Source organism: Kitasatospora sp. NPDC059673, assembly GCF_042734215.1.
Classification (GTDB): domain Bacteria; phylum Actinomycetota; class Actinomycetes; order Streptomycetales; family Streptomycetaceae; genus Kitasatospora.
This window is the reverse complement of the sequence record NZ_JBHWEN010000021.1, coordinates 1-113047: the sequence shown is the minus strand read 5'-3', so window position 1 is coordinate 113047 and position 113047 is coordinate 1. Positions and strand designations below refer to the sequence as shown.

101 protein-coding genes, 6 tRNA genes, 2 pseudogenes and 1 riboswitch (1 of these 110 cut by a window edge) are annotated in these 113047 nt (G+C 72.7%); of the genes and pseudogenes, 53 read left to right on the top strand and 56 right to left on the bottom strand.

The window, feature by feature from the left end; translation table 11 throughout:
- The 4 genes in view from ACFV18_RS23895 to ACFV18_RS23880 are tightly spaced (at most 59 nt apart) and all read right to left on the bottom strand, a layout consistent with a single transcriptional unit that may run on beyond the window.
- Positions 1-253, bottom strand: the beginning of a protein-coding gene (locus tag ACFV18_RS23895; RefSeq protein ID WP_380486370.1) for a SigE family RNA polymerase sigma factor. It extends 260 nt beyond the left edge of the window; the window shows 253 of its 513 coding nt (coding positions 1-253); it begins with the start codon at positions 251-253; the stop codon falls past the left edge of the window.
- Positions 254-312: 59 nt separating this feature from the next.
- Positions 313-1305: a transporter gene (locus ACFV18_RS23890; RefSeq protein WP_380486368.1), complete on the bottom strand. Its 993-nt coding sequence runs from the start codon at positions 1303-1305 to the stop codon at positions 313-315.
- Positions 1302-2198, bottom strand: a complete 897-nt coding sequence (locus ACFV18_RS23885; protein ID WP_380486366.1) for an ABC transporter ATP-binding protein — start codon at positions 2196-2198, stop codon at positions 1302-1304. The genes ACFV18_RS23890 and ACFV18_RS23885 overlap by 4 nt, the downstream gene beginning before the upstream one ends.
- Before the next feature lie 5 nt (positions 2199-2203).
- Complete coding sequence (locus ACFV18_RS23880) at positions 2204-2392, bottom strand: hypothetical protein (protein WP_380486363.1); 189 nt, start codon at positions 2390-2392, stop codon at positions 2204-2206.
- 120 nt (positions 2393-2512) lie between these two features.
- Here ACFV18_RS23880 and ACFV18_RS23875 point away from each other — a divergent pair, with 120 nt between their 5' ends.
- The 3 genes from ACFV18_RS23875 to ACFV18_RS23865 all read left to right on the top strand — a co-directional run bounded on the left by ACFV18_RS23875 (position 2513) and on the right by ACFV18_RS23865 (position 5789).
- Positions 2513-3637, top strand: coding sequence for a sensor histidine kinase (locus ACFV18_RS23875; protein ID WP_380486361.1), 1125 nt, complete (start codon positions 2513-2515; stop codon positions 3635-3637).
- A gap of 100 nt (positions 3638-3737) precedes the next feature.
- Positions 3738-4400 (top strand): response regulator, encoded by a 663-nt coding sequence (locus ACFV18_RS23870; RefSeq protein WP_380486359.1) that lies wholly within the window; start codon positions 3738-3740, stop codon positions 4398-4400.
- Positions 4401-4592: 192 nt separating this feature from the next.
- Complete coding sequence (locus tag ACFV18_RS23865) at positions 4593-5789, top strand: serine hydrolase domain-containing protein (protein WP_380486358.1); 1197 nt, start codon at positions 4593-4595, stop codon at positions 5787-5789.
- Positions 5790-5883: 94 nt separating this feature from the next.
- Here the strand turns inward: ACFV18_RS23865 and gap are convergent, their stop codons facing one another.
- The 3 genes from gap to ACFV18_RS23850 all read right to left on the bottom strand — a co-directional run bounded on the left by gap (position 5884) and on the right by ACFV18_RS23850 (position 8968).
- Positions 5884-6882, bottom strand: coding sequence for a type I glyceraldehyde-3-phosphate dehydrogenase (gene gap, locus ACFV18_RS23860; protein ID WP_380486356.1), 999 nt, complete (start codon positions 6880-6882; stop codon positions 5884-5886).
- 152 nt (positions 6883-7034) lie between these two features.
- Positions 7035-7991: a GlxA family transcriptional regulator gene (locus ACFV18_RS23855; protein WP_380486354.1), complete on the bottom strand. Its 957-nt coding sequence runs from the start codon at positions 7989-7991 to the stop codon at positions 7035-7037.
- Positions 7992-8404: 413 nt separating this feature from the next.
- On the bottom strand, positions 8405-8968 hold the full coding sequence (locus tag ACFV18_RS23850) for a DinB family protein (RefSeq protein WP_380486352.1): 564 nt from the start codon (positions 8966-8968) through the stop codon (positions 8405-8407).
- Positions 8969-9105: 137 nt separating this feature from the next.
- On the opposite strand from ACFV18_RS23850, the gene ACFV18_RS23845 reads away from it, so the two are divergent.
- The 3 genes from ACFV18_RS23845 to ACFV18_RS23835 all read left to right on the top strand — a co-directional run bounded on the left by ACFV18_RS23845 (position 9106) and on the right by ACFV18_RS23835 (position 11550).
- Complete coding sequence (locus tag ACFV18_RS23845) at positions 9106-10098, top strand: helix-turn-helix transcriptional regulator (RefSeq protein ID WP_380486349.1); 993 nt, start codon at positions 9106-9108, stop codon at positions 10096-10098.
- A complete protein-coding gene (locus tag ACFV18_RS23840) occupies positions 10095-10475 on the top strand; it encodes a MerR family transcriptional regulator (RefSeq protein WP_380486347.1) in 381 nt (126 codons plus the stop codon). Before ACFV18_RS23845 ends, ACFV18_RS23840 begins: the two co-directional genes overlap by 4 nt.
- Positions 10476-10569: 94 nt before the next feature.
- Entirely contained in the window at positions 10570-11550 is a 981-nt protein-coding gene (locus ACFV18_RS23835) for a restriction endonuclease (RefSeq protein ID WP_380486346.1), read from the top strand.
- A 22-nt stretch (positions 11551-11572) separates the two neighbouring features.
- Here ACFV18_RS23835 and ACFV18_RS23830 read toward each other — a convergent pair whose 3' ends face one another.
- Positions 11573-12094 (bottom strand): DinB family protein, encoded by a 522-nt coding sequence (locus tag ACFV18_RS23830; protein WP_380486344.1) that lies wholly within the window; start codon positions 12092-12094, stop codon positions 11573-11575.
- Between the two features lie 4 nt (positions 12095-12098).
- Positions 12099-12899: a VOC family protein gene (locus ACFV18_RS23825; RefSeq protein WP_380486342.1), complete on the bottom strand. Its 801-nt coding sequence runs from the start codon at positions 12897-12899 to the stop codon at positions 12099-12101.
- A 516-nt stretch (positions 12900-13415) separates the two neighbouring features.
- Here ACFV18_RS23825 and ACFV18_RS23820 point away from each other — a divergent pair.
- Positions 13416-14426: a hypothetical protein gene (locus tag ACFV18_RS23820; RefSeq protein ID WP_380486340.1), complete on the top strand. Its 1011-nt coding sequence runs from the start codon at positions 13416-13418 to the stop codon at positions 14424-14426.
- On the opposite strand, the gene ACFV18_RS23815 is transcribed toward ACFV18_RS23820, so the two are convergent.
- Entirely contained in the window at positions 14414-15022 is a 609-nt protein-coding gene (locus tag ACFV18_RS23815; protein WP_380486338.1) for a hypothetical protein, read from the bottom strand. The two genes, ACFV18_RS23820 and ACFV18_RS23815, sit on opposite strands and share 13 nt — an antisense overlap.
- Positions 15023-15048: 26 nt before the next feature.
- Complete coding sequence (locus ACFV18_RS23810) at positions 15049-15558, bottom strand: SixA phosphatase family protein (RefSeq protein WP_380486336.1); 510 nt, start codon at positions 15556-15558, stop codon at positions 15049-15051.
- Between the two features lie 95 nt (positions 15559-15653).
- Here ACFV18_RS23810 and ACFV18_RS23805 point away from each other — a divergent pair, with 95 nt between their 5' ends.
- Positions 15654-16238, top strand: coding sequence for an HhH-GPD-type base excision DNA repair protein (locus tag ACFV18_RS23805; RefSeq protein ID WP_380486335.1), 585 nt, complete (start codon positions 15654-15656; stop codon positions 16236-16238).
- Between the two features lie 54 nt (positions 16239-16292).
- Entirely contained in the window at positions 16293-16787 is a 495-nt protein-coding gene (locus tag ACFV18_RS23800) for an FBP domain-containing protein (protein WP_380486333.1), read from the top strand.
- 10 nt (positions 16788-16797) lie between these two features.
- On the opposite strand, the gene ACFV18_RS23795 is transcribed toward ACFV18_RS23800, so the two are convergent.
- Complete coding sequence (locus ACFV18_RS23795; RefSeq protein ID WP_380486331.1) at positions 16798-17316, bottom strand: YbhB/YbcL family Raf kinase inhibitor-like protein; 519 nt, start codon at positions 17314-17316, stop codon at positions 16798-16800.
- A 49-nt stretch (positions 17317-17365) separates the two neighbouring features.
- On the bottom strand, positions 17366-18202 hold the full coding sequence (locus tag ACFV18_RS23790) for an alpha/beta hydrolase (RefSeq protein WP_380486329.1): 837 nt from the start codon (positions 18200-18202) through the stop codon (positions 17366-17368).
- 94 nt (positions 18203-18296) lie between these two features.
- On the opposite strand from ACFV18_RS23790, the gene ACFV18_RS23785 reads away from it, so the two are divergent.
- The 3 genes from ACFV18_RS23785 (at position 18297) to ACFV18_RS23775 (ending at position 20724) form a co-directional block, all read left to right on the top strand.
- Positions 18297-19460, top strand: coding sequence for a hypothetical protein (locus tag ACFV18_RS23785; RefSeq protein ID WP_380486327.1), 1164 nt, complete (start codon positions 18297-18299; stop codon positions 19458-19460).
- A 78-nt stretch (positions 19461-19538) separates the two neighbouring features.
- Positions 19539-19835, top strand: a complete 297-nt coding sequence (locus ACFV18_RS23780; protein ID WP_014136828.1) for a type II toxin-antitoxin system VapB family antitoxin — start codon at positions 19539-19541, stop codon at positions 19833-19835.
- 205 nt (positions 19836-20040) lie between these two features.
- Positions 20041-20724 (top strand): LytR C-terminal domain-containing protein, encoded by a 684-nt coding sequence (locus ACFV18_RS23775; protein WP_380486324.1) that lies wholly within the window; start codon positions 20041-20043, stop codon positions 20722-20724.
- A gap of 94 nt (positions 20725-20818) precedes the next feature.
- Here ACFV18_RS23775 and upp read toward each other — a convergent pair whose 3' ends face one another.
- Positions 20819-21454: a uracil phosphoribosyltransferase gene (gene upp, locus ACFV18_RS23770; protein WP_380486322.1), complete on the bottom strand. Its 636-nt coding sequence runs from the start codon at positions 21452-21454 to the stop codon at positions 20819-20821.
- Between the two features lie 149 nt (positions 21455-21603).
- Here upp and ACFV18_RS23765 point away from each other — a divergent pair, with 149 nt between their 5' ends.
- The 4 genes from ACFV18_RS23765 to ACFV18_RS23750 all read left to right on the top strand — a co-directional run bounded on the left by ACFV18_RS23765 (position 21604) and on the right by ACFV18_RS23750 (position 23433).
- The gene (locus tag ACFV18_RS23765) at positions 21604-21864 is read left to right on the top strand and encodes a hypothetical protein (RefSeq protein ID WP_380486320.1); all 261 of its coding nucleotides are present in this window, start codon (positions 21604-21606) and stop codon (positions 21862-21864) included.
- Between the two features lie 284 nt (positions 21865-22148).
- Positions 22149-22712: a hypothetical protein gene (locus tag ACFV18_RS23760; protein WP_380486318.1), complete on the top strand. Its 564-nt coding sequence runs from the start codon at positions 22149-22151 to the stop codon at positions 22710-22712.
- A 29-nt stretch (positions 22713-22741) separates the two neighbouring features.
- On the top strand, positions 22742-23281 hold the full coding sequence (gene tadA, locus ACFV18_RS23755; protein ID WP_380486316.1) for a tRNA adenosine(34) deaminase TadA: 540 nt from the start codon (positions 22742-22744) through the stop codon (positions 23279-23281).
- A 65-nt stretch (positions 23282-23346) separates the two neighbouring features.
- A tRNA-Ser gene (locus ACFV18_RS23750) sits at positions 23347-23433 on the top strand.
- A gap of 71 nt (positions 23434-23504) precedes the next feature.
- On the opposite strand, the gene ACFV18_RS23745 is transcribed toward ACFV18_RS23750, so the two are convergent.
- Entirely contained in the window at positions 23505-25529 is a 2025-nt protein-coding gene (locus tag ACFV18_RS23745) for a hypothetical protein (RefSeq protein ID WP_380486314.1), read from the bottom strand.
- 265 nt (positions 25530-25794) lie between these two features.
- On the opposite strand from ACFV18_RS23745, the gene ACFV18_RS23740 reads away from it, so the two are divergent.
- The 6 genes from ACFV18_RS23740 (at position 25795) to ACFV18_RS23715 (ending at position 32904) form a co-directional block, all read left to right on the top strand.
- Positions 25795-26223, top strand: a complete 429-nt coding sequence (locus ACFV18_RS23740) for a hypothetical protein (protein ID WP_380486312.1) — start codon at positions 25795-25797, stop codon at positions 26221-26223.
- A complete protein-coding gene (locus ACFV18_RS23735) occupies positions 26220-29930 on the top strand; it encodes a HEAT repeat domain-containing protein (protein ID WP_380486309.1) in 3711 nt (1236 codons plus the stop codon). The genes ACFV18_RS23740 and ACFV18_RS23735 overlap by 4 nt, the downstream gene beginning before the upstream one ends.
- A 403-nt stretch (positions 29931-30333) precedes the next feature.
- Positions 30334-30474 carry a hypothetical protein gene (locus ACFV18_RS23730; RefSeq protein ID WP_380486435.1) on the top strand — a complete coding sequence of 47 codons (141 nt, stop codon included), beginning with the start codon at positions 30334-30336 and terminating at the stop codon, positions 30472-30474.
- A gap of 76 nt (positions 30475-30550) precedes the next feature.
- Positions 30551-30844 carry a Dabb family protein gene (locus tag ACFV18_RS23725; RefSeq protein WP_380486308.1) on the top strand — a complete coding sequence of 98 codons (294 nt, stop codon included), beginning with the start codon at positions 30551-30553 and terminating at the stop codon, positions 30842-30844.
- 204 nt (positions 30845-31048) lie between these two features.
- Positions 31049-31906: an RNA polymerase sigma factor SigF gene (locus tag ACFV18_RS23720; protein WP_380486306.1), complete on the top strand. Its 858-nt coding sequence runs from the start codon at positions 31049-31051 to the stop codon at positions 31904-31906.
- A gap of 173 nt (positions 31907-32079) precedes the next feature.
- On the top strand, positions 32080-32904 hold the full coding sequence (locus ACFV18_RS23715; RefSeq protein WP_380486431.1) for an RNA polymerase sigma factor SigF: 825 nt from the start codon (positions 32080-32082) through the stop codon (positions 32902-32904).
- Between the two features lie 226 nt (positions 32905-33130).
- Here ACFV18_RS23715 and ACFV18_RS23710 read toward each other — a convergent pair whose 3' ends face one another.
- Both ACFV18_RS23710 and ACFV18_RS23705 read right to left on the bottom strand, forming a co-directional pair.
- Positions 33131-33979: a tyrosine-protein phosphatase gene (locus ACFV18_RS23710; protein ID WP_380486304.1), complete on the bottom strand. Its 849-nt coding sequence runs from the start codon at positions 33977-33979 to the stop codon at positions 33131-33133.
- Positions 33980-34082: 103 nt separating this feature from the next.
- Positions 34083-34283 (bottom strand): hypothetical protein, encoded by a 201-nt coding sequence (locus tag ACFV18_RS23705; RefSeq protein WP_380486302.1) that lies wholly within the window; start codon positions 34281-34283, stop codon positions 34083-34085.
- 151 nt (positions 34284-34434) lie between these two features.
- On the opposite strand from ACFV18_RS23705, the gene ACFV18_RS23700 reads away from it, so the two are divergent.
- Positions 34435-35391 carry an aldo/keto reductase gene (locus ACFV18_RS23700; RefSeq protein WP_380486300.1) on the top strand — a complete coding sequence of 319 codons (957 nt, stop codon included), beginning with the start codon at positions 34435-34437 and terminating at the stop codon, positions 35389-35391.
- Between the two features lie 72 nt (positions 35392-35463).
- Here ACFV18_RS23700 and ACFV18_RS23695 read toward each other — a convergent pair whose 3' ends face one another.
- The 6 genes from ACFV18_RS23695 to ACFV18_RS23670 form a co-directional block, all read right to left on the bottom strand.
- Entirely contained in the window at positions 35464-36420 is a 957-nt protein-coding gene (locus ACFV18_RS23695; protein ID WP_380486298.1) for a C40 family peptidase, read from the bottom strand.
- Complete coding sequence (locus ACFV18_RS23690) at positions 36417-37655, bottom strand: SPFH domain-containing protein (RefSeq protein WP_380486296.1); 1239 nt, start codon at positions 37653-37655, stop codon at positions 36417-36419. Before ACFV18_RS23690 ends, ACFV18_RS23695 begins: the two co-directional genes overlap by 4 nt.
- Positions 37656-37847: 192 nt before the next feature.
- Positions 37848-40946 (bottom strand): Ig-like domain-containing protein, encoded by a 3099-nt coding sequence (locus ACFV18_RS23685; RefSeq protein ID WP_380486294.1) that lies wholly within the window; start codon positions 40944-40946, stop codon positions 37848-37850.
- A gap of 1278 nt (positions 40947-42224) precedes the next feature.
- Positions 42225-42300: transfer RNA gene (locus tag ACFV18_RS23680), tRNA-Arg, on the bottom strand.
- A gap of 34 nt (positions 42301-42334) precedes the next feature.
- Positions 42335-42410 (bottom strand) — tRNA-Arg (locus ACFV18_RS23675).
- A gap of 177 nt (positions 42411-42587) precedes the next feature.
- Positions 42588-42678 (bottom strand) — tRNA-Ser (locus tag ACFV18_RS23670).
- A 201-nt stretch (positions 42679-42879) separates the two neighbouring features.
- On the opposite strand from ACFV18_RS23670, the gene ACFV18_RS23665 reads away from it, so the two are divergent.
- Positions 42880-46104: a PAS domain-containing protein gene (locus ACFV18_RS23665; RefSeq protein WP_380486292.1), complete on the top strand. Its 3225-nt coding sequence runs from the start codon at positions 42880-42882 to the stop codon at positions 46102-46104.
- A 7-nt stretch (positions 46105-46111) separates the two neighbouring features.
- Here ACFV18_RS23665 and ACFV18_RS23660 read toward each other — a convergent pair whose 3' ends face one another.
- Positions 46112-47605: a sensor histidine kinase gene (locus tag ACFV18_RS23660; RefSeq protein ID WP_380486290.1), complete on the bottom strand. Its 1494-nt coding sequence runs from the start codon at positions 47603-47605 to the stop codon at positions 46112-46114.
- Positions 47598-48275, bottom strand: coding sequence for a response regulator transcription factor (locus tag ACFV18_RS23655; protein ID WP_380486288.1), 678 nt, complete (start codon positions 48273-48275; stop codon positions 47598-47600). Before ACFV18_RS23655 ends, ACFV18_RS23660 begins: the two co-directional genes overlap by 8 nt.
- Before the next feature lie 134 nt (positions 48276-48409).
- Here ACFV18_RS23655 and ACFV18_RS23650 point away from each other — a divergent pair, with 134 nt between their 5' ends.
- On the top strand, positions 48410-49063 hold the full coding sequence (locus tag ACFV18_RS23650) for a hypothetical protein (protein ID WP_380486287.1): 654 nt from the start codon (positions 48410-48412) through the stop codon (positions 49061-49063).
- A 106-nt stretch (positions 49064-49169) separates the two neighbouring features.
- On the opposite strand, the pseudogene ACFV18_RS23645 reads toward ACFV18_RS23650, so the two are convergent.
- Positions 49170-49397: pseudogene (locus tag ACFV18_RS23645) on the bottom strand (DUF4396 domain-containing protein); the annotation flags it as partial.
- Positions 49398-49497: 100 nt separating this feature from the next.
- Positions 49498-51159, bottom strand: a complete 1662-nt coding sequence (locus ACFV18_RS23640; protein WP_380486284.1) for a long-chain fatty acid--CoA ligase — start codon at positions 51157-51159, stop codon at positions 49498-49500.
- Positions 51160-51524: 365 nt separating this feature from the next.
- Between ACFV18_RS23640 and ACFV18_RS23635 the strand changes: the two genes are divergently transcribed.
- Entirely contained in the window at positions 51525-52493 is a 969-nt protein-coding gene (locus ACFV18_RS23635; protein ID WP_380486282.1) for a DMT family transporter, read from the top strand.
- A gap of 649 nt (positions 52494-53142) precedes the next feature.
- On the opposite strand, the gene ACFV18_RS23630 is transcribed toward ACFV18_RS23635, so the two are convergent.
- A complete protein-coding gene (locus tag ACFV18_RS23630) occupies positions 53143-54507 on the bottom strand; it encodes an FAD-binding oxidoreductase (protein WP_380486280.1) in 1365 nt (454 codons plus the stop codon).
- A gap of 105 nt (positions 54508-54612) precedes the next feature.
- Here ACFV18_RS23630 and ACFV18_RS23625 point away from each other — a divergent pair, with 105 nt between their 5' ends.
- The 3 genes from ACFV18_RS23625 to ACFV18_RS23615 all read left to right on the top strand — a co-directional run bounded on the left by ACFV18_RS23625 (position 54613) and on the right by ACFV18_RS23615 (position 56966).
- Complete coding sequence (locus ACFV18_RS23625; protein ID WP_380486278.1) at positions 54613-54834, top strand: hypothetical protein; 222 nt, start codon at positions 54613-54615, stop codon at positions 54832-54834.
- Between the two features lie 82 nt (positions 54835-54916).
- Positions 54917-56404 (top strand): hypothetical protein, encoded by a 1488-nt coding sequence (locus tag ACFV18_RS23620; RefSeq protein WP_380486276.1) that lies wholly within the window; start codon positions 54917-54919, stop codon positions 56402-56404.
- A gap of 4 nt (positions 56405-56408) precedes the next feature.
- Positions 56409-56966 (top strand): NUDIX hydrolase, encoded by a 558-nt coding sequence (locus ACFV18_RS23615; protein ID WP_380486274.1) that lies wholly within the window; start codon positions 56409-56411, stop codon positions 56964-56966.
- Positions 56967-57036: 70 nt separating this feature from the next.
- Here ACFV18_RS23615 and ACFV18_RS23610 read toward each other — a convergent pair.
- A tRNA-Ser gene (locus ACFV18_RS23610) sits at positions 57037-57122 on the bottom strand.
- A gap of 61 nt (positions 57123-57183) precedes the next feature.
- Positions 57184-58887: a S1C family serine protease gene (locus ACFV18_RS23605; RefSeq protein ID WP_380486271.1), complete on the bottom strand. Its 1704-nt coding sequence runs from the start codon at positions 58885-58887 to the stop codon at positions 57184-57186.
- Between the two features lie 240 nt (positions 58888-59127).
- A riboswitch (TPP riboswitch) is annotated at positions 59128-59279 on the top strand.
- On the opposite strand from ACFV18_RS23605, the gene ACFV18_RS23600 reads away from it, so the two are divergent.
- From ACFV18_RS23600 to ACFV18_RS23585, 4 genes are all read left to right on the top strand, one after another.
- Positions 59270-60628, top strand: coding sequence for a purine-cytosine permease family protein (locus ACFV18_RS23600; protein WP_380486270.1), 1359 nt, complete (start codon positions 59270-59272; stop codon positions 60626-60628). (Overlaps the previous riboswitch by 10 nt.)
- An 83-nt stretch (positions 60629-60711) precedes the next feature.
- A complete protein-coding gene (locus tag ACFV18_RS23595; RefSeq protein WP_380486268.1) occupies positions 60712-61524 on the top strand; it encodes a glycerophosphodiester phosphodiesterase in 813 nt (270 codons plus the stop codon).
- A gap of 250 nt (positions 61525-61774) precedes the next feature.
- Positions 61775-62302: an ATP-binding protein gene (locus ACFV18_RS23590; protein WP_380486430.1), complete on the top strand. Its 528-nt coding sequence runs from the start codon at positions 61775-61777 to the stop codon at positions 62300-62302.
- A gap of 64 nt (positions 62303-62366) precedes the next feature.
- Positions 62367-63344, top strand: a complete 978-nt coding sequence (locus ACFV18_RS23585) for a DUF5926 family protein (protein WP_380486266.1) — start codon at positions 62367-62369, stop codon at positions 63342-63344.
- A 190-nt stretch (positions 63345-63534) separates the two neighbouring features.
- On the opposite strand, the gene ACFV18_RS23580 is transcribed toward ACFV18_RS23585, so the two are convergent.
- Entirely contained in the window at positions 63535-64191 is a 657-nt protein-coding gene (locus ACFV18_RS23580) for a bifunctional DNA primase/polymerase (protein ID WP_380486264.1), read from the bottom strand.
- Between the two features lie 353 nt (positions 64192-64544).
- Here ACFV18_RS23580 and ACFV18_RS23575 point away from each other — a divergent pair, with 353 nt between their 5' ends.
- The 3 genes from ACFV18_RS23575 (at position 64545) to ACFV18_RS23565 (ending at position 68936) form a co-directional block, all read left to right on the top strand.
- Complete coding sequence (locus ACFV18_RS23575; RefSeq protein ID WP_380486262.1) at positions 64545-65915, top strand: PP2C family protein-serine/threonine phosphatase; 1371 nt, start codon at positions 64545-64547, stop codon at positions 65913-65915.
- Positions 65916-66050: 135 nt separating this feature from the next.
- Positions 66051-67541 (top strand): aminopeptidase P family protein, encoded by a 1491-nt coding sequence (locus ACFV18_RS23570; protein WP_380486260.1) that lies wholly within the window; start codon positions 66051-66053, stop codon positions 67539-67541.
- A 378-nt stretch (positions 67542-67919) separates the two neighbouring features.
- The gene (locus tag ACFV18_RS23565; RefSeq protein ID WP_380486258.1) at positions 67920-68936 is read left to right on the top strand and encodes a helix-turn-helix domain-containing protein; all 1017 of its coding nucleotides are present in this window, start codon (positions 67920-67922) and stop codon (positions 68934-68936) included.
- A gap of 22 nt (positions 68937-68958) precedes the next feature.
- Here ACFV18_RS23565 and ACFV18_RS23560 read toward each other — a convergent pair whose 3' ends face one another.
- From ACFV18_RS23560 to ACFV18_RS23545, 4 genes are all read right to left on the bottom strand, one after another.
- Positions 68959-69729 carry a MerR family transcriptional regulator gene (locus tag ACFV18_RS23560; RefSeq protein ID WP_380486256.1) on the bottom strand — a complete coding sequence of 257 codons (771 nt, stop codon included), beginning with the start codon at positions 69727-69729 and terminating at the stop codon, positions 68959-68961.
- Between the two features lie 80 nt (positions 69730-69809).
- Complete coding sequence (locus tag ACFV18_RS23555; protein ID WP_380486254.1) at positions 69810-70232, bottom strand: MarR family winged helix-turn-helix transcriptional regulator; 423 nt, start codon at positions 70230-70232, stop codon at positions 69810-69812.
- 76 nt (positions 70233-70308) lie between these two features.
- Positions 70309-70632, bottom strand: coding sequence for a thioredoxin (gene trxA, locus ACFV18_RS23550; protein ID WP_380486252.1), 324 nt, complete (start codon positions 70630-70632; stop codon positions 70309-70311).
- A gap of 18 nt (positions 70633-70650) precedes the next feature.
- Positions 70651-71064 carry a MerR family transcriptional regulator gene (locus ACFV18_RS23545; protein WP_380486251.1) on the bottom strand — a complete coding sequence of 138 codons (414 nt, stop codon included), beginning with the start codon at positions 71062-71064 and terminating at the stop codon, positions 70651-70653.
- 94 nt (positions 71065-71158) lie between these two features.
- Here ACFV18_RS23545 and ACFV18_RS23540 point away from each other — a divergent pair, with 94 nt between their 5' ends.
- The 3 genes from ACFV18_RS23540 to ACFV18_RS23530 all read left to right on the top strand — a co-directional run bounded on the left by ACFV18_RS23540 (position 71159) and on the right by ACFV18_RS23530 (position 73697).
- Positions 71159-71971, top strand: a complete 813-nt coding sequence (locus tag ACFV18_RS23540) for a GNAT family N-acetyltransferase (protein WP_380486249.1) — start codon at positions 71159-71161, stop codon at positions 71969-71971.
- Between the two features lie 98 nt (positions 71972-72069).
- Positions 72070-72432 (top strand): YciI family protein, encoded by a 363-nt coding sequence (locus ACFV18_RS23535; RefSeq protein ID WP_380486247.1) that lies wholly within the window; start codon positions 72070-72072, stop codon positions 72430-72432.
- 5 nt (positions 72433-72437) lie between these two features.
- A complete protein-coding gene (locus tag ACFV18_RS23530) occupies positions 72438-73697 on the top strand; it encodes an RNA polymerase sigma factor (RefSeq protein ID WP_380486245.1) in 1260 nt (419 codons plus the stop codon).
- 161 nt (positions 73698-73858) lie between these two features.
- Here the strand turns inward: ACFV18_RS23530 and ACFV18_RS23525 are convergent, their stop codons facing one another.
- Entirely contained in the window at positions 73859-75040 is a 1182-nt protein-coding gene (locus tag ACFV18_RS23525) for an ROK family transcriptional regulator (protein ID WP_380486243.1), read from the bottom strand.
- Between the two features lie 173 nt (positions 75041-75213).
- Here ACFV18_RS23525 and ACFV18_RS23520 point away from each other — a divergent pair, with 173 nt between their 5' ends.
- The 3 genes from ACFV18_RS23520 to ACFV18_RS23510 all read left to right on the top strand — a co-directional run bounded on the left by ACFV18_RS23520 (position 75214) and on the right by ACFV18_RS23510 (position 77797).
- A complete protein-coding gene (locus ACFV18_RS23520) occupies positions 75214-75441 on the top strand; it encodes a hypothetical protein (protein WP_380486241.1) in 228 nt (75 codons plus the stop codon).
- Between the two features lie 185 nt (positions 75442-75626).
- A complete protein-coding gene (locus ACFV18_RS23515; protein WP_380486239.1) occupies positions 75627-77138 on the top strand; it encodes an LCP family protein in 1512 nt (503 codons plus the stop codon).
- Between the two features lie 38 nt (positions 77139-77176).
- Positions 77177-77797, top strand: coding sequence for a hypothetical protein (locus ACFV18_RS23510; protein WP_380486237.1), 621 nt, complete (start codon positions 77177-77179; stop codon positions 77795-77797).
- 18 nt (positions 77798-77815) lie between these two features.
- Here the strand turns inward: ACFV18_RS23510 and ACFV18_RS23505 are convergent, their stop codons facing one another.
- Both ACFV18_RS23505 and ACFV18_RS23500 read right to left on the bottom strand, forming a co-directional pair.
- On the bottom strand, positions 77816-78235 hold the full coding sequence (locus ACFV18_RS23505; protein WP_380486235.1) for a hypothetical protein: 420 nt from the start codon (positions 78233-78235) through the stop codon (positions 77816-77818).
- A gap of 233 nt (positions 78236-78468) precedes the next feature.
- Entirely contained in the window at positions 78469-79263 is a 795-nt protein-coding gene (locus ACFV18_RS23500; protein ID WP_380486233.1) for a hypothetical protein, read from the bottom strand.
- A gap of 401 nt (positions 79264-79664) precedes the next feature.
- Here ACFV18_RS23500 and ACFV18_RS23495 point away from each other — a divergent pair, with 401 nt between their 5' ends.
- Positions 79665-80546, top strand: coding sequence for a M4 family metallopeptidase (locus tag ACFV18_RS23495; protein WP_380486231.1), 882 nt, complete (start codon positions 79665-79667; stop codon positions 80544-80546).
- Between the two features lie 85 nt (positions 80547-80631).
- On the opposite strand, the gene ACFV18_RS23490 is transcribed toward ACFV18_RS23495, so the two are convergent.
- Entirely contained in the window at positions 80632-80949 is a 318-nt protein-coding gene (locus tag ACFV18_RS23490) for a hypothetical protein (protein WP_380486230.1), read from the bottom strand.
- A gap of 56 nt (positions 80950-81005) precedes the next feature.
- A complete protein-coding gene (locus ACFV18_RS23485) occupies positions 81006-81338 on the bottom strand; it encodes a hypothetical protein (RefSeq protein ID WP_380486228.1) in 333 nt (110 codons plus the stop codon).
- A gap of 633 nt (positions 81339-81971) precedes the next feature.
- On the opposite strand from ACFV18_RS23485, the gene ACFV18_RS23480 reads away from it, so the two are divergent.
- Complete coding sequence (locus tag ACFV18_RS23480) at positions 81972-82331, top strand: hypothetical protein (protein ID WP_380486226.1); 360 nt, start codon at positions 81972-81974, stop codon at positions 82329-82331.
- A gap of 103 nt (positions 82332-82434) precedes the next feature.
- Here the strand turns inward: ACFV18_RS23480 and ACFV18_RS23475 are convergent, their stop codons facing one another.
- The 5 genes from ACFV18_RS23475 to ACFV18_RS23455 form a co-directional block, all read right to left on the bottom strand.
- Entirely contained in the window at positions 82435-83133 is a 699-nt protein-coding gene (locus tag ACFV18_RS23475; protein ID WP_380486224.1) for a hypothetical protein, read from the bottom strand.
- A gap of 89 nt (positions 83134-83222) precedes the next feature.
- Positions 83223-85367 carry a hypothetical protein gene (locus ACFV18_RS23470; RefSeq protein WP_380486222.1) on the bottom strand — a complete coding sequence of 715 codons (2145 nt, stop codon included), beginning with the start codon at positions 85365-85367 and terminating at the stop codon, positions 83223-83225.
- Positions 85364-85783 carry a hypothetical protein gene (locus tag ACFV18_RS23465; protein ID WP_380486220.1) on the bottom strand — a complete coding sequence of 140 codons (420 nt, stop codon included), beginning with the start codon at positions 85781-85783 and terminating at the stop codon, positions 85364-85366. The genes ACFV18_RS23470 and ACFV18_RS23465 overlap by 4 nt, the downstream gene beginning before the upstream one ends.
- Before the next feature lie 854 nt (positions 85784-86637).
- Positions 86638-87870 (bottom strand): DNA sulfur modification protein DndB, encoded by a 1233-nt coding sequence (locus ACFV18_RS23460; protein ID WP_380486218.1) that lies wholly within the window; start codon positions 87868-87870, stop codon positions 86638-86640.
- Between the two features lie 661 nt (positions 87871-88531).
- Positions 88532-88605, bottom strand: a tRNA-Gly gene (locus ACFV18_RS23455).
- Positions 88606-89055: 450 nt separating this feature from the next.
- Here ACFV18_RS23455 and dcd point away from each other — a divergent pair.
- The gene (gene dcd / locus ACFV18_RS23450; RefSeq protein ID WP_380486216.1) at positions 89056-89631 is read left to right on the top strand and encodes a dCTP deaminase; all 576 of its coding nucleotides are present in this window, start codon (positions 89056-89058) and stop codon (positions 89629-89631) included.
- An 83-nt stretch (positions 89632-89714) separates the two neighbouring features.
- Here the strand turns inward: dcd and ACFV18_RS23445 are convergent, their stop codons facing one another.
- The 4 genes and pseudogenes from ACFV18_RS23445 to ACFV18_RS23430 form a co-directional block, all read right to left on the bottom strand.
- Positions 89715-90608, bottom strand: a complete 894-nt coding sequence (locus ACFV18_RS23445) for a metal-dependent hydrolase (protein ID WP_380486214.1) — start codon at positions 90606-90608, stop codon at positions 89715-89717.
- Between the two features lie 95 nt (positions 90609-90703).
- On the bottom strand, positions 90704-91669 hold the full coding sequence (locus ACFV18_RS23440; RefSeq protein WP_380486212.1) for a Yip1 family protein: 966 nt from the start codon (positions 91667-91669) through the stop codon (positions 90704-90706).
- Positions 91670-91905: 236 nt separating this feature from the next.
- Positions 91906-92979 (bottom strand): annotated as a pseudogene (locus tag ACFV18_RS23435) (sugar phosphate nucleotidyltransferase); the annotation flags it as partial.
- A gap of 385 nt (positions 92980-93364) precedes the next feature.
- Positions 93365-95578, bottom strand: coding sequence for a (Fe-S)-binding protein (locus ACFV18_RS23430; RefSeq protein ID WP_380486210.1), 2214 nt, complete (start codon positions 95576-95578; stop codon positions 93365-93367).
- Positions 95579-95905: 327 nt separating this feature from the next.
- Between ACFV18_RS23430 and dnaK the strand changes: the two genes are divergently transcribed.
- The 5 genes from dnaK to ACFV18_RS23405 all read left to right on the top strand — a co-directional run bounded on the left by dnaK (position 95906) and on the right by ACFV18_RS23405 (position 101366).
- Positions 95906-97753 (top strand): molecular chaperone DnaK, encoded by a 1848-nt coding sequence (gene dnaK / locus ACFV18_RS23425; protein WP_380486208.1) that lies wholly within the window; start codon positions 95906-95908, stop codon positions 97751-97753.
- The gene (gene grpE / locus ACFV18_RS23420; protein ID WP_380486206.1) at positions 97750-98340 is read left to right on the top strand and encodes a nucleotide exchange factor GrpE; all 591 of its coding nucleotides are present in this window, start codon (positions 97750-97752) and stop codon (positions 98338-98340) included. Before dnaK ends, grpE begins: the two co-directional genes overlap by 4 nt.
- 139 nt (positions 98341-98479) lie before the next feature.
- The gene (gene dnaJ, locus ACFV18_RS23415) at positions 98480-99628 is read left to right on the top strand and encodes a molecular chaperone DnaJ (RefSeq protein WP_380486204.1); all 1149 of its coding nucleotides are present in this window, start codon (positions 98480-98482) and stop codon (positions 99626-99628) included.
- A gap of 7 nt (positions 99629-99635) precedes the next feature.
- Complete coding sequence (locus ACFV18_RS23410) at positions 99636-100154, top strand: heat shock protein transcriptional repressor HspR (protein ID WP_380486202.1); 519 nt, start codon at positions 99636-99638, stop codon at positions 100152-100154.
- A gap of 204 nt (positions 100155-100358) precedes the next feature.
- Positions 100359-101366, top strand: a complete 1008-nt coding sequence (locus ACFV18_RS23405; RefSeq protein WP_380486200.1) for a helix-turn-helix domain-containing protein — start codon at positions 100359-100361, stop codon at positions 101364-101366.
- A gap of 102 nt (positions 101367-101468) precedes the next feature.
- On the opposite strand, the gene ACFV18_RS23400 is transcribed toward ACFV18_RS23405, so the two are convergent.
- Positions 101469-101630 carry a hypothetical protein gene (locus ACFV18_RS23400; protein ID WP_380486199.1) on the bottom strand — a complete coding sequence of 54 codons (162 nt, stop codon included), beginning with the start codon at positions 101628-101630 and terminating at the stop codon, positions 101469-101471.
- A 346-nt stretch (positions 101631-101976) separates the two neighbouring features.
- On the opposite strand from ACFV18_RS23400, the gene ACFV18_RS23395 reads away from it, so the two are divergent.
- A complete protein-coding gene (locus tag ACFV18_RS23395) occupies positions 101977-102597 on the top strand; it encodes a hypothetical protein (protein WP_380486196.1) in 621 nt (206 codons plus the stop codon).
- 7 nt (positions 102598-102604) lie between these two features.
- Here ACFV18_RS23395 and ACFV18_RS23390 read toward each other — a convergent pair whose 3' ends face one another.
- The 6 genes from ACFV18_RS23390 to ACFV18_RS23365 form a co-directional block, all read right to left on the bottom strand.
- The gene (locus tag ACFV18_RS23390) at positions 102605-103585 is read right to left on the bottom strand and encodes a LuxR C-terminal-related transcriptional regulator (RefSeq protein WP_380486194.1); all 981 of its coding nucleotides are present in this window, start codon (positions 103583-103585) and stop codon (positions 102605-102607) included.
- 58 nt (positions 103586-103643) lie between these two features.
- Positions 103644-104597 (bottom strand): LuxR C-terminal-related transcriptional regulator, encoded by a 954-nt coding sequence (locus ACFV18_RS23385; RefSeq protein ID WP_380486192.1) that lies wholly within the window; start codon positions 104595-104597, stop codon positions 103644-103646.
- A complete protein-coding gene (locus ACFV18_RS23380; RefSeq protein ID WP_380486190.1) occupies positions 104590-105543 on the bottom strand; it encodes a LuxR C-terminal-related transcriptional regulator in 954 nt (317 codons plus the stop codon). Before ACFV18_RS23380 ends, ACFV18_RS23385 begins: the two co-directional genes overlap by 8 nt.
- Positions 105536-106507, bottom strand: a complete 972-nt coding sequence (locus tag ACFV18_RS23375) for a LuxR C-terminal-related transcriptional regulator (protein WP_380486188.1) — start codon at positions 106505-106507, stop codon at positions 105536-105538. The genes ACFV18_RS23380 and ACFV18_RS23375 overlap by 8 nt, the downstream gene beginning before the upstream one ends.
- Positions 106500-107504 (bottom strand): LuxR C-terminal-related transcriptional regulator, encoded by a 1005-nt coding sequence (locus tag ACFV18_RS23370; protein WP_380486186.1) that lies wholly within the window; start codon positions 107502-107504, stop codon positions 106500-106502. Before ACFV18_RS23370 ends, ACFV18_RS23375 begins: the two co-directional genes overlap by 8 nt.
- A 642-nt stretch (positions 107505-108146) precedes the next feature.
- Positions 108147-109256, bottom strand: coding sequence for a TDT family transporter (locus ACFV18_RS23365; protein ID WP_380486184.1), 1110 nt, complete (start codon positions 109254-109256; stop codon positions 108147-108149).
- 70 nt (positions 109257-109326) lie between these two features.
- Here ACFV18_RS23365 and ACFV18_RS23360 point away from each other — a divergent pair, with 70 nt between their 5' ends.
- Both ACFV18_RS23360 and clpB read left to right on the top strand, forming a co-directional pair.
- Complete coding sequence (locus tag ACFV18_RS23360) at positions 109327-110256, top strand: LysR family transcriptional regulator (RefSeq protein WP_380486183.1); 930 nt, start codon at positions 109327-109329, stop codon at positions 110254-110256.
- 87 nt (positions 110257-110343) lie between these two features.
- A complete protein-coding gene (gene clpB, locus ACFV18_RS23355; RefSeq protein WP_380486181.1) occupies positions 110344-112947 on the top strand; it encodes an ATP-dependent chaperone ClpB in 2604 nt (867 codons plus the stop codon).
- Positions 112948-113047: the final 100 nt, after the last annotated feature.

Below are 113047 nucleotides of genomic sequence, written 5' to 3'. Positions count from 1 at the left end.
CGGCGGTGAGGGTCTCCCGTCGTCGCCGGCGCCACCAGCTGACATGACCGTTGACGAGCATCCGCCGCAGGTAGGCGTGCGGGTCGTCGGTGGCCATCCGGTGCCAGCGGACATAGAGCTTGACCAGGCAGTCCTGGAGCAGTTCCTCGCCGCGGAGCCGGTCCCCCGTGATCAGGGTGGCCGTCCGTAGGTGTCGCGGCCAGGCGGCCGCGACGAATGCCGTGTAGAGGTCGTCCTCGGTTCCTCGGGTCACACCGACCACACGCCCGAGCCCATCCGAAAGGTTGTCAGGTCTTCCGATCGATTCTCCGGTCAGTCGGCTCGGGTGCGCAGCCGTCGCACCGCGAGGAGCGCGGTGGCGGCGGTGAGCAGCGCGAACAGGGCGCTCTCCACGGCCTGGAAGGTCCAGTAGCGGTCGGCGGGCTGCTGAGTGATCTCCACGTGGATCCGGTGGTCGGCGAGGCAGCGGGGCAGCTCGGCGAGCGAGCTGTGATCCATGCAGTCCTGGAACCAGTCGCTGTGCCCGACGGTCGCGCCGGTCTCGTCGAGGATCGCGCTGGTGTCGATCACCCAGGGGCCGCCGGGGACGCGCAGGCCGCCGATGTCCCCGTAGGTGCCGATCTTGCTGAGCTTGGCGACGATCGGCGCGGTCAGCTGCACACTGGTCCGCTCGGGCGCCCGGTAGTGCGGCCGGACCAGGGCCGGAACGGCCAGCTGGACGACGGTGAACACCGCCAGGGTGGCGGCCATCGCCGGGACGGTCCGGCGCAGGTGGAGGCCGAGGGTGGCCCCGAGCACGGACGCGAAGGCGGCGTACGCGGCGGGCACGAGCCCGTGCGCGGCGAAGGCGAGGGGTTCGAAGCGCGCGCCCTCGACGGCGAGGACGGGGCCGGTGGCCCAGCCGAGCAGCAGCGCGACAGCCCCGGCCGCGAACGTGCAACTGCCGCCCACCACGGCCAGTTTGACCGCCAGCCAGTGGCGGCGGGTGATGCTCTGGTTCCACACCAGCCGGTGGGTGCCGGCCTCGAACTCGCGGGCGACCAGCGGCGCCCCGCAGAACACGCCGAACACGACGGGCAGCACCAGCAGCAGGTGGCCGAGCAGGTCGGTGCGCAGCCGGTAGCGGTCGGCGAACGCGGCGAGTTGCCCGGTGCAGTCGGCGCGGGCCGCGCAGTGCGCGAGGGTGTCCTGGTGGGCGTGGTGAATGTCGAGGCCGAGCAGCAGCAGGTAGCCGCCCAGCAGGAGCAGCGCGGCCAGGCCGATCACGGCCTGGGTGCGGAACTGGCGCCAAGTCAGCCAGATCATCGGCGGGCCTCCGATCGACCGGTCGAGGGCCCGCGGCCGCCCGGCCGTTCGGCGCGGGCGAGGTGGGCGAGGACGAGTTCTTCCAGGTCGGGCGCGGTGACGGTGAACGGCCCGGCGGGCAGCGGCCGTTCGGTGCGGACCAGGGCGGTGGCCGGGCCGTCCGCCGGGTCGGTGCGGGTGAGCACGGTGCCGTCGGCCAGGAGCGCGTCGAGGTCGGCGGGACGTCCGGTCACCCGGGCGTGCCGGTCGAGCAACGGCCCTATGTCGCCGTGCAGTTGGACGCGGCCGCGGGCGAGCACCACCAGGTGGTCGCAGACCCGGGCGACGTCGGGCAGCGCGTGCGAGGAGAGCACGGCGGTGGCGCCGAGTTCGGTGACGGACTCCATCAGGTGGTCGAGGAAGGCGTGCCGGGCAAGCGGGTCGAGGGCAGCGGCGGGCTCGTCGAGGATCAGCAGGTCGGGGCGCTTGGCGGCGGCCACGGTGAGGGCGAGCTGGGCGCGCTGCCCGCCGGACAGCCGGCCGGCCTTCTGCCGGGGGTCGAGCCCGGAACGGGCGAGCCGGCGTTCGGCGAGCGCGGCGTCCCAGCGCGGGTTGAGGCGGGCGCCGAGCCGCAGGTGCTCGGCGACGGTGAGGTCCGGACAGACGGGGGTGTCCTGGGCGACGTATCCGACCCGGGCCAGGTGGTCGGGGTGGGTGCCGGGCTCGGTGCCGTGCACCAGGATCCGGCCCGAGGTCGGGCCGATCAGCCCGCAGGCGAGCTGCATCAGCGTGGACTTGCCCGCGCCGTTGGGCCCGACCAGGCCGACCACCCGGCCCGCCGGAATGCTCAACTCGACGTCGGCGAGCGCCAGTCGGCGCCCGTAGCGCTTGCCGAGCCCGACGGTCTCCAGCACCGGCGTCACCACTGCCCGTCCTCCGCGTCCCGCTCGGCACGCCGCGCCCGCCAGGCCCGCACCAGGCGGTACCCGCCCCAGCCGAGGGCGATCAGCACGGCCAGTTGGAGCGCCCACCAGGCGTAGAGCAGCGGACTGCGTTCGGTCTTCTCGGCCACCGCGAGCAGTGCGGTGCCGGCCAGGGGTGTGGTCATGGGCCCCACGTTCCCGTTCGGCGGCAGACGCCCGCAGCGGCCGAAGGTACGGTCCGGGCCGCACGGGGTCGTACTTTCGGCCGGTTCGCGGCGGCGGCGCATTCGCCTACGGTGGCGGCCGTGAGACGAACGGCGATGGTGGGAAACGCGGTGCTGGGCGCGGGATTCGCGCTGGTGCTGCTGGTGATGGCGGCGCAGTACGCGGCGCAGGGCCGGGTGTGGACACTCGACGCGGCGACCGGTGCGGTGGTGTGCGCGCTGGCGCTGGGGCGTGAGCGTCACCGGGGTTGGGCGGCCGCCCTGGGCCTGGCCGTGGCCGGCGCGGCGGCGCTGGTGGCACGGGCGGCGGGATTGCCCGGCGAGCCGGGCGCGGCAGCGGTGCTGGGGCTGCTGGTGCTGGGCGGGTCGGCGGTGCGGACGCTGCCGTGGCGCCCCGCGGCGGCCCTCGGCGCGGCCGGACTGGCCCTGATGACGGCAGGCCTGCTGGCGGCCCCGGCCCCGGCCACCTCGTTCCGGATCGGCGTCGAGGTGTGGGCGCTGGCACTCGCCGCCGGCCTCGGCCTGCGGCTGCTGGACCACCGCCGCCGGGCCGCCGCGGAATCCGTCCGCCGGGACGAACGCCTGGCGCTGGCACGCGAGTTGCACGACCTGGTGGCCCACCACATCACCGGCGTGGTGGTGCAGACCCAGGCCGCCCGGATCGTCGCCCGCAAACGCCCCGAGCAACTGGACGAGACCCTCGCCGGCATCGAGACGGCGGGCGCGGACGCGCTGTCCGCGATGCGCCGGGTGGTGGGCCTGCTGCGGGCCGCCGACGACACCCCGGGCACCGCCCCCACCGCCCCTGGCGCGGCCGAACTCACCGCCCTGGTACGGCGGTTCGACGGCCACGGCCCGGCCGTCCAGCTGCACCTCCCCGACCGGGACGCCGCACCCTGGCCGCCGGAGGTCGCCACCACCGTGCACCGGATCGTCCAGGAGTCGCTCACCAACGTCGCCCGGCACGCCACCCACGCCCGCACCGCCGAGGTCACCGTCGCCCACCCGCCCGGCGCCCTCACCGTCACCGTCAAGGACGACGCCCCACCCGCCCACACCCGCCACCTGCGCCCCGGCGGCTTCGGCCTGCTCGGCATGCGCGAACGCGTCGAGGCCCTCGGCGGCACCTTCACCGCCGGCCCCGCCCCCACCGGCGGCTGGACCGTCCACGCCGAACTCCCCGTCCCGGCCGGCGCCGCCCGATGACCACCACAACCGACGCCCCGGACCGACAGCCCACCCAACTCGGGCCCCCCGAAGCCGACTTCGCCTCCACCCTTACCGAACTCCCCTCCGGTGGTGCCCGATGACCATCCGCGTCCTGCTCGCCGACGACCAGGCGATGATCCGCGGCGGCCTGCGGCTGATCCTGGAGGACCAGGACGACATCACCGTGGTCGGCGAGGCCGCCGACGGCCCCGAGGCGATCGAACTCGCCCGCCGGCTGCGGCCCGACGTCTGCCTGGTCGACATCCGGATGCCCGGACTGGACGGCATCGACGTCACCCGCGCGCTGGCCGGCCCCGACGTCCCGGACCCGCTGCGGGTGGTCGTCGTGACCACCTTCGACCTCGACGAGTACGTGCACGGCGCGCTGCACGCCGGCGCGGTCGGGTTCGTCCTCAAGGGCGCCGCACCGGCCCTGCTGATCGAGGCGGTTCGCGCCGCGCACGCCGGCGACGCCCTGATCTCGCCCTCCCTCACCCTTCGCCTGCTGCGCGGCCTCACCGCCCCGGCCACGCCCGCCGCCGACCCACCCGGCCGGCCGCTCTCCGTCCGCGAGACCGAGGTGGTCCGCGCCATCGCCAAGGGCCGCACCAACCAGGAGATCGCCGCCGACCTGTTCATCACCCTCAGCACCGTCAAGAGCCACCTGACGGCCGTCCAGCAGAAGCTCGGCGCCCGCAACCGCGTCGAGATCGCCGCCTGGGCCTGGCAGCACCACCTGATGGACCGGCCCTCCACCTGACCCCAGGAGCGCCGCCCCCGCCCCGAGGAGCGCCGCCCCTGATCCGCCCCCGAGACCGCTCCCCGGGACGGATCAGGGGCAGCTCGGGGTCCGGCCCGGATCCGCCCGACCAGCCTCGCGCGCCACACTTCTCGACGTCAGAACACTGGCCGGGACACGAAGTTGGGGGCACGGGGGATGACCGTGAAGGCGATGGGTCGCAAGCTGGCGGGTACGGCCATGACGGTGGCGATGGTGGCCGGACTCACCGCCGGGGCGGTCGGCGGGGCGCAGGCCGCCACCGGCCACAGCACCCCGCCGAACGCGGCCGCGCTGCGCGCCTCCATCGCAGGCCTGCCGAACGCCCAACTCACCAGCGCCGTCGTGCTGGTGGGCGGCGAGGACGGCCGCTGGTCGGGCACCTCCGGCACCGGCGACCCGGCCACCGGACGGCCGGTGAAGGCGGACGGGGAATTCCGGATCGGCAGCATCTCCAAGGTGTTCACCGCCACCGTGGTGCTCCAGCTCGTCGCCGAGCACCGCGTCGACCTGGACGGCGCCGTCCAGCAGTACCTGCCGCCGAACACCCTGCCGAAGGACTACCCCGCCGTCACCGTACGGCAGTTGCTCAACCACACCAGCGGCCTGCCGACCGGCCAGGGGCAGTTCCCCGACGACGGCACCCCGGAGTGGTTCGCCGCCCACGCGAGCGACAGCTTCACCCCGCAGGAAGTGGTCAGGCGGATCATGGCCAACCCGAAGCAGTTCGACCCGGGCACCGCCCAGCAGTACAACGGCATCAACTACTACCTGGCGGGCATGGTGATCGAACAGGTCACCGGCCACAGCTTCGCCCAGGAGCTCAACGCCCGGATCCTGCGCCCGCTCGGCCTGCACCACACCTGGGCACCCGACGCCGAGGACACCGCGCTGCCGAACCCGAGCGCGCACGCCGTCCTCGCCGTCACCCGCCCGGACGGCAGCACCGGCCTGGCGGACGTCACCCGGCAGAGCCCCTGGCCGTGGGCCGAGGGCGGCATGATCTCCAACGCGCCCGACCTGGAGCGCTTCATGTCCGCGCTGCTGCACGGCAAGCTGCTGCCGCCCGCCCAGCAGGCCGAACTGTTCGCCGTCCCCGATGTCCCGAACCACCAGAACGACCACTGCGACATCGGCCCCACCTCCGGCCGGGCCTGTTTCAGCACCGGCCTGATGCGTTTCTCCCCCGCCCCCGGCATCGAGTTCTGGGGCAAGACCGGCAGCCGCCCCGGGTACACCAGCGCGGTCTTCGCCACCCGCGACGGCTCCCGTGACCTCGTCTACTCCTTCACCCCGACCTCCCGCGCGGGCGCCCCCTTCTCGGCCCAGTACCGGGTTGCCGCCGCCGCGTTCGACCTGCCGACCAACTGACCACCGGGCCGCCTGACTGCCTGACTGCCTGACTGCCTGATCAACCCACGAAAGGGCCCGCACCGTCCGATCGGCGCGGGCCCCTGGCGTGGCGTCAGCTCGCGGCGAGCAGCTCCAGGGTGTCGATGACCCGGTGCGAGAAGCCCCACTCGTTGTCGTACCAGGCGACCACCTTGATGTGGCGGCCATCGACCCGGGTGAGCTCCGAATCGAAGATCGAGGACGCCGGGTTGCCGGTGATGTCGGAGGAGACCAGCTGGTCCTCGGAGTACTCCAGGATGCCCGCGAGCCTGCCGCCGGCGGCCTCCCGGTAGGCGGCGAGCACCTCCTCGCGGGTGACGTCGCGGGAGACGGTGGTGTTCAGCTCGACGATCGAGCCGACCGGGACGGGCACCCGGATCGAGTCACCGGACAGCTTGCCGTCCAGCTGCGGCAACACCAGGCCGATCGCCTTGGCGGCGCCGGTGGTGGTCGGCACGATGTTGACGGCGGCGGCGCGGGCCCGGCGCGGGTCGCGGTGCGGGCCGTCCTGGAGGTTCTGCTCCTGGGTGTAGGCGTGCACGGTGGTCATGAAACCGTGCTCGATACCGGCCAGTTCGTCGAGGACGGCGGCCAGCGGGGCCAGCGCGTTGGTGGTGCAGGACGCGTTGGAGACGATGGTGTGCGCGGCCGGGTCGTACGCCTCGGTGTTGACGCCGTAGGCGAGGGTGACGTCGGCACCGGCGGACGGCGCGGACACCAGGACCTTCTTCGCCCCGGCGGTCAGGTGCGCCCGGGCCGCCTCCGCGGAGGTGAACCGGCCGGTGGCCTCCAGCACGATGTCCACGCCCAGTTCGGCCCAGGGCAGGTCGGCGGGGTTGCGCTCGGCGAGCACCTTGATCCGGCGGCCGTCCACCATCAGCACATCACCCTCGACGGTCACCGGGCGCCCGAGCCGGCCCGAGGTGGTGTCGTACGCCAGCAGCCGGCCCAGCGCGGTCGGCTCGGTCAGGTCGTTGACGGCGACGACCTCCAGCTTGCTGTCGCGCTCCAGCAGGGCGCGCAGCACGTTGCGTCCGATGCGGCCGAATCCGTTGATGGCGATGCGGGTCATGGCAGGGGCCCTTCTGTGCGCGGGGTGAACGCCTCCACTTTCGCTCGCGCCCGGGGCCGGTGGCAGTGGCGTCCGTGCCATGGTTCGAAAGGATCGTGCCAATGCTCCGTCCCAACGGGAAAACGCTTTCCCTCCGCATCCGGAAAGCGCTTTCACTCCCCCTTGGTGAACGTTCGCCGGTACTCGCTCGGCGTGGTCCCGAGGATCTGCTGGAAGTGCGTGCGCAGATTCGCACCGGTGCCCAGCCCGGTCTCGGCGGCGATCCGCTCCACGCTCCGCTCGGAACGTTCCAGCAGCTCACGGGCCAGGTCCACCCGGGCCCGCAGCACCCACTGCATCGGCGTGTACCCGGTGTCCTCGACGAACCGCCGGGAGAAGGTGCGCGGCGAGACCGCGGCGTGCCGGGCCAGCGTCCGCACCGTCAGCGGCTCGTCCAGCCGGTGCAGCGCCCACTCCCGGGTGGCGGCGAACCGCTCCCCGATCGGCTCGGGCACGCTGCGCGGCACGTACTGCGCCTGCCCGCCGCTGCGGTACGGCGCGGCCACCAGCCGCCGCGCGGTGTGGTTGGACGCGGCCACCCCGAGGTCGCGGCGCAGCATGTGCAGGCACAGGTCGATGCCGGAGGCCGCGCCCGCCGAGGTGAGCACGCTGCCCTCGTCCACGAACAGCACGTTCTCGTCCACCCGCACCCGCGGATACTTCGCTGCCAGCGCCCGGGCGTAGTGCCAGTGCGTGGTGGCCCGGCGGCCGTCCAGCAGCCCGGTGGCGGCCAGCGCGAACGCCCCGGTGGAGATCGCTGCCAGCCGGGCCCCGCCGGCGTGCGCCGCGCACAGCGCCTCGACCACGGCGGCCGGCGGGTCGTCCCGGTCGGGATGCCGGTAGCCGGGCACGAACACCGACTCCGCCCACTCCAGGGCCTCCAGCCCGTGCGCCACGTGGTACGACAGCCCGTCCCCGCCCGCCACCAGCCCGGGCGCCGCCCCGCACACCCGCACCTCGTACGGCATGCTCGCGCGGGTGGAGAACACCTGCGCCGGAATCCCGACATCGAGCGGCTTCGCACCGTCCAGGACCAGGACGGCCACGCGGCGCAGACGAGGAGCAGACACCCCTTCAGCCTAGGCGCCGCCCGACCGGCGCCCGGCACGCGCTCGCGCTCGGTCGGCGATGCCGAGGGTCCGCCCGACCGTCTCCGCATCCGCCAGGCCGCGCAGCATGCAGTGCGCGACGTCGGCCCGGGAGACGGCGAGCCACCATGCACGTTCCGGCCGTACGCGATCCGGTGGTCCCGGATGAGCGCCTGGTCGGTGAGCCGGGGCGGCCGGACCACCGTCCGGTCGAGCCCGCCGGCCAGCACCGCGCCCTCCGTCCGGACCAGGTCGGCGTAGTGCGCGCGCAGCACCCGCTCCCCCAGCGGCGTCAGCACATACCGCATCACCCAGCCCCTCGCCGGGATCACGACGCGGGGCCCGCACAACTGACGCCACGTCAGACCTGCGGGCCCCTCGACTCGCTCCGGTCCTCAGCCCATGCTCTTCGCCCCGTCGATGGCCTCCCGGACGATGTCGGCGTGGCCGGCGTGCTGGACGGTCTCGGCGATGATGTGCATCAGGGTGCGGCGGGCGGACCAGTGCTCGTCGGAGTCGAACCAGGGGGCGGCGGGCAGCGGGTGGGAGGCGCCCAGGTCGTCGAGGCCCGCCACCAGCTCGTCGGTCGCGGCGGCCACCGCCTCGTACGCGGCGAGCACGCCGGCCAGGGTCTCGCCGGGGAGCATGCGGTACTCCTGGGCGCGGCGCTCGTAGTCGGCCTCGGTGAAGTTGTTGAAGTCCGGCATCGCGGACGGGCCGAACTCGATGAACCCGGCCCAGAGCCGCTCCCCCGAGGTGACGTGCTTGATCAGGCCGCCGATGCACAGCTCGCTGACGGTGCTGCGGTGCCCGGCCTGCTCGTCGGTCAGGCCGCGGGCGGTCAGTCGCAGGAAGTGCCGGGCCGCGCGAAGCGCCGCCACCAGGTCGGCCTTCTCCCCGGTCAGCCGCTCGTCCGTGATGGTGGCAGCGGGGTACTCGCCGACGGTGGTCTCGGTCATCGTCTCGCCTCTCGATAGCAACTGCGGTTCACCACAACGGAGTTCAACACCACCTTCGCGGTGTCTCGCTCGCTCGTGTTCCACACTAGGGACCATTGCGGTCAGTTTCCGGCCGCAATTCGAGGAGGATCGATCGCATGGCCGACACCAGCGCCCGCACCCTGCGGTTGCTCACCCTGCTCCAGTCCCACCGCTTCTGGCCCGGCGAGGATCTCTCCGCCCGGCTCGGCGTCTCCGCCCGCACCCTGCGGCGCGATGTCGACCGGCTGCGCGAGCTCGGCTACCCGGTGGAGGCCCGCCGCGGCGTGGACGGCGGCTACCAGCTGGCCGCGGGCGCCGCGCTGCCACCGCTGGTGATCGACGACGAGGAGGCGGTCGCGCTGGCCGTCGGGCTCCAGGCGGCGGCCGACGGCGCGGTGGAGGGCCTGGCCGAGGCCTCGGTGCGGGCGCTGGCGAAGGTGGTGCAGGTGATGCCGTCCCGGCTGCGCCGCCGGGTGGAGGCGCTGCGCACCGTCACGGTGCCGGCCGGCTGGCGCGGCAACGGCGGCAACGACGCCCGGATCGACCCGGACACCCTCACCGCCGTCGCCCTGGCCTGCCGCGACACCGAACGGCTGCGCTTCCAGTACGGCACCGCGGACGGCCGCGCCGGCGAGCGCCACACCGAGCCGCACCACCTGGTCCGGCTGGGACGGCGCTGGTACCTGGTGGCGTACGACCTCACCCGGCACGACTGGCGAACCTTCCGCCTGGACCGGCTCACCGCGCCCGCACCGACCGGCGCCCACTTCCTGCCGCGCGCCCTCCCGGCCGCCGACGCCGCCGAGTTCGTCCGGGCCGGCCTCTCCGGCCAGTCCCGCCCATACCGGGTCGAGGTCCTGATCGACGCCCCGGCGGGGACGGTCCGGCAGCGCATCGGCCCCTGGACCGAGGTCGAGGAGCTGGACGAGGCCCGTTGCCGGGTCCTGATGAACGCCGAAGCACTGGACTGGCCCGCGATGGCAATCGGCTCACTGGACGCCGATTTCCAGGTCGTCTCCCCGCCCGAACTCGCCGCGCTGCTCGCCACCTGGGGCGAACGCTTCACCCGCTGTGCCCTCCCCAACGAGCGGGCAGAATCGGCCCCGTGACGACTCAGCAGCTGCTCACCCCCGCCGAGGCCGCCGAACGCTCGGGCTTCAGCCTGGACACCCTGCGCTACTACGAGCGCATCGGCCTGCTCACCGCCATCACCCGCGCCACCAGCGGCCACCGCCGCTTCACCCCCGACGACCTGGCCTGGCTCGGCATCCTGCGCTGCTTGCGCGACACCGGCATGCCGATCGCCGACATGCGCCGCTACGCCGAACTCGCCCGCACCGAGGGCCCGGACAGCCTCCGCGACCGGATCGGCCTGCTCGAACAGCACGACACCGCCGTCAACGACCGGATCGCCCTGCTGGAACGCCAACGCACCCACCTGCGCGCGAAGATCGACTGGTACCGCAGCCTCCTCGATGCCAACTGACAACCCCCGGCCACCCGTTCGGCCACCGAGGCCGTCCGCAGCGCGCCACCGAACGGTGTGCCCGCTGTCAGCATCAGGGGCTACCCTGCCGCCCGTGGTTCACGACCAAGACGAATTCCCCTCCACCCCCGGCCCGTTGGGAAACACCTGCAGCTACGACAGGTACCTGGCCAAGGCCCACCGGTCCGGCGAGCCGTACGACGAGTTCCTGCCGAGCATCCTCGGTGTTCTGACCGACATCAGCAAAAGGGCCTCCACCCCCGCCAGCAGCCGGCCGTACCGCGTGGTTGCCCACGACCTTGCAGGCCTGATCGACACGGCTTTCGCGATCATCGACGACACCCGGGCCCACCTGGAACGGGTCCGGCGGGAGGCGACCTCCGTGATGACCGCCGCCAGCGAGTACCTCGACAACCACCGGGACCGCGTGGGCTACTGGCTGACCACCACCGAGTCCGAACTGCTGAAACAGCGTGCCGCCTTCGCCGCGTCGGAGAGCAGCTACTGGCAGCGCGTCAAGGGCGTCAAGGCCCGGCCGGGAACCAGTCGGTTCGCCGGCTCGGGAAACGACGTGGAAGCCCTGGAGTCGATCCGCACCAAGCTGGCGCAGGAGACGAAGAACCTCGCCGAGGTCCTGGGGAAGGAACCGACGGCCCTGTTCTCGCCGGTCAGCACGCTCCCGATCAAGATGGCCGAGGAGATCAAGCCGACCACCTTCGAACGGCTGGTCGCCGCGCTGATGAAGCGGGACGGCTTCCGGGTCGACCGGGCTCAGGGATTCAGCGGCGACAACGGGGCGGACGTCATCGCGATCTGGCCGATCAAGCAGAAGTTCGTCGTCCAGGTGAAGCACACCACGACCGGCCGGACCGTTCCCCCGGAGACCATTCGCGCCGCACCGGCCGCGTTCACCCTCCACGAGGCCGATGTCATGGTCGTCGTCACCAACGGCAGGTACAGCCGGGAGACCCGGAAGGTTGCCAAGGATCTGTCCATACACCTGGTCGACGGCATGGGCGTGGAACGCTGGCTGGAACACGGCCAGCCCCTGATGGAGATCCTCACCGACGGCTGAGAACTCCCCCCCCCCGGCCCCGTCAGCCCATGGTGCGCTGGCCGTCCAGGCTCTCGCGGAGGATGTCGGCGTGCCCGGCGTGCTGCGCGGTCTCCGCGAGGACGTGCAGCAGCACCCGGCGGACGCTCCACACCGCGCCGGGTTCGAACCAGGGCGCGGACGGCAGTGGGTGCTCGTTGTCGAGGTCGAGGGTGGTGACCAGGCCGTCGGTGTGTTCTGCGACTGCCCGGTAGCGTTCGAGCAGGACGTCCAGGGTCTCGCCGGGCAGCATCCGGAACTGCTGGGCCCAGGCCTCGGCGTCCTGCGGCGCGCCCTCGGAGCGCATCGCCTCGGCGCCGCCGACCGCGAACCGCATCCAGCGTTCCTCGACCCCGGCGACGTGCTTGATCAGCCCGCCGAGGGTGAGTGCGCTGACGGTGGTGTGCTGCCCGGCCTGCTCGTCGGTCAGGCCGCGGACGGTGTAGCGCAGGAAACCGCGGTGCTTGTCGAGCGCGGTCAGGAGGTCGGCGCGTTCGCCGGTGAGTTCGGGTCGTGGCACAACCATCGGTTCAGGCCACCTCCACGGTGGCCGGCATCTCGCCCTCGGCGGCGCCCGGGTCGATCAGCGAGAACGCCGCGCCCTGCGGGTCCACGAAGGACGCGAAGCGCCCGAACGGGGTGGTGATCGGCCCGAACACCTTCTGCCCGCCGGCCTTGGCGACGCGTTCGACCGCGGCGTCGCAGCCGTCCACCACGAAGTACACGCTGATGAACGACGGTACCTCCGCGGGCACTTCGGGCGTCATGCCCATCGAACCGAGCACCGGCACGTCGCCGATGCTGAACACCCAGTACTCGACCTTCTCGTCGACGAGCTTCCGGACCCCGTAGGAGAACACCTTCGGGAAGAAGGCGTTGGCTGCGGCCGGGTCCCGGGTGAACACCTCCGCCCAGCCGTAGCTGCCGGGCGCGTCGCGCAGTTCGAAGCCGGCGTGCTCACCGCCCTGCCAGAGGCCGAACACCACCCCGGCCGGGTCCTTGGCGAGCGCCATCGAGCCGAAGGTGCCGACCTTCATCGGCTCCAGGAGCAGGGAGCCGCCGGCCGCCCGGATCCGCTCCGCGGTGGCCTCGACGTCCAGCGAGGCCAGGTAGAGCACCCAGGCGGACTGCCCCGGGCCCTGTCCGGGCATCGGCGGGACGATCGCGGCGACCGCCTTGCCGTCCCGGTACGCCTGCGTGTAGTTGCCGTACTCGGTGGAGGATTCGCCGAACGTCCAGCCCAGCACCTCACCGTAGAACTTCTTGGCGCCCTCCAGGTCGGTGAACATCGCGTCCGCCCAGACCGGGGTGCCTTCGGGTTGCGCAGCCATGGTGTCTCTCGCTCCGCTGTCGGGGATCGGGGGGGGTCGAAGCGGCCGGCGAAAGGCCCGGCCGCGGACAGCACATGCGCTGCCACGCTAACCAGCGACGCCCGCGCTTGCCCGGCGACGCGCGCGGCCACCGGCCGACGGCCCGTCACCAGCCAAAAGGCGCAACGCGGCCGCCCGTTGCACGGCGGTGACAGCACCCGCACCTGGCCCGGACGTGCGGCTGCCAAGCTGATGCCGTCGCCGGGGGCACCACCCGCCCCTGTCACCGCTCCACGGGGGAACCATCCATGTCCGCGCTCCGCCGTTCCGCGACCGATGCCCCACCCCGTCCCGGTTCGCGTCTGCGCGGACCACAGAACGCACCTGATACCCCAACAGTTCGAACGGCCCCTGCCTTCCGGACTGTTGTCACTTACTGACAGGATGTGTACGAGGCACATGCCTGTGATGGCGGCGGCCCGGTCTTCCGCCGGGCCGCCGCAGTCCGTAGATCCGTTCCATGGGGGGACTCTTCCGATGAGCGAACGCACCCGTCTGCGCCGATCCGCCGCCGCCCTGCTGGTGGCCGCGGTCACCACCGGGTCGGCCCTGCTGCTGACCGCCTGCGACCCGGAGGGCGGCGACACCGGGACCACCTCGCCCAGCAGTGCCGCCAACAGCCCGGCCGCCGACACCCCGAGCAGCAGCAGCGGCGGGAGCGCCGGTTCCTCCGCGCCCGCCGCGGGCGGCAAGCTGAACAAGACCGCCGGCACCAAGCTGACCGTCAGCACCGGCACCAACACCGTGCTGATGGACGGCAAGGCCGTGGACTTCGGCACCGTGGTCCGCGACCTGGCGTGGTCCCCGGACGGCAAGCACGCCGCGTTCATCGACGGCAGCGGCAACCTGCAGACCTCGGACCCGGACGGCGGCCACAAGACCGTCATCGCCAAGGCCCCGTCCGGCGAGACCTGGTCGCACCCGACCTGGCAGGTGTACGGCCCGGACGAGCCGCACGGCGCGGGCACCTACCTGCTGTTCACCGCGGACGACAAGAAGGCGCTGAAGCTGCTGTCCGTCGAGGCGAAGGCGGGCGCCAAGCCGGAGCCGCTGCACGTCGGCGACTCCGAGGCCGAGAAGCCGCTCCCGGAGGCCGGGAACCTGTGGCCGAACTCGGCCGGCAAGTTCGGTATGACGGTGTACGCCAACAAGACCGACGGCCAGGTCTACTTCCACGACGTGATCTCCCGCACCAACGGCGGTGTGATCACCAAGGGTTCGCAGCCCGCGCTCGCCGACGACGGCGAGGTGGTGTTCGTCCGCTCGGTCAGCGGCCACGCCCACATCTTCGCCAAGGCGAAGGAGGAGGGCGCCAAGGAGGTCGACCTGACGCCGGACGCCTCGGTGGACTACACCGAGCCGGCGATCTCGCACGACGGCAAGTCCGTCGCGTTCCGCGGCCCGGACGGCATCTACACGGTGCCGGTCAAGGGCGGAAAGCCCGACAAGATCACCGACACGGTCGGGCTGCCCGCCTACCGTTCCTGATCCCCCCGGGCCATCCGGGCCAACTCGGCCTGGAGGTTCGGGAGTTGCTGCTCGGCCAGGTCGTGCGGCAGGCACTCCATCGGGTCGATGAAGCGGAACAGCACCCGGCTCGGAGTGATCGCGAACTCGTACTCCTCGAAGCCCACCACGGCGCCCAGTTCGCCCCGGGCGGCCCCCCGCACCACGTGCGCGGTCAGGCCGTCCGGGGCGCCCTCCTGCTCGGCCGTCACCTGGCGGCGGGCGTTCGGGCGGCCCAGGTACGGGCAGACCATCGACGCGTACAGCATGCACGCCCGGTGGCCGGGGGCCTCCATGGTGGGCGCCATGTTCCGGTACGGGCGGCCGGCCGCCAGCGCCTCGCCGATCGCGAGCGCCTCCTCCCCGCCGACCACCCGCCACACCGGCCCGAGCGGCATCAGCGTGTTGCACACCGAGCACAGCCGCTCGCGGGCACAGGTGGCGGACCGCTCGTAGTCGGTCAGCCCGAACTGCGGATGCCCGTCCTCCCACGGCGTGATCGCGGGGACCGGATAGCCGCGCTCGTCACGCGGGCGGGCGGCCACGGCGGGCGGCTTGGGCACGGAGTCGAAACGCATGCCCCATGCCTATCACGCCCCACGACTCACCCACGCGGTACCGCAAACTCGGTCAACTCGGCACTTCCCGGGATGAGTTGACCCCACTCCCCGGGCACCGCGAGGACCGCGATCCCGGCCGTGGAGAACTTCTCCCGCAGCCGCTCCAGCGGTTCGCTCTCCCGCTCCCCGGCCAGCGCCAGCACCAGCTCCTGCACCTGCGGCCGGTGCCCGACCAGCATCGCGGTGCGCACCACCGGCGGCAACTCCCGTACCAGGCCGATCAGTTCGTCCACCTCGCCGCGGTAGGCCCGGGGCTCCAGGACGAGTTCGGGCGCGCCGCCGAGGGCCGGCTCGGCCAACTCCCAGGTCTGCCGGGTGCGCACCGCCGTCGAGCACAGCACCCGGTCCGGCACCAGAGCGTGCGCGGCCAGCCAGCGCCCGGCCGCCGCCGCGTCGGCCCGGCCGCGCTCCGCCAGCGGGCGCAGCTCGTCCGGAACGTCCGGCCAGTCCGCCTTGGCGTGCCGCAGCACGATCAACCGCCGCTGTTGGGTCATCCACCCAGTGTGGCCCGCCCCGCCGGTGGTGTGTTGCGGGACGCGCCGCCGAACCGCGGCTGCCAGGATGGGAATCCCGACCCCTGGAGCCCGTCATGGCCCCCACCGTCCACCTCGCCCAGCAGGACGACGCCGACGAACTGCTCGGCCGCAGCCCGCTGGCCGCCCTCACGGGCATGCTGCTGGACCAGCAGGTGCCGATGGAGAAGGCGTTCAGCGGCCCGCTGGTGATCGCGCGGCGGATGGGCGCGGACGACCTGGACGCGCACGCCATCGCCGCCGCCGACCCGGAGGCGTTCGCCGCGCTGTTCGCCGAGAAGCCGGCCGTGCACCGCTTCCCCGGCTCGATGGCCAAGCGGGTCCAGCAGCTCTGCGCCCACCTGGTCGAGCACTACGACGGCGACGCCGAGGCGGTCTGGCGCGACGCCCCCACCGGCAAGGACCTGCTGGCCCGGCTGAAGGCGCTGCCCGGCTTCGGCCCGCAGAAGGCGCAGATCTTCCTGGCCCTGCTCGGCAAGCAGTACGGCGTCCGTCCGGCGGGCTGGCGCGAGGCGGCCGGCGCGTACGGCGAGGAGGGCTGCCACCGTTCGGTCGCCGACATCACCGGCCCCGAGTCGCTGCTGAAGGTCCGTGCCACCAAGCAGGAGGCCAAGCGTGCCGCGAAGGCCGCCAAGGGCTGATACCGAGGGAAAACCGGACGACACGCCCGGAGCGTCTCGGCTAGCGTCCCGTCCATGCGTGCCCTGACCGAGTCCGAGATCCGCGCCTCCTTCGTCAACTGCTCGAAGGGCGAGGCCAAGCGGCTGCCCGTCCCGCGCGAGCTGTCCGAACAGCGCTGGGACGACCTGGACTTCCTCGGCTGGCGGGATCTGGGCGCCCCCGACCGGGCGTACCTGGTCGCCGAGCTCGACGGAGACCTGGTCGGGGTGACGCTCCGCTCCCCGAACGTCCGGCGCAGCCTGACCAGGACGAACGTCTGCTCGGTGTGCATCACCGCCCACCAGGGCAGCGGCGTCTCGCTGCTCACCGCGCCCCGGGCGGGCGCCCGCGGCCGCGAGGGCAACTCGGTCGGCACCTACCTCTGCGCCGACCTGGCCTGCTCGCTGTACGTGCGCGGCATCCGCCGCCCGGCGACGGTCAGCCGCCCGAACGAGTCGCTCCCGCTGGAGGACCAGATCGCCCGGACGGCCGCCAACATGGAGGCGTTCCTCCGCCAGATCCTGGCCTGAGGCCGGGCCGTCAGGCGGACTTGTACTCCACGGTGAGCAGGGCGCGGCCCAGCGCGTGCGCGGTCAGCGCGAAGCCGACCTGCGCGGCGGGGGTGTCGCGCTCCACGCCGAGGCTCGCCACGTCCAGGGCGTGCACCACGAACACGTAGCGGTGGGCCGGCCCGGGCGGCGGGGCGGCGCCGTCGTAGCGGTACCCGGGAAAGTCGGTGCGGACGTGGAACGCCCCGCCGGGCAGGTCGCTGTCCTGCGACCCGGCGCCGCGCGGCAGTTCGGTGGTGTCGGCCGGCAGGTCGACGGCCAGCCAGTGCCACCAGCCGGCCCCGGTGGGCGCGTCCGGGTCGTAGCAGGTCACCGCGAACGACCGGGTGCCCGCCGGGAAGCCCGACCAGGACAGCTGCGGCGACTGGTTCCCGGCCGCGTACACATGCGCGTCCGGCATGGTCGCCCCGTCCACCAGGTCGGCGCTGCGCAGCTCGAACCTGGGCACCGGCGGCAGGAAGTCGTACGGAAGCGGGATGCGGCCGGTCATCGGTGTCCTCTCGCAGCTGTTCGGGGTACGCCGGGCAGTCTACGGAGCGTCAGCCGCGACCCAGCGCCTCGACGGCCGAGCCGAGCACCGTGTCGGTCCGGCCGAGGTCGAAGACCAGGTCGAAGTGGTTGCGGCCGCCGACCAGCAGCTCCCGCACCGGCACCCCCGCGGCCCGCGCGGCGTGCGCGAACTCGACCTGCTGGCGGGCGAACTCACCGGTCTCGTACTCGCCGAGCGCCACCACCAGCGAGGGCAGACCGGTCAGGTCGGCGAACAGCGGGCTGAGCCTGCGGGCCCGCTCGGCGTCCAGACCGAGCGGCTGGTTGACGTAGCTGAGGGCGATCGGCTCCAGGTCGTAGACGCCGCTGAGCAGCGCCGCCCCGGCGATCCGCCCGCGCAGCCGCCCGTCCAGCAGCGCGGTGGCCGCCAGGTGCGCGCCTGCCGAGCTGCCGCTGAGCACGATCCGGTCCGGGGCGACGTCCAGTTCGGCGGCGTGCTCGACCAGCCACACCACCGCCTCGGTGACCTGCCCGGCGATCTGCTCCACCGTCCAGGCGGGCGCCAGCCCGTAGCCGACGGCGGCGTACGCGGTGCCCCGGGCGACGAAGTCCAGCGCGGGGAAGGCCGAGTCCTCCTTGCCGAGCTCCTGCCAGTAGCCGCCGTGCACGAAGATGTGCAGTGGCGCGCCCGGCACCGCCGGGAAGAAGTCGATCAGCTCCGGCCCGTCCGCCCCGTACCGCAGCTCCCGGTGCCCGGGCAGCTCCCGCAGGGCCCGCCCGCTCTCCCGGGTGTACGCGGCGATCTCCGCGTCGAAGTCCGTCACCAGGCTGCTGGGCGAATACTCCCGGTCGAGTTCCCGCTGGTCGAAGCCCCGGTAGACCGCCACCTTGCCGCTCCCCTCACCCAACCAGGTATAGACCAATGCGGGAGCCCGCGGTTAGCGTGGTCACTCCCTGTACTTCCTTCTCCGGAGTTGCCCCGTGGAGACGTCCGTCCTCGCCTTCGCCACCGATCTGCTCGACGAAGGGGCCGACACCTTCTTCGGCAACCTTACCGACCGGGCCGGCGTCGGCGGCGTCACGCTCGCCGCCGTCTACCACGAGGCCCGCGACGTCTTCCCGCACCACCCGCACCGCGTGCTGCGCTACCTCGAACCCGGCGCCGCCTACTTCCGCCCCGACCCCGCCCACTGGGCCGGCCACCGCCTCGCCCCGCTGCCCTCCACCGCGATCGGCACCCGCGACCCGTTCGCCGAGGCCGCCGAGGAGACCCGCCGACGCGGCCTCAAACTGCACGCCTGGACGGTCTTCTGCCACAACGACCGGCTCGGCTTCGCCCACCCCGACTGCGCCCCCGCCAACGCCTTCGGCGACCGCCACCTCACCGAGCTCTGCCCCGCCAACCCCGAGGTCCGCGCCTACTGCCACACCCTGGTCGAGGAACTCGCCCGCTACGGCGTGGACGCGATCCGCGCCGAGTCCCTGCACTTCCACGGCCTGGCCCACGGCTACCACCACGAGCGCTACTTCGAGCAGCTCGGCCCCGTCACCGAGGCCCTGCTGTCGATCTGCTTCTGCCCGCACTGCCTGGCCGCCGCCACCGCCGCGGGCGTCCCCGCCGAGCACGTCCGCGACACCGTCCGCACCGAACTGCGCGCCCGCCTCGCCGACGAGAACCGCGCCCTCACCCCCGTCCCGCTCGACGAACTGGCCGGCGGCGCCCTCGCCGCCTACCTCGACGCCAGTGCCCGCACCGTCACCACCCTCGCCGCCGAACTCGCCGCCACCGCCGCCGCCCACGGCATGCGCCTGACCTTCATGGACGGCGGCGGCCCCGGCACCGGCTGGCTCTCCGGCATCGATCTCCCCGCCCTGGCCCGCGCCGCCCACCAGATCGAGACCCTCGGCTACGCGAAGACCCCCGAGGCCGTCCGCGAGACGGTCGCCGCCTTCGCCCTGCACGGCGTCCGCCCCCAGGACCTGGCCGTCATCCTCCGCCCGATGTCCTCCGACTGCGACGGCCCCGCCAACCTCGCCGCCAAGATCACCACCCTCCGCGAGCTCGGCGTCCCGGAGGTCGAGTTCTACAACTACGGCCTGATGCGGCTCTCTTCACTCGACCGGATCGGCGCCGCACTGCGCTGAGCTGTGCCAACGTGGAAAGTCGGTCACCGTTGGTCCCGCTTGCTGCGCCCGCCATGTCCCAAACGGTAGGCTTTCCGTGTGATCTTCAAGCGCATCGGTAACGGGCGGCCGTACCCGGATCACGGCCGGACCAGCACCCGCCAGTGGGCGGACGTCGCGCCGCGTCCGGTGCGGCTCGACCAGTTGGTGACCACCAAGGGCCAGTTGGACCTGGAGACCCTCCTCGCCGAGGACTCCACCTTCTACGGGGACCTCTTCGCCCACGTGGTGAAGTGGCGCGGTGACCTCTACCTGGAGGACGGGCTGCACCGAGCCGTGCGGGCCGCCCTCCAGCAGCGGCAGGTTCTGCACGCCCGGGTCCTGGAAATGGACTGACGTACCGCCACCCGCCGTCGGCTGCAACCGATGGTCGGTGTCGGTACGTCCTTTCGAGTGCCGTCGTCCCCCGGATGATGATCATCCAGTACCTGTGCCGCTGCAGTCGGATTAGTCTGCTGACTACTGCGGTACACGCGGCCTTTTCTCACGGCCGCACCGCGGTCACCGGCACCCCACCTCGGCACCTACGGGGAGACAGACCATGAGCATGTTGACTCCCCGGGGGTTGAAGGGGAAGCAGTACCGGATCACCGGCAACAGTTACCCCCGTCTCGGACGTCCCCCGCGTCGCGGCCGCAAGGTCGTCGCCGCCGTCGGCGGGGTCCTCGCCCTCGGTCTGGTCTCGGTCGGCGGTGTTCAGCTCTACGACGTGTTCACCGGCAAGAACAAGAACAGCGCCGCGCAGGCCTGCGCCTCCGCCAAGCCGTCCGGCAAGTCGCTGGCCGCCCCGGAGGGCTCCCCCTCGGCCGGCGCCGCCGACTCCCCGGGGGCGGTCCCGGCCAACACGGCCGTGCCGCAGCCCTCGGCCGTCACGGTGAACGTCTACAACGCCACCGACAAGTCCGGTCTGGCGGCCAAGACCGCCGACGAGCTGAAGAAGCGCGGCTTCCAGGTCGGCAAGGTCGGCAACGCGCCGTCCGCACTGGACAAGAAGGTCCCCGGCACCGCGCAGGTGCTGAGCGGCCCGGGCGGGCTGGGCGCGGCCACCCTGCTGGTCTCCCAGGTGGCCTCCGCCACCAGCACCCAGGACGGCCGCACCGACGCCACCGTGGACCTGGTCATCGGCGACACCTTCAGCGCGCTGGCCGACCCGACCCAGGCCGCGGCCACGCTGGCCGAGCTCACCAAGCCGTCGCCCAGCCCGGAGTCGTCCGGCCACTGCTGACCCACGGACCACACGATCCGGCCGGAAACGGGGCTTCCGTTTCCGGCCGGATCGTGCTGTGTTCCGGGGCGCCGCGCAGGTCGCCTGCCAGGTCTCAGCCGGCGGTGCCGTACAGGCGGTCGCCCGCGTCGCCGAGGCCCGGGACGATGTAGCCGTTCTCGTTGAGGCGCTCGTCCACGGCGGCGGTCACCACGGTGACGGGCTGGCCGGCCAGCTCGCGCTCCATCACGGCGATGCCCTCGGGCGAGGCGAGCAGCACCACGGCGGTCACGTCGGTGGCGCCGCGGTCGAGCAGCATCCGGATCGCCGCGACCAGGGTGCCGCCGGTGGCGAGCATCGGGTCGAGGACGTAGACCTGCCGGCCGGAGAGGTCGTCCGGCATCCGGGTCGCGTAGGTGGAGGCCTCCAGGGTCTCCTCGTTGCGGACCATGCCGAGGAAGCCGACCTCGGCGGTGGGCAGCAGCCGGGTCATGCCGTCGAGCATGCCGAGGCCGGCCCGCAGGATCGGGACCACCAGCGGGCGCGGGTAGGACAGCCGGGTGCCCTGGGTGACGGCGACCGGGGTGGTGATCTCGACCGTTTCGGTGCGGACGTCCCGGGTCGCCTCGTACGCGAGCAGGGTCACCAACTCGTCGGTGAGCCGCCGGAAGGTCGGCGAGTCCGTGCGCTCGTCGCGCAGGGTGGACAGCTTGTGGGCGACCAGCGGGTGGTCGACGACGTGGAGGCGCATGACAACGACGATAACGGCCGTCGGCACATCTGTACGACTCCGGATGGCCCTCGGGGACCCGCCGTGACCTGCCTGGAATCCCACCGGAATCACCGATTCCCGGCCGCCGCTGTGGTATCGGCGGGTGACATCTGGGAAAGTCGGAACCTATGAAGAGCAACCCGACGCGGGCATCGAACGCCGGCGCGGGCGGGTCCGGCTCGACAGACGAGTCCCGTCCGGAGTCAGCGACCGACGAGGAGACCGACACCCAGACCGCCGAGGAGACCGACGCGGAGCGGCGCAGGCGCCGGGCCGTGTTCCTCCGCGAGCTGGCCGAGGCCCGCGAGCTGCGGGCCCGGGTGCAGCCCAGACGCACCAAGGAGCGGCGGATGCGCGAGGCCATGCGGATGCGGACCTTCCGGATCTGAGCCGCCGGGGGACGCGCCCGCACCACCATCACGCCCCGCAAGCCCCCGTCCGCCCCCCACCGGGGGCGTTCGAGGGGCATGATCCACGCCTGGAGCGGCCGGAAGCAGGCCATTCCGACACGACCTGCGAAGACGCGCTGCCGAACACCCCCCGCAGCGGCGGGCTTTCTGTCACGATGCGGTGGGACGGTCCGAACAGCGGACCGCTCTTCTGGCGCGGGGGCGGCCGGACCGCACCCGCCCGAGATCGCCGACAGCCGAGACCAATCTTGGGAGTGTCCCTGGTGGCGTACTTCGCTGCAGTGCTTGCTCGCACCGGTGCCGGGTGGGATGTGAGCGAGACCGAACTCGACGACGTAGAGACCCTGGCCGACCTGACCGACCTGGCCCGCGAAACGGCCGAGGACGACGACACGGTGCTGGTCTTCATCGAGCAGGAGGACGCCTGGTTCGCCGTCCTGCGGATCGACGGTGAGGACGACCCGCGGATCTTCGTCTCGGACGCGGCCGCCGCGGCGCGCAGTTCGTACGGCTCGGTGCTCACCGACGAGCTGATCGAACAGGACGGAGAGGCCGACTTCGACGACCTGGACGGCCTGGTGGCCGAACTCGACGAGGAGAACGCCGCGAGCGACGAGGACGAGACGGACGACGAGGACGACGAGCCGGCCGTCGGGCGGGCCGCGACCCCGGTCGGGCCGATCGGCGACTCGGAGCTGCTGAGCGAGTTCGGCCTCGGCCAGGCCGCGCTGCTGGAGCTGGCCGGCGAGGGCGCGGCGCCCGGCGACGCGCTCGGCGAGATCGCCGAGGCGCTCGGCTGCGGCGAGGTCCTGGAGGCCGTTCGTTAGCGGCGGGCCCGGTGCCCGACACTGGGTCCATGCAGCACGCCCCCGCCCCTTCCAGCACCCTGGGCGAACGGCCGCGGATCGCTCCGCTGCCCGCCCCCGAACGCCCCGATCCGGTCCGCGACCGGTGGCGTGGCCTGATGCGCCTCGCCATCGACGAGGCCGCACTGGCCACCGCGACCGGTGACGTCCCGGTCGGGGCGTTCGTGCTCGGCCCGGACGGGTCGGTGCTGGGCCGCGGCCACAACGTCCGCGAGGCCATCGGCGACCCGACCGGGCACGCCGAGGTGGTGGCGATCCGTCAGGCGGCGAACGCCGTCGGAGAGTGGCGGCTGAGCGGCTGCACCCTGGTGGTCACCCTGGAGCCGTGCACCATGTGCGCGGGCGCGATCGTGCTGTCCCGACTCGACCGGGTGGTCTACGGCGCCCTCGACCCGAAGGCCGGCGCGGCCGGCTCACTCTTCGACGTCCTGCGCGACAACCGGCTCAACCACCGCCCCGAGGTCATCCCGGGCGTCCTCGCCGACGAGTGCACCGCCCAGCTGCGAGCCTTCTTCGACACCCAGCGCTGACCCCGGTCACGAGCCCCGCAGATACGGATTTCGTCCGTCACCACGCATCCGGTAGAGTTCCCCTCGGTAGCGTGTCCGAGCGGCCAAAGGAGCACGCCTCGAAAGCGTGTGTGGGGGCAACTCCACCGTGGGTTCGAATCCCACCGCTACCGCTCGCAAAGAAGGGCCCCGACCATCAGGTCGGGGCCCTTCTGCGTGTCCCGGGCGTCAGTTGCCGGGTGGGTCAGCCGCGGCGGCGGGCCCAGCGGAGGGTGAACAGGCCGGCCACGCCGAGTCCGGCGGAGATCAGCAGCGGCAGCAGCGGGGAGCCGCTACCGGTCCTGGGCAGCTCGCCGGGGCGCATCGGGTGCTCGCCGGGGTTCTTGGTCGGCTGCTCCGACGGGTGCTCGGTCGGGTGCTCGGTCGGCTTCTCGGAGTGCGACGGCGAGGGCGACGGACTGGGGCTCGGCTCCTCGGCCCTGACCGCGATCTCCTCCTGGGCGGGCGGCGAGGTGACGGTCCGTTCGGGCGTGGTGCCGGTGGCGTGCGCGGTGTTGCGGACCACGCCCGCCTTGGCGTCGGCCTCGGTGACGGTGTACGAACCGGTGCAGGTGGTGACCGCGCCGGGCGTCTCGGCCGGGGTGAGCGTGGTGGATTCGCACCTCACGTCGGTCAGCCGGTCGTCGAGCACGGCCAGGTCGGAGACGGTCCGGTCGGTGGTGTTGGTGACGGTGTACGTGTAGGTCGCGGTCTCACCGGCCAGGTACTCCCGGCTGTCGTCGACGTGCTTCTCCAGCAGCAGGCCGTAGGTGTCGTTCAGCGGCAGGGTGTGGTCGGCCTCCGGGGAGGTGACCCGCCCGCTGTCCGAGTCGCCGCCCGCGACGGCCACGTTGGTGATGAAGCCGCGCCGCACGTCCTCCTCGGTGACGGTGTAGCTGCCGGTGCAGGTGACGGTCTCGTCCACGGCCAGCGTGGTGGTCGGGCAGGTGATCAGGCCGACCTGCGGGTCGGTGACCACGAGGTCGCGGATCTCGCTGCCGCCCGCGTTGGTGACCACGAACTGGTAGGGCACGACGGTGCCGGCGGTGACGGGGTCGGGCAGTGGCGTGGTGCGGTCGATCTGCTTGACCAGGTCCAGCCGGGGCAGCGGGTTGACGCTGCGGGCGACGACGTTGCGCAGCAGGTGCACGTCGGTGAAGTCACCGGTGGACGAGGCGAAGCCGAACTTGTAGGTGCTGGGCACCGGTTGCGGCGCGGGCGTGCTGAGCACCCGGACCGGGCCGGAGCCGAAGTCGACGTCCACCTCGACCTGCGGGTCGGGGGTGGGCGTGACGGTGACGGTGACGGTGCGCTTGCTGGGCACCAGCGCGGCCTCGGCCTGCGCCGGGGTGATGCCGGGCGGCAGGTCGGCGGCGGTGGTGGGGCCCTGCAGCTCGCCGGGCAGGGTGGAGGGCCACGGACCGGTGGTGGTGGTGTTGCTGGTGGTCGCGGCCAGGTAGCAGTACCCGGTGGTGCCGTCGCCGGGCCCGCGCAGGGTGATCATGTTGGGTCCGGGCGCGGGCACGTGGAAGCCGGTGCCGGCCGGGGAACGCTCACCCGGGGGGCACCCGTTGCCGCGGTGCTCCCAGTCGCCGAAGTAGTTGCCGAGCACGTCGAGCCCGACGCCGAGGTAGCCGCCCTCGACGCCCGGCAGGAACGGGTTGGCGGGGTTGTCGTCGGGCAGCTTCTGGGCGTACCCGAGGCTGCCGCCGTACGCGCCGGGCCGGGTCAGCGGGGCGGCGCCGTCGACCAGGAAGAACGAGATGCCGTCGGCAGGCCGCGGCTCGGCGGGGTCGCCCCCGTACTGCCACTGCTCGAAGGTGACCTGCATGCCCTCGTGGGCGGGCAGCGCCCGCTCGTACAGCACGGCGGCGGTGCGGTCGTGGCCGGCGTCGGTCAGCTGCAGGTAGCCGTGCGGGGCGGCGTCGGCCGGCGGGACGGGGCCGACCTGGACGGGCGGGCAGCCGCCCAGCGGGTGCGGGTCGCCGACCGGCGGTGTGCTGGTGGCCGGGGCGCCGGTCAGGCAGGCGCCCGAGGTGGCGACGAACGCCGGGTCGGCGGTCGCGCCGGTGAAGGTCTCGGACACCAGCAGGGTCCCGGCACCGGCCCGGGGCACGGTCGGCGCGGCGGCGGCCAGTGGCAGGGCGGCCGGACCGAGGGCCGCCAGGGCGCAGGCCACGCCTGCCAGGAGTCTGCGGCCGGTCCAGCTGGGCCGGAGGGTGTTCAGCACTTCTCGTTCCGCCTTCCTGCGGCGTTCCGCCGGGCCACTGCCCCGTCGCGGACGCCCGCGTCTGCTGTCGACGCCTCGCAGTCGACCTGCCCGAACGGCGGGTCGGGGCTCGGACACGCGCGCGACCGCCGGTAAGTACCCGCCCGGTCCAGCCACCGGGGGCCTTCGGAGTGGCACCCCGGTCCGCCCGGTTTTCCCGGGGCCTGTCGCGCACCGGCGGCCCATTTCCGGTTGCCGGGGCCGCAGTTGAGGGGATGATGCCGGCATGGGGAGTACGCGGTGGCGCTGGATGGTGTGGGTCGGGGCCGGGATCTCGGTGGTGGGGCTGGCGTTCTTCCTGTGGGAGGAGGGGCTGGACCGGGCGAATCAGTGGGCGGGCGTGCTGGGCCTGTTCGTCGGGCTGGCGGGCCTGGTGCTGTCGGTGACGGGCGGGGTGCGCGGCCGCGGCGGCGGCCAGTCCGCGGACGGCGCGGCGGCCGGCGGGTCGGTACGGATGGTGCGCGATGTGAAGGGCGACGTGGTGATCGGGGGCGCCCCCGACGCGCCCGGCCCCGTCCCGGACGCCTCGTCGGCGCCGGCCACGGACGCGGCGGGTGACGGGCAGTCGGCGCGCGGGGTCCGCGCGGGCGGCGACGTGAACCTGGTGGACGGGGTGGAGGGTTCGGTGCGGTTCGGCGAGCAGCAGCAGCCGTGAGCGGCTTCTGGCGCCGGCTGTTCGGCGCGCAGGGCGCGGCGGCGGGCGGCGGCCAGTCCGCGGAGCACGCCACCGCGGGCGGCGACCTGACGATGATCCAGCACGCGCAGAGCGTGCAGATCACGGTGGGCACCGCGCCGCCGCCCCCCGGCGACCTGGCCGGGGCGCGCCGCCGGCACGCGGTGCGGCTGCGCGAGCGCTACCACCGGCTGGACCTGGAGGTGCTGACCCCGCTGTCGGAGCAGGACGAGCACCCGGCGGTGCACCTGCGCGAGGTGTTCGTGCCGCAGCTGGTGCGGGCCGACCCGCCACCCGTCGAACTGCCCCGGGAGCTGCTGAAACGGCTCACCGAGACCGGCGAACTGGACCCGGGCCGGCTGCCGCCGGGCGTGGAGCGGGAGACGGTGCGCCGGGTCCGGGAGGCCTACCGGCGCCGCCCGGCCGTCCCGGTCCTGCCCCTGCTCGCCGGACCGGACGGCCACCGGGCGGTGCTGCTGGGCGACCCCGGGTCGGGCAAGTCGACGCTGGCCCGGTTCCTCGGCCTGGCGCTGACCGAGCCGCTGCTGCACCCGGATTCCGCCGTCCCGGAGGAGGTGGCGGCGCTGGCCGGCCGGCTGCCGCTGATCGTGGAGCTGCGCCGGTACGCGGACCCGGCGTGGCGGGAGCGGACCTTCGAGGACTTCCTGGCCCATCTGCACGGCACCGAGGGCCTGGGCCTGCCCGCCGACCTGCTGGGGCGTCAGCTGGCGGAACATCCGGCGGCCACCCTGGTGGTGTTCGACGGCCTGGACGAGCTGTTCGACCCGCAGGTCCGGGAGACCGCGAGCCGCCGGATCGCCGCGTTCGCCGCCCGCTACCCGCAGGTCCGGGTGCTGGTGACGTCCCGGGTGATCGGCTACCGGCGCGAGCCGCTGGACGCCGCCGGGTTCGGGCACTACATGCTGCAGGACCTGGACGCCCAGCAGATCGACGCCTTCGCGGCCCGCTGGTACGCCACCGCCTGCCCGGGCGACCCGGTGGAGGCGCAGCGGCTGCGCCGGCGGGTGACGGCGGCGGTGGCGTCCTCGGTGCCGGTGCGGGAGCTGGCGGGCAATCCGCTGATCCTGACCATCCTGGCGATCATCGGCCGCCGCCGGGAGCTGCCCCGGGACCGCCGCACCGTGTACGAGCACGCGGTGGCGGTGCTGGTGGAGCACTGGGATCCGAGCAAGTACCTGCAGGACCGGCGGGTGGACGGCGGGATGCCGTACCTGGCGTCCGAGGACCGGCTGGAGCTGCTGCGGCTGGTGGCGCGGCGGATGCAGGAGGGCGGCGACGGGATCGCCGGGAACCACATTCCGGGGCGGGTGCTGCTGGCGTCCTTCGAGAGCTATCTGCGGGAGCGTTACGAGCTGCCCGCCGACCGGGCGGCGCCGGTGGCGCGGGCGATGCTGCAGCAGTTCCGGGAGCGGAACTTCATCCTGAGCCGGTTCGGCGGCGAGGTGTACGGCTTCGTGCACCGGGCGTTCCTGGAGTACCTGGCGGCGTCCGACATCGCCTACCGGTTCAACCGGGAGCGCTCGCTGACCGAGGACCAGTTGCTGGAGGGGGTGTTCGCGGCCCGCTGGCGGGACCCGGCGTGGCGGGAGGTGCTGCTGCTGCTGGCGGGCGAGCTGGACGAGCGGTTCGTCGGCGAGGCGGTGTCACGGCTGCTGGCGGCGGCGCCGGCCCTGCCGGGGGCGGGCGACCCGGTGCCGGAGTGGCTGGTGCTGGCGGTGCGCTGCCTGGGCGAGGTGCGCAAGCTCGGGCTGGTGACGGCGCAGAGCGAGGCCGTGGTGGACGCCCTGGTGGCGCTGTTCGAGGCGTACGCCGCGGAGGGTTCGACGGTGCTCCCGGGCGACACCGTGGAGGCGCTGGACGGGCTGCGGCCGGTGCTGACCGGGCTCGGGCCGCACTGGGTGGGGCGGGAGCGGTTCCTGCGCTGGTACCTGGTGTACGGGCACCACGCGCAGCGGGAGTCGCCGCTGCCGGCGGTGGGCGCGGTGACGGCCCGCCTGGCGTGCGCGCTGCTGCTGAACGATCCGCGCGGCCCTGCGGTGCTGCGGGCCTGGGCCGAGCACGGCTGGTCGCCGGCGCAGCGGGCGGCGGCGTTCGCGGCGCTCGCCGAGGGCTGGGCGGGCGACCAGCGGGTCGGGGCGTTCGTGCGCCGCCGGATAGAGGAGGACCCGGACCCGCTGACCCAGGAGGCGGCGGTGGCGGCGCTCGCGGACGGCTGGGCGGGCGAGGCGGCGAGCGGGGCGTTCCTGCGGGCCCGGGTGGCGGGCACCCGGGGCGAGAACCGGCTGAACGAGATGCTGGCGCTGGGCAAGGGGTGGGCGTGCGACGGCCCGGCGCAGCAGTTGCTGCGGGAGCTCGCGGCGGCCGACCCGCAGCCGGAGCTGCGCGGGCTGGCGGTGTTCGCGCTGACTGTGAACGAGCGGGTGGGCGGCACGCTGGCGGAGTTCCTGCGCGAGCGGGTGCGGAGCGACCGGGATCCGGGGGTGCGCGGGCTGGCGCTGCAGGCGATCTGCCTGCAGCCGGCCGAGGATCCGCGCAACGCGTCGTTCCTGCGGCTGCTGGCCGGGGCGGACAAGGATCCGCGGGTGCGGGTGGTGGCGCTGGCCGGGCTGGCGCGCGGCTGGGCGGGCGATCCGGAGGTGGCGGAGTTCCTGCGGCTGCGGGTCGCCCAGGACCCGGATCCGATGGTGCGCCGGCGCACCCTCGCGGTGCTGGCGCACCGCTGGGCGGGCGACCGGCAGGTGGCCGAGCAGCTGCGCGGCTTCGTCACCGGCGAGGGGCTGCCGGAGGTGCGGGCGTTCGCGCTGACGCTGCTGGGCCAGGGCTGGGCGGGCGACCCGGAGGTGGCGGAGTTCCTGTTCGAGCGGGCCCGGGCGGCGGACGGGCACGGCCGGGCGCAGGCGACCGGCGAGCTGGCGGCGCACTTCGCGGACAACCCGGAGCTGGACGCGTTCGTCCGGCACGAGGCGGTGCACTCGCCGGACCCGCTGGTGCGGGGCGCGGTGCTGACCGCGCTGGCGGACCGCCGCTCGCCGAGCGCGCAGGCCCGGGCGCTGTTCCTGGAGCGGGCGGTGGCGGACCCGGATCCGCGCACCCGTGATCTGGCGCTGGTCGCGGTGGTGCGCTGCTACGACGGTGAGGAGCGGGCCGGGGTGCTGCTGCTGGCGCGGGCCGCGCACCTGCGGGACGCGGCGGTGCGGCTGTCGGTGCTGCGGGCGCTGCTGGCGCACCGTCCGGGCGATCCGGCGGTGCGGGCGCTGCTGCGGGAGCGGGCGGTGGCCGACTCCTCGGCGCCGATCCGGGCGATCGCCCTGCACGCGCTGGCCCGCGACCGGGCGGCCGGGCCGGCCGGTCTGCTGCGCGAGCGGGCGGTGGCGGACGCCGATCCGCTGCCGCGCCGGGTGGCGCTGCGGGCGCTGGCTGCCGACCCGGAGGTGGCGGAGTTCCTGCGGCTGCGAGCGGTGGCGGACGGCGACGAGGAGACCCGGATCGCGGCGCTGCGGGCGCTGGCGTTCGCCTTCCCGGGGCCGCCGACGATGGAGCTGCTGGCGGCCCGGGCGCGGGCCGAGCGGCTGCCGGCGGTGGCGGTGGAGGCTGCCCGGCTGGGTGAGGCGCTGCGCGCGGCGGGGGCGCCGTGGACGGCGAACGGCCCCGCACTCCCGGGCGGTTGACCACCGTGCCTCGGGGAGTGCGGAGCCGGGACGAACCTCTCGGTCCGCGGTGGGGGCAGCAGCTCCGGGGGAACGAGCTGCTGCCCCGGGCGGAGGTCCCACAACCGGGTCCGCGTCGGGGGGAAGCCGCGGTGCCCGGTCCCACAGCGGGGACCTCCGGATCGCCGTACCGGGGATTCCTGCCAGATCCTCGGTACATGAACCATCCTGCCGCGCCACCGGGGAGGGCACACCCGGAGAAAGCCCCGTCCGAGCAGGACCTTCGTCCTGGCGGGTGAACAAGGTCCTCACCTCTTGCGCCGTCCGGTGGATAAGCTGCGGGTGGCAGGGCCGTGCGGGGAGAGGACGGCGGCCCGACTCAGGGAGGCAGGCCCGTTCGATGGCTCAGGCGAAGAAGGTGGCCATGTGGATTGTGGTCATCTTCGTCATCTACACGATCATCACCTCGCCGGTGCGTGCCGCCGAGCTGGTGCAGTCCGGGTTCGTCGGGATCTCCGACGCGGCCAAGGCGGTCGGCTCTTTCATGACCGGACTGGTCCGCTAGTACCGTTTGCGGGGTTCGTCCTTCGGGGGCGCTCCCCGGCCGGGGCGTGCCCTCCTGATCCGCGAGGAGCGGCATCGTGATCCGGCACCTGGTCCTGTTCAAGCTCAACGAAGGCGTCGGCAAGGACGACCCGCGGGCCCTGGCGGGCGCGAAGGCGTTCGAGGAGCTGGGTGCGCTGATCCCGGAGCTGCGCGAGTGGGAGTGCGGCTGGAACACCACCGAGCGGGACATCGCCTACGACTACGCGATCAACAGCCTGGTCGAGGACCGCGAGGCGCTGGCCGCCTACCTCGGCCACCCGGCCCATCAGGCCGCCGCCGGGCAGTGGAAGACCTTCGCCACCTGGGTGATCGCCGATCTGGAGGTCTGACCGCCCGCCACCCTCGCCGTACCCGCACCACCGCCGCGACCCCCGGCCTCCCGATCAGGCCGGGGGTCGCGGCGCGCTCCGCCGAATGCTCCACAGGCCGTCAACACGCCTCGGCCGGGTACTTGCCCGGCCGCAGAGCGACTTGTGATGCTATGACCGGTTTTGCCGGAAATTTTGGCGAGGTGGTTCAGAGGGAGGGGTGACGTGTCCGTGCGGACGCAGGGCAGCAGTGCGCCGGAGGACCGGGCCGAGGAACTGCCGGACCCGGTCGAACTGGCCGCCCGCCGCCCCGGCGGCCGCGGCACCATCGACGTCCGGACGCTCACCCGGGTGCTGTTCGAGCGGCTCGCCGAACTGCCCCCCGGCGCCCCCGAACGCGCCCGGGTACGAGCCGCCCTGATCGAGATCAACATCCCGCTGGTCCGCTACGCCGCCACCCGCTTCCGCAGCCGCAGCGAACCCATGGAGGACATCGTCCAGGTCGGCACCATCGGCCTGATCAACGCCATCGACCGGTTCGACCCCGAGCGCGGTGTCCAGTTCCCCACCTACGCGCTGCCCACCATCCTCGGCGAGATCAAACGCTACTTCCGCGACAACGTCCGCACCATGCACGTGCCACGCCGGCTCCAGGAGCTGTGGGTCCAAGTCAGCGGCGCCATGGAGGAGTTGACGGTCATTCACGGCCGGTCCCCCAAGGTCCCCGAGATCGCCGCCAACCTGCGCATCCCCGAGGAGGACGTCCGGGCCTGCCTGGACGCCGGCCGCGCCTACAACGCCGCCTCGCTGGAAGCCGCCCAGGAACACGAGGGCGGGCTCGCCCTGCTGGACCGGCTCGGCTACGAGGACTCCGCCCTCACCGACGTCGAACACCGCGACATGGTCCGCCACCTGCTGGTCCAACTCCCCGAACGGGAACGGCGGATCATCATGCTGCGGTTCTTCGCCAACCTCACCCAGTCGCAGATCTCCACCGAACTCGGCATGTCCCAGATGCACGTCTCCCGGCTGCTGTCCCGGATCCTCACCCGGCTGCGCACCGGGAACTCCTGGGAGGAGTGAGCCGCCCGCCGTCAGCTGCCGGGTGACGACTCGTCACGATCGGGTTTGCCGGGCCCGGTGATCCGGTATTGAGCAGGAGGACACGGCAGTCGGGAACCGCCGTACGGCGGCACCCGTTCGACAGGCAGTCACAAGGGGGTGGGCGCGTGTTCACAGAACAGGGCAGTGCGGTCATCGAGTCCGTCGTCGTACCGATCCCGGCCCAGGCCGGGCCCGCCGAGGCCCCCGACCGGGCGCTCGACACCCGTACGCTCTCCCGCTCGCTGTTCCGCAGGCTCGCCGTCCTGGAGCCCGGCAGCGCCGAACACGGCTACGTCCGGGACACCCTGATCGAGCTCAACCTGCCGCTGGTCCGGTACGCGTCCGCGCGTTTCCGCAGCCGCAACGAGCCGATGGAGGACATCGTCCAGGTCGGCACCATCGGCCTGATCAAGGCCATCGACCGGTTCGACCCCGAGCGCGGCGTCGAGTTCCCCACCTTCGCCATGCCCACCGTGGTCGGCGAGATCAAGCGCTTCTTCCGCGACACCAGCTGGTCGGTGCGCGTCCCGCGCCGCCTCCAGGAACTGCGCCTGGCCCTCACCAAGGCCGGCGACGAACTCTCCCAGCGGCTCGACCGCTCCCCCACCGTCCCCGAACTCGCCGCCTACCTCGGCGTCTCCGAGGACGACGTGGTCGAGGGCCTCGCCGTCGGCAACGCGTACACCGCGAGCTCCCTCGACTCCACCCCCGCCGAGGACGACGGCGGCGACGGCCCGCTCGCCGACCGCCTCGGCTACGAGGACCTCGCGCTCGAAGGCGTCGAGTACCGGGAGTCGCTCAAGCCGCTGCTCGCCAAGCTCCCGCCGCGCGAGCGCCGGATCATCATGCTGCGCTTCTTCGGCAATCTGACGCAGTCGCAGATCGGCGAGGAGATCGGCATCTCGCAGATGCACGTCTCACGACTCCTCACCAAGACCCTCGCCCACCTCCGGGAAGGCCTGACGGCGGAGGGGTGACCGCCAGTGGCCCGGGGGTGCGGTTCCAGGGGCCAGTGGGGGTGCCGCCCGGCCCGCCGGGGCCGGCGGAGAGCGGCGAGGCCAAGGCGGCGGCTGGTCGAAGACAGCGGATGGCCACGTGGCGGCGGGTCAAAGACAGGGGCCAGAAACTTCGGGACGTTCTCGCGCCCCGTTGATCACTCGCAGACCTGGCCTCGCCGTTCCCCGAGCCCCTGGAATCGCGCACCTAAAGGGTGCAGGTGGTCCGGAGCACCGACAGGTGATCGTCCGTCAGGCCGAGGCCGTCGTGCCAGAAGTCCTCGAAAGTGGGCCAGCCACGGGTGAGTTCGTCGAAAGCGGCGTCGAGGTAAATCGTTTCGGCACGGGCCAACGGACGCATCAAGGGGTCCACCCGGGCGATCCGGGTCGCCGCGCGTTCGTTGGTGAGCAGGTAGTCGGTGAGGACCGCGTCGCGGTCCACGCCGAGGGCGGTGAGGAGCAGGGCGGCCGTCCAGCCGGTGCGGTCCTTGCCGGCGGTGCAGTGGAACAGGACCGGGCCGCCCTCCGCCTCGGCGATCAGTCGCAGCACGGTGGCGAAGCGGGAACGGGCGAGTGGGTCGGTGACGAACCAGCGGTACATCGAGGTCATCATCGCGGTGCCCCGGCCGTCGCCGAGCACGGCGTGCATCGCCTCCGGCTCACCGCTGCCCAGGGCCTGCCGCAGGTCCACGTAGAGGTCGAAGTCGGCGGAGAACACCGGCAGGTGGTGCAGGGCCGGGCCGAGGCCGTCCGGTGAGGGCACGCTGAGGGTCGCGGCGGCGTCCATCGGCAGCACCGCCGTGGGCAGGCCGGGGACCAGGTCGGCGCCCAGGTGGCGGACCTCGTCCAGGCTGCGCAGGTCGACGACGTGCCGCAGGCCGAGCGCGCCGAGCAGTTCGCGGTCGCGTTCGCCGAGCCGGCTCAGCGCCTCGGTGCGCAGCAGCAGGCCCGGGCGGACGGTGCGGCCGTTCGCGGTGCGGTAGCCGCCCAGGTCGCGGGCGTTGACGGCAGCCGTCAGGCCGAGGCTTCGGGCGGTCTCGGTGGACGGCGCGGACACGGGGCCTCCTGGCGGGCTGCGACGGTTGCCGCCAGTGTAGGCGCGCCGCGGCGCGGGACCGCCCGGGGCGTCCGGCCGGTCCCGGGCGGGCGGGTTCCGCGGGTTACTTGACGGCCAGCCAGATCACGCCGACCACGACCGCCAGGGCCACGATGGCCCCGATGACGATCATCGGGGTGCGGTTCGACGAGGAGTTGCTGCCGTAAGTGGTGACGGTGCCCGGGGCCTGCGCGGCCGGGGCCTCGTCGACGAACGCCCGGAACATCTGGGTGGAGCCGGCGGGGTCGTAGTCGTTGTCAGCCATGGAACGGGACTCTAGCCAACCCCGACGGCCCGCCGACACCCCGGACCCCACTGCGGGCCCACTCTGCACGGAGCCCTCACCTCGGACGACACCCCGGTGAACAACCGGGCGCACCGGAATCAAGCAGGACCCGAACGGGTTGTCCCTGGGCATGACTTCCACTGACGCACCCCGGGTGACCCTTGGCACCTCCGACCTGTCCGTGTCCCAACTGGCCCTCGGCGGCAACGTGTTCGGATGGACGGCCGACGAGGCACAGTCCTTCGCGGTGCTCGACGCGTACGTCACGGCGGGCGGCAACTTCATCGACACCGCCGACGGCTACTCCTCGTGGGCGCCGGGCAACTCCGGCGGCGAGTCCGAGACGGTGATCGGCAACTGGCTGCGCAGCCGCGGCAACCGCGAGCAGATCGTGATCGCCACCAAGGCCGGCATGGCGCCCGGCATGGACAACCTGAAGCGCGACACCGTGCGGCGCGCCGTCGAGGGCTCGCTGCGCCGGCTCGGCGTCGAGCGGATCGACCTGTTCTACACCCACCGGGACGACCTGGACACGCCGGTCGAGGAGATCGTCACGACGCTGGACGAGCTGGTCCGCGAGGGCAAGGTGCGGGAGCTCGCCGCGTCCAACATCGGCGCGCAGCGGCTCGCCGCCTCGCTGGAGTTCGCCGCCCGCGAGGGCCTGGCCCGGTACGTGGCGGTGCAGCCGCACTACAACCTGGTCTCCCGCGACACCTACGAGGGCGAGCTCGCCGAGGTGGTCGCCGCGCACGGCCTGTCCGCCGTCCCGTACTACGCCCTCGCCTCCGGCTTCCTGACCGGCAAGTACCGCCCCGGCGCGCAGGTGGACAGCTCCCGGGCGCAGGGCGCGTTCCGGCACCTGGAGACTCCGCGCGGTCCGCGCGTGCTGGCCGCGCTGGACGAGGTCGCCGCCGCCCACGGCGCCGAGGTCGCCACCGTCGCGCTGGCCTGGCTGGCCGCGCAGCCCACGATCGCCGCGCCGCTGGCCAGCGCCCGCACCGTCGAGCAGCTGCCCCCGCTGCTGGCCGCCGCCGCGCTGCGGCTGACCGAGACCGAGCTGAAGCTACTGGACGCCGCCTCCGCCTGACCTGGCGTCAACGCGCCGACGGCGCCCCTCCCGCAGCCGTGGAAGGGGCGCCGTCGGCGTGGCCGCGGCCGGTCAGGGGCGGCCGAAGAAGTCCGGGTAGTACCCGCTGCTCAGCCGGGAGACCCGGACGTTCTTGCCGGGGCGGGGGGCCTCCACGTACGTCCCGTCCCCGAGATAGATCGCGACGTGGTGGATGCCGGAGACCCGGCCATTGCCCGACCAGAAGATCAGGTCGCCCCGCTGGAGCTGCTTCGAAGTGATCGGCGTGCTGGCCCGGTACTGGTCGTCGGCGACCCGCGGCGTGGACACCCCGGCCCGGCGGAACGCCTGCTGGACCAGGCCCGAGCAGTCGAAGCCGTTCGGCCCGTTGCCGCCCCACACGTAGGGCTTGCCGACCTGCGCCAGCGCGTACGACACCGCCGCCTCCACCCCGCTCGCGGCGGGCGCGGGGGGCCCGGGCTGGTGGGAAGAGGAGGAGGACCCGCCCCCGCCGGTGCGGGACAGATAGACGTCGTAGTGGCTGGTGTAACGCCACTCACCGGCCGCGTTCCTGAACCAGTAGACCTTGCCGTCCCAGCCCTGGCGGATCCCGCCCGAGGACTGCGCGGAACCGGAACTCTGCGAGGACGACGACTGGCCCTTGGCGCCACCGGTGCGCTCCAGGTAGACGCTGTGCCACTTGGTGTAGCGCCACTCCCCGGCCGCGTTCTTGAACCAGTAGACGCTGCCGTCCCAGCCCGGGCCGGACGGTGCGGGCATGGCGTGCGCGGTGCTCGCGCCCAGGCCCAGACCGACGGCTCCCGCGCCGGCCAGAACAGTGGTGGCCAGACAGGTCGAGCGCACGGCCCGGTGTATTCGGCTCGCCCGGTCGGCCACGTCGGGCGCGGCGGCGCGCGGGGCCGGGCGGGTGCACTGCGGGCAGCGGCAGGCGGCCGCCCCGTCGGCTTCGGCGAAGCCCATCAGCGGGGCGCCCGACCAGTCGGGCAGATCGGTGGGGTCGGTGGATATGGAGGCGAGCGCTGTCGTCACGCGGGTTTCCCTTCCTTGCGGCCCGGCCGGGCGGCCGGGGCGGGCACCGAGGCGGTCACCCCGGCCGGGGCGACGAACGCGACCAGCAGCTGCTCCATCAGGGCGCTGCGCGCGCTGTCGTCCAACTCGTGGGCGGTGGCGCGCTCCAGGCGGCGCACCGCGAGCGCCGCGGCCTCCACCGCGTCGTCCACCAGGACGGTCCGCAGCCCGGCGTCCAGGTCGGCGAGCCGGCGGCGCCGCATCGACTCGGCGACCTCCGGCGCGTAGTCCAGGGCCAGCGGCTGCACCGAGTACACCTCGATGCCCGCCGGGGCGGTCTCCGCGGCCAGCGCCCGGGTCAGCTCGTCGGCGAACCACTGGCCGTCGCGCAGCGCCGGTCCGGGAGCGGAGTTGGAGTCGCACGGCAGGGCCGAGGCGGTTCGGGTGAGAACGGCCTGCACCTGCTCGCGCAGATACGTCTCGTGGTCGGCGATGCCCAGGGTGACCCGCGCGGTGTCCTTGACCCGCCACACGATCAGCACCCGCACCAGCAGCGGAGTACCGGTCCGGTCGGTGACGTGCACCGCCTCGCTGCGCCAGTGCCGCAGCCGGACGTCCACCCGGCGGCGGCGCACCATCGGGTTCACCCACAGCAGGCCGGTGCGGCGCACCGTGCCCCGGTAGCGGCCCCAGCGGGTCAGCACCCGGGTCTCACCGCCCGGGTTGGACAGCAGTCCGGCCAGCGCCACCATCATCGCCAGCCCGATCGCGCTGATGGTGGCGATGGTCCGGTCGTCGGCCGCGGCCCCGTCGGCCTTCACGGCCGCCGTACGGACGTCCGGCAGGCCGGACAGGTGCGGGACCACACCGGCGCGGGCCAGCACCAGCAGCACACCGGCCGTGCCGAGGAGCAGCGCCAGCAGCGGCAGCCAGCCCGGCAGCGCGAACGCCGGGCGCTCGCGCAGCGACTGGTCGGCGCGCGGCGGCCGCCGGTGGGTGGCGGCGTCCGCGACCGTCGGGTGGGCCGAGAACTCGGAGCGGTCCGGCCGGTCCTCCGGTTCGACCGTCGGGAGCAGCTGGGTCGGCGCACTGCGGTCGGGTTGCTCCTCGACCGGGGCGGTGGCCTTGATCAGCGGGTTGTTCACCGCCTTGGCGACCGCCTTGGTCAGTGGGGTCGCGCCGACGGGGTCGGCGGGGGGTTCGGCGGCGGAGGGCCAGGTACGGGGTCGCGGCGACGAGTCGCGGGTGACGTCCATGCACGTGTCCTAAGGGTTCAGAGTGTCGCGCAACGGGCGGCCCGGAGCTGACGGGCAGTGCCGGGGACCCAGGCTAGGCTGATTGATCATCAAATGCGACGTATGCCATTCGGTGTGTCGCTATGTCGGAAAATGGCTCGACCGGAGTACCGCCCGCCGCACATCGCGGGACGGGCGGTACCGAGCCGACCGTCAGTGGCGGCGGGCGCCACCGCGACGACTGGCGAGCATCCGGCGCACCAGCAGCCCGAAGCCCGCCGTGATCAGCAGCGCCCCGCAGGCCAGTCCGCGCCATCCGGTGGCCGCCGCCCGATGCACCACCGCCGCCCCACCCGGCGGTGGTGCCGGCAACGTCCGCCCCCTCGCGACCTCGTCCGCAGAGCCGGCACCGGTCTGCTCGGCCCGCGCGGCGTGCTTGGGCTGCTTGGGCTGTGCGGCCTGCACGGCCGGTGCAGCGGCCGACGGGGGCCGGGTCACGCTCGGCCTCCCGGCCGACGGCATCACCGCGGGCGACGCGATGACCGGCGACGGGCTCCCGGACGGCGCGGCCGTCCCGTCCGGCACCCGCGGCTCCGGGGCCTGCGGCGACCCCGGGTGCGGCGCCGCGAACACCGGCTGATCGGGCATCACCCCCGGCGCCAGGAAGGGCGGCGGCGGCACGGCGACCGTGCTGGGCACCGGCACGGCGGCGGAAACGGACGCAGAGGCGGAAGCCATGGCCGCGGCGGAGGCGCCGGCCGAAGCCGGGGCAGTGCCAGAGGCGAACGCGGTGGCCGAGGCGGAGACGGACGGGCTCGCTGCGGGCGAGCTCTGGCCCCCGGTCGGCGTGGGCGCCGGCGTCGGAACCGGTGGTGCCTGCGTGGGCGTCAGCACCGGGATCACCACCGGCACCACGATCGGCAGGAGGTCCGACAGGACCGGCACCCAGGGGGCCGCACCTGTCGGAATCCCGGCCGGGAAGGGCGGGGCGGATGGGCTCGTCGCGGCCGGGCTGTGGGCGGACGGCGGGACCGACACCGCCGGCGAGGGCACGGCCGTTGCCGGAGACGGTGTCGGTGCGGCGCTGCCGCCCGCCGTGGCCGGGACGGGGACCCGGACCGGGTCGCCCGGGGTGCCGTTGCCCGCCGGGTCGGTGGCGGTGGCGATCAGGGTGACCTCGCCGCCCGCCAGGTCGTGGGTGGCGGTGCAGGACCAGCTGCCGTCGGCGGCCGCGACGGCGCTGCACACGGTGGCGGGTGCGCTGTTGCCGTGGCCGGCGGTGACGGTGACGGTGGCGCCGGGCTCGGCGCGGCCGCTGATCAAGGGGCGGGCGGTGTGCAGGAGTTCACCGGCGGTCGGCGAGAGCAGCCGTGGCTTGTCGGGCGCGACGGTGTCCACCGTGAGCGCGACGGACTTGCCGTCGGAGTGGTTGCCGGCGCCGTCGCGGGCGTGCGGGGTGAGCCGGTGGACGCCGTCGGCCAGGTTCTCCACCGGCAGGCAGGACCAACTGCCGTCGGCGGCGACGCCGGTGGTGCACAGGTCGAGGTCCTCCGGCCCGCCGTCCGCGGTGACGGTGACGGCGGAGGCGGGCTCGCCGAGGCCGGTGACCAGCAGGCCCGGATCGTTGCTGTAGGCGGGCAGGGTGAGCACGGGGGCGGTCGGCGCCGTGGTTTTGACGGTCAGCCGGAACGGCTCACCGCGCACGGCCGTGCCGCCCGGCAGGGTCTGCGCCAGGACGAGGGCGTGGGTGCTCTCGCCGAGCGCGCTGTCGGGGCGGCAGTTCCAGCTGCCGTCCTCGCCGACCTGCGCGGTGCACAGGGTGGCGCCGTTCTCCTGGACGGCGATGCCCGCTCCGGCCCGCGCGCCGTCACCGCGGAACTCGGGGCGTACCTCGCCGGTGACGGTGCCGGGGACGGGCAGGCCGATCTCCGGCCCGTCGGCGGCGCTCTCCGGTTCGGCGGCGCGGACGGCCGGGGCGACCCGCTGGTCGACGACCTGCCCGGAGTCGGCGAAGCCGTCGGCGGTGACGAGTTGGGAGCCGTCGCGGGCCACCCGCAGCCGGGCCCAGGTGTCGCCGCTCGCGGCGCCGGCCGGGACCATCCACTCCAGCGCGGCGCTGCTCGCCCCTGCGGGGACCTCGGCCTGCACCCGCTCGGCCGGGTCGAACCGCCCGTTGTGGTCGAAGTCGATCCAGCCGGCCAGCACCGCGGGCTCGGGGCCGGGGCCGACCGGCACCTCGATCCGGTAGGTGCGCCCGGGCGTGGCCTCGGCGGGGAAGGCGAGGGTCGGGTCGGCGCCCTGGTGGTCGGCGCGGCCGGGCTGGAGCCGGGGCGGCGACGGCGGGCTGGCCCAGGGGCTGCGGCGGCTCGCCCCGCCGTCGGTCTCCACGCTGAGCGCGACCGGGCCGGCGGCGGGCGGGGCGGGCAGCAGCGGCCTCTCGACGGACTGGGCGAGGCCGGGCCGGGAGCGGTTGGCCGGTGCGGCGTCCTGGCCGAGGAACAGGTCGGAGACCAGGTGGGAGGCGTTGCCGTAGCTCTGCGGGGCGCTGCCGAGGCTCTCGTCGAGGGAGACCGTCCAGGCCGGACGGAGCGTCATCGGCGGGGTGGTGGAGCCGCCACGGGCGGTGGAGCGCTGTTCGACGCGCAGCTCGACGGTGGTGACGGTGCCGGACAGTTCGAGCGTGCCGTCGCCGCCGGCGTCGCCGTCACGGGGGCCGTCGGCGGCGGGGGCGAGCTCGCCGGGGCCGACCGTCCAGCCCGGCCAGCCGGTGCGACCGACCAGGGTGGGGGCGGCGGGGCTGCCGCCGGCGACCGTCAGCCGGGTACTGGTGCCGGTGGTACCGCCCCGGCCGGTGGCCAGGCCGGTCAGGCCGCTGAGGTGCAGGCGGGGGTTGCGCACGGGGCGGGAGAAGGAGAGCCGCAGCGTGCCGAGGGGGTGCCAGGAGCCGTCCGCATGGGGGTGGTCCTCGGCGACGCGGAAGGTCTCGGCCGGGTCGCCGGGGCGGATGCCGTCGGTGTAGACGCCGGCGCCGGCGGCCCGTTCGGCGAGCTTGCCGGGCGCGGCCTCGACCGTCACCCCCTGAACGGCCTCGAAGTCGAACCGGACGGCCAGCCCGGAGGGCAGTTGGGCGCGCCGCTCGGCGGACCAGCTGTCGGGCGTCTGCTGGGCGGCCACCGGCGGGGTGCCGAGACCGGTGAGCAGCCCGGTGGCGATCAGGGCGGTGGTGGTCCGGCCGATCCAGGGCCCGGGCCGGTCACCGTCGGCCGGGCGGGCGTCGGGGGCCGGGGCCCGGTGGAGGAACTGTCGGCACATCCGGCTCTCCTCTCGGTGTCTTCGTCCGCCGAATTCGCGGTCCGATGCCATACACCCGAATGGTGATGACGATCAGACAAAAGGGAATCACGATGTGGTTTCGGTCGTACCCCGACACCTGCTCGATCGCCCGATTCCACCCGTTCAGCAGCCAATCGGTCGGCAGTATCGGGATACCCGCCAGGCCGGGCACCAACTCGCCCAAGCGGGCATCAATCGGGCACTGCTGCGCTTATTTGACTGGTCGTCAGATCTCTTGATTGGAATTGGTGTGTTTATCGGTTGAGTCGGCTGGCGTGACTATTGATTCCACGCTCACCAAAAGCAGCTTCGCCCGCGCCGAGCCCTGCGGGGGCGATGTCACCGCATACTTCTACGCCCATTTGTTCGAGCACAACCCGGGTGTGCGAACAAACTCGACGCCACCGACACCGACGCCGTGGTCGACGTGCCGCAGGGCTTGGGCCGCCCGCACGCGGGGTACGGCGCCCTCCCCGGGCACTTCCCCGCCGTCGGCGCGAGCTGGCCGCCCTCGGGAACGCCTGGACAACGGTGGCCGCGGCGTCCTGGACGGCCCTGTACGGCGTCGTCGCGGAGATCGCGGGCCAGGCTCCGACCGAAGCCGCCGCAGGCTGGGGTCCTCCCCGGTGCCCTACGGCCTTGCGGTCGGCCGGTGTCGGCCACGCCGTCGTCGAGCGCCGGGCCGAGCAGGCCGTCCCCGTCGGCACCCCGCGCCGGCCGTCCGCCGCGCCACCACCGACCTGGCGGTGCTCACCGTGGCGCCCGACCACCCGTACCCGTTCACCGCCGGCCGGTACCTGACCGTCAGCTCCGACCGGGGCGATGACGTCCGGCCCCGAGAGCGCCTGCGGCTCGGACCGCCGGTCGGCGAGGGCTTCGAGCGGCCGCTGCTGGTGATCGCCGACGGCACCGGCTGGGCCCGGATCAAGGCTCTGCTGGAACAGCTCGCCCGGGACGACCGGCCGCCGCGCCTGGTGAAGGCGCACGCGTGGCTGCACGCCGTACTCTCGGCGTCCGCGCCCGGCGCGTCCCCGCTCCATCGCGATCCGCCCGCCGTGCCATCCCCCTGTCCGGCCGCCCGGACCGCGCGCCCGCGTTCGCCGCCCAACTCCTCGACCGGCACGCCGATCCCAAGCGCGTCCCGCGCAACCCGCCACCGCCACGTTCAACCGCAGCCGCCCGCGAACACCCGCGGAACGCGAACTCGGCCGGCCCGGGAACGGCGAAGGCCCCGGGTGGGAACCCGGGGCCTTCGGCTGGTGCGCTCAGCAGGATTCGAACCTGCAACCTCTTGATCCGTAGTCAAGTGCTCTATCCGTTGAGCTATGAGCGCTCGGACGGCCCCTTGCGGAACCGCGAGCGGAGATTGGTGCGCTCAGCAGGATTCGAACCTGCAACCTCTTGATCCGTAGTCAAGTGCTCTATCCGTTGAGCTATGAGCGCTCGCCCCGTCGGCCTTGGCCTCCTGGGCGGTGCGGGGACAACATTACATGACCGGCGACCTGGGGCGAAATCGATTGCCGGTGGCCCCGTCAAGGCCGCCTCGGAGGCCGCTCGGCGAACAACGCCAGACAACGCGAGAGCCCCGCCGGTCAGTGACCGACGGGGCTCCCGGTGAAGCGGAGGCGGAGGGATTTGAACCCTCGATGGACGGTAAAGCCCAAACCGCATTAGCAGTGCGGCGCCATAGACCGGACTAGGCGACGCCTCCAACACCCGGACTGCGACCGGGACTCCGGCGCACTCCGTGCGACTGCGATGATGCCACAGCCGAAGGCTCCGGCACCAACCACCACAACGATACTGGCCGGGTCGTCCACGGCGCAAAGAAGAATGAGATACTCCAGTCTCCGAGGAGAGCCAGAGCCGCCCGTCGAAGCGGCGGCCCGAAGGCGTGAGGAGACCTGTCGACGTGAGCAGCAGGCCGACCCGAGGCGCTGCTCGCCTCGCCGCGATACTCGACGCACTGCCCGATCCGTTGCTGCTGGTGAACTCCAACGGCACGGTGGTCGACGTCAACAAGGCCGCCGTGGAGAGCCTGCAGGCCCCCGGCACCTCGTTGGTCGGCCGGGGAGTGCTGGACCTGCTGCCGGAGTTCGACCCCAGCCGAATCCCCGGTTCGATGCGGCCCCCGGCGAGCGAGACCCAGAGCCTGGAAACACCGGTCCGGATGACCGCCCGACGCACCGACGGCACCACCTTCGCCGTCGAGGTGTCCGGCAACGACTTCACCGACGAGGGCGGCGGGGAGGCGCACGGCTTCCTGTCCTTCACCACCACCGACCAGGACCTGCTGCTGATCCTGGTCCGTGACCTGTCGACGCGTCTCGGCGTGGAGTCCGAACTGCGGCGCCAGCACAAGCAGACGGAGATGATCCTGCGGGCCGCCGCCGAGGGCGTCCTCGGCGTCGACCTGGAAGGCCGCGTGGTGCTGGTCAACCCGGCCGCCGCGCACATCCTGGACTTCCGGGCCAGCGAACTCGGCGGCCGCGAACTGCACCCGCTGATCCAGCACTCGCAGCCCGACGGCAGCCCGCTGGCCGCCGAGAGCTCGGCGCTGAACGACACCCTGCACTCCGGCCGCAAGCACCGGATCCGCAACACCGTGCTGTGGCGCAAGGACGGCAGCCCCGTCACCGTCGATCTGACCACCGCGCCGGTCCGGGACGGCGAGCAACTGGTCGGCGCCGTCATGACGTTCACCGACCGCACCCACGAACTCGCGCTCACCGCACGCAACGAGCACCTCACCGCCGTGCTGGAGTCCGAACTCGGCGGCGCGCTCGGCGCCCTGCACCGGCGGATCGACGCGCTCGCCGCGGACCCCGCCGGGCAGCTCTGGCCGGAGGCCAACTGGACGCTGCGCCGGCTCGCCGACGAGTGCCGCCGGTTCGGCCGGCTGATCGAGGGCGTGCTGGAGCACCAGCGCTTCGAGGCCGCCGCCGAGCGCGGCAAGGCCGCCCTGGACCGCGAACGGATCGGCCTGGACGAGGTCGTGCAGCTGGCCGTCGACCGGGCCGGCGAACTGGTCGGCCCCGGCCGGGTCCGCTACTCGGTGCACGCCGCCGCCGTGAAGGTGCTCGCCGACCGCGAACGCCTCGCCCAGGCGCTCGCCCACCTGGTCGCCGACGTCAGCGGCGTCACCCCCGTACCCGAACCCGCCCGCGCCGAGGACGAATCCGCCACCACCGGCGGGGCGTTCGCCGGGCCGGCCCCCGACCCCGGGCAGCCGCCGATGGTGGTGCTGGCCGCCGCCCAGCGCGGACAGGTCGCCCGGATCGAGGTGCGCGGCCCCGCGCAGAGCGCCAGCGCCGTCCACCTGCCGATCGCCCGCGCCGCCGTCCAGCGGCACGGCGGCGTCCTGCAGCGGCACGACCTGCCCGGCGGCGGCGGGGCCACCTACGTGGTGGAGCTGCCGCTCGACCCCGACGGTGGCGACGGGGACACGCCGGACAAGCAGCAGCACGTCCCCAAGGACTCCGACACCGCGATGCTGCCCGACCTCCCCGGGCAGCCCCCCGCGGCCGAGCCGGAGGCGACCAAGGGCGACGAAGCGTCAAAGCCCGAGCCGGCCAAGGACGGCGCCGCCACCGCCCGGGCCGACGACACCCAGGGCTCCGGCCGCCGCCGGGCCCGTCCGGCCCGCGAGGACGACGCCCCGCCCGAACCGGCCGCTCCCGGCAGCCCCGGGCCGGCCGCCGCCGAACCGGCCGAAAGCGGGGCCGCCGGGTCCGCCGGGGACGGACAGTTGCCGAGCGCCGAGCCGCCGAGCCGCACCGGGCGGCGGGCCCGCCGGGCGCACGCCGGCTCCGGCGACAGCTCACCGGCGCTGCAGCTGCCCGGAATCCCGGACGCCGGTACGCCCGTCTACCCGGGGCTGGAGCACGCGCTGCCCACCAGCCCGCCGGAGCCCGTCGTGCCGCCGGCCCAGCCCACCGGGCGACGGCGGCGGCTGGCGCTGCCGGCCGACACCGCGGAGAGGGCGGAGGAGGTGACGACGGTACTGCCGCCCGTCCCCGCCGGCGCCCCGGAGCCGTCCACCGCGCTGGAGGTCGCCGTCCGGCCCGCCGCGCCGGCCGTGCCCCAGGTGCCCGCCACGCAGCCGGTCGCCGCCGAGAGCGGCCAGCCGCAGCCGGTCGGCACCGGCCTGGGCGGGCTCGTCCCGCCGCGCCCGCTGGCCTTCCCGGGCGCCTTCCCGCCGCCCGGGACGCCGCAGCAGGCCGAAGAACTGCCCGCCGCCCCGGGCGAGACGGCCCCGCAGGCCGTCAACGGGCAGGCACTGCCCGCCGGTTCGGGCGAGAGCGGCGGCGCGCTGGCGCTGCCCGCCGGGCCCGGCGTGGTCGAGGGGCGCACGCCGCCCCGGCCGGTCGCCGAACTGGCCCCCGCCAAGGAGCCCGCGTTCGACGGCCCCCGGCCGCTGCTGGTGTGGCCCGAACCCGACCCGTCCACCCACGGCGCGCTGCAGAACCGGGGCTTCCGGCCGGTCGTCGTGGCCTCCCGCGAGGAGGTCGACGCCCAGGTGCCGCAGACCCCCGCCGCCCTCTTCGTCGACCCGCTGACCGGGCCGATCACCCGCACCGCCCTGCAGGCGCTGCGCACCGCCGCACTGGCCGGACGGATCCCCGTGCTGCTGGCCGCCGGTCTCGGCCAGGCCACCCGGGACGCCGCCTACGGGGCCGACCCGGCCGTGCTGCTGCGGGCACTGGCCCCCCGGGACAGCGAGAACCACGCCGCCCGGGTCCTGCTGGTGGAGTCCGACCCCGACGTCGCCGCCGCGCTGGTCGCCAGCCTGGAGCGGCGCGGCATGCAGGTGGAGCACGCCGCCGACGAGAACGAGGCGGTGGCCCGGGCCAGCAGCATCCAGCCCAACCTGGTGGTGCTCGACCTGCAGCGGATCGAACGCGGCGACCTCGGCCTGCTGGACTGGCTGCGCGCCAACGATCGCCTGCACCGCACCCCGCTGGTGGTGTACACCTCGGCCGACCTGGACCCGCAGGCCCGCGCCGGGCTGCGCACCGGCGCGAACGTGCTGTTCCTGGCTGAGCGCTCCACCACCGACGAGGTGCAGCGCCGGATCGTCGAACTGCTGGCCCGGGTCGGCGCGTTGGGGCAGGTGGCGACGGCCGCCTCGTTCTGACTGCACGTCAGTCCTGTTCGGCCCCCGCCTTCGGCAGGCGGGCGACCAGGCGGGCGCCGGTGCGGGCGGGCTCGGCGGACAGGGTGCCGCCGTGGTGCCCGGCGAGATCCCGGGCGATGGCCAACCCCAGCCCGGCGCCGCCGAGTTCGCGACTGCGGGCGTCGTCGAGCCGGGTGAAGCGCTCGAACACCCGCTCCCGGTCGGCCGCCGGGATGCCCGGCCCGTCGTCGGACACCTCCAGCACCACCAGCGGCCCCTGGAGCGCGAGTTGGACCTTCACCCGGCTCGTGGCGTAGCGCTGGGCGTTGTCGACCAGGTTGGTGAGCAGCCTGGTCAGCCAGGTGCGGTTGCCCAACACCTGGGCGCCCTCGGCAAGTTGGGCCGTGACCGGGATCCGGTCGGCGGTGCGGGCGGCCAGCGCGTCGGCGAACAGGGCGGTCAGGTCGAGGAGTTCGACGGCGACCGGGTCGGCGGCGTCCAGCCGGGCCAGCAGCAGCAGGTCTGCGGCCAGGTCCTGCAGGCGGACGGTGTCCTCCAGCGCGTCGGCGAGCAGTTCGGGCCACAGTTCCGGGTCCGGGTGGGCCAGCGCCACCTCCAGCTGGGTGCGCAACACCGCGATGGGGCTGCGCAGTTCGTGCGAGGCGTCGGCGATGAAGCGGCGCTGGCGCAGGCCCGCGTCCTCCAGCCGGTCCAGGGTGGCGTTGACGGTGACGGCCAGCCGGGCCACCTCGTCGCCGGTGTGCGGGACGGGGACCCGGCGGTGCAGGTCGTGGCCGGTGATCTCGGCGACCTCGGCGCGGATCGCCTCCACCGGGCGCAGCGCCCGGCCGGTGACCCGCCAGGTGACGGCCGCGACCAGCAGCACCAGCACCGGGACGCCGACGGCCAGGGCGGTGCCGGTGGTGTCCCCGGCGGCGTCCACGTCGCGCAGCGAGGCGGCGGCATGCACGGTGAGCGGCCCGTCCGGTCCGGTGACGGACAAGGTGATCACCTGCTGGCGGCGGTCGTGGATGCGCGGCCCGAGCATCAACGGCGGTTCACCGGACGGGTACGGGAGCAGGCCGTTGTCCGGTCCGGGGGCGTGCGGGACGGGGGCGGGCGGGACGGGGGCGTGCGGGCCCGGGAGCTTCGGGGCGGGCGGCGCTGCGAGGGGGCGGAACAGCAGGTCCGGGGTGGCGGCGACCGGTTTCCCGTCGGCGTCCAGCACCCAGACGGAGGCTCCGCCGCGCGGGGAGAGGACCGGCGGCAGGTGTTCGCGGGACGCCAGCTCGACCACCTTGCCGGCCTGTTCGACCGCGGAGTCCCGGGCGGTGCGGAGCAGGTTGGTGTGCAGCACGGCGAGCAGCGCGACCGAGCTGCCGCCCAGCGCGAGCGTCACCACCGCGGTGGCGGCGAAGGTCGCCCGGGCGCGGACCGAGCGCGGCACGAACCGCCGCAGGCGGCGCAGGAGGCGCAGGAGGCGCAGGAGGCGAGGTCGGAGGCGGCGCAGGCGATCAACCACCGTCCGCCGCCAACCAGTAGCCCGCGCCGCGGACGGTGCCGACGGCGCTGCGGCCGAACGGGGCGTCGATCTTGCGGCGCAGGGCGCTGATGTGGACCTCGACGACGGCCGGGTCGCCGTCGTAGGCCGAGTCCCAGACCCGCTCCAGGATCTCGCGCTTGGAGACCACCCCGCCGGCCGCCCGGGCCAGGCACTCCAGGACGGCGAACTCGCGGGTGGTGAGCCGCACTTCGGTGCCCGCGCGGGTGCAGGTGCGGCGGGCCGGGTCGATCGCCAGGTCGCCGAACTCCAGGGTCTGCGGGAGGCGGCGTCCGGTCCGCCGGACGAGGGCGCGCAGCCGGGCCACCAGCACCACGTAGGAGAACGGCTTGGACAGGAAGTCGTCGGCGCCGGTGTCCAGCGCCTCGGCCTCGTCGAGTTCGCCGTCCTTGGCGGTCAGCATCAGGATCGGGGTGTCGTCGCCGGCGGCCCGCAGCCGGGCGCAGACCCGGTAGCCGTTCAGCCGGGGCAGCATGATGTCGAGCACGATCACGTCGTAGTCGTGCTCCGTGGCCAGCCAGAGGCCGTCCTCGCCGTCGTGGGCGACATCGACGGCGAACCCCTCGGCCCGCAGGCCGCGTTGCAGTGCGGCGGCGAGCCGCCGTTCGTCCTCGACCACCAGTACGCGCATGGAAACCAGCGTGGCAGGCGCCGGGCCGGGCCGTGGGGGCGGCTTCAGCTTGGCTTCAGGCGGGCGGCGGCATGCTGGGCGCCCGGCCGGCGGATTCGGTCCCGGCCGGGTCGTCGAGGGGAAGTGGGACGCAGATGTCCGAGCCGCAGTCGCCAATGCCGCAGTCGCCGGAGCCGTTCGAGCCCGAGGTCGGGAAGGCGGCCGGGCCGGCGTTCCGTCGGCGCTGGGTCCGGCTGCCGAAGCGGCGGGGCAGCCGCTGGGCACTGGGCGCGGCGGCCGTACTGGTACTGGGAGTCGCGCTCACCGCCGGGGTGGCGCTGCACCACCCCGAGCGTGGGCGGCCGATGGCCGAGTGGGGGTTCGGGCACCGGGTGCCGGGTGCGCCCGAGGCACCCGGGGCGCCCGGTGCGCCCGGTGCGTACGGCTGGCCGGGGGCCCACCAGGACGGCCGGATGGACGGCTGGATGGGCGACAGGGAGGGCAACGGGAAGGGCGACGGGAAGGCGGCGCACCGCGGTGCCCAGGGCAGTGGGGCGGAGCAGCCGGGTGGTCGGGCGGCGAAGCTCGCGCCGGCGCCGCTGCCGGCCGTGGCCGCCGATCAGGCGCTGGCCAAGGCGGCCGGTGCGGTGCCCGGCGGCAAGGTGGGCGCGCTGTCGGTGGTCGGCCGGGAGGGCGGCGGTAGCTCCTGGGCGGTCGAGGTGCTCGGCACGGACGGCGTCCGCCACCTGGTGATGGTGGACGGCACCGACGGGTCGATCACCGGCAACACCGTCGTGAACGGTCGCTGACCGGGCCCGAAGGGCCGCGCCGCAGAACCGAGAGCTGCGGCGGGGCCCTTCGGGCGTTCGTGGCCCGCCCGGGGTCAGTGGTGGGCATGCACGACGGCGTGGCCGATCAGCCGGCGGACCCGGAACAGCAGCTGCCCGGGAGGGCGGCCATCAGACCGTTGTCGATCAGCTCCAGCACGAGGATCGACACGGTGTCGGCGGTCTGCGCGGCCTTCGTCGCCTCGCGGACGCTCGGGCCGGCCTTCGGCACGCCGCGCGCGGTCAGTGCGTGGCCGGGGACGAAGGCCGGGGCGATCGGCAGCACCGCGGTGGCGCCGCTGTGCAGGCCGAAGCCGACGCCGGTCGTCCGGGCGGCGGTGGCCCAGCTGTTGCCGCCGCCGCCATGACCGTGGTGACCGTGGTGACCGCCGTGGCCCCCGTGGGGCCGTTGGCGGTCACTCCTTGCCGACCACCGTCACGTCCAGCCGGTCGGCGGCGTAGTCGGCCCGGATCACCTTCTTGTCGAACTTGCCCACCGAGGTCTTCGGCACCGACTCGATCACCGACCAGCGCTCCGGCAGCTGCCAGGAGGCGACCCGCTCGGCCAGGAAGGCCCGCAGCTCGGGCAGGCCGGCGGTGGCGCCGGGGCGCAGCACCACGGTGGCCAGCGGGCGCTCGCCCCACTTCTCGTCGGGGACGGCCACCACGGCGGCCTCGGCCACCTCGGGGTGGGCCATCAGGTGGTTCTCCAGGGCGACCGAACTGATCCACTCCCCACCGGACTTGATCACGTCCTTGGCCCGGTCGGTGAGGGTCAGGTAGCCGTCGGCGGTGATGGTGCCGACGTCGCCGGTGCGCAGCCAGCCGTCGGGGCTGAACTTGTCCTCGGGCCGGATTGCCTCGCCGTCCGCGCCGCCGAAGTACGCCCCGGCGATCCACGGGCCGCGCACCTCCAGCTCGCCCTCCGCGACGCCGTCGTGCGACATCGGCTCGCCGCCGGGGCCGATCAGCCGGGCCTCCACGGAGGCGGGGAAGACACCCTGGGTGACCCGGTAGGCCCACTCGTCCTCGCCGCTGACGCCGGCCGGCGGGTGGGCGACGGTGCCCAGCGGGGAGGTCTCGGTCATGCCCCAGGCGTGGATGACCCGGATCCCGTGCCGCTCCTCGAAGGCCTTCATCAGCGCGGGCGGGCAGGCCGAACCGCCGATCACCACGGTCTTCAGGGTGGAGGTGTCGTAGTCACCGGCGTCCAGCTCGTCCAGCAGGCCGGTCCAGATGGTCGGGACGGCGGCGCTGAAGGTCGGCTTCACCCGGTCGATCATCTCGGCCAGCGGCTTGGGCTGCAGGAAGCGGTCCGGCATCAGCAGGCTCGCGCCGGTCATGAACGCCGCGTGCGGGATGCCCCAGGAGTTCACGTGGAACATCGGCACCACCGGCAGCACGGTGTCGCGGGCGGTCAGGCCGAAGCTGTCGGCGGCGATGATCTGCATCGAGTGCAGGTAGATCGACCGGTGGCTGTACACCACGCCCTTGGGGTCGCCGGTGGTGCCCGAGGTGTAGCAGAGCGCGGCGGCCTGCTTCTCGTCGATCTCGGTCTGCCACGGGTAGTCGGTCGGGCGGCCGGCGATCAGCGCCTCGTAGTCGTGCACCGTCCCCTCGAAGCCCGCCAGCAGCGCCGGGTCGTACGGGCCGGCCACCACGATGTGCCGGACCACGTCGCCGAGCCGCGGCAGGACGGCGGCGAGCAGCGGCAGCACCGAGCCGTTGACGATCACCACCCGGTCCGCGGCGTGCCGGACGATGTACTCCAGCTGCTGGGCGGGCAGCCGCAGGTTCAGGGTGTGCAGCACCGCGCCCATGGCCGGGATCGCCAGGTACGCCTCCTGGTGCTCGGTGTTGTTCCACATCAGCGTGGCCACCACGCTGCCGTCCGTCACCCCGAGTTCGTCCCGGAGCGCGTGGGCGAGCTGCGCGGCGCGGCCGCCGACCTCGGCGAAGGTCCGCACGACTGGGCCGTTCTCGGTCCAGGTGGTGATGGTCGACCGGCTGTGAATGGTGGACCCGTGCTGCAGAATCCGGGCGACAGTGAGTGGAACGTCCTGCATCGTGCTGTACACCAGGGGTCCTCCTTGACCGGCCGGCGGATTGTTACCCGCAGGTAGTGCGATGCCTCGATTGTTTCCCCGGCACACCCGCGCTGTCAGTAGCCGCAACCGAGATGAGACCGACGCCGCCGACCTGCGCGGCTTTCCGTCTCCGCCCGTGTCCGTCCGGGTCCGTGGCGTGTTCGGAATGCGGGGGCACCGCCTTTTCATGGTCGCGCGGCGAGGTGGCCGCCCGGTCGTCGGTTCGCGCGGCGGGACGCGACGCCGGTGCCCGCCGGCCACCACTGTGGGCGCCGAAGCACTCCCGGGTGGGCCCCCGCGCCATCCGGCGGTAACTGTCTTTGACCAAAAGCACTCCTTACGAGACACTCGATCTCATGCCAGGCACCTCCCTCACCGTCGAAAGCACCACCAAACTCCCCACCATCGCCTCCGTTTCCAAGGTCACCAGCTCCGGCCGGGCTCGGGCGAGCGGAATGCGACGACGGCTGGGCGGTATCCCGGCACCGGTGCTGTGCATGGTCTCGATGCTGGCGGTGCAGCTCGGCGTGGCGGCCTCCAAGCCGCTGTTCGGGGTGCTGGGAGTGGCCGGCGCGACCTTCCTGCGGATCTCCTTCGCCGCCGTCGTGCTGCTCGCCTTCACCCGCCCCCGGCTGCGCGGCCGCAGCCCGCGCGACCTGGCGATGGCCGGACTGCTCGGCGTGGCATCCGCCGGCATGACCCTGCTGTTCGCCGCGGCCGTCGACCGGCTGCCGATGGGCACCGCCGCCACCATCGAGTTCCTCGGCCCGCTCGCCGTCGCCCTGGTCTTCGCCCGGCGCGCCGGACACGTGCTGTGGGCGATGCTCGCCGCCGCCGGCGTGGTGCTGCTCACCCTGTTCGGCCACGGCGAGTCCGGCTCCAGCCTGGACCCGGTCGGCCTGGCCTGCGCCTTCGGGGCGGCCGCCTGCTACTCCGGCTACATCCTGTTCACCGACAAGGTCGGCGCGGCGTTCAAGGGCTTCGAGGGCCTGGCGGTCTCCTTCACCGTCGGCATGGTGGTGCTCGCCCCGTTCGGCGCCGCCGAGGCGATGCACGGACTGTCCGGCTCCGACTCCCCCGCCCTGCTGCTGCTCGCGATCGCCGGTGTCGCCCTGCTCTTCCCGGTGCTGCCGTACGCGCTGGAGATGGTCGCGCTGCGCCGGATGTCGCAGCGGGTGTTCAGCGTGATCGTCAGCCTGGACCCGGCGGTCAGTGCGCTGGTCGGGCTGCTGGTGCTCGGCCAGGTGCTGGGCCTGCCGCAGCTGGTCGGCATCTGCTGCGTGGTCGCGGCCAGCGTCGGGGCCACCCTCACCGCTCGACGGTAGTCCTCCGGTTTTCGCCCGACACCCCTCGGGGGCGCGGTGCCGTTCGCGGCTGCCGCGCCCCCGAGGGGTTTCTGCTCCTCGTACGCCCCGAGGCGGGTGACCCTTTCCACTCCCGGGTACTCCGGCGGTCGGTGCTCGGGCCGGCTCGGCGCCCCCGCCGATCCGTCCGCACCTCCCGCCGGGAGGTCAGTAGCGCGCCATGGATTTCCTCCGTGCTGCCGATGTCCGCTGCCTGTCCACTGCCTGTCCACTGCCTGTCCACTGCCGATGGTCACCGCTGATGACCGTGAATTGCTGTCCTGCACTTCCTGGGAACAGAATTCCGCAACAAATCGACAAAGCACCAGCGCCGCTGGGCATTTTCCCTCGTTCGCGTGATACGCCGGCCCCGCGGATTGGCCCGCCGGGGGCCACCAGCCGTCGGCCGCAACGCCGTTGAGCTGCACTTCTACCTGGGCCGACCGAGGCTGGTGGCGCCGGTCAGGCCCCCGGTTCCCCGCGAGTCGCGCCACCCTGCGGGCGCACGAACGGTGGGCCCGCGCCCCGTTCCGGTGCGGTGACCGTCAAATGTCGATATTCATCCGCCCAAGGGATGCGAGGGAAATCCGATCCGAATTCAGAACGATTCTCAGATCATCTTTCCCGGTTCTCAGATCATCTTTCCTGGATTGAGCAGACCCAGCGGATCGAAGACCGCCTTGATCTGCCGCTGCAACTCCAACCCGACCGATCCCAGCTCCCGGGCCAGCCACTCGCGCTTCAGCAGCCCGATGCCGTGCTCGCCCGTCACCGTGCCGCCCAGCTCCAGGCCGAGCGCCATGATCTCGTCGAAGGAGGTCCGGGCCCGCTCCACCTGCTCCGGATCCCGGGCGTCGAAGATCACCACCGGGTGGGTGTTGCCGTCGCCGGCGTGCGAGACCACGCCGATGGTCAGCCGGTGCCGCTCGGCGATCTCCGCGACGCCGTTCAGCATCGCCGCCAGCGCGCTGCGCGGCACCGCCACGTCGTCGATCATCGTGGTACCCATCCGCTCCAGCGCGGGCAGCGCCAACCGGCGGGCCTGGAGCAGCAGTTCGGACTCCGCCCGGTCCTCGGCCGGCACCACCTCGGTGGCCCCGGCGGCCGTGCACAGCGCACCGACCGCGTCCAGCAACGCGCGCTGGTCCGGGCCGTCGAAGGCCACCAGCAGCAGCGCCCGGGTCGACTCCGGCAGGCCCATCTGTGCCATCTCGTTGACCGCGCGGACGGTGGTGGCGTCCATCAGCTCCATCAGCGAGGGCGTGAACCCGGCGGCCATCACCTCGCACACCGCCTGCCCGGCGGCGTCCACCGAGTCGAACTCGGCCGCCAGCACCAGCTGCGGGCCGGGCGCGGGGCGCAGCGCGAGCACCGCCTCGACCACCACGCCGAGGGTGCCCTCGGAGCCGACCAGCAGCCGGGTCAGGTCGTAGCCGGCCACGCCCTTGGCCGTGCGCCGGCCGGTCCGCAGCAGTCGGCCGTCGGCCAGCACCACGTCAAGGCCGAGCACGTACTCGCTGGTCACGCCGTACTTCACGCAGCACAGGCCGCCGGCGCCGGTGCCGATGTTGCCGCCGATGGTGCAGGACTCCCAGCTCGACGGGTCCGGCGGGTAGGCCAGCTGCTGGGCTTCGGCGGCCCGGGAGAGTTCGGCGTTGACCACGCCGGGCTGCACGATCGCGATCCGGTCGACCGGGTCCAGGTGCAGGATCCGGTTCATCCTGGTCAGCGAGAGCAGGATGCAGCCGTCAACGGCGTTCGCGCCGCCGGACAGGCCGGTGCGCGCGCCCTGCGGCACCACCGGCACCCGCAGTTCGGTCGCGGTGCGCATCACGAACTGCACCTGTTCGACCGTCTCCGGGAAAACCAGCACGGCCGGCTCGCCCGCGTCGCAGAAGCCCGCCATGTCGCGGGCGTACGCGCCCGTGACGTCCGGGTCCACCGCGACGGCGCCGTCCGGCAGCCCCTCGCTCAGCCGCTCGACCAACTCACCCACGACAACCTCCACTCGTTCCGCCCGCACTCTCCTCCCCCGCCCCGCCCCCGGCAAGCGTCGCCGGCCCCTGTCGGGCTGTCGGTCGGTTCGGGCACCCTGGTACCCATGCGCGCACCCCGTGTCCAGTGCCCCGCCTGCGGCCGCCCGGTCGCCCTCATGCCCACCCGCCGCACCGGCTACGGCGTCATCCACGACCACAAACGCGACCGCCGCTCGCTGGTGCTGTGCGACGGCAGCATGCGCCAGCTCCCGCTCAGCGACGCCGCCCTGTGGCAGGACGCGCTGCCCGGCCTGCCCGCCCAGGACGAGGATCCGACGCTGTTCTGACGACCCGTCGGCCCGGGGCTGTTCAGCACTGGACGCCACAGGTAGCGTCCCCGGTGCGACGGTTCGTCCTGGGGGGCACGACATGGCGTACGACGACGGCACGCGGTACCAGTACCTGGAGTCGCTCGACTCGACCCGGCTGGCCTGGCCCGGGCCGGACGGGCTTCAGCAGGGGTACCACGACGAGCTGCACCTGCAGATCTTCACCGAGGTGCTGATGACGCTGGCGCTCGGCCGCGAGGTGGTCGTCCCGCAGTCGTACGCCTTCGACTCGTTCGGGTTCCAGCGGGTCGCGGCCACCGTGCTGCGGGCCCGGGACAGCGGCGCTGCGGGCGAACACCCGTTCCGGCTCCACCTGTTCGGGGTGCGCTCGTACGAGGACGCGGTTGCCGGCATCCTCGCCCAGGCGGTCGATCCGGCCAGTCCGTTCCTGAGCAGCCTGCTGCCCGAGCTCAACGACCCCGCCGGGTACGGGCTCGACCCCGGCGACGTACGGGAGCAGGCCGCCGACTTCGACCGGCTGCTGAACGCCGAGTGGCTCGACCCGGAACGGGCCGACGGGCTGTCGGTGGTCCGCGACGAGTTCCGGCACCTCCCCCGGGTGGCGGCCCGGCCGCCGGCCCGGCTGTACGCCCTCGGCGAGCTGGTGCTCGCCGCCGTGGACGAGACCTCGCCGATGGGCCGGGCGGTGGCCGGCCTGCCCGAGCCGTACCGGGAGGTGCATGCCACGCTGGCCACCGCGATCCGCCGCCTCGGCGCCGACCGTCCGCACGCGTTCCACCAGCGCAGCCGGCTGCGGCTGCCCCGGCCGTGGCCCGGCGACGCCGCCGGACGGACCCCCGAGGAGATCGTCGGCGGGCCGGAGACCCTCGGCCTGCTGGTGGAGTTCGTCGACACGCTCTACAACCTGATCGTGGTGGACTCCATCGGCGTCGCCGACACCACCCTCAGCACCGGCCAGGGCCGCGACGACCACCGGCTCGCCGCCCGCGCCACCGCCCAGGAACTCGCCCTCGCCCAGTACCGCTACCGGGCCGGGCGGGCCCTCCCGGAACCGGACGACACCGGCTCCGGGCCGCTGTTCGAGGTGAAGGTCGGCGCGGCGGCCGGTCTCGCCGACGAGCGGGTGCGGGCCCGGATGGCGGCGCTGCGCACCGACGCCGCCGACGCGATCTCCGCACTGCTGCGGGCCCGCGCCGAACGCGGCCGCACCGCCAAGTCGCCGTTCTGGCAGGGCGTCGAGCGGTTGCGGGCGGCCGAGGACCCGCTCTCCGCGCGCAAGGCGCTGGACACCCACCTGGCCCGGGTCGCCGCCGTCCTCGGCGACCGGACCGGGCTGGCCCCGATCGGCGGACTGGCGGTCGAACTGGTGCTCACCGCGGCGGGCACGGTCGGCCCCGCACTGGCCACCGAGGTGTGGAAACTGCCCGGGCTGGTCGGCTACCCCGCGATGGCGGCCGGTGCGGTCGGCAACGTGTTGTACCGCAAGGGCAAGGACAGCGTGGCGCGCCGGCTCTCCACCAGACGGCTGGCCTGCGCGCTGGGACGAGTCGTCGATGTGAGGAGCTGACGCCATGACGGACACCGAGCACCCGGACGCCATCCGCCGCACCCGGGAGGTCCTCGCGTACCGCAACCGCTTCGTCGACGTCTACGACGACGAGGTCGCCTTCCCGAGCGGGGCCGCCGGGCACTACCTGAGGATCCGTCACCGCGACGAGGGCCACGGCGTGGTGATCATCCCCGTCCACCGCGACCGGATCGGACTGGTCCGCACCTACCGCTACCCGCTCGGCCGCCTCCAGTGGGGCCTGCCCCGCGGCTTCTCGCAGAGCGCCGACCCGCTGGTCACCGCGCGGGCCGAACTGCACGAAGAACTCGGCGTCCCCGACGCCGAGTTCGAGCTCCTCGGCACCATGACTCCCGACTCCGGCCTGCTCGCCAGCACCGTCGCCGTCGTCCGCGCCACCGTCCGCACCCCCACCGGAACCCCCCTGCTCCCCGACGAAGTCACCGAAACCCGCTGGCTCCCGCTCCCCGACCTCCGCCACTGGATCACCACCGGCCACCTCGACGACGGCATGACCCTCGCCGCCCTCACCCTCGCCCAGGCCCACGGCCGCCTCCCCTGACGGCCCCTCAGCCCCGGGTACGCCGAACGGCCCCCGACCGGAACTGCAGGTCGGGGGCCGTCCTCAGGCGCGGAGGGTGTGGGATTTGAACCCACGGTGGCGCGAGGCCACGACAGTTTTCAAGACTGTTCCCTTAGGCCGCTCGGGCAACCCTCCTCGGCGGAGGCCAGCCTAACGGGTCGGAGCGGGTTCGGTGCACTCCGTTGTGGAGGGGTGGTCAGTTGTCGCCCTTGCGTTCGCCGAGGGTGACGGTGGTCTTGGCGGCCTTGCCGTCGCGGGTGTACTCGACCTCGACCTTTTCGCCGGGCTTGTGGGTCCAGATCTCGGAGACCAGGGTCGGGCCGCTGTCGATGGCGACGCCGCCGAGCTTGGTGATGACGTCGCCGGCCTTGAGGCCGGCCTGGTCGGCGGGGCCGCCGGGGGTGACGGCGGGGGTGTCGCGGACGGGGGCGGTGGCGATCTGGGCGCCGTCGCCGCGGTAGTCGTCGTTGCGCAGGACGCCGAGGATCGCGTAGACGGGGGTGCCGTCCTTGATCAGGGTCTGGGCGACCCACTTGGCCTGGTTGATCGGGATGGCGAAGCCGAGGCCGATGGAGCCGGCCCGGCCGGAGCCGCCGGTGTTGGACTGGATCGCCGAGTTGATGCCGATGACCGAGCCGGAGCTGTCGAGCAGCGGGCCGCCGGAGTTGCCGGGGTTGATCGAGGCGTCGGTCTGCAGGGCGTTCATGTACGAGGAGTTGGCGCCGGTCTCGTCGCCGGAGGCGACCGGGCGGTCCTTGGCGGAGATGATGCCGGTGGTGACGGTGCCTTCGAGGCCGTAGGGCGCGCCGATGGCGATGGTGGCGTCACCGATGGCGACCTTGTCGGAGTCGCCGAGCGGCAGCGGGACGAGCTTGTCCTTGGGCGGGTTGTCGAGGCGGATCACCGCGACGTCGTAGCCCTCGGCGCGGCCGACCACGGACGCGGTGTAGGAGGACCCGTCGGAGAACTTGACGCTGAGCTTGCCGCCCTTGGCGGCGGGCGCGACCACGTGGTTGTTGGTCAGGATGTGGCCCTCGGTGTCGAAGACGAAGCCGGTGCCGGTGCCGGACTCGCTGGAGTTCGAGGCCTTGATGGTGACGGTGGAGGGCAGCGCCTTGGCGGCGATCCCGGCGACGGACTCGGGGGCCCGGTCCAGGGTCTGGTGGGCGTTGCCGACGCTGACGGTGGTGCTGTTGTGGCTGGTGCCGCTGCCGCCGTCCTTGCCCGAGACGGAGGCGCCGATCGCGCCACCGGCCAGGCCGGCCACCAGGGCGACCGCCGCGACCAGGGCGACCAGGCTGCCGCGCTTGCGCTTGCCGGAGTCGCCGCCCGGAGCGGGCTGCGGGCCGCCCCACGGCGCACCCGGTTCGCCCGGTCCGCCGAAGCCGCCCGCACCGCCGGACGGGTGCCCCCAGCCGCCCACCGGGTGACCGGCGCCGAACGGGTGCTGGCCCTCGCCGGGAACGCCGGGAACGCCGGGAACACCCGGGGCGCCCGGCGTGCCCGGGACCCCGCCCGGCACGTCCTGGGCGAGCGGCGCCACATCCTGGGCGAGCGGCGGCACGGCCGGGGCGACGGCGGTCGGCGTGTAGGGGCTGGGCCCGCTGACGCTGCCGTACGGGTTCTGGAACGGCGGCGGCGCGTCCACCGGAGCCGGAGCCGGAGCGGGGATGGGGGCGGCGGACGGGGCCGCCGGCCCGGCGGGGACCTTCGCGAGCTGCATGGTGCCGTCGGACACCGGCGCGGCGGGCGCGGCCGGGGCCGCCGGCAGCACCGGCGGCGGGGCGTCGAGGTAGGCGGGCGCGGGCGCGGGCGTCCCGGAAGTGGAAGCCGCCTCGGTGCCGGTGGCCTCGGGGGCCTTCTCCGGCGGGGTGGTACCACTCGCGTGCTCGGTGCTCACGGACGACCTCCATCGCTGACAGAACCTTGGGCGTGGTCCGTCGCGCGGGCGGCGCGGCCACAGCCTCGGGGCACAGTTTTTCCTATGCCGGATTCGGACACCGTAAGCGGGCCCCTGAAGAAATCATGAGAAGCCTTAGGCCTCGCTGACATGCACATCAGTGGTCCCGCGATGCGGACGCCGTTCCCCCCGGCCTTGGCGTTCCCTCACCTGGAGGCTAGCCTGTCGCTCCTGTAAACCGAAGTACGTCGCGGGAGCTTGGACCAGCCAGGCTGAGAGTGCGCCGGATCGACCGTAGGGCATGGCGGTGACGCCGCCCCGGTCGAGGGGGCGCTGACCGCCGGAACCTGTCCGGGTAATGCCGGCGTAGGGAGTATCGGCCATGACGGCTGTTCCGTCTGCCCCAATTTCCGATCTTGAGACGGCCGTGCGGGCCGAGGCCCCGCTGACCCTCGACACGGCGCCGCCGCGCACGCTGGATTTCCGGGCGCTGTTCGCGTTGTGGGCGAACCTCGGGGTGAGCCTGATCGGGTTCACCAGCGCCGCGACGGTGCTGGGCAAGCAGGGCCACGAGCTGGGCTTCGCCGCCGCCGTGACGGCGGTCGTGGCGGGTACCGCGATCGGCACCGCGATGCTGGCGGTGGCGGCGCTGGTGGGCGCCCGCACGGGCGCGCCGGCCATGGCGGTGCTGCGCGGCCTGTTCGGCACCCGGCTGTCGTACGTGCCGACGGTGCTGAACATCCTGCAGTGCGTCGGCTGGGGCGTGTACGAGCTGACGGTGATCGCCTGGGGCGCCCAGACGGTGGCCGGCACCGAGGGCTGGCGCTGGCTGTTCGTGCTGCTGGCGGGCGTGCTGACGACGGTGCTGACGATCTGGCCGCTGGGCGCGATCGCGGTGCTGCGCAAGTACGTGGCCGTCGCGGTCGGTGTGGCGATGGTGTACTTCACGGTGCAGTTCGCCCGGCAGGGCTTCCCGGACCCGGGCGCGGGCAACTGGGACGGCTTCCTGTCGGCGACGGACGCGGTGATCGCGGTGTCGATCTCGTTCGTCCCGCTGGCCGCCGACTACACCCGGCACGCGCGCAGTTCGGCGAAGGCGTTCTGGGGGACGTTCTCCGGCTACACGGTGGCCCAGGTGTGGTGCTACGTGCTGGGCGTGGTGGCGCTGCTGCAGTCCGGCGGCGACCCGGACAGGATCCTCGGCTCGTTCACCGGCGTGGCGGCGGGCTGGGCGTTCCTGCTGGTGCTGGTGCTGCGCGAGTCGGACCAGTCGTTCGCGAACGTGTACTCGACGGCGATGTCGATCCACAACCTGTGGCCGAAGGTGGACCGGCGGGTGCTGACCGGCGGCATCGGCGTGCTGGTGACGGTGCTGGCGCTGCGGATCAAGGAGTTCACCGACTCGTACTACGCGTTCCTCGGCCTGATCGGGTCGGTGTTCGTGCCGCTGTTCGCGGTGCTCGCGGTGGACTACTTCCTGGGCGCGGGCCGGCGCGGCTGGAACCTGAGCCAGGACGCCCCGGCGCGCTGGGTGATGCTGGCGCCGTGGGCGCTGGGCTTCGCGGTGTACCAGTTCCTGGCGCCGACGGCGGTGGCCGGCTGGTGGACGGACCTGTGGGCGAAGGCGCAGGAGGCGGTGCACTTCACCCCGCAGGCGTGGAGCTCGGCCTCGTTGCTCTCCTTCCTGGTGGCGGCGCTGGCGACCGGCGCGGTGGCGGCCGTGGAGCGGCGCAAGGGCTGACGTCACGTCAAGGGCGAGCTGTTCACCGCGGCGTCGCCGGATCGGAAGCGACCCGCCATCCGGTGCCGCGTAGGCTGGTTGACGTGAACACCCAGCACAGCGCCTCGGCCCCGCTCCCCGCTCCGATCGACCGCTCGGCGGTCAAGGTGATCGCCCACCGAGGGTCCTCCGCCGCCCTCCCGGAGCACACCGAGGAGGCGTACCGGCGGGCGCTGGAGGAGGGCGCGGACGGGCTGGAGTGCGACGTCCGGGTCACCGCCGACGGGCAGTTGGTGTGCGTGCACGACCGCGACATCCGCCGCACCTCCGACGGGCAGGGCGTGGTGTCCACCATGACGCTGGCTCAGCTGTCCGCGCTGGACTTCGGCTCCTGGAAGCACCCGGAGCAGCCGCAGCGCAGCTCGGTGCTGACCCTGGAGCGGCTGCTGGAGCTGGTCGCGGACGCCGGGCGGCGGGTGGAGCTGGCCATCGAGACCAAGCACCCGGTGCGGTACGCGGGCCGGGTGGAGTCCGAACTGCTGCGGATGCTGGGCCGGTTCGGCCTGCTGCCGGCCGCGCCGGAGGAGTCCACGGTGCGGGTGATGAGCTTCTCGGAGCTGGCCCTGCACCGGGTGCGCCGGAACGCCCCGGCGGTGCCCCGGGTGTACCTGTGGGAGCGCCCGGTGCCGCTGCTGGGCCGCACCAGGGCACTGCCGGGCGGCGCGTCGATCGCCGGCCCGGGCATCTCGCTGGTGCGCCGCGACCCGGACCTGATCCGGTCGCTGCGCCGGGCCGGCCACCGGGTGCACGTGTGGACGGTGGACCGCCCCGAGGACGTCGAACTCTGCCTGGAACTGGGCGTGGAGGCACTGATCACCAATCGCCCGGCCGACGTGCTGGCCCAGTTGGGCCGCTGAACGCGGCGCGGCGGGCGCGGGGCACGCGCGCCCCATCGGCGTGACAGAAATACTGAACGGGGTATTTCCTGTCGGTCATTCGGACAAGCCCCCCGACGCGACTGAAGGTGAGACGCTCCTCACCTTTTGCCCGCGGGCGGCGCGGATCTCGTTAATGCCCCGATCGGATCGTCGAACTCCCGTTTCCGACGCATTAACGGCGGGCATCCATCCCTCGGCAGAAGCTGAAGGAGGTCCGGGGGTGGCGTTGATGGTGGCGCGAGCTGTGCCAGTTCAGGCCGGGTCGACCTCATCGGCCATGGCCGTTCCGCACGGTCCGGCCAGTGTTTCGACCGCGCGGCGGAGGCTGCGCAACGATCTCGGTGATCGTTCGATACCGGATGCGGTGATTGACGACGCGGTGTTGATCCTCTCCGAACTGCTCAGCAATTCCTGTCGTCATGCCAGACCGCTGTCGGCCGATGATCCTGACGCGGCGGACAGATCGTCCGGTCGGCGTCCGCACGCCGATGACGAAGCGGAGATCGGTACGGTGCTGGTGAGTTGGCGGATGCGCGGGGACGGTCTGCTGACCCTGGAGGTCACGGACGGCGGGGCGACCACCCGGCCGGTGCCGGCCAGCCCGTCGGTGTCGGCGCACGGCGGCCGGGGGCTGAGCATCGTCGGCAAGCTGGCACGGGACTGGGGGGTGCGGCACGCCCCCGGTCAGGTGACGGTGTGGGCGGAGCTGCCGGCGTTCGGGCAGGTGGTGGGCGGCGGGGAGCGGCGCAGCGCCTGAGCCGGGGCCGCGGGCGAAGTAGGCTGCGCGGTGCAAAGTCCGACGTCCCCGGGAGAGCCGCACCATGGCAAAGAAGGCCGCGAAGAAGCAGCCCAGCCAGTCCACCGTCGTCGAGGGCGAGATCCCGGTCGTCGGAGCGCGCGAGGCGTGCCCGTGCGGCTCGGGCCGCCGGTACAAGGCCTGCCACGGCCGTCAGGCGGCGCACGCGGTGCAGGAGTTGGTGCACCGGCCGTTCGAGGGCCTGCCGGGTGAGGCGGACTGGGTGGCGCTGCGCGAGCTGGTGCCGGCCGCCACGGTGCCGCTGACGCTGGCCGCCGGGGTGGCCGAGGAGGCCGTCGGCACCGTCCCGTCGGTGACGCTGGCGACGGTGCTGCCGCTGGCCTGGCCGGCGCTGCGCCGCGCCGACGGCTCGATCCTGCTGGGTCTGCAGACCCAGTCGTCCTCGGGCGACCTGAGCCGTGACCTGGCGGACGCGCTGGAGCTGGCGCTGGCCACCGAGCCGGGCACCCCGGTGCCGGCCCGCCGGACCAACCCGGGCGGCCGTCGCCTGCAGGAACTGCTGGACGTCACGGCCGAGTTCGTGCCCGCCGTGCACACCGGGTTCGAATTCTGGCTGGAGGACGCCGAGTCGGCGACCGGCGAGGTCGCGGCCTCGCTGGAGCGGGCGAACGCCTCGGCGATCCCGACCGAGAAGCTGGCCGGGGTGGACTCCGCGTACTGGTGCGGCACGCCGGACAAGAACCACCTGCGCTGGGTGATGACGGTGCCGGAGGAGCAGCTGCTGGACGCCCTGGCCCGGCTGTCGGCGTCCGGCGAGAGCTCGCTGGGCGAGGGCACCAAGCTGGTCGGCTCGTTCCGGGCGCACGGCCTGACCGTGCCGGTGTGGGACCTGCCGGTGGAGATGACCGCCGCCGAGGTGGAGAAGCCGGCCGTGGAGTTCGCCGCGAAGCTGGCCGAGGCGCTGGCCGCGCCCGCGCCGCTGACCGCCGAGGAGCGCCGCGCCCGCGCCAACCTGGTGAACCGTCAGATCACCCTCAACTGACAGGGCAGTGTCCGGCGTCACATTTCCGCCAGGCGGCCGAAAGTCCCAAGGGCCTTTCGGCGTGGACAAATTGGCGCGGAGCCGGATCTTTGTTACTGTTTGAACAGTCCGACCGCTGGTGCATCCCCCGTCGCCAGCGGTCGGGCCTTTTTTGTCTCCGGGCCTGCCGCGCAAGGGAGCTGACGCTACGTCAGCAGTAGGGCAGGGCCACCGCGCTGGCGGTGATCAGCCCGCCCAGCAGCGTGCCGACCTCGGGCAGCCAGGGCCGGCCGGAGCCCGGGCGGCGTACCCAGTGCACCGGCCCGGCGCCCGTCCGCGAGGGCGGCAGCACCAGGTAGCCGCCCGGCCCGTGGTAGCGCAACGTGCCCGGCACCCAAGGCCGTTCGGACAACAGCCCGCCGAGCTCCGGCAGCGTGTAGGGCGCGGTCAGCAGCACGAACCGGCCCGGGGTGGCGAGCACCGGGCCGAACGGGACGCCGATCTCGTCCAGGTGACGCAGCAGCCACGGCCCGGCCGCGCGCGGCAGGCTCACCGCGCACAGCGACCGGCCGGTGGCCGCCAGCACCGGCGCGCCGGGCGCGCGCCGCTCCCACCAGTGGCGGACCATCCGCGGATCGGTGGTGGCCGCCTCCAGCGGCGGGTCGCACGGATGCGCGCCGGGCGTCGGGCAGAGCCGGTCCGGGCACGAGCAGGCCGGGCCGCGCAGCGCCCGCGCGCCCGGCACCACCGGCCAGCCGCAGCCGGCGGCGGCCTGCAGCGCGGCGGCCAGCGCCAGCGTCCGGCCGCGGCGGCCCGGCCACCACTGGCCGACCCGCTCGGTCAGCAGCTCTCGGCGGTGTCGGCGCATGGCGGCTCGTTCCTCTCCGCGTGGGTCGGCGTGGGCCGGGGGTGCGGGCGGTGCGGGTGCGCTTCGGCCGGGCCCGCGCTGCGCCGCTGGAACGAGAATCCCCCATACGTCCGGATGGACGCGGGTCGGCCGACACCGGTTCCACCGTACGAGTGAGTGCCCGGCGCCCCGGGTGGCACCTGCGGGGCCGCGCCGTACGATCCCTGGCACATTCGGCCCGCCGCACTCCTGGACATGCCCCGATCGGCCTGTGTACAAGTGGGGGAATCGTGCCGAGTAGTGAGTAAAGACATCGTTTTCGGTCGGTCTCGGGGCTCCTGCGTGACACGTTCCGGATTGTGGGGAGTTGTGACATGACCGACGTCCAGCCGCTGGCGGCCGAAGCCCTGAGGTCCGAGCCGGTGCTGCTGCCGGAACTCGGCGAGGTGCCCTCGGCGGATCTGCAGGACCGTTTGGCCGGATGGCTGTCCGATTTCACCAGCCTCCAGGAGCACGTGGAACTGCTGGCCCGGGCCGACGGGCTGTCCGGCACCCTCGACGCGCTGCTGGACTCCGGCGCCGCGCTGCTCGGCGCCCGCCGCGGCCTGGTGGTCACCCTGCGGCCCGGGCCGGCCCGCACCCTGGCCCGGCCGGTCGGCCTCGGCCTGGACCCGGCGACGCTCGGCTCACTGGAGACCATCCCGGCCGAGCACGGCCCGTTCGCCGACCTGCTCAGCCTCCCCGGCGCCACCGGCCGGCTGCTGATCTCCGACCTGGCCACCGACCCGTCGGTGGGCCCCCGGTTCCGCGAGATCGCCGCCCAGCTGGGCCTCGGCGCCTGCTACGCGCTGCCGCTGGCCACCGCACGCGAGGGCGCGCTCGGCGCCGCGGCCTGGTTCTACGACGAGCCGGGCCGCCCCGACGAGCACCGCGAGCACCTGGCACGCCGCTACTGCGAGTTCGCCTCCCCGCTGCTGGCCCGCCAGCTGGAGGCCGACCGGGCGGTGCGCGCCACCGCCACGCTGCGCCGCTCGCTGCTGCCCGACCACCTGCCCGCCAGGCCCGGCCTGCGGATCGCCGCCCGCTGCGTGCCCGCCGCGCTGGAGCACGCCGCGGGCAGCGACTGGTACGACGCGGTCCCGCTGCCGGACGACACCCTGGCGCTGACCGTCGGCAGCGTGCTCGGCGGCGGCCCCGGCGCCGGCCCGGGCGCGGGTGCCGGCGCGGCCGCCGCGATGGGCCGGGTGCGGGCCGCGCTGCGCGCCTACGCGGTGCTGGAGGGCGAGGACCCGGTGTCGGTGCTCGGCGACCTGGAACTGCTGCTGAAGACCACCGAGCCGACCCGCTCGGCCACCGCCGTGTACGCCAACATCGACCCCGCCGAGCGCCGGATCGCGCTGGCCGGGGCGGCCAACTGCCCGCCGGTGCTGCTCACCCGGTACGGCGCGAACTTCGTGGAGACCTCGCTGTCCGCGCCGCTGGGCATGCTCAGCTGCTGGGAGGCGCCCGGGGTGGAGCTCACCGCGGAGCGCGGCGACGTCCTGGTGCTGTACACCGAGGGCCTGGCCCGCCGGTTCGGGACCAACCTGCACGCCGGGCAGAGCGCGCTGCGCCGGGCCGCCGCGGACGCCCCGCGCGACATCCGGACCGACCCGGAGCGGCTCTGCGACCACCTGCTGGCCGAGGCCGGCGGCGAGAGCCCGGGCGAGGACGACCTGGTGCTGCTGGCGGTCCGCTTCGACTGACGCCCGGCAGGAACCGCAGGTCGAACAGCCTTTCTTCACTGGAACGGCCCTACGTACCATGGGGGCGACGTCCGCCCTCGCGCCCCGCGACCCGGGGAGTGCGGGGCGGTACCACGCGCGCAAGGAGGCGACGTAGTGACCGAGGACCGCAGCCCGGCGGAGTCCGAGAACCCCGAAGGGGCCGCCGACGGCGAGGAGGAGGAGCCGATCAAGAGCCGCAAGAACGGCCTGCACGGCGAGATCTCCGAGGAGCTCGCCGCGTCCATGCGCTCCGGCTGGGCCGACACCGAGCTGCATGGCCTGCAGCCCGTCGCCCAGGCCCCGTACGCGGCCGAGCGCCGCGCCAAGCTGTCCGCCGCCTTCCCCGGCGAGCGGCTGATCGTCCCCGCGGGCAACCTGCGCACCCGCTCCAACGACACCGAGTACGCGTTCCGCGCCGCCAGCGAGTACGTGCACCTGACCGGCAACCAGACCGAGGACGCGATCCTGGTCGGCGAGCCCGTCGAGGGCGGCCACGACTTCGTGCTCTACCTGCTGCCGCGCTCCGACCGGGAGAACGGCGAGTTCTGGCTCAGCGGCCAGGGCGAGCTGTGGGTCGGCCGCCGCAACTCGCACGCCGAGGCCGAACAGCTGTACGGCCTGCCCGTGCGGGACGTCCGCAAGGCCGCCGAGGAGCTGGCCGCCGTCACCGTCCCGACCCGTCTGGTGCGCGGCTACGACGCCGCCCTGGAGACCGCCCTCGGCAAGCAGCTCGACGCCGAGAAGGACGACGAGCTGACGGTGTTCCTGTCCGAGCTGCGCCTGGTCAAGGACGAGTGGGAGATCGGCGAGCTGCGCGCCGCCTGCAACGCCACCGTCAACGGCTTCGTCGACGTGGTGCGCGAGCTCGGCCAGGCCGTCGCCACCTCCGAGCGTTGGATCGAGGGCACCTTCTGGCGCCGCGCCCGGGTCGAGGGCAACGACGTCGGCTACGGCACCATCGCCGCCGCCGGCCCGCACGCCACCACCCTGCACTGGGTGCGCAACGACGGCGACGTCCGCCCCGGCGAACTGCTGCTGCTGGACGCCGGCGTGGAGACCCACACCCTCTACACCGCCGACGTCACCCGCACCCTGCCGATCAACGGCGCCTTCACGCCGCTGCAGCGCAAGATCTACGACGCGGTGTACGACGCCCAGGAGGCGGGCATCGCCGCGGTCAAGCCCGGCGGGAAGTTCCGCGACTTCCACAACGCCGCGCAGCGGGTGCTCGCCGAGCGCCTGCTGGAGTGGGGCCTGATCGACTCCTCGGTGTACGACGTGGAGAAGGTGCTGGAGCTCGACCTGCAGCGCCGCTGGACCCTGCACGGCACCGGCCACATGCTCGGCCTGGACGTCCACGACTGCGCGCACGCCCGCCGCGAGAGCTACGTGGACGCGGTGCTGGAGCCCGGCGTGGTGCTGACCGTCGAGCCCGGCCTGTACTTCCAGGCCGACGACCTGACCGTCCCCGAGGAGTACCGCGGCATCGGCGTCCGGATCGAGGACGACATCCTGGTCACCGCCGACGGCAACGAGAACCTCTCGGCCGGTCTGCCCCGGCAGGCCGACGAGGTGGAGGCCTGGATGGCCTCGCTGAACGGCTGACACAGCGTCGCCCCGAAGCCCCCGTCCGGCCTGCCGGCGGGGGCTTCGGTGCGCTCAGTGCCGTCGGCCCCACCCGGAGCGGGCGGCGGCGATCACGACAATCTTCTCGAAACGGGCACGACCGGGCGTGAACATGGCTGCTCTCCGGAAAAGGGGTGTGGTGGTGTCCGCGAAGGGCGCTGCCGCTGCCCCCGCGTGCTGACACCCCCATACTCGCGGGCGGTCGCCGCTCAGTTCCAAAGGTTTTCCGCCCCCGTCCGGTCAGCCTGCGGCACCGCCCGTACGCACCCGGTCCGCCCCGGCCCGGCGCGCGGCACGACGGCGGCGCGGGCCGCTACACTCGCCGCGTCCCGCCACCGGCCGCACCTGGAGCACCACATGGCCGAGCCCGTACCCGTCACCATCGGAAAGCGCCCGGCGCCCGTGCACACCGTCGCGGTGTACGCCTTCGCGGGCATGGCCCCGTTCGAACTCGGGGTGGTGGTCGAGGTGTTCGCCCTCGCCCGCCCCGAACTCGCCGGACTGCTGGCCGCCCCCTGGTACGACGTGCGGGTGTGCGCGGAGCGGCCCGGGCACCCGCTGGAGGCGGTCGGCGGCTTCACCCTGACGCCCCGGCACGGCCTGGAGGAACTCGCCGCCGCCGACACCGCCGTGGTGGTCGGAGTGCCCGACCCGTACGGGCAGGTGCCGCCCGCCGTGGTCGCCGCGCTGCGCACCGCGCACGCCCGCGGCGCCCGGGTGGTGTCGATCTGCTCCGGCGCCTTCGCGCTGGCCGCGGCCGGTCTGCTCGACGGCCTGCCCGCCACCACGCACTGGCGGTGGGCCGAGGAACTGCGCCGCCGCCACCCGGCCGTCCGGGTCGACCCGGACGTGCTGTACGTGGACAACGGCCAGGTACTGACCAGCGCGGGCAGCGCCGCCGGCATCGACCTGTGCCTGCACCTGGTCCGGCAGGACCACGGCGCCAAGGTCGCCAACACGGTCGCCCGCCGCTTCGTCGCCCCGCCGCACCGGGACGGCGGGCAGGCGCAGTACGTCGAAGCCGCGGTGCGGCCGGTGGACGAGCCCGAGGACGGGGTGGCCCGGTCGATGCGCTGGGCGCTGGACCACCTCGCCCGGCCGCTGACCGTACCGCTGCTGGCCAGGGCGGCCGGCATGTCCGACCGCTCGTACCTGCGGCACTTCACCGCCCGCAACGGGGTCAGCCCGATGCGGTGGGTGGCGATCCAGCGGATCGCGGCCAGCCTGCCGCTGCTGGAGTCGCCGGAAGGCAGCGTCGAGGAGATCGCCGCGGCGGTGGGCTTCGAATCGGCGGCGACGTTCCGCCACCACTTCGGCCGCACCATGCGCACCTCGCCCACCGCCTACCGGCGCACCTTCGGCCGGGCCGCCTGACGGCCCGCCCTCCGACCGCGCGTCAGGACTGCTGCTCGCGCCGGTCGGCGTTGGCGTGGATCGCGTCCCGCAGCCACCCGGCGAGGCCCGGGGCGAGCTGCTCGTAGGTGGCGGTGAACCGCGGGTCGGCGACGTACATGTCGCCGAGGCAGCGGTGCATCTGCGGGGCGCACTCGTAGAAGTTCAGGCCGATGTGCTCGCGGTGCCGTTCGGCGGCGTCCATCGCCTCCGGGCTGTCGGGGGCCGCGCCGGCCGTGAACGCCGCCACCAGGGCGTCGTTGATGGCGTCGGTCTCCTCCTTGATCCGCTCCCAGTCCGCCTTGGTGTACTTCGAGGTCCTCTGCTGGGACTGCTTCCAGGCGTCGGTGTCGCCCCAGCGCTGCTCGGCCTCGTCCTCCCAGCTCTCCTGGTAGTCCTTGCCGAACACCTCGAACTTCTCCTCCGGGGTCAGCTGAATGCCCAACGTCCTTGCCTCCATCGCTCGTTCGACCGCCGCGGCGAGGTCCTCCAACTTCCTGATCCGGTCGCCGATCAGCTCGCGCTGCCGGCGCAGGTGCTCGGTCGGGCTGACCGAGCGGTCGTCCAGGATCGCCGCGATCTCCTCCAGCGGGAAGCCGAGCTCGCGATAGAACAGGATCTGCTGCAGCCGGTCCAGCTCGGCGTCGTTGTACCGCCGGTAGCCGGCCGGGGTGCGGCCGCTGGGCGACAGCAGCCCGATCTCGTCGTAGTGGTGCAGGGTGCGCACGGTCACTCCGGCGAGGTGGGCGAGCTTTCCCACCGTGTATCCGCTCATCGCGCCGTCTCCTTCCTTCCCGCTGCGAACCAGCCTCCGGCCTCACGTCGCGTGAGGGTCAAGTCGGCCCGGCCGGGCGGTCATTCGGACGCGCTGTAGCGGACCAGGTAGCCGGCGAACCGGTCCAGGTCCTCGTCGTCCCAGGAGGTGAAACGGTCGGTGAAGGCCCGCCGCCGCTGCTCGTGCGCCTCCGCCAGCAGCTGCTCGCCGGCGTCGGTCAGGTGCAGCAGCTGCCCGCGCTGGTCGTCCGGGTCGGCCTGGCGGCCCAGCAGCCCGAGCCGCTCCAGCGCGCCGACCTGGCGGCTCACGGTGGACTTGTCGAGCATGAAGTGCGCCGCCAGGTCCGCCGCCCGGCAGGAGCCGCGTTCCTTGACCAGGTCGAGCATGCTGTACGTGACCAGCGAGAGCTCGGGGTGCAGCTGGGCTGCCTTGTGGCGGGCCCGGCGGGCGAACGCGGTGAGCTCGCGCTGAATGGTCTCCAGCGCGGCGTCGCGGTCGGGCATGGCGGTGGCTCCTTCGTCGTGCGGTGTTGCGACCCACCGTAGGGGCACCCGCCCGCCCGCGCCGACCGGCCGGGGCCTACAGCAGATCGTCCAGCTCCCGCAGCAGCCGGGCCTTGGCCCGGGCGCCGACCAGGGAACGGATCGGCTCACCGCCCCGGAAGACCATCAGCGTCGGCATCGACAGGACGCCGTACGCGGCCTGGGTCTCGGGGTTGCGGTCCACGTCCAACTGGACGATCTTCAGCTTGTCCGCCTGCTCCTCGGCGACCTCTGCCAGGACCGGCGCCAGCTGCCGGCACGGCGGGCACCAGTCGGCGGTGAACTTCACCAGTACGGTGCCCTTCGCCGCCAGCACCTCGCTCGCGAAGTCCTGGTCGGTCACCACCTGCACGCCACTCATCGGATCCCCTCTCGTCGTTCAGTCGTGGTCGCGGACCAGCTCGCAGCGCGGCTCCCGGTCCACTGCGGCCAGCGCGTCGCGCGCCGCCTCGGCCTGGGCCAACTGGGTCGCCACCTGCTCCCGGACCTCGCTCAACCGGGCCACCATGGCGTCCAGTTCGGCCAGCTTCGCCCGGTAGACCTCCAGCGAGGCCGGGCAGGAGTCGCCGGCCGGATGCCCGGCCCGCAGGCACTCCACGAACGGCCGGGTCTCCTCCAGCTCGAACCCGAAGTCCTGCAGCACCCGGATCTGCCGCAGCAGCCGCAGGTCCTCCTCGTCGTACGCCCGGTACCCGTTCCCCCCGCGCCGCGCGGGCAGCAGCCCCCGCGACTCGTAGTACCGCAGCGTCCTGGTGGTGGTCCCCGCCCGCTGTGCCAGCTCGCCGATCCGCATGGCCCCGACGCTAGACCTTCACCCCGGCGTCAACGCCAGTGGTGTTCACGTGAATTGCCGGAAAGCGCCCGCCAAGATCGTTTACCCTCGCCTGGTGACCGACCTGACCACGGCCCTGCTCGCGGCCTACGACGAGCACATGCGCGGCCTCGGCCCCGCCCGCGACGGCGAGATCCGGGACGCCGACGGGCCGCTGCTGCGCAAGTGCGGCGGCTTCCGCGGCTTCCTCACCTCGCCCGCCGCCGACCTCGGCCTGCGCGGCGCCGAGCTCGACGCGCTGATCGCCCGCCAGCGGGACTTCTTCGCCGCCCGCGGCGAGAGCGTCGAGTGGAAGACCCGCGGCCACGACCTGCCCGCCGACCTGCCGGAGCGGCTGACCGCGGCCGGCTTCGTCGCCGAGGAGCCGGAGACCGTCCTGATCGGCCTGGCCGCCGAACTCGCCACCCCCACCCCCGCCCCCGAGGGCATCACGCTGCGCCGGGTCACCGCCCGCACCGACATGCGGCGGATCGCCGCGCTGCAGAGCGAGGTCTGGGGCCAGGACTGGAGCTGGCTGGTCGGCGACCTGACCGAGAACGCCGCCGCCGACCCCGAGGGCTTCCTGGTGGTGGTCGCCGAGACCGACACCCCCACCCCCGAGGTGGTCTCCGCCGCCTGGCTGACCCGCACCCCCGGCAGCGAGTTCGGCGGGCTGTGGGGCGGTTCCACGCTGGCCGCCTGGCGCGGCCGCGGCATCTACCGCTCGCTGGTCGCCCACCGTGCCCGCTGGGCCCTCGACCACGGCATTCGCTACCTCCAGGTCGACGCCTCCCCCGACAGCACCCCGATCCTGCGCCGCCTCGGCATGCACGCCGTCACCACCACCACGCCGTACGTCTGGACCCCGCCGGCCTCCGCCCCGCAGTAGGGCGGCCCCCGACAGGGCAGCCCCGCGTGTAGAGAGACGCCGGCCCTGCTCCGACCAGTGGACGCAAGCACCCACCGAGCACGAAGGACGTGGTCCCCGTGAAGTATCTGCTGATGACCTACGGCAACCAGGAGAAGTGGGCGTCCATCTCGGCCGAGGAGTGGACGGCGGCGATCGCCCAGCAGGACGCGTTCAACCAGCGCTACCGCGAGAGCGGCGAGCTGATCGGCGCGTACGGCCTGGGCGACGCGGCCGCCAGCCGGCTGGTGCGCCGCCAGGACGGGCTGCCCGCCGTGAGCGACGGGCCGTACCTGGAGACCAAGGAGTACATGGCGAGCTTCTACCTGCTGGACTGCGAGAGCGAGCAGCGGGCGCTGGAGATCGCCGCCGACATGCCGTGGGCGGACCAGGAACCGGTGGAGCTGTGGCCGATCCTGCACGAGACGCCGATGGCGGACTGACCCGCGTGCCGGCCGACCGGGCACCCGCCGACCAGGACCTGCTGCGCGACCTCGCGCCGCAGGTCCTGGGGGTGCTGCTGCACCGCCACCCCGGCGCCTTCGACAGCTGCGAGGACGCGGTGCAGGAGGCACTGCTGGCGGCCGCGACGCAGTGGCCGCAGCAGGGCCGGCCGGCGAACCCGCGCGGCTGGCTGGTGACGGTGGCCACCCGTCGGCTGGTGGACCTGGTGCGCGCGGACCGGGCCCGGCGCGAGCGCGAGGAGCGGCTGTTCCTGGCCACGCCGCAGTCGGAACTGCTCGGCCGGGCGGCGGACGCCGACCCCGCCGCCGACCGGGACGACTCCTTGGCGCTGCTGTTCCTGTGCTGTCACCCCGCGCTGACCGCGCCGAGCCGGATCGCGCTGACCCTGCGCGCCGTCGGTGGTCTGAGCACCGCGCAGATCGCGGCGGCGTTCCTGGTGCCGGAGGCGACGATGGCGCAGCGGATCAGCCGGGCGAAGCAGACCATCCGGGCCTCGGGCCTGCGGTTCGTGCTGCCGGAGCCGGGCGAGGCGGTGGAGCGGCTGCGCGAGGTGCTGCAGGTGCTGTACCTGGTGTTCAACGAGGGCTACACCGCCACCTCCGGCGAGGACCTGACCACCCCTCGGCTGTCCGACGAGGCGATCCGGCTGACCAGGCTGCTGCACCGGTCGCTGCCCGCCGACGCGGAGGTGATGGGCCTGCTGGCGCTGATGCTGCTCACCGATGCCCGGCGGCCGTCGCGGACGGGTCCGGGCGGGGAGCTGGTGCCGCTGGCCGAACAGGACCGGACCCGCTGGGACGGGGCGGCGATCGCCGAGGGCGTGGCGCTGGTGGAGCGGGCGCTGCCGCACGGCCGGGTGGGCCCGTACCAGTTGCAGGCGGCGATCGCGGCGCTGCACGACGAGGCACCGGACGTGGCGGCCACCGACTGGCCGCAGATCCTGGCCCTGTACGACCTGCTGGTCCGGGTGGCGCCCGGTCCGATGCCGGAGCTGGGCCGGCTGGTGGCGCTGGCGGAGGTGCACGGCGCGGAGCTCGCGCTGAAGGAACTGAACGTGCTGGAGCCGGTGCTCGGCCGGCACCACCGCTTCCTGGCGGTCCGGGCCGAGCTGCTGGCCCGCACCGGCGAGGCGGACTTGGCGGCGGAGGTGTTCCGCCGGGCGTCCGCGCTGGCGCCGAGCCTGCCGGAGCGGCGCTTCCTGGCGGAGCGGGCGCGATCGTTGTTCCAGGGCGTCCGGCCCTAGGGTCTGTCCGGTCGATCTTGTCGGATCAGCGTGCGTTGTCGGGCGCCCGGCTGGGAGTGCCGGCGAACCGTCCTCGTACTGGGTGTACTTGGATGGTTTGCCGGTGCTTCCAGCCGGGATGATCCGGCGGCGCGCGCCCGGCAAGATCGGCCGGACAGACCCTAGGCTCCGACGGCGGTGGCCACCGCGGCGTCGATCGCTCCGTACAGCTCGGAGCGCAGTCCGAGCCGGCTGGCGCGGATTTCGACGGCCTCGGCGACGGCGGGCTGGGCGTAGCGGTCCACGGATTCGCGCACGCCGTTGATCAACGGCTGTCCGGCCAGGCCGAGTTCGCCGCCGATCACGATGGCGGCGGGGTTGAGGCAGTTGACCAGGTCGGCGAGGACGCGTCCGATGGTGCGGCCGGCCTCGCCGAGGACGCGGGCGGCGGCGGGGGTGTCGGTGAGCTCGCCGAGCGGCGGCAGTTCGACGCTCTCGCCGGGACGGGCGCCGGGGGCGAGGACGTGGGCCAGGCGGCGGCGGACCTCGACGACGGAGGCGACGGACTCCAGGCAGCCGCGGTTGCCGCAGCGGCACCAGGTGCCGGTGTCGGGGAGCTGGATGTGCCCGATCTCGCCGGAGATGCCGCTGGCGCCGCGGTAGATGCGGCCGTCGAGCAGCAGTCCGGCGCCGATGCCGGTGGAGGCCTTGACGTAGATCAGGTCGTTGATGGCGTGTCCGCCGCTGTGGGCGCGTTCGCCGCGGGCGCCCATCTCGGCGTCGTTGCCGACGGTGACGGGGAGGCCGAAGAGCCGACCGAGTTCGGCGGCGGGGTCCATGCCGATCCACTGGGAGAGAGTGGAGGGGGCGCGGACCACGTTGGTGCGGGTGTCGAGGGCGCCGGGGATGCCGGCGGCGACGGCGGTGATCGCGTCCAGGGGGTGGCCGGCGGCGGCGAGTGCCCGGTCGGCGAGGGTGCGGGCGGCGTCCAGGACCCCGTGGGGGTGGTTGTCGACGTCGAGCTGGGCGGTGGCCTCGCCGAGGACGGTACCGGTGGTGTCGGCGACGGCGGCGGTGACGTGGGTGTGCCCGAAGTCGAGGGCGAGGACGAGGGCGTGGGCGCGGCGCAGGGTGACGGCGGCGGCGCGGCGGCCGCGTCCGGCGGGGGTGGTGGCGGCGGTTTCGCCGGCGAGTCCTTCGTCGATCAGGTCGGTGACGGCGCTGCTGACGGCGGAGCGGGAGAGCCCGGTGAGCCGGCTGATTTCGGCGCGGCTGAGCGTGCCGTGTTCGCCGAGGACGGCGAGCAGGGTGGCCCGGGTGCGCAGGCGGCGGGCCGAGGGTGCCGGGTGGGCGGGGGCGGTCATGCCCGGAACGGTAGCGGACAGCGACCGGATATACACCGTTGAACGGATTATTTGATGGACAACTTGTCCTCTTGACGGAGGAATTGGCCTATACCTATGGTCTAAGAACCCCTGCCGCCCGAGAAAGCCTCCTCAGGTACCGGCACGGAGGTCCCGCCGGGAGAGGAAGGCCGATGGACGCCACTCACAACCGTCACCGCTGGCGCGTCGAGATCCCGCACGCCAACGAAGTGCGCTCCGGCAGCCACCTGTTCATCGTGGACGCCCCCGCCGAGGACGACGCCCGCCGCACCGCCATCGAACGCGCCGAGTCCGCCGAGGCCCGCCGCCACCGCCGCGGCGCCGCCCTGGACCTTGCCCGGGTCACCGTCGTCCACCTCGCCCTGCTGCGCACACACTGACCCTCCCCCGCCCGCTGATCCCCCGACGGCCACCGGCCGCCGGGGGATCGCACTTTCCCCCGCCGGAGCGCACAGCGGGACGGGTGTGACTTCACCGGACCGAATTTGTATGCTTCGCTGAACCTCTACAGCTCTGTAGAAGTTCGGGTCGGCGCTCCACCGGCCACGACGGGGAAGGGTGCGTCATGTCTGCACGCAGGGCGGGGGGCCCGAAGACCGGATCCAGCCGCGGCCGCAAGGTCCGCCGGATCGCCCTGTGGACCACCGCCGGCATCGCCGCGCTCGCCGTCACCGCGGGCGGCCTGGTCTACTACCGGCTCAACGGCAACCTGAGCACCTTCGGCAGCGACGGCATCAGCAAGGACCGCCCGGACGCCGCCAGCGCCGACGCCCAGGGCCGCGTCCCGGTCAACCTGCTGCTGATCGGCTCCGACTCACGCTCCGGCAGCAACCGGGACCTCGGTGGCGGCGATGACGGCGGCGCCCGCTCGGACACCGCGATCCTGCTGCACGTCTACGCCGACCACAAACACGCCGTCGGCGTCTCCATCCCGCGCGACTCGCTGGTCGCCATCCCGTCCTGCCTGCTGCCCAACAAGAACTGGACCAAGCCGCAGGCCGGCGCCATGTTCAACAGCGCCTTCTCGGTCGGCAACACCGAACAGGGCAACCCCGCCTGCACCCAGAACACCGTGGAGAAGCTCACCGGCCTGCGCATCGACCACACCATGGTGATCAACTTCCAGGGCTTCGCCGACATGACCTCCGCCGTCGGCGGCGTCGACGTCTGCCTGCCCAAGCCGGTGTACGAGGGCGACCTCAACCCGAACCTCGGACACCGCGGCAAGCTGCTCTTCGAACAGGGCCACCAGAAGATCTCCGGCCAGGCCGCCCTCGACTACGTCCGGATCCGGCACGGCCTCGGCGACGGCTCCGACATCGGACGCACCAAACGCCAACAGGCCTTCCTCTCCTCACTGATCAAGCAGGTCAAGTCGCAGGGCATGAACCCCGTCACGCTGCTGCCACTGGCCGACGCCGTCACCAAGTCGCTCACCGTGGACGAGAGCCTCGGCTCGGCACAGAAACTCGTCGACTTCGCCATGTCCCTCAAGGACATCGACCTGCACGACATCAAATTCCTCACCGTGCCGTGGCGCTACCAGGGCGAACGGGTCGCCCTGGTGCACCCCGACGCCGACCAGCTGTGGGCCGCGCTCAAGGCCGACCGCACCCTGGACGGCCAGGACGCCTCGGCCGGCCCCGCACCCGCCGACAGCCCCACCGCCGCGCCCGGCCAAAGCACCGCACCGGCCAAGGTCGACGGCACCGGAATCAAGGTCGCCGTCCACAACGGCACCGAGACCGCCGGGCTGGCCGGCAAGGCAGCCGCGACGTTGGAGGCCTCGGGCTTCACCGTCACCGACCGGGCCAACGCCGCCTCCCACACCCACGCCACCACCCTGGTCGAGTACGGGCCCGGCGAGCAGGCCAAGGCCGAGCAGGTCGCCGCGCTGTTCCCCGGCGCCACCCTGCAGGCCGGCAGCCACGCCGGCATCTCCCTCACCCTCGGCGCCGACTACGCGGCCGGCAACGGCACCACCGCCGCCCCACCACCGCTTCCCACCGGCCCGCTCCCCACCAGCGTCAGCCAGGCGCGCTCCGCCGACGACGACACCTGCTCCGACCTCACCTAAGGCTGACCGGCACTCGACCACCACGGGGGACAGCAGCGATGAACCCGCTCACCGGCCACGGCCCCACCCAGCAGGACCGCGCCGACTTCGAATACGCCCTCGGTCGGGCACTCGCCGACCCCGCGGTGCGCGCCGCACTCGCCGCCGACCCGCCACGGGCCGCCCGGCTGCGCACCCTGGCCCGGCAGCGCACCACGGAGATCCTGGCCGCCGCCGAACCCGAGTACCTGACGTACCGCCGGCTCCGCGACACCGCGCCCACCGAACCCGGCCCCGCCGCCGAACCCGGCGAACGGCTGTCCGGCTGGTTCGGCGCGCTCGCCCTGGTGGTGCCGATCGTCACCGGCAGCGCCGCCGCCGGGTTCTTCCTGCTCGGCGCCGTCATCGGCCTGTCCCGCCCGCACGCCGCGCTCGCCGACACGCTGCGCACCGCCGCCTGGTCCACCGTCGCCGCCGCCGTCGCCAGCGCCGTGATCGGCCTGCTCGGCCTGCTGCTCAGCGCCTCCCGCCAGCGCGCCGCGCCCCACGCGCAGCCGCAGCACACCCAGGACCTGTCCGCCGCCCGCACCGCCTGGCGCACCGCCCTGCTGCACCGCGGACTGATCCCCTTCCTGCTGACCGCCCCGGACACCACCGGCCCACAGCCGCCGGACGGCTGAAGACCGGGGCACACACCGTCATGCCGCACTCGTCGGCACACCGATCCGGGCGCCGGCCCGGAACGGGAACAACGGGGCACCGGCGTGGAGTTCGGCCGCCAGCGACTCCTCGGCCGGGTACGCGCCGAGGGCCGGCGGCGGCTCGTCGACCAGGCGGTGCAGGCGGTGCAGGCGGTGCAGGCGGACCAGCAGGCCACGCAGAGCGGCGTGCAGCCACAGCTGCCCGGCCACCTGGCCGGCCTCCCAGAGCAGCAGGAAGGCCGCGGCGGCGTACAAGGTCTCGTAGGCGGCGGCCAGTTGACGAGCCGCCGGGCCTTCGGACGGTTCGGCCATCCGGCGGTGCAGCTCGTCGCCGACCGCCAGCACACCCCCGGCCAGGAGGCGAATCTCCCCGTCGGCGCGGTCCAGCGCGGGCCCGGCGAGCAGCCGGGGAAGCACCTGGACGGGGCTGCACCCGCTGCGGGAGCGGGCGCTCCGGCCCGACGGCAAGTGTGGCCGGGCCGTTCGCGCCGGGCAAGGGAGGACGGGTGGGCGGCCGGCTCAGCCGGTCAGCCAGTTGAGGAACTGGCTCCAGCGGCCGGGCTTTCCGGCGGGCGCCTCCTGCTTCGGAGCCGGTTCCACCGCCACCGCCACCGGCGGCATCGGCTCCCGCGCCATTGGCTCTCGCACCATTACTCTCGTGCCGCCGGCTCCCGCACCGTCGGCTCCCGCGGCGTGAACCGGCCCGGCAGGGCGGCCAACGCACGGTTGAACGGGCCCGGGCTCCAGCTCAACGAGGCTTCCGGGACGGCCAGTTCGAGATCCGGCAGCTGCTGGAACAGGTTGTCCAGCGCGGTCATGGTGATGTGCAGCGCCGGGTCCTTGGACGGGCAGGCGTGCGGCCCGGCACTCCACGACAGGTAGGCGCGACTGCCGGCCTGGCGCTGCGCAACCAGCTCCGGGCCGGTGTTGGCGGCGGCGAAGCCGACCAGCACCAGATCGCCGGCCCGCACCCGCTGCCCACCGAGGTTCAGGTCCGTCACCGGGTAGTGCGGCGCCAGGTTGGTGATCGGCGGGTTGTCCCACAGAGTGTCGTCGATCGCCTCGTCGGTGAGACCGCCGCCCTTGAGGTAGAAGTCGTCGGTGAGCCGCCGGTGCAGGGTGTTGCCGATCAGGTTGTCGAGCGGTTCGGCCCCGGCGCCCAGCATCAGGGCCACCTGGTGGACCATCTCCTCGTCCGTGAGGTGCTGGTGATGCCCCATCAGCCAGCTGGCCACATCGTCGCCCGGCCGCTCCCGCTTGAGCGCGACGAGTTCGCCGACCGCACCGAACAGCACCTGGGCGGCCTGCTCGGCGGTCGCGTAGTCGGTGACCAGCGTGGCCTCCACCCCGGGCGCCAACTCCACCGGCGCCGCCGCCCCGAACCGCCGCAACCGCTCGTAGTACCCCTGCGGATCGGCGGCGAACTCGGGCCCGTACAGCGGCACCCGCCCCGCGCACCCATCGCCTCACCGGAGCGGAACTCCCGTCTCCCTACCGCTACTTGACGTGCCATCACCCCTCTTCTCCTTCTGAACCGACCGCATGAATCCCCGGGCCCCGCAAGCCACCTCACCGCACCCCGGGCGCGGGGCCGCCGATGCCGGACCTGTTCGCCTTCGCCGCGCCCGCCCCACAGTGGACATATGCCATCTCCGGCCGCCTGATCAGCGCTGATCCGTTGTAGTTCCTTTACAGGCCGGATCAAGGTGCCATGACGTCAACTACCGGACGCCCTGCCGATGTCCGGCCCGCACACCATCCCGGCCCTACCACGCGAACCAGGACACGAGATCGGAAAACGCCGAAACCACGGCGGCCGGACCTGCCGCTACCGACACTGGATCGTATGGAAACCGAAGACACCCCCGCCGTCCACCGCGAAATCCACGACGCCGGAAACAAGGACACCCTGCCCGGCACCCTGGTGCGCTCGGAGGGCGACGACCCGAGCACGGACGAACTGGTCAACAGCGTCTACGACGCGCTCGGCAGCACCTTCGACTTCTTCCGCGAGGTGTACGGCAGGAACTCCATCGACGGCAAGGGCAGCCCGCTGCGGGTGACCGTCCACTACCGCGAGAAGTTCGCCAACGCCTTCTGGGACGGCGAGCGGTTCGTCCTCGGCGACGGCGACGGCGAACTGTTCCGACTGCGCCCGCACGAGATCCTCGACGTCGTCGCGGCGGGCCTGGCCCAGCAGATCACCGCCCCGCTACTCCTGTCCGTCAAGGACCCCGGCGCGCTCGCCGTGTCCATCGCCGACGTCTTCGCCTCCCTCGTCAAGCAATACGCACTCGGCCAGAGCGCCGACCAGGCCGACTGGCTCCTCGGGCTGGGGATGCTCGCCCCGGGCGTCAAGGGCAAGGCCCTGCGCTCACTGGCCGCTCCCGGCACCGCCTACGACGACGACAAGCTCGGCAAGGACCCACAGGTGGCCCACACGAACGACTACCACGACATGCCGATCTACCGCGACAACGGCGGCGTGCACATCAACTCGGGCATCCCCAACCGCCCCTTCCACCTCACCGCCACCGCCATCGGCGGCAACGCCTGGGAGAAGGCCGGCCGAATCTGGTACGACGCCGCCACCGGCGGCAAGCTCTCCAACGAGGCCACCTTCACCGACTTCGCCAAGCTCACCGCGACCGTCGCCGAAGAGCTCTACGGCACCGGAACCGAACTGGACGCCGTCAACACCGCCTGGAAAACCGTCGGCGTCCTCTGACCTCCCCCCCCCCGTCAGCAGACCCGTGGAACCGCCCCGCCACAGGTGCGGCGGGGGCGTGAACAGTCAAGCGGGGCGAGGACAGTCAGTCACCGGGGGCCACGGCGACGTCCGTGGGGGTGGGGGCCGAGGTCTGCACGCAGTACTCCTGCTTGCCCCAGATGCTGTCGCAGTACTGCCAGAACTTCATGTGCCACTCCGCCCCCAGCAGCGGACACCAGTCCTTGAAGCTGTGGGGGTGGCACTCCAGCCACCGCCCTCCTTCCTCCTCCTCATTGGTCTCCGCGCGCTGAACACTCGCCCGGTCCGCGGTGGGACGGGCCTCGGCCCGGGCGGGGGCGGTGAGCAGACCCACCGCGAAGATCGCAGTGAGGAGGGTGGCGGTCGCGCGTCGTACGTTCATGAGGTGTCCTCCAGCGGTGTCAGCGGTGATCACCCGGCCAGGGCCCAGGTGGCGGATCAGTCGGCACGGGGGCCGATGACGTCTCCGATCCTGACCGTCGTGAACAGGTCGACGGTGTCGCCGTCGTCGTCCTGCGGCGCCTTGAGCCGCAGGCCCACGATGTCGCCGGGCTCCCCGTTGGTGGGCAGCCCCTCGTTCTTGATCGTGACGGCCAGAACTTCGGTGCTCAGCACTGAAGTCCCGTCGCGGGTGCCGGTGACGTCCGCCCCCGTCGTCATCACGCCCTGCTCGACCGTCCCGTAAAAAACCACGCCGCTCTCGGGGAGCGAGAGGACCCGCTCGATGCGCAGGCGCAGGGGAAGGTTCGCGGACGCGGGCTCGCCGCTCATGTCGGCACTCCTCCGGTTCTCAATGGGTTTCCGCTGCCAGTGGTCCGGCGGCGGCGTGCAATGGTGCGGACCGGTCGCCGCGACGGCAGTGGCCGGTGAGGACCGGAATCTCCTCCCGGAGGTGCGCCCGGCTTCTCCTCGCCCTCCGCGCACAGTTGCCCCGCCTTCGACGACTGCACCTGGCCCTCCGGCAGGCCGACGTTGATCGAGGTGATGAGGGACTGCACACCGGCCCTGCCGATGCCGAGGCACTGGCTGTTCGCGGAACCCGGCCGACAGGTCTTCGGCTCTTCCATGACCGGACAGCGCACCGATGCCACGGCCGATGCCGGAGCCGGTCGCGGCAGCGGCCCCGCGATGGAGACGAGGACGGCGGCGGCAAGGCCTGGCCCCGCGCCGAAACGGGACTTCGAGCGGTCATGCCCGTACCAACGACCGCGCCGGCGAAGCGGTCACACCCGGCGCCGGCCGCTCACCCCGTCGGCGGCCGTACTGGTGGAAACTGGCCAGGAGGGGTCACATGGATCGGCGGGGCTTTCTCACCATCACCGAGGCCGCCATGGCCACCGTCGCCGCGAGCTGGGCAACCGCCTCGCCGGCCTTCGCCTCCGCCCTCAACCGCCCCCACGACCTGTGGATCAGGAGCGACGGCGACCAGTTGGCTCTCCTGGTACGGCGACGCCCAACTCAACTCCACCGAGGGCAAGGTCATCGAGCGCTACGAGCGCCCTCGTCTCCTCCATCGACCATGCCGTCCCCCGCGACCAGGCCGTCTCCGGCCGCCTGGCCACCGCCCGCCTCGCTGGCAAGAACCTCGACGGCGCCCTGGACGCGGCCAGCCGTGGCCTGGACCTCCTGGAAATCAAGGTCCGCTCGGTCCGCGCCGTCAACCGCCTCACCAAGTTCGAGGGCCACCTCAAGCGGTACGGAACCGAGCCCGCCGTCGGCGAGTTCCGCGAGCGTCTTCGAGCTCTGCCTACCATGGCAGCCTGAGGGACCGTCTGCCGATTTCCTGCTCCGCTACTGACCAGCGCACGACATTAGCCCTCGGTGCGGCGGCCATCATAGGTCCGAAGACCGTGCCCAGTGGCTGACTTCATCGTGGGTTCGGCTCTCGGCCCGCTCGTGACGGTCGGGCCGGTGATTGATGAGCGTCGCTGTGGAGAATGTGAACCAGCTGCTCGAGAAGTCCAGCAGCCCGAGCACCCGTGTCCGGGTCTTCCAAAGCCGTCAGGAGCTCGTCCACCCTGGCCGAGACCACATCTCTTTGGTTAGGCATGAGCTCGATCTGTTCACGCCGAAGCGCGGCTCGTATCGCGGTGAATGCTTTGATCACCGCTTCTGCCTTTATCTCCGGATCTCCGGTCGCGAACTGAAGGTCAGCGTACTTGTCAATCCACCAAGTCAGACCTAGAGCATCGTTGGCGAGGCGTTCGCGCAGCGCGATGAGCCGCGCTGTCTCGCGTTGCTCGTCCAGCCAGATTCGGCGTTCGGCGAGGTCCTCCTGGCGAGCGAACTCCGTCGTCTCCGCATCCAAGCCGAGCCGGACCATGCCGCTGATCGTGAGACGTGGGTCTGTCGTGACAGGAGCCGCCAACGAGGCGTTGACTGCGTCTTCCGCCTCGACGGTGTCCAGGGGCGGAAACGTGCGGCTCACGCGCTCGGCCTCGGCTCGCAGCAACGACCGAGCGAGCGCGTGAGGGCGGACGGGAGCGATCTCCACGTTGACCGGCACGGAGAAGCCGTACGACACAACTGCGGTGAACCGAAGCCCGCCACGTGCGCTGCTCAGCATGGTGGTGAACGAGTGTGGGAGGTGGTCGGCGTGGGAGGTCGCCTCGGGCGGCAGCCCGGAGCGACCTCCCCACGGTCGAAAGCGCTTCACTAGATCGGCGCCTCGGCGCGGGCACGAGCAGCCATTGCGTCGCGAATGGCCTGCGCGTATTGGTGTCGAAGACCACGTCGCAGTTCGCTGTCGCCGCCGAGGATGTGGTTGAGGTCATCGCCGAGGCTGTCAGCCTCTTCCTCGAAGACAACCGAGATCACGTCTCGCAGGGTGGCAGCCGGGATCTTGCCTGCCTCGGCGGCCCGGCACCAGCTGTCCAGCGCGAGAGCTGCAGAGGGCCGGCTTCCTCGATTCCGCCACGCGGCTCGCCAACCGTCAGTGAGGAGCTTCCGGATGGCTTCCCCCTCAGCTCCCTCACGACTGAGCAGGTCAAGTAGCAGGGCCGCGCCAGCTTCTGCATTGTCATCGCCGACAGTGCCGCCAAGGTCCAGGAGCGCGACGAACGTCATCGCGCTCGCGCCCCAGGCCACTGCCTCAGACTCGGGCTCTGGCATCCAGTCGACAAGCGCATTCAGCACCTGGGCAGCGAGCGCAGGCTCGCGGAGCATGCTGGCCAAGGCGTTGAGGGCCGCGCGCGCCGTGGCTTCGTCTGCGGGTTGATCGAGGACGTAGCGCAGGCGGGTGAGCGCAATGTGCGGGAAGTCGCTGCCAAGCTTTCGCCCACAGACCTCGACCACAGCGTGCTGCCGCTCAGCTTGGGTCTTGCCCTTCGCCCAGTTCCGCAGCTTGTCACGTACGGCGGCCCCGACGACCGGATGAACAGCGAGGTCATCGAGGACGTTGACCGCGAGGCTCTTGCGTCCGTCCTGGGCGAGCCACTGCTCGACGAGGTCGAGGATGGTGGTCGGCCCTTCGGACTCGGCAAGTGTCGTCAGCGACTCTGCCAGGCGCTCGCGGTGGGGCTCGGCGATCCCCTTGGTAGCACTGATCTGGCCCAGCCACTCCTTCAGCACAGGAACGAGCTGAGGACGGGTGTGCCAGACGTGTCGCAGCAGGGCATGGTCGATCCCGGGGCGGTCTTGGCTGATGGACGCCGTACCGTCTGGCCGGAAGGCGAGATCGGCGTCCGCACAGCGGCTCCTCGCGTCGGGGCCGGCCAGTGGGCCGCCCACCGGCGTCGGCCAGTTCACTTGCGGCATGGCGAGGAGCTGGTCGGCAGCGTCCAGCACTACCCTCGCCGAACAGCGATCAAGGAATGCACCCGCGATCCGCAGAGCTCGAGACCGAGCGGCCCCGTCCTCGTCGCCGCTGAACCATTGCTCGACGAGGCCTTCCCAGTTCTGGTATTCAGCACGGGCGTTGTCGTCGTCGGCGCCGGTTGCACGCGCAATGATTCCAGCGAGCCGCTCCGCTTCCCCTGGAGCGGTCTCCGGGGTGAGCAGATTGAAGAAGACACTCTCGCTCATACTCAGCCACTTGACCCGGTCTGCCGTAGCGGGCGTGGCAAGCAATCTGCGTTCCACAACTCCCGCGGCACTTGGCCGGCTCGCGGGTGCGATGGCAACAGCCGTTCGCCCGTCGGCTTCGGCTGCCATCCCCCAAGCCGCACGGCTTACGAGTACTACCAGCCAAGTGCCAGCGATCTTTGCACGGGAGGCGTACTGCGTGAGTTGCTCTCGAAACTTGGCTGACAGGAACTCACCGCTGACTGCAAGGTTGAGCAGGTAGCCGGTGTTCGGCTCCTCCGGGATGAGCGCGACGTCGGCTTTCTCCCAGTCGGGAAGCAGCTCGAAAAGCCGAGCGTCGTCCGGCAGAGAGTCGTCCAGCAGTCGCAGCGCTGTCGTACGCCCGCCCGTCCCGCGCTCGGTGACAAGCACCAGGACGTGGTGGGCGCTTCCCTGCCCGGGCTCCGGCTTGAGCAGGAGCGACGCTTGCCTGAAACCGCCGGGCGGCTCGAACAGGTCGCGACGCAGGATGTCCCCACGGGAGAGCGGGCGGGGACGAAGGTGGGCCAGTCCTTGAACGTACTTTGTGACGTAGAGGTCCCGGAGTGCGATGTTGACATCACCGCCGATCTCGCTCTCCGTCACCATCACAGCCGGCCGCTCCTCGACCTCCGGCTGCAATTCCGCGGGGACAGCAGACTGCTGTGCGGCCGGTGGGCTGGTTTTAGAAGGGAACGCAGAAGGGTGGGCCTGAGCCGCGGCTTCAGCATCCGGGCCGGGCGCTCCGTAGGGGTTCATGCCTTCCTCCCCTTGATCTGGTCCCGCCCGACAACGGTGAAGTTGCCACCACCCGTCTTGATGTTCTTGAACGTCTGGCCGCTGTTGATCACCACACCGGCTCCCGTCGTTCGCGGATCGTTCTGAAGCTCCTCGACCAGCTGTCGCAAATCGGCCTCAGCTTCGGAACTCCGCTCCGCCAACGGCCGCAACGCCCTTGCCACACGCCCCGTGTAGAACCGGATGGCGCTCTCTCGGTCTTCGTCGGGCAGGTCAGCCAGTTCCTGGTGAAACTCGTCAAGCCGAACCAGGATGGTCTGCTCGTCCGGCGTTCCGTGCCGCTGGAACAGCTGTGCACACTGCTGCCTCACGTATGCCCAGACGTCGGTACCCATCGCCCCCGCGAAGGCGCCAGCGGCCGCCACGGCCAGTTCCATCGGTGTTGACACGAAACCCCCTATTTGACTCGAACATTCGTTCACGACGATCCGGTACTGCGCCCCATGGGCCGCGGAGGCGGGCCATGACGCGATGCCCAGAAGACCCCCATCTGCGAAATTAGCGAGCCTCAGCCGCAACACGCCCGCCGATCGGCAGATGCGGCACACGTCTTCCGTCGCAATCGAGCCATTTGACGGCCCCTCGGTTTCGGAACCAGGAGTGCCGAACGACAAAACTCCAGAGGAGCGAAATTGGCCTGGCCTGAACTGGTCGATCGGCCGAATCGACGATATGTGCGATTCGCTTGTTCGAATTCTGCCGAGTCCCAGGAGTTCATCGCTGCAACTTCATGCTCTGTCTTCACATCAGGCAATCCAGCCCTACATCCCACCACTACAGGAACATGACCAGCGCATTCGTCACACCCATGGGCTCCAACGACGACCCTCAGGAGCATCGCAGGCGTTTACACAATTGACTGCTTCACGCTGGTCGAGACCATGCCAAATGCCACACTGCCGGAGTGAAGGTCACCACCGTGCGCTGGATCCTGGCTCCGATCAGCAGCTGGCGCGCGCGCCGTCTCCAGCAGACATTCCTGGGCGGATTGCCGCTTGAAACGGCATGGCAGCTGGTCAGACTTCGGTATCACATGGATGAGACGCCTTATATCCGTGATGCCATGAGGCGGCATATGGAGGATGGGAGAGGAGCGCGGGACTCCGATCACAAACCATAGAGCCACCGTCCAAACGTGATGGCCATGCCACCTCAGATTTTCCGAGTGGAACTCTCACCACGAGCGGCCCCTCCCCAACCATGATTGGGGAGGAGTCACCGCACTTGGAAGCTAGAAACGACCGCGGATCTGCATGCCGGTTTCGCTGTCCGGGTTGTTCAGCGCGTCATAGACCTTGTGGCCGGAGTCGCGGGCACCACCGGCCCAGCTGACCTTGCCCGTGTGTGTCAGCTTGGCCGCGATGCCACTCCAGTACTTCGCCTCGCGCTCCCACTGGACGTTCTCCAGGAGGGCTTCCAAGGTGACGCCCTCGGGCATCGGGTCGGTGGACCAGGACATGGTGCGGCTCATGGTCGCGCCGAGACCGGCCACAACGGCAGGAGCAGTGATGGCGGTCTTGGCGTGGAACAGCTCGGCGTTCTGCTGCAGGAAGTGACCGACCGTCTCCATGATCTCGCGCTGGACGACGGCCTGCTCGGGGCGACTGTGGTTGCCGTCAGTGGGGATGTCCTCGTACTCGATACCGGTCGAGGCGGCATGGATGCCGGCCTTGCCGAGCATGGCCGTGGAAATGAGCGTCCGCAGGACAGACATCGTCATCCACTCCGCAGCCTTGTCCGACACCTGGCGCTTGCCGGTGAGGATCAGGCTGGACAGTGGAGCCGTGCCCTCGCCGAACGGCACGGTCAGCGACTCCATCAGCTTGCGCGTCACCGTGGTGCCGAAGTCGCGGCCGTCCATGGACATGGCCAGGGACTTGTCGACCGGGACACCCTTGAGGTTCCGGTCGTGGAAGATCTGCCGGGCGGCCATGACGCTGATGCCGTGGAAGATCTCAATGGAGAGCTTCAGTTCACCAAAGTCGAAGTCCTCCAGGTCGTATGCCGCCGGGTTCTTCTTGATCCGGTGCAGCGCCGTGACCTGGGTCTCGGCGTCGAGGGCGATGAGGCCGTCACGGATCGGCAGGTGCCACATGCCGCTCTCGTCCGGGCTCAGCGGGCGCGGGGACCAGAGGGTGATCTGCGGCACCGACCACGCACTGTCGAAGTCCCCCCGCAGGCCGGCTGCAATGTAGTCCGCGTACTCGCCAACGTTCTTGGCCTTCTTGCTGCCTGCCGTACCTATGGGCCGCTGCACCTCGGCGCGCAAGCGGGCGTAAGGGTCGATCTCATAGCCGGCCTTCACGGCACGCTTGGCGTCCTCCTCCACCTTCGCCGGGTCATTGACGAGGTAGAGCAGGTTCTCGCCGTCGATGACGGCGTTCACCATGACGCCCTCACGGACGACCGAGAGCTGGATGGGGAAGCCGGTGGTGACTGGCTTCGTGAACGTGGTGATGGACACGTGTTTCCTCCCCTGCACGAGCGCCCCTCTGACGTCTCGTCGTGTCGCAGGACGCTAGCTGGCGATCCAACGGCTCGTCAACTGCGGTTGCAGCACCACCTGTTCAGCTCCACCTCAGCTTGGAAATCTCAAACTGCGGTGACGCAGCGCTCGCCACCATGGCGACTGCGGACAAGTTTTCCTTCCAGGCTTCTGTCCGCGGAAGCTGCCGACCCGCCAAAGCGTGAGCTCCAGCCACTTTCGCAACGCCGCAGGTCAGGGACGGAACGAACCGCGAGATCCGAAACCACTGGAAGCTTTGAGGGGCATCGCCTCGACCCCGACTCATCTGACACAAACCGGCGCACTTCGCTCGGCATCCCGACCTCGAACCGGGAGCGCCGATCAGAACACTCGGCCACTGCAGACGCCGAGCACCCTCGGCGATGTCGAGCTGCCAACCCAGCCGCCACAGCCGCCGCCAGCACCCTCAGGCCGCCGGCTCTCCGCCCACCTCACCGGAGCCCCTGACGCCGCCGATCACCACTCATGCCCCCAGAAGCCGGTCCAGCGAGCCGGCATTCGCCGCCCGCGCACCGAACGGATCGAGCTTCTGGCAGGGCAGGGGCGAATTGGTCCAGACAATACGAAAGCCCCAGGTCGCTGACCTGGGGCTTTCCGCTGGAGCGGGCGACGAGAATCGAACTCGCGCTCTAAGCTTGGGAAGCTCATGTTCTACCATTAAACTACGCCCGCAGCTGATGACCCGTCAGGGACGGATCGATCAAGCACCACTGTACCCCATCGAGTGGGGTGGGAGTGCGGGGTTCGGGGTGGCGGCGAGCCTGGTGGGGTGGTGTCCGGTTGGTCCCCTAATGTGACGGCTTTCGGCGGATGTGTGGGAAGGGGACCGATGGAGCAGCGCACTCTGGTTCGTTGTGCGGAGGGGCATCTGTTCGGGACGGTGGCGTTTCCGATGCAGCAGTTGCAGGCGGGGCGGCTGGGGCCGGGGCGGTTGTTGCGGTGTCCGCGGTGCGGGCGGTTGCGGAGTTCGGTGCGGGCCGATGTGTCGGAGCTGTCGGCGGCCCAACTGTCGCGCGGGCTGCGGGCGTAGGCGGTGCGGCCGCCGGTCCGGGCGGCGGTCGGGGCAGGTCCGCGGGGCGGGTGCTTTTGGGTGGCCCGCCGGTGGCACGTACCCTCGGGGGCGTGCTGCTCTCCGACAATGACATCCGTAGCGAGATCGACAAGGGGCGGGTCGTCATCGACCCGTTCGAGCCGGCGATGGTCCAGCCGTCGAGCATCGACGTCCGCCTCGACCGGTTCTTCCGGGTTTTCGAGAACCACCGCTACCCGCACATCGACCCCTCCGAGGAGCAGCCGGACCTGACCCGGCTGGTGGAGCCGGAGGGCGATGACGCGTTCATCCTGCACCCGGGCGAGTTCGTGCTGGCGTCCACCTACGAGGTGATCACGCTGCCGGACGACGTTGCTTCGCGGCTGGAGGGCAAGTCCAGCCTGGGCCGGCTCGGCCTGCTGACGCACTCGACCGCGGGCTTCATCGACCCGGGTTTCAGCGGCCATGTGACGCTGGAGCTGTCGAACGTGGCGACGCTGCCGATCAAGCTGTACCCGGGGATGAAGATCGGCCAGCTGTGCCTGTTCCGGCTCTCCTCGCCGGCCGAGCACCCGTACGGCTCGGAGCGTTATGGCTCCCGCTACCAGGGTCAGCGCGGCCCGACGCCGTCGCGGTCGTTCCTGAACTTCCACCGCACCGAGGTCTGAGCCGCTTCAGCAGAGCGCACGGACAGCAAGGAGGGCCGGCCCCGCAGTTCGGGGCCGGCCCTCGCCATGTGCGGGGCGCGGGGTCAGGCGCGCTTGGGGCTGGTCCGGGCGACCAGCTCGGTGCCGTCCGCGGAGAGCGTCAACTCGGTGCGCAGCTCGGCGAGTTCGCCGAGGTGGTGGAGGTGGGTGCCGCCGCAGGGAATCTCCGCGGCGCCGTCCGGGAGCTCGGCGTGCCAGCGGCGGCGGGCGGTGAGTTCGGGGCCGGGGACGTCGATCCGGACGGCCGCGTCGGCGGCGACCCAGGCGGCCAGGCGGGCGTTGACGTCCTCGGTGAGGGCGGGCAGCGCGTCGGCGAGGGAGGGGAGTTCCTCGGTGGCGTCGACGGTGAAGCCCTTCTTCTTCAGCGACTTGCCGATCCGGTAGGTGTCGGTGCTGGCTTCGGTGTCCATCACCGAGGTGTCCATGGCGAGGCTGTCGAAGTCCGGGTGGCCGAAGGCGTCGGCGCGGCCCGGGTCCTTGCGCCAGCGCGGCGCGAGCGCGGCGTTCAGGGCGAGCGCCAGCAGGTGGCAGCCGGTGTGCGCGGCGGACAGCAGCGCGCGGCGCTCGGCATCGACGGCGAGTTCGGCGGTGCGTCCGACGGCCTCCGGGCCGAGCGCGCCGGCGGGCAGCACGTGCAGCACCAGCCAGGACCAGTCCTCGTCGCCGCGCCGGACCGGAATGTCGGCGCCGGCCGCGAACTCGCCGGCCGGGCCGTGGCCGCCGGTGAGGCAGTCGACAACCGGGTGCGTGGCGCCGTCAACGGTGAGGGTGCCGAGGTCGGCAGGCTGGTCGGGCCAGGTGTGGTCGACCGGGTGGAACGGGGTGGCCTCGGTGACCACGGCGGTGCGCCCGTCCGGCAGGGTGTGCACGGCGAGGATCGGCGAGGCGCCGGTCACCGCCCCGGCCGGGAAGCTGACGTGGGTGGTGGGCAGGCTCATGCGCGGGCTCCGGACGGGATCTGAGGGTGGGCCGAACACCCCACCCTACAAAAATCCCACCATCCGGACGGCCGGGGCTCCGCGGCGATCGGGGCTCAGCCCAGCGTGGGCAGCTTGATCAGCACCAGCAGCGCGATCAGCTGCACCGCCGCCGCGCCGGCCGCCTTGCCCCAGGGCAGGTCGTGGATCCGCCGCACCAGGATGGTCAGCAGCGCCGCGCAGCCCACCCAGGTCGCCCAGCCGACCGCCTGTACCACCAGGTTGTCGGCGGGCAGGAACAGCGCGAGCAGCAGCCGCGGGACGTCGGTGGTCCAGCTGACGAGGACGGCCAGGCCGATCGTCGACTGCCAGGGCCCGTCGCCGCCGAACTGCCGGGCCAGCGCGTAGGTGACGGCGCTGAGGATGCCGCCCGCCACTGTGAAGCCGACCGCGGCCGCGGCGATCGCCCACAGTGCGACCGCGAAGGTGGAGTGCACCACCTCGTCGTAGGTGCTGTCGAGGGCGAACACCGCGAGCACGCCGTACAGCAGCGACACGCTCAGCGCGGGCAGCCACACCTGGTGGTCGCGCATCCGGTCGAAGGTGGCGCTCGGGCGGCGATAGATCCCGGCGAGCAGCTCCCGCCAGGGCAGCCGGGGCCCGCCGAGGTGCGGCGCGGCCTGCCCGCCGGCCCGGTAGACGGCGACGTTGTCCTCGACCGGGTAGCCGCCCTGCTGCGCGTACTGCTGGTCGTACTGCTGCTGGTAGTAGCCGTCCGCCCCGGCGTTCGCGCCACCGTACGGGTCGTACGGAGCGCCGTACGCCCCCTGGTGGGCCCCGTCGTCGTACGGCTGCTCGCCGATCGCGAAGGCCCTGGTGTGACCGGGCTGGTCGCCGGGGTGCGCGGGCGGGGCGGGGTAACCCGGGTTCGGGGCGGGGTAGCCGGGGGTCGGGGCGGTGAAGTACTCGGGGCCGCCGGTGGGCGCACCGCGGTACGGGTCACTCTGCGGGGTGCCCGGTTGGGGTGCCGTCCAGCGCCGGGGGTCGGCTCCCCGTCCGTCGTCGTGTCGATTGCCAGCCACGGCACGACGGTACCCGCAACGGCCGACCCCTGGCCGGGTGATCATGACGGTGCGACCGGATTGCAGCCGTCCTGTGACGCGGCCGCGCGGGCCCGGAAACGGCGCACGGCCGCGCCGTCGGCGGGTCTGCCGAGGGCGCGGCCGTGCGGGGCCGTAGGAGGTCAGCCGGCGACGCGGGTGCCGGGCGCGTGCACCGCGGCGGCGTTGCTCAGGCCGGCCTCGCAGCCGCCGGGGCCGGCGGAGCGGCGCACGGCGCCGATCGGCAGGCGGGTGCCGCAGGCGATCCGCAGGCCGTTGGAGAGCTCGTTCTCGGCCTCCAGGACGGCGCCGTCGCCGATCACCACGCCGTCCAGCGAGCAGCGCTCACCGATCTCGGCGAAGGCACCGACGATGGAGTCCTTGACGTACGCGCCGGCCTTGATCCGGGCGCCCTGGAGCACCACGCTGCCCTCGACGATGGCGCCGGCGGCGATCTCGGCGTCCGCGGAGACCACGGTGCCGGAGCTGAGCACGGCGGCCGGGTCGACGTGCGAGCCGGTCAGCAGCAGGGCCTCGCCGGTCGGGCCGGGGACGGCCGGGGAGTCGACCTTGCCGAGCACCAGGTCGGCGGAGCCGCGGACGAACGCGGCGGGGGTGCCGAGGTCCAGCCAGTACGAGGTGTCGACGACGCCGCGCAGCAGGGCGCCGGTGGCGAGCAGCTCGGGGAAGGTCTCGCGCTCGACGGAGACCTCGCGGCCGGTCGGGATGCGGTCGATCACCGAGCGGGTGAAGACGTAGCAGCCGGCGTTGATCTGGTCGGTGACGATCTGCTCGGGGGTCTCGGGCTTCTCCAGGAAGGCGAGCACCCGGCCGTTCTCGTCGGTCGGCACCAGACCGAAGGCGCGCGGGTCCGCCACCCGGGTGAGGTGCAGGGTGACGTCGGCACCGGAGGCGGTGTGCTCCTCGCGCAGGGCGGCGATGTCCAGGCCGGACAGGATGTCGCCGTTGAAGATCAGCACCGGCTCGTCGGGGCCGCAGGTCAGACCGGCCGCGGCGTTGCGGATGGCGCCACCGGTGCCGAGCGGCTCGTCCTCGGTGAGGTAGACCAGTTCGAGGCCGTACGGGCTGCCGTCCTTGAAGTGGTCGACGAAGACGTCGGCCAGGTACGAGGTGGCGAGCACGACGCGGGTGACGCCGGCGGCGGCGGCACGGGCCAGCTGGTGGGCGATGAACGGGACGCCGGCCACGGGCAGCATGGGCTTCGGCGTGTGCGTGGTCAACGGGCGCAGCCGGGTGCCCTTGCCGCCGACCAACATGATCGCCTCGGTCATGTCCTATCTCCCCTGGTCAGATTCCGGCGGCCCGGCTCGACAGGGTCCGGTGCGCTCGCTCGGTGACTGTGTCGGGCCAACCCAAGGCGGCCTTCGACGGAACCGGCTATTTCCCGGCCCCGCCGCATACTCTATTTGCTCGAACAGCGTGTCAAACCCACTGCCCCCGCCGGGCAGGTGTGCGGGCGGGGGCACGCCTTGGGGCAACAGCCAGGAACGTTCGGCGGCCGTTCGGGCGTCGGTTCCGCCGGTCGGGGCTGCCACTGTCCGCCCGGCCGCCGGTGTCGCCGTGCGCGGTCGGCGGGCCCGTCGCGGGCGGCGGTGGCCCGAACGCCCGGACCCCGGAGCCGCAACGGGCGTCCGGGGTCCGGGGAGTGGGGTGGCGTCAGGCCTGGACGGGCTCCGCCTCGGCGGCGGGGGTGGCCTTGACCGACTCCAGCAGCAGCTGGGCGACGTCCACGACCTTCAGGTGCTCCTTGGCGGCACCCTCGTTCTTCTTGCCGTTGACCGAGTCGGAGAGCATCACCAGGCAGAACGGGCAGGCGGTGGAGACGATGTCCGGGTTGAGGGACAGCGCCTCGTCCACGCGCTCGGTGTTGATCCGCTTGCCGATCCGCTCCTCCATCCACATCCGCGCGCCGCCGGCGCCGCAGCAGAAGCCGCGCTCCTTGTGGCGGTGCATCTCCTCGTTGCGCAGGCCGGGCACCTTGCCGATGATCTCGCGCGGCGGGGTGTAGACCTTGTTGTGCCGGCCGAGGTAGCACGGGTCGTGGTAGGTGATCAGGCCTTCCACCGGGTTGACCGGCAGCAGCTTGCCCTCGTCGATCAGGTGCTGCAGCAGCTGGGTGTGGTGGATGACCTCGAAGTGGCCGCCGAGCTGCGGGTACTCGTTGGCGATGGTGTTGAAGCAGTGCGGGCAGGTGGCGACGATCCGCTTGGTCGGCGCGTCCTCCAGCGCGGCGTTCAGGGTCTCGACGTTCTGCGCGCCGAGCATCTGGAACAGGAACTCGTTGCCGAGGCGGCGCGGGGAGTCACCCGTGCAGGTCTCCTCCTTGCCGAGGATCGCGAACTTGACGCCCGCGGTGTGCAGCAGCTCGGCGAAGGCCTTGGTGGTCTTCTTCGCCCGGTCCTCCAGGGCGCCGGCGCAGCCGACCCAGTACAGGTACTCGACCTCGGCGGGGTCGATGTCCTCGCCGATCACCGGCACCTCGATGCCGGTCTCCTTCTTCAGCTCCTTGACCCAGTCCAGGCGCGCCTTGGTGGCCAGGCCCCACGGGTTGCCCTTGTTCTCCAGGTTCTTGAGCATCGTCCCGGCCTCGGTCGGGAAGCTGCTCTCGATCATCACCTGGTAGCGGCGCATGTCGACGATGTGGTCGACGTGCTCGATGTCCACCGGGCACTGCTCGACGCAGGCGCCGCAGGTGGTGCAGGACCACAGCACGTCCGGGTCGATGACGCCGCCCTCTTCGGCGGTGCCGATCAGCGGGCGCTCGGCCTCGGCGAGGGCCTCGGCGGACACGCCGGCGAGCTGCTCGCTGGAGGCCTTCTCGGCACCTTCCATGTCCTTGCCGCCACCGGCGAGCAGGTAGGGGGCCTTGGCGAAGGCGTGCTCGCGCAGGCTCATGATCAGCAGCTTGGGCGACAGCGGCTTGCCGGTGTTCCAGGCGGGGCACTGCGACTGGCAGCGGCCGCACTCGGTGCAGGTGGAGAAGTCGAGGATGCCCTTCCAGGAGAAGTGCTCGACCTGCGAGACGCCGAACACCGCGTCGTCGGCCGGGTCCTCGAAGTCGATCGGGGCGCCGTTGCTGGTCATCGGGCGCAGGGCGCCCAGCGCGGTGCCGCCGTCATCCTCGCGCTTGAAGTAGATGTTGAAGAAGCCCAGGAAGCGGTGCCAGGCGACACCCATCGACGGGTTGATGCCGATGGTGATGGCCCAGGCGAACGAGATGCAGATCTTCAGCATCGCGAACAGGTAGATCAGGTTGACCAGGGTGCCGTGGGCGGTGCCCTGGAACGCGGCGACGATCGGGTACGAGATCAGGTACGTCGGGTCGTAGGAGGTGACGCCTTCGAGGGCGCCCTCCAGACCGCGCAGCATCATGATGCAGATGCCGATGCCGAGGATCGTGTACTCGACGTAGAACGCCTGCCAGGCGATCGAGCCGGCGAACCGGGACTTGCGGCCGGACCGGGACGGCAGGCTGAGCAGGCGGATCACGATCAGGGTGGCGATGCCCAGCGTGGTCAGGGTGCCGATCAGCTCGACGAAGATGTTCCACACCAGCCAGTGGCCGATGACCGGCAGCGCGAAGTCGGCGTCGAAGAGCTGGCCGAAGGCGTTGACCAGGGTGAGGATCAGCGAGAAGAAGCCGACCGCGACGAACCAGTGGGCGACGCCGACCACGCCCCATTTGTTCATCCGGGTGTGGCCGAGGAACTCCTTGGCCACGGTGGCCACGCGCTGCGCGGGCTGCCCGAATCGGGTGCTGTCGGCGGAGCCGGTGCGCACCACCTTGTAGATGTACAGCGCCGCCCGGGCGGCGAGCGCGGTGCCGATCACGAAGGTGACCAGCGAGATGACGATCGCTGCTAGCTGCATCGGCTCTCCGTCTTCAGCGGCTTCCGGTCCGGGTTCTCCCCAGCCTTTCCAAGTCTCCCCCCAAGAGTGTACTGGTCGGTAACTTTCAGGGGTGACGCGCCGGACATTACCGCGCGTTAGCACCCGCCCAGAAGATGTTCAAGGTATGGCGGCAGTCACTAAGCCCAGACTCACCCGTCCGGAGCAGCTCCGAGCCCTGCTCGGAGCGGGTCACGAGATAAGCGCTCAGTAAAGTTGAGCTTCATCGACTCAAAGCTGTTGACGGTTCCGGATCCCTCATGCATCCTTGAGCCTGTACTGCTCAACTTCTCCCCGGAGGTATTCACGATGGCACGCGCGGTCGGCATCGACCTCGGTACGACGAACTCCGTCGTCAGTGTTCTTGAGGGCGGTGAGCCCACGGTCATCACCAACGCCGAGGGTGCTCGGACCACGCCGTCCGTCGTCGCCTTCGCCAAGAACGGCGAGGTGCTCGTCGGCGAGGTCGCCAAGCGCCAGGCGGTCACCAACGTCGACCGGACCATCCGTTCGGTCAAGCGCCACATGGGCACCGACTGGAAGATCGGCATCGACGGCAAGGACTTCACGCCGCAGCAGATCTCCGCCTTCGTCCTGCAGAAGCTCAAGCGGGACGCCGAGGCCTACCTGGGCGAGACGGTCACCGACGCCGTCATCACCGTCCCGGCGTACTTCAACGACTCCGAGCGCCAGGCCACCAAGGAGGCCGGCGAGATCGCGGGCCTGAACGTCCTGCGCATCGTCAACGAGCCGACCGCCGCCGCCCTGGCCTACGGCCTGGACAAGGACGACCAGACCATCCTGGTCTTCGACCTCGGTGGTGGCACCTTCGACGTGTCGCTGCTGGAGATCGGCGACGGCGTGGTCGAGGTCAAGGCCACCAACGGTGACAACCACCTCGGCGGTGACGACTGGGACCAGCGCGTCGTCGACCACCTGGTGAAGGTCTTCCAGTCCGGCCACGGCGTCGACCTGTCCAAGGACAAGATGGCCGTCCAGCGTCTGCGCGAGGCTGCCGAGAAGGCCAAGATCGAGCTGTCCTCCTCCTCGGAGACCTCGATCAACCTGCCCTACATCACGGCCTCCGCCGAGGGCCCGCTGCACCTGGACGAGAAGCTCACCCGCTCCCAGTTCCAGCAGCTGACCGCCGACCTGCTGGACCGCTGCAAGGTCCCGTTCCACAACGTCATCAAGGACGCCGGCATCCAGCTGTCCGAGATCGACCACGTGGTCCTGGTCGGTGGCTCCACCCGTATGCCGGCCGTCGCCGAGCTCGTCAAGGAGCTGACCGGCGGCAAGGACGCCAACAAGGGCGTCAACCCGGACGAGGTCGTCGCCATCGGCGCCTCCCTGCAGGCCGGTGTGCTGAAGGGCGAGGTCAAGGACGTCCTGCTGCTCGACGTCACCCCGCTGTCCCTGGGCATCGAGACCAAGGGCGGCATCATGACGAAGCTGATCGAGCGCAACACCACGATCCCGACCAAGCGCTCCGAGATCTTCACCACCGCCGAGGACAACCAGCCCTCCGTGCAGATCCAGGTCTACCAGGGCGAGCGCGAGATCGCGGCGTACAACAAGAAGCTCGGCATGTTCGAGCTGACCGGCCTGCCGCCGGCCCCCCGCGGCCTGCCGCAGATCGAGGTCACCTTCGACATCGACGCCAACGGCATCATGCACGTGGCCGCGAAGGACCTCGGCACCGGCAAGGAGCAGAAGATGACCGTCACCGGCGGCTCCTCGCTGCCGAAGGACGAGGTCAACCGCATGCGCGAGGAGGCCGAGCGCTACGCGGAGGAGGACCACAAGCGCCGCGAGGCCGTGGAGACCCGCAACCAGGGCGAGCAGCTCGTCTACTCGACCGAGAAGTTCATCGCCGACAACGCCGACAAGCTCCCGGCCGACGTCAAGACCGAGGTCGAGACCGCCATCGGCGAGCTCAAGGAAGCCCTCAAGGGCGAGGACATCGCGGCCATCCGCACCGCCACCGAGAAGGTCTCCACCACCGCCCAGAAGCTCGGCGCGGCGCTGTACGCGCAGGCCGACGGCGCGGGTGCGGCCACCGGTGCGGCCGGTGCCGGCGAGGCCGGCGCCAAGGACGACGACGTGGTCGACGCCGAGATCGTCGACGACGAGAAGCCCAAGGGCGGTGTGGCATGACGGAGAAGCCGCAGGGCGAGCAGCCCGGCGACGACTCCGCCGCCGAGGAAGCCGTGCTGAAGGCCGCCGAAGAGGCTGTCGCGGGCGCGGGTGCCGAGGAGCTGGCCGCCGCCAAGCGCGAGGCCGTTGAACGCACCGCCGACCTTCAGCGTCTCCAGGCGGAGTACCAGAACTACCGCAAGCGGGTCGAGCGCGACCGGGCCACCGTCCGGGAGATCGCGGTCTCCAGCATCGTGGAGTCGCTGATCCCGGTGCTGGACGACATCGGCCGGGCCCGCGAGCACGGCGAGGTGACGGGTGGCTTCAAGTCCGTCGCCGAGTCGCTGGAGACGGTCGTCGCCAAGCTCGGGCTGCAGCAGTTCGGCAAGGAGGGCGAGCCCTTCGACCCGACCATCCACGAGGCGCTGATGCACAGCTACTCGTCGGACGTCACGGAGGACACCTGCGTGCAGATCCTCCAGCCCGGGTACCGGATCGGCGAGCGGATCATCCGCCCGGCGATGGTCGCGGTCGCGGAGCCCCAGCCGGGCACCCAGACCGCCGGCGAACCGGACGGCGACAAGGCTGACGGCTCGTCCGACAGCTGAGTAGAGTCCCTGAGCGCTGCGGAGTCGTACGTCGTCCAGTACGGCGGCCGGCTCCGCAGCGCCGTATTACGGCTCTGCACAACAGCACGCTTCACCAACAGACTTCAGGATTGATTACGGGAGGTGGCGGTCAAAGGCCATGAGCGCTAAGGACTACGTGGAGAAGGACTACTACAAGGTCCTCGGCGTGCCCAAGGACGCCACCGCCGCCGAGATCAAGAAGACCTACCGCAAGCTGGCCCGGGAGTTCCACCCGGATGCCAACAAGGGCGATGCCAAGGCCGAGGAGCGGTTCAAGGACATCTCCGAGGCGTACGACGTGCTCTCCGACGAGAAGCGCCGCAAGGAGTACGACGAGGCACGCTCGCTGTTCGCCGGCGGCGGCTTCCGGCCGGGCGGCGGCGCGGGCGGCGCGGGCGGCTTCGACTTCGGCGACCTGTTCAACGGCGGGGCCGGCGGCAGCGGCGGGCTCGGCGACGTGTTCGGCGGCCTGTTCAACCGCGGCGGCCGGCAGACCGCGCAGCCGCGCCGCGGCGCGGACGTCGAGACCGAGGTCACCCTGAACTTCGAGGAGGCCGTGGACGGCGCGACGGTGCCGCTGCGGATGACCTCCCAGGCCGCCTGCCGGGCCTGCGCCGGCACCGGCGCCAAGACCGGTACCACCCCCCGGGTCTGCCCGACCTGCGTCGGCGCGGGCACCGTCAGCCGGGGCCAGGGCGCGTTCGCGCTCTCCGAGCCCTGCCGGGACTGCAAGGGCCGCGGCATGATCGTCGACGACCCGTGCACCGTCTGCCACGGCAGCGGCCGGGCCTCCTCGGCCCGCACCATGCAGGTCCGGATCCCGGCCGGCGTGCAGGACAACCAGCGCATCCGGCTCAAGGGCAAGGGCGCCCAGGGCGAGCGCGGCGGCCAGCCCGGCGACCTGTACGTCACCGTGCACGTCGACTCGCACCCGGTGTTCGGGCGCAAGGGTGACAACCTCACCGTGACGGTGCCGGTCAGCTTCCCCGAGGCCGCACTCGGCGGCACCATCGAGGTGCCGACCCTGAACGGACCGGCCGTGAAGCTCAAGCTGCCCCCGGGCAGCGCCAACGGCCTGACCATGCGGGCCCGCGGCAAGGGCGCCACCCGCAAGGACGGCACCCGTGGAGATCTGCTGGTCACTGTCGAGGTCGCCGTACCCAAGATCGTCAGCGGCGACGCCCTGAGCGCACTGGAGCAGTACCGCGAGGCCACCGCCTCGGACGACCCGCGAGCCGCCCTGTTCAAGGCGGCGGAGGGAGCGTGAGACCCCGATGAGTCCCCACCCCGACAGCCCGCGCGGCGCCGAGGGCCGGATCGGCGCCGGCATCGGCGAGGGCCTGCCCGGCGCGGGCCGCCGCCCCGCCGGCCCGCCGACGTACATCCTCACCGAGGACACCCCGGTCTACGTGATCTCGGTCGCCGCCGAGCTCTCCGGTCTGCACCCGCAGACCCTGCGCCAGTACGACCGGCTCGGCCTGGTCTGCCCCGACCGCACCGCCGGGCGCGGGCGGCGCTACTCCGCCCGCGACATCCAGCAGCTGCGCGAGGTCCAGCGGCTCTCCCAGGACGAGGGCATCAACCTGGCCGGAATCAAGCGGATCATCGAACTGGAGAACCAGGTCGCCGCGCTGCAGTCCCGGGTCTCCGAGCTGGTCGACGCCCTGGAGGGCGCCGCCGCCACGCTCCAGCAGCGCGAGGCCGCCGTGCACGCCTCCTACCGCCGCGACCTGGTGCCCTACCAGCAGGTCCAGCAGTCCAGCGCGCTGGTGGTCTGGCGTCCCAAGCGCTGAATCCGGCCCTCCGGTCACCGACCGCCGGCACCCCGATCCGACGCGGGGTGCCGGCGGTTCGCGGTTCCGTGAGAGAGTTCCCCTGGATCGAATCCGGAGGGTCGGACCGGGCCGTCCCTCCAGCTCTTCGACAAAAGACTTGCCGCCTGGAATCCTGACAAGGAGGATCCCCGGTGTGATCGAAGCGACGGCGAGGAGCCGCAAATGAGTGGAAAGGCTCCATTCGGCTCCGTGGCGGCGGGGACGACCACGGTCCTGACCGCGGAAGCCCGTGACCTGTACCTGAGGGTGGTCCGGGCCGGCGGGCAGCACCCGCAATCAGCCGCCGACCCGGTGGAAGCGGCGGCATTGGCCGAACTCGTCGGACTCGGACTGCTGGTTCCGGACACCACCGAGGCCGGCCATCTGATCGCAGTCGACCCGACCCAGCTCGCCGCCGGTTTGGCAAATACCTGGCAACGACAGGCTTTGGACCTGCTGTCCCGGACGATTTCCCTGCCGACCGAATTCCACGACCTTTTCCAGGCGTACCACTCGCCCGCCGACCTCGGCGGCTCGATCGAGTACGTCCGCGGGAAGGTGCTCATCAATCAGAAGATCCAGCAGTACGTCGATTCCGGAATGAAGGAGGCGCTCGCCCTCCAGCCCGGTGGCCCCCGCCCGCCGGAATTGCTGGATGCCACCTTCGAGCGCGATCTCAGCAGCCTGAGCCGCGGCACCACGATGCGCACCATCTACCACGCGAGCACCCGCTACCATCAGCCCACCCGCGATTACGTCGCCAAGCTGACCAAGGCCGGCGGGCAGTACCGCACGCTCGACGAACCGTACGGCCGGCTGATCGTGCTCGACCGCCGCCTCGCCGTCATCCCGGTGGGCGACGACATGGGCCTGGCGGCGTTCATCCACGAACCGGCCATCGCCGCCTATCTCACGGACGCCGTTTTCGAACCGAGTTGGAACCGGGCGCTCACCTTCGACGGCGATCGCTCCGTACCCCAACAGGTGGTTTCACGGCTGCGCCAGACCATTATCGAACTGCTACTGGCGGGCACGAACCACCGCGTCATAGCGCGACGGCTCGGCATCAGCGAACGAACTCTGGCACGCCATATCGCGGAAATGCGGGAGGACTACAACGTCGACTCCCTCTTCCAGCTCGGTTACGTACTCGCCCAGGCGTCGGCCGCCTCCCAGCTCCCGGGCGAGTGATCGGACGCGCCCCCGGTCTTGTGGTCATCCCGGCATCCGTACGGCCTTATCGGCCGCCGGACTCGGTCCCCTGTCCGGGACGCCACAAGCACACCGAATGACTCAGGCCCAGCCGATGTCCAGAGCGGAAGCCGCCGTGGACGCCTTCGCGACGGCGCCGTTTTCCGCCGCCGTTCCCGTGTTGGAACCGCTGAGCGCGACACCGGCCAGAACCGCCGCGCCGACTGCCAGCGGAATCAGTGCCTTCCGGACAAAACGCCTCATGCGAGACATACAACCTCCCCTGTCCCCGTTCTTGTCGTTGAACCGAATTCGAGGCTCAATCGGCACCAATAGTGCCGCAGTTCGCTCAACTCCGCCAAGAGGCCAGGCTGCCCCGGTGCGTCATCTCGCTGCCAGGCATCCACATGCCACCGGACAACCCTGGACGCAACCGCAGGTCACGATGGACGATCAGTTCGCTCTCAATGGGCCGGCAAGCCGACCACACTTGCCAATGCACCATCAATTCCCAGTTCAACAATGCACCCCAAGCTTCAGCTTGAGCAGCCACTGACCACACCGCCGCCGGCACTCGATCATCCGGACGGCCTGTCCCCGGAGCTGACAGATGAGAGAGTCCGAACTGCAGCACCAGACGTCCGCGAGCAGCGAAGGGCGGCGCGCACGGGTCTTCCTCGCCGCACCCCTGATGCGGCTGACCGGGCCGGCGGACAGCGTGGTGACGCTGGCCAGCCGCACCAGGCTGACCACCCTGCGGAGCACGCTGCTGCGCAGCGGGGCCGCGGTGTACAGCGCCCACCACAGCGACGCGTGGACGGTGGCCGGCCGGGCGCCGGAGCAGCGCGTGCCCTCGGACTTCCGGGCCATGCAGAGCGCGGACCTGGTGTTCGCGTACGTCGGTGCCCCGCTGTCCGCCGGGGTCAGCCTGGAGCTGGGCTGGGCGTCGGCGCTGCGCAAGCCGATCGTGCTGCTGGTGGACGAGGCGATCACCCACAACCCGCTGATCGCCACCATCGAGCAGGTCTCCCCCGTGCTGCCGCTGGTGTTCGACGACACCTGGTCGCAGGAGGCGCTGCACCACACCGTGGAGACCGCGCTGGACTGGGCCGGCATGGCGCTGTCGCTGCGCAGCGGCTTCTGGACCGCACCGGGCGAGCAGTTCCCGCGGACGCGCCGCGAGCACGCCGGCCCGTACGGCTTCTGGTCCCCGGAGATCGCCACCGGCTGACGGCCGGTCAGCCCGCCGCCGGGCCTTCGGACGCCCGCATCTGCCAGCCCAGTTGGAACAGCGTCTCCGCGTCGTGCAGTTCGCGCAGCCGGGAGATGTGACCCGCCACGGTCCGCTCCGACAGGCCGAGGCGGGAGGCGATCGAACGCTGCGTCAGCCCCTGGGCGAGCAGGCGGCCGACCTGTTCGTGGACCGGGACGACGCTCTCGCACTCGCGGTCGGCCGAGCGCCAGCGGACCCGCTCGGCCCGCTCCCAGTCCCGCTCGAAGGCGGCGACCAGGAACGCGACCACCGCCGGGTCCTCGACCAGCGCGGCGCTGGAGTTGTCCGCCGCCGCCGGGACGACGGCGACCCGGCGGTCGTAGATCGTCATCCGGCTGAACGGCTCGCTCAGCGTGCGGAACCGTCCGCCCCACCCGGTGACGGCCTCCGCCCAGCGCACCGTGGCCTCGTCGAGCAGCGCGGCCGGCTCGTAGACCGTGCGCAGCACGGCGCCGCCGGTCAGGAAGCAGCGGACGCGCTCCAGGGAGTCGGCCTGGAGGTCGCCCGGGAGCATCCCGCCGGGGTGCAGGGCGAGCACCTCCTCGGCCGCCTCGCTCTCCAGCTCCCGCACCCGCTCCCGGATCCGGTCGGTGCGTTCGACGTGCTGCACCACGCTGGAGCGGTCCGCGCGGCGCGGGGTGGCGTCGTAGGCGCGGGTGAGGTCCTCCAGCAGGGCGGGCATCTCCTCGGCGCGCAGCAGCATCCGGGTGCCCTCGGCGCGGAGTTCGGCGCTGATCCGGTCGCCGACCGTGCGGGGGTTGACCGCCGTCAGCGACTGGTCGGCCACGTCGTGCGCCAGCAGCCCGAGTTCCAGCAGCCGCAGCACCCCCGCCGAGTCCTGTTCGACCGCCTCGCGGAAGGCCACCCGGCCGCCCTGGTCCAGGATCTGCTGGTACAGCCGCCGCTCGGGCCCGGTCGGCAGGGCGGCTCCGTTCGGCTCGCTCACAGGTCCCACTCCTTCCGGGCCGCTCCGGTGCGGCGCCCGGGCGGTCGGTTCCGATCGGTCATTGAGGCGCTCCGCGCAGCTGCCAGCCGAGCTGGAACAGGGTCTCCGCATCGTAGAGCTCGCGCAGCCGGGCGATGTGGGCGGCCACCGTCCGTTCCGACAGGCCGAGCCGGGAGGCGATGGCGCGCTGGGTGAGGCCCTGGGCGAGCAGGGTGCCGACCTCTTTCGGGACGCCGGTGCCGCGCGGGCGGCCGGCCAGGGCGTGCCAGTCGATCCGGGCGGCGCGTGTCCAGTCCCGCTCGAACAGGTCGATCAGGGTGGCCAGGACGGCCGGGTCCTCGACGAAGGCGGCCTGGTTGTCGTCCGGTGAGGCGCTGATGATGGCGATCCGCCGGTCGAAGATCAGCATCTTCCGGAACGGCTCGTCCAGGACCCGGATCCGCTCGCCGGCGGCCGAGACCGTCGCGGCGTAGTCGGCGGTCGGCGGATCGGTGAGCGCGCCCGGCTGGTAGAGGGTGCGCAGGGCGATGCCCCGGGCCAGGAAGTCCAGCGAACGCGTCAGGGCCTGCCGCATCTGCCCGACCGGGCGGGCGCCGCCGGGCTGGGCGGCGATCGTCTCCTCGTGCATCTCGGACTCGATCTGCATGATCCGGTGCCGGATCTGCAGACGGTGGTTCACCCGCTCCACCGCGTGCGACCGGTCGGGGCGGCGCGGGGCCTGGTCGTAGGCGTGCACCAGGTCCTCCAGCTGGGCCGGGGCCCGCTGCGAGCTCGCCAGCGTGCGGATCGCCGCCTCCCGCAGGCCGGCGCTCAGCCGGTCGGCCAGCGCACGGGGGTTGACGGCGCTCAGCGACTCGTCGACGGCGTCATGGATCAGCAGGCCGAGTTCGATCAGCCGCAGGGTGGCGGCGGCGTTCTGCTGCATCGCCTCACGGAACATCACCTGCCCGCCCTGCTCCAGCACGTGGCGGTACAGCGCCCGCTCGTGCTCGTCCGGCAGCCGGTCAGCCACGCGCGCCGTCCCGCATCAGCCAGCCGAGCTGGAACAGCGTCTCCGCGTCGTAGCGCTCGCGCAGGCGGGCGATGTGGGCGGCGACGGTGCGTTCGGACAGGCCCAGGCGGGAGGCGACGGCGCGCTGGGTGAGGCCGGTGGCGAGCAGTTCGCCGATCCGGCGGGGGGTTTCGGGGAGCTGTTGGCCCGCCAGGTCGCGCCAGGGGACCCGGACGGCGCGGGCGAAGTCGCGCTGGAAGACGGCGACCAGGTGGTCCACCACGGCGGGGTCCTCGATGAAGGCGGCGGCGAGGGTCTCGGTGGACGCGGAGATGACCGCCACCCGCCGGTCGAAGATCATCATTCGGGCGAACGGCTCGTCCAGGACCCGCAGGCGCACGCCCCAGCCGGTGGCCTCGGCCGCGTAGGCGACGGTGTGCGGGGCGTGCCGGGTGAGTGGCTGGTAGAGGATGTCGATGACGGCTCCGCGGGCCAGCGCCTTGTGCAGCCGGGAGCTGTCCTCCAGGAACTCGGGAGGGCGCGGTCCCGGCTGGGCGGCCAGGCCCTCCTCCCGGTAGGCGGCCTCGATCTCCAGCAGGCGGAGCCGGACCTGCTGGACGCTGGCCAGGTGGGCGATCCCGGCGACCGGTTCGGTGCGCCGCTGCGCGGCGTCGTAGGACTCGGCCAGCTCGTCGAAGCCGGCCGCCGTCCGGTCGGCCCGGGCGAGCAGGCCGGTGCCGTGCTCCCGCAGGGTGGCGCCCAGCCGGGTGCCGACCACGCGCGGGCTGACGGCCGCCACCCAGCCGTCCACCACGTAGTGCTCCAGCAGCCCCAGCTCCAGCAGCCGGGCGGCCGCGTGCGCGTCCTGTTCCACCACCTCGCGCAGCGAGACCCGGCCGGCCCTCAGGACAGCGAGGTAGAGCGCCCGTTCGGCCTCGGTCGGGGGGACGGTGTCCGGTTCAGTCACGGTCCTCGCCCCCGCGCATCAGCCAGCCGAGCTGGAAGAGGGTGTCGGCGCCGTGCTGGTCGCGCAGGCGGGAGATGTGGGCGGCGACGGTGCGTTCGGACAGGCCGAGGCGGGTGGCGATGGCGCGCTGGGTGAGGCCGGTGGCGAGCAGCCGGGCGACCTGGTCGGCGGCGGTGCGGGTGGGGGCGGTGTCCAGCAGCAGGTCCCAGCGGACGCGTTCGGCGCGGCCCCAGTCGCGTTCGAAGCCGGCCACGATCATCGCGACGGTGGCGGAGTCGAGGATCAGCGCGGCCCGGCTGTGGTCCTCGGCGGCGGGGACGACGGCGGTGCAGCGGTCGAAGACCATGGCGCGCTGGAAGGGTTCGTCGAGCAGCCGGATCTCGCCGCCGGCCTCGGTGAAGGCGGCGGCGTAGCGGATCGCGGCGGGGTCGGCGAGCATGCCGGGCCGGTACAGGGCGCGGATCCGGCAGCCGCGCCGCAGCACCGGGAGCTCCTGGTGCAGCGAGGCGTCCAGGACGCCCGGGGGGACCTCTCCGGGCTGGGTGGTGAGGGCCTCCTCGCGGCAGTCGGCGGCGAGTTGGGCGATCCGCCGCCGGATGTGGTCGCGGCCGATCACCTGGATGTCGCAGCCGGCGGGTTCGATCGGGCGGGAGTGGCTCTCGTAGGCGGTGATCAGCGGGTCGAGGCGGCCGGGCAGGCATTCGGCGCGGTTGAGCAGGCGGGCGGCCTCGGTGTTCATCCCGGCACCGAGGCGCTCGGCGACGAAGCGCGGATCGACGGCCAGGTAGGCGCCGTCCAGGCCGTCGGAGACCAGCAGGCCGGTGCGCAGCAGTTCGGCGAGCGCGGGCCGCTGCGGGTCGGTGATCCGGTCGGCGGCGATCCGGCCGCCGGCGTCGAGGATCTTCAGGTAGAGGCGTTGGGCGAGGTCGTCGACCGGTGGAGGTCCGGGGGCGGGGTCAGCCACGTCCGCCGCCTCTCATCAACCAGCCGAGCTGGAACAGGGTTTGGGCGTTGTGCAGTTCGCGCAGCCGGGAGATGTGGCCGGCCACGGTGCGTTCGGACAGGCCGAGCCGGGTGGCGACGGCGCGCTGGGTGAGGCCCTGGGCGAGCATCCGGCCGACCCGGTGGGTGACGGTGCGGGTGAGGGTGCGGCCGTCGAGGCTGTTCCAGTGGACCTGGTCGGCCCGGGCCCAGTCGCGTTCGAAGCCGGCCACCAGGTAGGCGATGGCGGCGGGGTCCTCGACGAAGGCGGCGCGGCTGTGGTCGTCGGCGGCGGGGATCACGGCGATCCGCCGGTCGATGACGATCACGCGCAGGAACGGCTCGTCCAGGACGCGCAGTTGGGCGCCCTGCTCGGCCATCGCGGTGGCGTGCCGGACGGCGCTCTCCTCGGTGAGCGCGACCGGCTGGTAGAGGGTGCGCATGGTACCGCCCCGGCGGAGCATCAACTGGTCCTGGGTGTGGGCGAGTTCGAGGACGGCGGGCGGGCGCAGGCCGGGCTGGGCACTGAGCAGTTCGAGCCGGCAGTCGGAGATCAGCTGGGCGATCCGCAGCCGGATGCTCTCCTGGCCGTCCACGTAGACCGCCTGCCGGGCCCGGTCGGCGGGCCGGGGGACGGCGTCGTAGGCGCGGGCGAGCGGGTCGAGGGCGGTGGGCAGCCGGTCGGCGTCGAGCAGCAGCCGGGTGGCCTGGGCGCGCAGGTCGGCGCCGAGGCGTTCGGCGACGGCGCGCGGGCTGACCGCGACGTAGCACCCGTCGATGCGGTTGGGCATCACCAGCCCGATGGCCACCAGCTGCTCCAGCAGGGCGCGTTGGCGTTCGGGGGCGAAGTCGGAGCCGGGCAGTTCCGGCTCGTCGAGCGGAATGCGACCGCCGGCGTTCAGGATGGCGAGGTACAGCCGGGAGGCGTCGTCCTCCGGGAGTGTGTCGTCCGGATCGGACTTCGGGTGGTCCGCAGCCACGTCGAGCTCTCCTGCCGTCTTCCTCCGTTGCGGATGATGATCTCAGCAGGGCCGGCCGGCTCGGCGGCGGGAGTCCCCGCAGACGGGCGTGTCCCCCGGGGCGGGCGCCAAAGGCACCCGGGACCCGGAGGACCCGCTCGTGTCACGCCAAGCGTCAAGGCGCTTTCGGCGAGGCGGAGCAGCAACGCCTCACCGATACCGATCCGTCGGCCATCACCACACATGGCGTCCGGGCCGGTGCTCTTCCCCCCGTTGCGCAGATACGAACGCACCTGTCGCCCCCCACACACGAAGAGCAAGTCGCCGGCTCGGGCTGCGGCGGCCCGGGACGACTTGGCGTGTCTACACCCTCACAGCGCGGGGAACGCCGAACAAGTGCTCTCCGGCTGCAGGTTCCCGCAAGTGCAGGAACCTGCAGCAAACCACCCGATCGAGTGACCGAAATCCTCTATTTCTCGACATTGCCCCCCTCCCCGAACAGGCATTCGGCATGCTCCGCGACGCCGCCGGGCCGGTGGCGTCACGGAGCGCGGAAATGTCACTGCCGTCGCCGAGAATTCCACAATCCTTCGCCGAATCCACCGATCCGGAATGGCCCGCACCCGGATCACCCGGCCCGAATGGGCCCTCGACGGGCAGGCCCTACGGGAGCCGTCCGGCCCGCAGCCCCGCCAGGGTGCGCACCGAGGCCACCGCCCAGGCGGTGAACAGCAGCAGCCACAGCGCGGCGGCCAGCCCCGTGAAGCCGCCGAACCCGGTGTGCCGGGCCAGCGCGGACGCGCCGGTGACGAGCGTGCCGACCGGGAAGGTGAACGCCCACCAGGTCATCGCGAACGGCATCCCGGCGCGCAGCGCCCGCAGGTTGGCGACCAGCGCCACGGCCAGCCACAGCAGCGCGAACCCCATCACCGCGACGCCGTAGACCTCCGCCAGGCCGCGGGCCACCGCCGCCCCCTGCGGCCCGGCGCCCGGCAGCGCGAGCGGCAGCGCGTCGGCGAACTGGTGGACGGCGGTGGTGGACTGGCCGAGCGGGCCGAGCACCAGGAACAGCGACGGCGTGAGCACCACCGTGGGCAGCTTGCTGTGCACCAGCCCGCCGAACACCACCGGCAGCAGCGCCAGCGTGGCCAGCAGGCTGGCCCCGAACATCGCCACGCACCCGTACAGCAGCGCCTGCCGGGCCGCCCCCTCCGGCAGGTGCGGCACCAGCGCGGGGCCGAGCGCGGCGGCCACCATCGGGGCGACCACCGGCAGCAGCCAGGTCGGGTTGGCCTCCAGCGCGGACAACCGGTGCCGGGTGATCATCAGGTACGGCAGCCCGGCCGCCACCACGAGCGCGTACAGCGTCCCGGCGCTCCACAGCAGCACGTCCAGCGCCAGCCCGGCCCGCTCGCCGATCACCGGCCCGCCGACCGCCAGCGCGCCGTAGCCGACGGCCAGCAGCGCCATCGGCGGGCAGCCGTAGAACACCGCGGCGGACGGCTCCTCCAGCAGGGTGCGGCGGGCCTGCTCGCGGTGGCGCACCAGGTGCACGGCGCGGGCCGCCAGCAGGACGGCGAGCAGCAGCAGCGACAGCGTCCACACCGCCTCGGCGAGGACGAGCCGGCCCGGCAGGTCGATCGGCAGCGCGGCGGCGCCGTTGCCGGTGATCGCGGTGCCCATCACGGCGGCGTACCAGTTGGGCCCGAGCTTGGACAGCGCGGGCGGGCCGGGGGGGTGCGGGCGGGTCTTCGGCGCGAGGAGGGTTGCCATGGCACCACCGTCCCCGGGCGGGTGGGGCGGCGGTAGCGGGGGCTCCGCTATGAGGACATAGCCTGGGCCTATGGCTCTCTCCCCGCACGTCCCGGAACTCGGCGCCCTGGAGCTGCTGCTCGCGGTGGCCCGGCTGGGCAGCGTCGGCCGGGCCGCGGCCGAGCTGGGCGTCAGCCAGCCCGCCGCCAGCGCCCGGATCAAGGGGATGGAACGGCAGATCGGGGTGGCCCTGCTGGAGCGCTCCCCGCGCGGCTCCCGGCCCACCGAGGCGGGCCGGCTGGTGGTCGAGTGGGCCCGGCAGGTGGTGGAGGCCGCCCAGGCGCTGGACGCCGGGATCGACGCGCTGCGCGAACGCCGGGACGCCCGGCTGCGGGTGGTGGCCAGCCTGACCGTCGCCGAGTACCTGATGCCCGGCTGGCTGCTGGCGCTGAACGAGGCCAGCCCGGGCACGGCCGTCACGCTGCGCACCGCGAACTCCGCGGACGTCGCCGCCCGGGTGCTGGCCGGGGAGGCCGACCTCGGTTTCGTCGAGGGCACCTCCACCCCGCCCGGCCTGTCCGGCGCGGTGGTCGCCGCGGACCGGCTGGTGGTGGTGGTCTCCCCCGAGCACCGCTGGGCCCGCCGCCGCACCCCCGTCACCGGCCCCGAGCTGGCCGCCACCCCGCTGGTGCTGCGCGAGGTCGGCTCCGGCACCCGGGAGGTGCTGGAGGAGGCCCTCGCCCCGTACGGCGGGCCGGCCGCGCCCCGGCTGGAGCTGGCCTCCTCGACGGCGCTGAAGGCCGCCGCGATGACCGGCGCCGGCCCGGTCTGCCTGAGCGAGCTGGCCGTCACCGAGGAGCTGGCCACCCGCCGGCTGGTCGCCGTCCCGCTGGCCGGGCTGGATCTGCAGCGCCCGCTGCGCGCGGTCTGGCCCGCCGGTCAGCGCCCGGCCGGGCCGGCCCGGCTGCTGCTCGGGCTGACCCGCGGGGCGGCGGCCGGGCAGGCTCCGAAAAAAAGTTGAGCGGAATAGACTCAACTTAGTGCATGCTGTAGTCAGCAGACTTGGTCACGAGGCCGAGGTCCCGAAGACGAGAGGGGTATGCCCGCAGTGGACGCCAGTAAGTTCACCAGCAAGACGCAGGAGGCCCTGTCCTCCGCCATCCGCCAGGCCGGCGCCGCGGGGAACCCCGACGTCAAGCCGGTGCACATCCTGCTGGCGCTGCTCGACCAGCCGGAGGGCCTGGCCCGCCCGCTGCTCAAGGCCGTCGCGGCGGACGCGGCGCCGATCGCCGCCGAGGCCCGCCGGCAGGCCGCCGCGCTGCCCGCCGCCCAGGGCTCCACGGTGGCCGCCCCCCAGCTCGCCCGGGACACCCTCGCGGTGCTGGAGGAGGCCGGCAAGCGCGCCGCCGATCTGGACGACCAGTACGTCTCCACCGAGCACCTGATGGTCGGCCTGGCCGCCGAGGGCGGCGCGGTCGCCGACCTGCTGAAGCAGCACGGCGCCACCCCGAAGGCCCTGCTCGCCGCGTTCAAGGACGTCCGGGGCAGCGCCCGGGTCACCTCACCGGACCCGGAGGGCACCTACAAGGCGCTGGAGAAGTACGGCTCCGACCTCACCCAGGCCGCCCGGGACGGCAAGCTCGACCCGGTGATCGGCCGCGACCAGGAGATCCGCCGGGTGGTGCAGGTGCTCTCCCGCCGCACCAAGAACAACCCGGTGCTGATCGGCGAGCCCGGCGTCGGCAAGACCGCCGTGGTCGAGGGCCTGGCGCAGCGCATCGTCGCCGGTGACGTGCCGGAGTCGCTGCGCGGCAAGCGCCTGGTCGCGCTCGACCTGGCGGCGATGGTCGCGGGCGCCAAGTTCCGCGGCGAGTTCGAGGAGCGGCTGAAGGCCGTCCTGAACGACATCAAGGACTCCGACGGCCAGGTCATCACCTTCATCGACGAGCTGCACACCATGGTCGGCGCGGGCGCCGGCGGCGACTCCTCGATGGACGCGGGCAACATGCTCAAGCCGATGCTGGCCCGCGGCGAGCTGCGCATGGTCGGTGCCACCACGCTGGACGAGTACCGCGAGCGGATCGAGAAGGACCCGGCCCTGGAGCGCCGTTTCCAGCAGGTGCTGGTCGGCGAGCCCACCGTCGAGGACACCATCGCCATCCTGCGCGGGCTCAAGGGCCGTTACGAGGCGCACCACAAGGTGGAGATCACCGACGCCGCTCTGGTCGCCGCCGCCACCCTGTCCAACCGGTACATCACCTCCCGTTTCCTGCCCGACAAGGCGATCGACCTGGTCGACGAGTCGGCGTCCCGGCTGCGGATGGAGATCGACTCCTCCCCGGTCGAGATCGACGAGCTCCAGCGCGCCGTGGACCGGCTGCGGATGGAGGAGCTGGCGCTGGACAAGGAGTCCGACCCGGCCTCCGTCGAGCGGCTCGGCCGGCTCCGCCGCGACCTGGCGGACAAGCAGGAGCAGCTCAGCACCCTCAACGCCCGCTGGGAGCAGGAGAAGAAGTCGCTGAACCGGGTCGGCGAGCTCAAGGAGCGCCTCGACGACCTGCGCGGCTCCCTCGACCGCGCCCAGCGCGACGGCGACTTCGAGCGCGCTTCCAAGCTGATGTACGCCGAAATCCCGGCCGCCGAGCGCGAGTTGGCGGAGGCTCAGGAGCGCGCGGCGGACGAGCCGAACACCACCATGGTCAAGGAGCAGGTCGGCCCGGACGACGTGGCCGACGTGGTCTCCTCCTGGACGGGCATTCCGGCCGGCCGACTGCTGGAGGGCGAGAGCGCCAAACTCCTGCGCATGGAGGACGAGTTGGGCAGGCGCCTGATCGGCCAGCGGGAGGCCGTCCAGGCGGTGTCCGACGCGGTGCGCCGCACCCGCTCCGGCATCGCCGACCCGGACCGCCCGACCGGCTCGTTCCTGTTCCTCGGCCCGACCGGCGTCGGCAAGACCGAACTGGCCAAGGCGCTCGCCGACTTCCTGTTCGACGACGAGCGGGCGATGGTCCGGATCGACATGAGCGAGTACGGCGAGAAGCACTCCGTCTCCCGCCTGGTCGGCGCCCCTCCCGGGTACGTCGGCTACGAGGAGGGCGGCCAGCTCACTGAGGCAGTCCGCCGCCGCCCCTACAGCGTGGTGCTGCTGGACGAGGTGGAGAAGGCCCACCCGGAGGTGTTCGACGTACTGCTCCAGGTGCTGGACGACGGCCGCCTCACCGACGGCCAGGGCCGCACGGTGGATTTCCGCAACACCATCCTGATCCTCACCTCCAACCTCGGCTCGCCCTACCTGGTCGACCCGGCCACCCCCCAGGAGCGCAAGAAGGAGCTGGTGCTGGAGACCGTCCGGCAGGCGTTCAAGCCGGAGTTCCTCAACCGGCTGGACGACATCGTGGTCTTCGACCCGCTGGGCACCGCCGAGCTCAGCCGGATCGTCGACCTCCAGGTCGCCGCGCTGGCCCGCCGCCTGCACGAGCGCCGGCTCACCCTGGACGTCACCCCGGCCGCCCGCGACTGGCTGTCACTCACCGGCTACGACCCGGCGTACGGCGCCCGCCCGCTGCGCCGCCTGGTGCAGTCCGCGATCGGCGACCAGCTGGCCAAGGAGATCCTCTCCGGCCGCGTCCACGACGGGGACACCGTCCTGGTCGACCGGGACGAGGCGAACGACCGGCTCAGCGTCGGCCCGAAGCCCTCGCTGGTGAAGTGAGTTGACGAGCTGACGCCTCGCCGGCGGGCGGAGCCGTCGTCCCGTACGAGCACGAGGACGGCCCCGCGCCGGGTCGCGTCGCTCTTCACGGCGACGACCT

Coding starts and splice junctions, on each gene's coding strand:
- ACFV18_RS23825 (WP_380486342.1), bottom strand. CDS start 12,899: ATGGCTGCGCAACCCGAAGGCACCCCGGTCTGGGCGGACGCGATGTTC.
- ACFV18_RS23865 (WP_380486358.1), top strand. CDS start 4,593: ATGGGTCGCAAGCTGGCGGGTACGGCCATGACGGTGGCGATGGTGGCC.
- ACFV18_RS23580 (WP_380486264.1), bottom strand. CDS start 64,191: ATGCGCCGACACCGCCGAGAGCTGCTGACCGAGCGGGTCGGCCAGTGG.
- ACFV18_RS23515 (WP_380486239.1), top strand. CDS start 75,627: ATGTCTGCACGCAGGGCGGGGGGCCCGAAGACCGGATCCAGCCGCGGC.
- ACFV18_RS23430 (WP_380486210.1), bottom strand. CDS start 95,578: ATGCAGCTAGCAGCGATCGTCATCTCGCTGGTCACCTTCGTGATCGGC.
- trxA (WP_380486252.1), bottom strand. CDS start 70,632: ATGAGTGGCGTGCAGGTGGTGACCGACCAGGACTTCGCGAGCGAGGTG.
- ACFV18_RS23555 (WP_380486254.1), bottom strand. CDS start 70,232: ATGCCCGACCGCGACGCCGCGCTGGAGACCATTCAGCGCGAGCTCACC.
- ACFV18_RS23400 (WP_380486199.1), bottom strand. CDS start 101,630: ATGAGGCGTTTTGTCCGGAAGGCACTGATTCCGCTGGCAGTCGGCGCG.
- ACFV18_RS23490 (WP_380486230.1), bottom strand. CDS start 80,949: ATGAACGTACGACGCGCGACCGCCACCCTCCTCACTGCGATCTTCGCG.
- ACFV18_RS23765 (WP_380486320.1), top strand. CDS start 21,604: ATGAAGAGCAACCCGACGCGGGCATCGAACGCCGGCGCGGGCGGGTCC.
- ACFV18_RS23525 (WP_380486243.1), bottom strand. CDS start 75,040: ATGACCGCCCCCGCCCACCCGGCACCCTCGGCCCGCCGCCTGCGCACC.
- ACFV18_RS23510 (WP_380486237.1), top strand. CDS start 77,177: ATGAACCCGCTCACCGGCCACGGCCCCACCCAGCAGGACCGCGCCGAC.
- ACFV18_RS23600 (WP_380486270.1), top strand. CDS start 59,270: ATGACGGCTGTTCCGTCTGCCCCAATTTCCGATCTTGAGACGGCCGTG.
- ACFV18_RS23560 (WP_380486256.1), bottom strand. CDS start 69,729: ATGAGCGGATACACGGTGGGAAAGCTCGCCCACCTCGCCGGAGTGACC.
- ACFV18_RS23890 (WP_380486368.1), bottom strand. CDS start 1,305: ATGATCTGGCTGACTTGGCGCCAGTTCCGCACCCAGGCCGTGATCGGC.
- ACFV18_RS23635 (WP_380486282.1), top strand. CDS start 51,525: ATGCCAGGCACCTCCCTCACCGTCGAAAGCACCACCAAACTCCCCACC.
- upp (WP_380486322.1), bottom strand. CDS start 21,454: ATGCGCCTCCACGTCGTCGACCACCCGCTGGTCGCCCACAAGCTGTCC.
- ACFV18_RS23620 (WP_380486276.1), top strand. CDS start 54,917: ATGGCGTACGACGACGGCACGCGGTACCAGTACCTGGAGTCGCTCGAC.
- ACFV18_RS23805 (WP_380486335.1), top strand. CDS start 15,654: ATGGCCCCCACCGTCCACCTCGCCCAGCAGGACGACGCCGACGAACTG.
- ACFV18_RS23705 (WP_380486302.1), bottom strand. CDS start 34,283: ATGGCTGACAACGACTACGACCCCGCCGGCTCCACCCAGATGTTCCGG.
- ACFV18_RS23850 (WP_380486352.1), bottom strand. CDS start 8,968: ATGACCGAGACCACCGTCGGCGAGTACCCCGCTGCCACCATCACGGAC.
- ACFV18_RS23685 (WP_380486294.1), bottom strand. CDS start 40,946: ATGTGCCGACAGTTCCTCCACCGGGCCCCGGCCCCCGACGCCCGCCCG.
- ACFV18_RS23880 (WP_380486363.1), bottom strand. CDS start 2,392: ATGACCACACCCCTGGCCGGCACCGCACTGCTCGCGGTGGCCGAGAAG.
- ACFV18_RS23650 (WP_380486287.1), top strand. CDS start 48,410: ATGTCCGAGCCGCAGTCGCCAATGCCGCAGTCGCCGGAGCCGTTCGAG.
- ACFV18_RS23690 (WP_380486296.1), bottom strand. CDS start 37,655: ATGGACGTCACCCGCGACTCGTCGCCGCGACCCCGTACCTGGCCCTCC.
- ACFV18_RS23470 (WP_380486222.1), bottom strand. CDS start 85,367: ATGAACCCCTACGGAGCGCCCGGCCCGGATGCTGAAGCCGCGGCTCAG.
- ACFV18_RS23585 (WP_380486266.1), top strand. CDS start 62,367: ATGGCAAAGAAGGCCGCGAAGAAGCAGCCCAGCCAGTCCACCGTCGTC.
- ACFV18_RS23740 (WP_380486312.1), top strand. CDS start 25,795: ATGGGGAGTACGCGGTGGCGCTGGATGGTGTGGGTCGGGGCCGGGATC.
- ACFV18_RS23495 (WP_380486231.1), top strand. CDS start 79,665: ATGGAAACCGAAGACACCCCCGCCGTCCACCGCGAAATCCACGACGCC.
- ACFV18_RS23810 (WP_380486336.1), bottom strand. CDS start 15,558: ATGACCCAACAGCGGCGGTTGATCGTGCTGCGGCACGCCAAGGCGGAC.
- dnaK (WP_380486208.1), top strand. CDS start 95,906: ATGGCACGCGCGGTCGGCATCGACCTCGGTACGACGAACTCCGTCGTC.
- ACFV18_RS23545 (WP_380486251.1), bottom strand. CDS start 71,064: ATGCGGATCGGCGAGCTGGCACAGCGGGCGGGGACCACCACCAGGACG.
- ACFV18_RS23870 (WP_380486359.1), top strand. CDS start 3,738: ATGACCATCCGCGTCCTGCTCGCCGACGACCAGGCGATGATCCGCGGC.
- ACFV18_RS23625 (WP_380486278.1), top strand. CDS start 54,613: ATGCGCGCACCCCGTGTCCAGTGCCCCGCCTGCGGCCGCCCGGTCGCC.
- ACFV18_RS23485 (WP_380486228.1), bottom strand. CDS start 81,338: ATGAGCGGCGAGCCCGCGTCCGCGAACCTTCCCCTGCGCCTGCGCATC.
- tadA (WP_380486316.1), top strand. CDS start 22,742: ATGCAGCACGCCCCCGCCCCTTCCAGCACCCTGGGCGAACGGCCGCGG.
- ACFV18_RS23655 (WP_380486288.1), bottom strand. CDS start 48,275: ATGCGCGTACTGGTGGTCGAGGACGAACGGCGGCTCGCCGCCGCACTG.
- ACFV18_RS23520 (WP_380486241.1), top strand. CDS start 75,214: ATGGACGCCACTCACAACCGTCACCGCTGGCGCGTCGAGATCCCGCAC.
- ACFV18_RS23800 (WP_380486333.1), top strand. CDS start 16,293: ATGCGTGCCCTGACCGAGTCCGAGATCCGCGCCTCCTTCGTCAACTGC.
- ACFV18_RS23365 (WP_380486184.1), bottom strand. CDS start 109,256: ATGGCAACCCTCCTCGCGCCGAAGACCCGCCCGCACCCCCCCGGCCCG.
- ACFV18_RS23360 (WP_380486183.1), top strand. CDS start 109,327: ATGGCTCTCTCCCCGCACGTCCCGGAACTCGGCGCCCTGGAGCTGCTG.
- ACFV18_RS23575 (WP_380486262.1), top strand. CDS start 64,545: ATGACCGACGTCCAGCCGCTGGCGGCCGAAGCCCTGAGGTCCGAGCCG.
- ACFV18_RS23795 (WP_380486331.1), bottom strand. CDS start 17,316: ATGACCGGCCGCATCCCGCTTCCGTACGACTTCCTGCCGCCGGTGCCC.
- ACFV18_RS23590 (WP_380486430.1), top strand. CDS start 61,775: ATGGTGGCGCGAGCTGTGCCAGTTCAGGCCGGGTCGACCTCATCGGCC.
- ACFV18_RS23410 (WP_380486202.1), top strand. CDS start 99,636: ATGAGTCCCCACCCCGACAGCCCGCGCGGCGCCGAGGGCCGGATCGGC.
- grpE (WP_380486206.1), top strand. CDS start 97,750: ATGACGGAGAAGCCGCAGGGCGAGCAGCCCGGCGACGACTCCGCCGCC.
- ACFV18_RS23700 (WP_380486300.1), top strand. CDS start 34,435: ATGACTTCCACTGACGCACCCCGGGTGACCCTTGGCACCTCCGACCTG.
- ACFV18_RS23395 (WP_380486196.1), top strand. CDS start 101,977: ATGAGAGAGTCCGAACTGCAGCACCAGACGTCCGCGAGCAGCGAAGGG.
- gap (WP_380486356.1), bottom strand. CDS start 6,882: ATGACCCGCATCGCCATCAACGGATTCGGCCGCATCGGACGCAACGTG.
- ACFV18_RS23475 (WP_380486224.1), bottom strand. CDS start 83,133: ATGCTGAGCAGCGCACGTGGCGGGCTTCGGTTCACCGCAGTTGTGTCG.
- dnaJ (WP_380486204.1), top strand. CDS start 98,480: ATGAGCGCTAAGGACTACGTGGAGAAGGACTACTACAAGGTCCTCGGC.
- ACFV18_RS23465 (WP_380486220.1), bottom strand. CDS start 85,783: ATGGAACTGGCCGTGGCGGCCGCTGGCGCCTTCGCGGGGGCGATGGGT.
- ACFV18_RS23775 (WP_380486324.1), top strand. CDS start 20,041: ATGAGCATGTTGACTCCCCGGGGGTTGAAGGGGAAGCAGTACCGGATC.
- ACFV18_RS23730 (WP_380486435.1), top strand. CDS start 30,334: ATGTGGATTGTGGTCATCTTCGTCATCTACACGATCATCACCTCGCCG.
- ACFV18_RS23815 (WP_380486338.1), bottom strand. CDS start 15,022: ATGCGTTTCGACTCCGTGCCCAAGCCGCCCGCCGTGGCCGCCCGCCCG.
- ACFV18_RS23445 (WP_380486214.1), bottom strand. CDS start 90,608: ATGAGCCTGCCCACCACCCACGTCAGCTTCCCGGCCGGGGCGGTGACC.
- ACFV18_RS23615 (WP_380486274.1), top strand. CDS start 56,409: ATGACGGACACCGAGCACCCGGACGCCATCCGCCGCACCCGGGAGGTC.
- ACFV18_RS23405 (WP_380486200.1), top strand. CDS start 100,359: ATGAGTGGAAAGGCTCCATTCGGCTCCGTGGCGGCGGGGACGACCACG.
- ACFV18_RS23830 (WP_380486344.1), bottom strand. CDS start 12,094: ATGGTTGTGCCACGACCCGAACTCACCGGCGAACGCGCCGACCTCCTG.
- ACFV18_RS23845 (WP_380486349.1), top strand. CDS start 9,106: ATGGCCGACACCAGCGCCCGCACCCTGCGGTTGCTCACCCTGCTCCAG.
- ACFV18_RS23565 (WP_380486258.1), top strand. CDS start 67,920: ATGGCCGAGCCCGTACCCGTCACCATCGGAAAGCGCCCGGCGCCCGTG.
- ACFV18_RS23820 (WP_380486340.1), top strand. CDS start 13,416: ATGAGCGAACGCACCCGTCTGCGCCGATCCGCCGCCGCCCTGCTGGTG.